Origin of the sequence: Paenibacillus sp. PastM-3 (assembly GCF_029893965.1) — a bacterium.
Classification (GTDB): domain Bacteria; phylum Bacillota; class Bacilli; order Paenibacillales; family Paenibacillaceae; genus Paenibacillus_AQ.
In genome coordinates, this window is record NZ_JARXXP010000017.1 from 1 (window position 1) to 115343 (window position 115343).

General features: G+C 53.7%; 106 protein-coding genes, 1 pseudogene and 1 riboswitch (1 of these 108 running past the window's edge). Of the genes and pseudogenes, 25 read left to right on the plus strand and 82 right to left on the minus strand.

What is annotated here, in order from left to right; genetic code table 11:
• Positions 1-413: 413 nt before the first annotated feature.
• Positions 414-1622, minus strand: coding sequence for an A/G-specific adenine glycosylase (gene mutY / locus M2108_RS21075; protein WP_277471201.1), 1209 nt, complete (start codon positions 1620-1622; stop codon positions 414-416).
• A 66-nt stretch (positions 1623-1688) separates the two neighbouring features.
• A complete protein-coding gene (acpS, locus tag M2108_RS21080; protein WP_277471202.1) occupies positions 1689-2081 on the minus strand; it encodes a holo-ACP synthase in 393 nt (130 codons plus the stop codon).
• A 173-nt stretch (positions 2082-2254) separates the two neighbouring features.
• On the opposite strand from acpS, the gene M2108_RS21085 reads away from it, so the two are divergent.
• Complete coding sequence (locus M2108_RS21085) at positions 2255-3085, plus strand: alpha/beta hydrolase family protein (protein WP_277471203.1); 831 nt, start codon at positions 2255-2257, stop codon at positions 3083-3085.
• A gap of 97 nt (positions 3086-3182) precedes the next feature.
• Here the strand turns inward: M2108_RS21085 and nadE are convergent, their stop codons facing one another.
• The 3 genes from nadE to M2108_RS21100 all read right to left on the minus strand — a co-directional run bounded on the left by nadE (position 3183) and on the right by M2108_RS21100 (position 6319).
• Positions 3183-3992, minus strand: coding sequence for an ammonia-dependent NAD(+) synthetase (gene nadE / locus M2108_RS21090; protein WP_277471204.1), 810 nt, complete (start codon positions 3990-3992; stop codon positions 3183-3185).
• Between the two features lie 98 nt (positions 3993-4090).
• Positions 4091-4525 carry a BrxA/BrxB family bacilliredoxin gene (locus M2108_RS21095; RefSeq protein WP_277471205.1) on the minus strand — a complete coding sequence of 145 codons (435 nt, stop codon included), beginning with the start codon at positions 4523-4525 and terminating at the stop codon, positions 4091-4093.
• Between the two features lie 120 nt (positions 4526-4645).
• Complete coding sequence (locus M2108_RS21100; RefSeq protein WP_280777170.1) at positions 4646-6319, minus strand: ATP-binding protein; 1674 nt, start codon at positions 6317-6319, stop codon at positions 4646-4648.
• Between the two features lie 187 nt (positions 6320-6506).
• Between M2108_RS21100 and M2108_RS21105 the strand changes: the two genes are divergently transcribed.
• A complete protein-coding gene (locus M2108_RS21105) occupies positions 6507-7769 on the plus strand; it encodes a BaiN/RdsA family NAD(P)/FAD-dependent oxidoreductase (RefSeq protein ID WP_277471207.1) in 1263 nt (420 codons plus the stop codon).
• Positions 7770-7851: 82 nt separating this feature from the next.
• Here M2108_RS21105 and M2108_RS21110 read toward each other — a convergent pair whose 3' ends face one another.
• The 3 genes from M2108_RS21110 to M2108_RS21120 form a co-directional block, all read right to left on the minus strand.
• Positions 7852-9165, minus strand: a complete 1314-nt coding sequence (locus M2108_RS21110; protein ID WP_277506320.1) for an ABC transporter permease — start codon at positions 9163-9165, stop codon at positions 7852-7854.
• Entirely contained in the window at positions 9144-9875 is a 732-nt protein-coding gene (locus tag M2108_RS21115; RefSeq protein ID WP_277471209.1) for an ABC transporter ATP-binding protein, read from the minus strand. The genes M2108_RS21110 and M2108_RS21115 overlap by 22 nt, the downstream gene beginning before the upstream one ends.
• 72 nt (positions 9876-9947) lie before the next feature.
• Positions 9948-11261, minus strand: a complete 1314-nt coding sequence (locus tag M2108_RS21120; protein ID WP_277471210.1) for an MFS transporter — start codon at positions 11259-11261, stop codon at positions 9948-9950.
• Positions 11262-11619: 358 nt separating this feature from the next.
• On the opposite strand from M2108_RS21120, the gene M2108_RS21125 reads away from it, so the two are divergent.
• Positions 11620-12087, plus strand: coding sequence for a MarR family winged helix-turn-helix transcriptional regulator (locus M2108_RS21125; protein ID WP_039869523.1), 468 nt, complete (start codon positions 11620-11622; stop codon positions 12085-12087).
• Between the two features lie 430 nt (positions 12088-12517).
• Here M2108_RS21125 and M2108_RS21130 read toward each other — a convergent pair whose 3' ends face one another.
• From M2108_RS21130 to M2108_RS21140, 3 genes are all read right to left on the minus strand, one after another.
• Entirely contained in the window at positions 12518-14029 is a 1512-nt protein-coding gene (locus tag M2108_RS21130) for an MDR family MFS transporter (RefSeq protein WP_277471212.1), read from the minus strand.
• 37 nt (positions 14030-14066) lie between these two features.
• Positions 14067-14633: a GNAT family N-acetyltransferase gene (locus M2108_RS21135; RefSeq protein ID WP_277471213.1), complete on the minus strand. Its 567-nt coding sequence runs from the start codon at positions 14631-14633 to the stop codon at positions 14067-14069.
• A 220-nt stretch (positions 14634-14853) separates the two neighbouring features.
• Positions 14854-15156: a hypothetical protein gene (locus M2108_RS21140; RefSeq protein ID WP_277471214.1), complete on the minus strand. Its 303-nt coding sequence runs from the start codon at positions 15154-15156 to the stop codon at positions 14854-14856.
• A gap of 208 nt (positions 15157-15364) precedes the next feature.
• Between M2108_RS21140 and M2108_RS21145 the strand changes: the two genes are divergently transcribed.
• A complete protein-coding gene (locus tag M2108_RS21145) occupies positions 15365-15844 on the plus strand; it encodes a GAF domain-containing protein (RefSeq protein WP_277471216.1) in 480 nt (159 codons plus the stop codon).
• Between the two features lie 83 nt (positions 15845-15927).
• On the opposite strand, the gene M2108_RS21150 is transcribed toward M2108_RS21145, so the two are convergent.
• The 3 genes from M2108_RS21150 to M2108_RS21160 form a co-directional block, all read right to left on the minus strand.
• Positions 15928-18357: a glycogen/starch/alpha-glucan phosphorylase gene (locus M2108_RS21150; protein WP_277471217.1), complete on the minus strand. Its 2430-nt coding sequence runs from the start codon at positions 18355-18357 to the stop codon at positions 15928-15930.
• Between the two features lie 106 nt (positions 18358-18463).
• Positions 18464-19567, minus strand: a complete 1104-nt coding sequence (gene glgD / locus M2108_RS21155) for a glucose-1-phosphate adenylyltransferase subunit GlgD (RefSeq protein WP_277471218.1) — start codon at positions 19565-19567, stop codon at positions 18464-18466.
• Between the two features lie 21 nt (positions 19568-19588).
• A complete protein-coding gene (locus M2108_RS21160) occupies positions 19589-20752 on the minus strand; it encodes a glucose-1-phosphate adenylyltransferase (RefSeq protein ID WP_277471219.1) in 1164 nt (387 codons plus the stop codon).
• A gap of 443 nt (positions 20753-21195) precedes the next feature.
• On the opposite strand from M2108_RS21160, the gene M2108_RS21165 reads away from it, so the two are divergent.
• From M2108_RS21165 to M2108_RS21175, 3 genes are all read left to right on the plus strand, one after another.
• Complete coding sequence (locus M2108_RS21165) at positions 21196-21882, plus strand: response regulator transcription factor (RefSeq protein WP_277471220.1); 687 nt, start codon at positions 21196-21198, stop codon at positions 21880-21882.
• On the plus strand, positions 21879-23402 hold the full coding sequence (locus tag M2108_RS21170; protein ID WP_277471221.1) for a sensor histidine kinase: 1524 nt from the start codon (positions 21879-21881) through the stop codon (positions 23400-23402). Before M2108_RS21165 ends, M2108_RS21170 begins: the two co-directional genes overlap by 4 nt.
• Before the next feature lie 64 nt (positions 23403-23466).
• Positions 23467-24033 carry an FAD-dependent oxidoreductase gene (locus tag M2108_RS21175; protein ID WP_277471222.1) on the plus strand — a complete coding sequence of 189 codons (567 nt, stop codon included), beginning with the start codon at positions 23467-23469 and terminating at the stop codon, positions 24031-24033.
• A gap of 124 nt (positions 24034-24157) precedes the next feature.
• Here the strand turns inward: M2108_RS21175 and M2108_RS21180 are convergent, their stop codons facing one another.
• From M2108_RS21180 to M2108_RS21225, 10 genes are all read right to left on the minus strand, one after another.
• On the minus strand, positions 24158-25141 hold the full coding sequence (locus M2108_RS21180; RefSeq protein WP_277471223.1) for a glycosyltransferase family 2 protein: 984 nt from the start codon (positions 25139-25141) through the stop codon (positions 24158-24160).
• A gap of 28 nt (positions 25142-25169) precedes the next feature.
• Positions 25170-27374, minus strand: a complete 2205-nt coding sequence (locus M2108_RS21185) for an ArnT family glycosyltransferase (protein ID WP_277471224.1) — start codon at positions 27372-27374, stop codon at positions 25170-25172.
• 681 nt (positions 27375-28055) lie between these two features.
• The gene (locus tag M2108_RS21190) at positions 28056-28877 is read right to left on the minus strand and encodes a phosphotransferase family protein (RefSeq protein WP_277471225.1); all 822 of its coding nucleotides are present in this window, start codon (positions 28875-28877) and stop codon (positions 28056-28058) included.
• A gap of 15 nt (positions 28878-28892) precedes the next feature.
• Complete coding sequence (locus tag M2108_RS21195; protein ID WP_277471226.1) at positions 28893-29189, minus strand: antibiotic biosynthesis monooxygenase family protein; 297 nt, start codon at positions 29187-29189, stop codon at positions 28893-28895.
• A 37-nt stretch (positions 29190-29226) separates the two neighbouring features.
• Positions 29227-29853 carry a BTB/POZ domain-containing protein gene (locus M2108_RS21200; RefSeq protein ID WP_277471227.1) on the minus strand — a complete coding sequence of 209 codons (627 nt, stop codon included), beginning with the start codon at positions 29851-29853 and terminating at the stop codon, positions 29227-29229.
• Between the two features lie 147 nt (positions 29854-30000).
• The gene (locus M2108_RS21205; protein ID WP_277471228.1) at positions 30001-31104 is read right to left on the minus strand and encodes a GerAB/ArcD/ProY family transporter; all 1104 of its coding nucleotides are present in this window, start codon (positions 31102-31104) and stop codon (positions 30001-30003) included.
• Between the two features lie 25 nt (positions 31105-31129).
• On the minus strand, positions 31130-31333 hold the full coding sequence (locus tag M2108_RS21210; RefSeq protein ID WP_277471229.1) for a hypothetical protein: 204 nt from the start codon (positions 31331-31333) through the stop codon (positions 31130-31132).
• Between the two features lie 5 nt (positions 31334-31338).
• Complete coding sequence (locus M2108_RS21215) at positions 31339-32496, minus strand: Ger(x)C family spore germination protein (protein ID WP_277471230.1); 1158 nt, start codon at positions 32494-32496, stop codon at positions 31339-31341.
• Complete coding sequence (locus tag M2108_RS21220; RefSeq protein ID WP_277471231.1) at positions 32493-34043, minus strand: spore germination protein; 1551 nt, start codon at positions 34041-34043, stop codon at positions 32493-32495. Before M2108_RS21220 ends, M2108_RS21215 begins: the two co-directional genes overlap by 4 nt.
• 127 nt (positions 34044-34170) lie before the next feature.
• Positions 34171-34683, minus strand: coding sequence for a DUF2569 domain-containing protein (locus M2108_RS21225; RefSeq protein ID WP_277471232.1), 513 nt, complete (start codon positions 34681-34683; stop codon positions 34171-34173).
• Positions 34684-34757: 74 nt separating this feature from the next.
• On the opposite strand from M2108_RS21225, the gene M2108_RS21230 reads away from it, so the two are divergent.
• On the plus strand, positions 34758-35099 hold the full coding sequence (locus M2108_RS21230) for an MGMT family protein (protein WP_068723171.1): 342 nt from the start codon (positions 34758-34760) through the stop codon (positions 35097-35099).
• Here M2108_RS21230 and M2108_RS21235 read toward each other — a convergent pair.
• The 8 genes from M2108_RS21235 to M2108_RS21270 all read right to left on the minus strand — a co-directional run bounded on the left by M2108_RS21235 (position 35075) and on the right by M2108_RS21270 (position 41648).
• Complete coding sequence (locus M2108_RS21235; RefSeq protein WP_277471233.1) at positions 35075-35776, minus strand: DUF1361 domain-containing protein; 702 nt, start codon at positions 35774-35776, stop codon at positions 35075-35077. The genes M2108_RS21230 and M2108_RS21235 overlap by 25 nt on opposite strands.
• Positions 35777-35891: 115 nt before the next feature.
• The gene (locus M2108_RS21240) at positions 35892-37667 is read right to left on the minus strand and encodes a SulP family inorganic anion transporter (RefSeq protein WP_277471324.1); all 1776 of its coding nucleotides are present in this window, start codon (positions 37665-37667) and stop codon (positions 35892-35894) included.
• A 106-nt stretch (positions 37668-37773) separates the two neighbouring features.
• Positions 37774-38100: an ArsR/SmtB family transcription factor gene (locus tag M2108_RS21245; protein ID WP_277471234.1), complete on the minus strand. Its 327-nt coding sequence runs from the start codon at positions 38098-38100 to the stop codon at positions 37774-37776.
• 124 nt (positions 38101-38224) lie between these two features.
• A complete protein-coding gene (locus M2108_RS21250) occupies positions 38225-38605 on the minus strand; it encodes a hypothetical protein (protein WP_277471235.1) in 381 nt (126 codons plus the stop codon).
• Between the two features lie 35 nt (positions 38606-38640).
• Positions 38641-39816 carry a pyridoxal phosphate-dependent aminotransferase gene (locus M2108_RS21255; protein WP_277506323.1) on the minus strand — a complete coding sequence of 392 codons (1176 nt, stop codon included), beginning with the start codon at positions 39814-39816 and terminating at the stop codon, positions 38641-38643.
• 390 nt (positions 39817-40206) lie between these two features.
• Positions 40207-40503 carry a putative quinol monooxygenase gene (locus M2108_RS21260; protein ID WP_277471237.1) on the minus strand — a complete coding sequence of 99 codons (297 nt, stop codon included), beginning with the start codon at positions 40501-40503 and terminating at the stop codon, positions 40207-40209.
• Between the two features lie 31 nt (positions 40504-40534).
• Positions 40535-41173, minus strand: a complete 639-nt coding sequence (locus tag M2108_RS21265; protein WP_277471238.1) for a nitroreductase family protein — start codon at positions 41171-41173, stop codon at positions 40535-40537.
• 40 nt (positions 41174-41213) lie between these two features.
• On the minus strand, positions 41214-41648 hold the full coding sequence (locus M2108_RS21270) for a MarR family winged helix-turn-helix transcriptional regulator (RefSeq protein WP_481856932.1): 435 nt from the start codon (positions 41646-41648) through the stop codon (positions 41214-41216).
• Positions 41649-41830: 182 nt separating this feature from the next.
• On the opposite strand from M2108_RS21270, the gene M2108_RS21275 reads away from it, so the two are divergent.
• Positions 41831-42610, plus strand: a complete 780-nt coding sequence (locus M2108_RS21275) for a carbon-nitrogen family hydrolase (protein ID WP_277471240.1) — start codon at positions 41831-41833, stop codon at positions 42608-42610.
• Positions 42611-43228: 618 nt separating this feature from the next.
• On the opposite strand, the gene M2108_RS21280 is transcribed toward M2108_RS21275, so the two are convergent.
• A complete protein-coding gene (locus tag M2108_RS21280) occupies positions 43229-44146 on the minus strand; it encodes a lipoate--protein ligase family protein (protein WP_277471241.1) in 918 nt (305 codons plus the stop codon).
• Positions 44147-44425: 279 nt separating this feature from the next.
• Here M2108_RS21280 and M2108_RS21285 point away from each other — a divergent pair, with 279 nt between their 5' ends.
• Positions 44426-45337, plus strand: a complete 912-nt coding sequence (locus M2108_RS21285; RefSeq protein WP_277471242.1) for a CHAD domain-containing protein — start codon at positions 44426-44428, stop codon at positions 45335-45337.
• 107 nt (positions 45338-45444) lie between these two features.
• Here M2108_RS21285 and M2108_RS21290 read toward each other — a convergent pair whose 3' ends face one another.
• On the minus strand, positions 45445-46086 hold the full coding sequence (locus M2108_RS21290) for a ThuA domain-containing protein (protein WP_277471243.1): 642 nt from the start codon (positions 46084-46086) through the stop codon (positions 45445-45447).
• A gap of 219 nt (positions 46087-46305) precedes the next feature.
• Here M2108_RS21290 and ytxJ point away from each other — a divergent pair, with 219 nt between their 5' ends.
• Both ytxJ and M2108_RS21300 read left to right on the plus strand, forming a co-directional pair.
• Positions 46306-46632, plus strand: coding sequence for a bacillithiol system redox-active protein YtxJ (ytxJ, locus tag M2108_RS21295; protein WP_277471244.1), 327 nt, complete (start codon positions 46306-46308; stop codon positions 46630-46632).
• On the plus strand, positions 46629-46868 hold the full coding sequence (locus M2108_RS21300) for a glutaredoxin family protein (RefSeq protein ID WP_277471245.1): 240 nt from the start codon (positions 46629-46631) through the stop codon (positions 46866-46868). Before ytxJ ends, M2108_RS21300 begins: the two co-directional genes overlap by 4 nt.
• An 89-nt stretch (positions 46869-46957) precedes the next feature.
• Here the strand turns inward: M2108_RS21300 and M2108_RS21305 are convergent, their stop codons facing one another.
• The 8 genes from M2108_RS21305 to M2108_RS21340 form a co-directional block, all read right to left on the minus strand.
• Positions 46958-47365 (minus strand): hypothetical protein, encoded by a 408-nt coding sequence (locus M2108_RS21305; RefSeq protein ID WP_277471246.1) that lies wholly within the window; start codon positions 47363-47365, stop codon positions 46958-46960.
• A gap of 105 nt (positions 47366-47470) precedes the next feature.
• Positions 47471-47668: riboswitch (cyclic di-AMP (ydaO/yuaA leader) on the minus strand.
• Positions 47669-47781: 113 nt separating this feature from the next.
• On the minus strand, positions 47782-48015 hold the full coding sequence (locus M2108_RS21310; protein ID WP_277471247.1) for a hypothetical protein: 234 nt from the start codon (positions 48013-48015) through the stop codon (positions 47782-47784).
• A 131-nt stretch (positions 48016-48146) separates the two neighbouring features.
• Positions 48147-49382, minus strand: coding sequence for a TraB/GumN family protein (locus M2108_RS21315; RefSeq protein WP_277471248.1), 1236 nt, complete (start codon positions 49380-49382; stop codon positions 48147-48149).
• An 85-nt stretch (positions 49383-49467) separates the two neighbouring features.
• A complete protein-coding gene (locus M2108_RS21320; RefSeq protein ID WP_277471249.1) occupies positions 49468-50781 on the minus strand; it encodes an ABC transporter permease in 1314 nt (437 codons plus the stop codon).
• A complete protein-coding gene (locus M2108_RS21325; RefSeq protein ID WP_277471250.1) occupies positions 50774-51676 on the minus strand; it encodes an ABC transporter ATP-binding protein in 903 nt (300 codons plus the stop codon). Before M2108_RS21325 ends, M2108_RS21320 begins: the two co-directional genes overlap by 8 nt.
• Positions 51677-51679: 3 nt before the next feature.
• Positions 51680-52609 carry an ATP-binding cassette domain-containing protein gene (locus M2108_RS21330; protein WP_277471251.1) on the minus strand — a complete coding sequence of 310 codons (930 nt, stop codon included), beginning with the start codon at positions 52607-52609 and terminating at the stop codon, positions 51680-51682.
• A 16-nt stretch (positions 52610-52625) separates the two neighbouring features.
• Positions 52626-53021, minus strand: a complete 396-nt coding sequence (locus tag M2108_RS21335; protein ID WP_277471252.1) for a GntR family transcriptional regulator — start codon at positions 53019-53021, stop codon at positions 52626-52628.
• 16 nt (positions 53022-53037) lie between these two features.
• The gene (locus tag M2108_RS21340; protein ID WP_277471253.1) at positions 53038-53766 is read right to left on the minus strand and encodes a hypothetical protein; all 729 of its coding nucleotides are present in this window, start codon (positions 53764-53766) and stop codon (positions 53038-53040) included.
• Positions 53767-54068: 302 nt separating this feature from the next.
• Here M2108_RS21340 and M2108_RS21345 point away from each other — a divergent pair, with 302 nt between their 5' ends.
• Together M2108_RS21345 and M2108_RS21350 are read left to right on the plus strand one after the other, a co-directional pair.
• Positions 54069-54851 (plus strand): MBL fold metallo-hydrolase, encoded by a 783-nt coding sequence (locus M2108_RS21345; RefSeq protein WP_277471254.1) that lies wholly within the window; start codon positions 54069-54071, stop codon positions 54849-54851.
• 358 nt (positions 54852-55209) lie between these two features.
• On the plus strand, positions 55210-55353 hold the full coding sequence (locus M2108_RS21350) for a hypothetical protein (protein ID WP_277471255.1): 144 nt from the start codon (positions 55210-55212) through the stop codon (positions 55351-55353).
• A gap of 150 nt (positions 55354-55503) precedes the next feature.
• Here M2108_RS21350 and M2108_RS21355 read toward each other — a convergent pair whose 3' ends face one another.
• From M2108_RS21355 to M2108_RS21390, 8 genes are all read right to left on the minus strand, one after another.
• Positions 55504-57579, minus strand: a complete 2076-nt coding sequence (locus tag M2108_RS21355) for an amylo-alpha-1,6-glucosidase (protein WP_277471256.1) — start codon at positions 57577-57579, stop codon at positions 55504-55506.
• A 24-nt stretch (positions 57580-57603) separates the two neighbouring features.
• Positions 57604-59709, minus strand: coding sequence for a beta-glucosidase BglX (gene bglX / locus M2108_RS21360; protein ID WP_277471257.1), 2106 nt, complete (start codon positions 59707-59709; stop codon positions 57604-57606).
• A 30-nt stretch (positions 59710-59739) separates the two neighbouring features.
• A complete protein-coding gene (locus M2108_RS21365; protein ID WP_277471258.1) occupies positions 59740-60564 on the minus strand; it encodes a carbohydrate ABC transporter permease in 825 nt (274 codons plus the stop codon).
• A gap of 4 nt (positions 60565-60568) precedes the next feature.
• Positions 60569-61513 carry a carbohydrate ABC transporter permease gene (locus M2108_RS21370; protein ID WP_277471259.1) on the minus strand — a complete coding sequence of 315 codons (945 nt, stop codon included), beginning with the start codon at positions 61511-61513 and terminating at the stop codon, positions 60569-60571.
• Positions 61514-61625: 112 nt separating this feature from the next.
• Positions 61626-62870 carry an ABC transporter substrate-binding protein gene (locus M2108_RS21375; RefSeq protein ID WP_277471260.1) on the minus strand — a complete coding sequence of 415 codons (1245 nt, stop codon included), beginning with the start codon at positions 62868-62870 and terminating at the stop codon, positions 61626-61628.
• Positions 62871-63046: 176 nt separating this feature from the next.
• On the minus strand, positions 63047-64588 hold the full coding sequence (locus M2108_RS21380; protein WP_277471261.1) for a response regulator: 1542 nt from the start codon (positions 64586-64588) through the stop codon (positions 63047-63049).
• Positions 64566-66395 carry a sensor histidine kinase gene (locus tag M2108_RS21385; RefSeq protein ID WP_277471262.1) on the minus strand — a complete coding sequence of 610 codons (1830 nt, stop codon included), beginning with the start codon at positions 66393-66395 and terminating at the stop codon, positions 64566-64568. The genes M2108_RS21380 and M2108_RS21385 overlap by 23 nt, the downstream gene beginning before the upstream one ends.
• A gap of 18 nt (positions 66396-66413) precedes the next feature.
• Complete coding sequence (locus M2108_RS21390; protein ID WP_277471263.1) at positions 66414-67163, minus strand: helix-turn-helix transcriptional regulator; 750 nt, start codon at positions 67161-67163, stop codon at positions 66414-66416.
• Positions 67164-67273: 110 nt separating this feature from the next.
• Between M2108_RS21390 and M2108_RS21395 the strand changes: the two genes are divergently transcribed.
• Together M2108_RS21395 and pgmB are read left to right on the plus strand one after the other, a co-directional pair.
• Positions 67274-69562 (plus strand): glycoside hydrolase family 65 protein, encoded by a 2289-nt coding sequence (locus M2108_RS21395; RefSeq protein WP_277471264.1) that lies wholly within the window; start codon positions 67274-67276, stop codon positions 69560-69562.
• A 34-nt stretch (positions 69563-69596) separates the two neighbouring features.
• A complete protein-coding gene (pgmB, locus tag M2108_RS21400) occupies positions 69597-70274 on the plus strand; it encodes a beta-phosphoglucomutase (RefSeq protein ID WP_277471265.1) in 678 nt (225 codons plus the stop codon).
• 332 nt (positions 70275-70606) lie between these two features.
• Here the strand turns inward: pgmB and M2108_RS31645 are convergent.
• The 8 genes and pseudogenes from M2108_RS31645 to M2108_RS21435 form a co-directional block, all read right to left on the minus strand.
• Positions 70607-71285 (minus strand): annotated as a pseudogene (locus M2108_RS31645) (IS3 family transposase); the annotation flags it as partial.
• 276 nt (positions 71286-71561) lie between these two features.
• Positions 71562-72026: a DUF420 domain-containing protein gene (locus M2108_RS21405; RefSeq protein WP_277471266.1), complete on the minus strand. Its 465-nt coding sequence runs from the start codon at positions 72024-72026 to the stop codon at positions 71562-71564.
• A gap of 25 nt (positions 72027-72051) precedes the next feature.
• Entirely contained in the window at positions 72052-72972 is a 921-nt protein-coding gene (gene ctaG, locus M2108_RS21410) for a cytochrome c oxidase assembly factor CtaG (RefSeq protein WP_277471267.1), read from the minus strand.
• Between the two features lie 166 nt (positions 72973-73138).
• Positions 73139-73462: a cytochrome C oxidase subunit IV family protein gene (locus M2108_RS21415; protein ID WP_277471268.1), complete on the minus strand. Its 324-nt coding sequence runs from the start codon at positions 73460-73462 to the stop codon at positions 73139-73141.
• A gap of 3 nt (positions 73463-73465) precedes the next feature.
• Positions 73466-74092, minus strand: a complete 627-nt coding sequence (locus M2108_RS21420) for a cytochrome (ubi)quinol oxidase subunit III (RefSeq protein ID WP_068723116.1) — start codon at positions 74090-74092, stop codon at positions 73466-73468.
• Positions 74093-74099: 7 nt separating this feature from the next.
• Positions 74100-75983, minus strand: coding sequence for a cytochrome c oxidase subunit I (gene ctaD / locus M2108_RS21425; RefSeq protein WP_277471325.1), 1884 nt, complete (start codon positions 75981-75983; stop codon positions 74100-74102).
• Between the two features lie 84 nt (positions 75984-76067).
• Positions 76068-77114 (minus strand): cytochrome c oxidase subunit II, encoded by a 1047-nt coding sequence (coxB, locus tag M2108_RS21430; protein ID WP_277471270.1) that lies wholly within the window; start codon positions 77112-77114, stop codon positions 76068-76070.
• Positions 77115-77513: 399 nt separating this feature from the next.
• Positions 77514-77702 carry a hypothetical protein gene (locus M2108_RS21435; RefSeq protein WP_039869425.1) on the minus strand — a complete coding sequence of 63 codons (189 nt, stop codon included), beginning with the start codon at positions 77700-77702 and terminating at the stop codon, positions 77514-77516.
• 639 nt (positions 77703-78341) lie between these two features.
• Here M2108_RS21435 and M2108_RS21440 point away from each other — a divergent pair.
• Together M2108_RS21440 and M2108_RS21445 are read left to right on the plus strand one after the other, a co-directional pair.
• The gene (locus M2108_RS21440; protein ID WP_277471272.1) at positions 78342-78680 is read left to right on the plus strand and encodes a DUF4870 domain-containing protein; all 339 of its coding nucleotides are present in this window, start codon (positions 78342-78344) and stop codon (positions 78678-78680) included.
• Between the two features lie 105 nt (positions 78681-78785).
• Positions 78786-79724, plus strand: coding sequence for a diacylglycerol/lipid kinase family protein (locus tag M2108_RS21445; RefSeq protein ID WP_277471273.1), 939 nt, complete (start codon positions 78786-78788; stop codon positions 79722-79724).
• Between the two features lie 681 nt (positions 79725-80405).
• On the opposite strand, the gene M2108_RS21450 is transcribed toward M2108_RS21445, so the two are convergent.
• From M2108_RS21450 to M2108_RS21465, 4 genes are all read right to left on the minus strand, one after another.
• Positions 80406-80999: a xanthine phosphoribosyltransferase gene (locus M2108_RS21450; protein ID WP_277471274.1), complete on the minus strand. Its 594-nt coding sequence runs from the start codon at positions 80997-80999 to the stop codon at positions 80406-80408.
• A gap of 57 nt (positions 81000-81056) precedes the next feature.
• Complete coding sequence (locus tag M2108_RS21455) at positions 81057-81362, minus strand: hypothetical protein (protein ID WP_277471275.1); 306 nt, start codon at positions 81360-81362, stop codon at positions 81057-81059.
• 42 nt (positions 81363-81404) lie between these two features.
• Positions 81405-82253: a TrmB family transcriptional regulator gene (locus M2108_RS21460; RefSeq protein ID WP_277471276.1), complete on the minus strand. Its 849-nt coding sequence runs from the start codon at positions 82251-82253 to the stop codon at positions 81405-81407.
• An 86-nt stretch (positions 82254-82339) separates the two neighbouring features.
• Entirely contained in the window at positions 82340-83110 is a 771-nt protein-coding gene (locus tag M2108_RS21465; protein WP_277471277.1) for a zinc ribbon domain-containing protein, read from the minus strand.
• 235 nt (positions 83111-83345) lie between these two features.
• On the opposite strand from M2108_RS21465, the gene M2108_RS21470 reads away from it, so the two are divergent.
• Entirely contained in the window at positions 83346-83720 is a 375-nt protein-coding gene (locus M2108_RS21470; protein ID WP_277471278.1) for a hypothetical protein, read from the plus strand.
• Between the two features lie 254 nt (positions 83721-83974).
• Positions 83975-84649, plus strand: a complete 675-nt coding sequence (locus tag M2108_RS21475; RefSeq protein ID WP_277471326.1) for a GTP pyrophosphokinase — start codon at positions 83975-83977, stop codon at positions 84647-84649.
• A 127-nt stretch (positions 84650-84776) separates the two neighbouring features.
• Here the strand turns inward: M2108_RS21475 and M2108_RS21480 are convergent, their stop codons facing one another.
• From M2108_RS21480 to M2108_RS21490, 3 genes are all read right to left on the minus strand, one after another.
• Positions 84777-85523, minus strand: a complete 747-nt coding sequence (locus M2108_RS21480) for a hypothetical protein (RefSeq protein WP_277471279.1) — start codon at positions 85521-85523, stop codon at positions 84777-84779.
• 26 nt (positions 85524-85549) lie between these two features.
• Positions 85550-88639 (minus strand): DEAD/DEAH box helicase, encoded by a 3090-nt coding sequence (locus tag M2108_RS21485; RefSeq protein ID WP_277471280.1) that lies wholly within the window; start codon positions 88637-88639, stop codon positions 85550-85552.
• Positions 88640-88938: 299 nt separating this feature from the next.
• A complete protein-coding gene (locus M2108_RS21490) occupies positions 88939-91386 on the minus strand; it encodes a glycoside hydrolase family 31 protein (RefSeq protein WP_277471281.1) in 2448 nt (815 codons plus the stop codon).
• Between the two features lie 195 nt (positions 91387-91581).
• Between M2108_RS21490 and M2108_RS21495 the strand changes: the two genes are divergently transcribed.
• On the plus strand, positions 91582-92340 hold the full coding sequence (locus tag M2108_RS21495) for a tryptophan-rich sensory protein (protein WP_277471282.1): 759 nt from the start codon (positions 91582-91584) through the stop codon (positions 92338-92340).
• Between the two features lie 81 nt (positions 92341-92421).
• Here M2108_RS21495 and M2108_RS21500 read toward each other — a convergent pair whose 3' ends face one another.
• The 6 genes from M2108_RS21500 to M2108_RS21525 form a co-directional block, all read right to left on the minus strand.
• Positions 92422-92802: a RidA family protein gene (locus M2108_RS21500; protein WP_277471283.1), complete on the minus strand. Its 381-nt coding sequence runs from the start codon at positions 92800-92802 to the stop codon at positions 92422-92424.
• Between the two features lie 84 nt (positions 92803-92886).
• Positions 92887-93549 (minus strand): NAD(P)H-binding protein, encoded by a 663-nt coding sequence (locus tag M2108_RS21505; RefSeq protein WP_277471284.1) that lies wholly within the window; start codon positions 93547-93549, stop codon positions 92887-92889.
• A 43-nt stretch (positions 93550-93592) separates the two neighbouring features.
• The gene (locus M2108_RS21510; protein ID WP_277471285.1) at positions 93593-94867 is read right to left on the minus strand and encodes an MFS transporter; all 1275 of its coding nucleotides are present in this window, start codon (positions 94865-94867) and stop codon (positions 93593-93595) included.
• Positions 94868-94984: 117 nt separating this feature from the next.
• Positions 94985-96382: an ATP-binding protein gene (locus M2108_RS21515; RefSeq protein WP_277471286.1), complete on the minus strand. Its 1398-nt coding sequence runs from the start codon at positions 96380-96382 to the stop codon at positions 94985-94987.
• Positions 96383-96521: 139 nt separating this feature from the next.
• Positions 96522-96788 (minus strand): hypothetical protein, encoded by a 267-nt coding sequence (locus M2108_RS21520; protein WP_277471287.1) that lies wholly within the window; start codon positions 96786-96788, stop codon positions 96522-96524.
• A 56-nt stretch (positions 96789-96844) separates the two neighbouring features.
• Entirely contained in the window at positions 96845-97048 is a 204-nt protein-coding gene (locus tag M2108_RS21525) for a CsbD family protein (RefSeq protein WP_068723759.1), read from the minus strand.
• Between the two features lie 467 nt (positions 97049-97515).
• Between M2108_RS21525 and M2108_RS21530 the strand changes: the two genes are divergently transcribed.
• The 4 genes from M2108_RS21530 to M2108_RS21545 all read left to right on the plus strand — a co-directional run bounded on the left by M2108_RS21530 (position 97516) and on the right by M2108_RS21545 (position 101974).
• A complete protein-coding gene (locus tag M2108_RS21530) occupies positions 97516-98424 on the plus strand; it encodes an FMN-binding protein (RefSeq protein ID WP_277471288.1) in 909 nt (302 codons plus the stop codon).
• Between the two features lie 50 nt (positions 98425-98474).
• Entirely contained in the window at positions 98475-100355 is a 1881-nt protein-coding gene (locus M2108_RS21535; RefSeq protein WP_277471289.1) for an FAD-dependent oxidoreductase, read from the plus strand.
• A gap of 170 nt (positions 100356-100525) precedes the next feature.
• Positions 100526-100975: a hypothetical protein gene (locus tag M2108_RS21540; RefSeq protein ID WP_277471290.1), complete on the plus strand. Its 450-nt coding sequence runs from the start codon at positions 100526-100528 to the stop codon at positions 100973-100975.
• An 18-nt stretch (positions 100976-100993) separates the two neighbouring features.
• Positions 100994-101974, plus strand: coding sequence for a polyprenyl synthetase family protein (locus M2108_RS21545; RefSeq protein WP_277471291.1), 981 nt, complete (start codon positions 100994-100996; stop codon positions 101972-101974).
• Positions 101975-102900: 926 nt separating this feature from the next.
• On the opposite strand, the gene M2108_RS21550 is transcribed toward M2108_RS21545, so the two are convergent.
• From M2108_RS21550 to M2108_RS21600, 11 genes are all read right to left on the minus strand, one after another.
• On the minus strand, positions 102901-103785 hold the full coding sequence (locus M2108_RS21550; protein WP_277471292.1) for a UbiA-like polyprenyltransferase: 885 nt from the start codon (positions 103783-103785) through the stop codon (positions 102901-102903).
• A 42-nt stretch (positions 103786-103827) separates the two neighbouring features.
• Complete coding sequence (locus M2108_RS21555) at positions 103828-105138, minus strand: aspartate aminotransferase family protein (RefSeq protein ID WP_277471293.1); 1311 nt, start codon at positions 105136-105138, stop codon at positions 103828-103830.
• 243 nt (positions 105139-105381) lie between these two features.
• Complete coding sequence (locus tag M2108_RS21560) at positions 105382-107307, minus strand: peptidase U32 family protein (protein ID WP_277471294.1); 1926 nt, start codon at positions 107305-107307, stop codon at positions 105382-105384.
• A 19-nt stretch (positions 107308-107326) separates the two neighbouring features.
• Positions 107327-108118: an energy-coupling factor transporter transmembrane component T family protein gene (locus M2108_RS21565; RefSeq protein WP_277471295.1), complete on the minus strand. Its 792-nt coding sequence runs from the start codon at positions 108116-108118 to the stop codon at positions 107327-107329.
• A complete protein-coding gene (locus M2108_RS21570; RefSeq protein WP_277471296.1) occupies positions 108111-108989 on the minus strand; it encodes an energy-coupling factor transporter ATPase in 879 nt (292 codons plus the stop codon). The genes M2108_RS21565 and M2108_RS21570 overlap by 8 nt, the downstream gene beginning before the upstream one ends.
• Positions 108965-109822: an ATP-binding cassette domain-containing protein gene (locus M2108_RS21575; protein WP_277471297.1), complete on the minus strand. Its 858-nt coding sequence runs from the start codon at positions 109820-109822 to the stop codon at positions 108965-108967. The genes M2108_RS21570 and M2108_RS21575 overlap by 25 nt, the downstream gene beginning before the upstream one ends.
• Before the next feature lie 19 nt (positions 109823-109841).
• Positions 109842-110405: a Gx transporter family protein gene (locus tag M2108_RS21580; RefSeq protein ID WP_068723745.1), complete on the minus strand. Its 564-nt coding sequence runs from the start codon at positions 110403-110405 to the stop codon at positions 109842-109844.
• Positions 110389-110772: a NusG domain II-containing protein gene (locus M2108_RS21585; protein WP_068723743.1), complete on the minus strand. Its 384-nt coding sequence runs from the start codon at positions 110770-110772 to the stop codon at positions 110389-110391. The genes M2108_RS21580 and M2108_RS21585 overlap by 17 nt, the downstream gene beginning before the upstream one ends.
• 210 nt (positions 110773-110982) lie before the next feature.
• Positions 110983-112515: an HD-GYP domain-containing protein gene (locus M2108_RS21590; protein ID WP_277471298.1), complete on the minus strand. Its 1533-nt coding sequence runs from the start codon at positions 112513-112515 to the stop codon at positions 110983-110985.
• A 502-nt stretch (positions 112516-113017) separates the two neighbouring features.
• A complete protein-coding gene (locus M2108_RS21595) occupies positions 113018-113959 on the minus strand; it encodes an alpha/beta hydrolase (RefSeq protein WP_277471299.1) in 942 nt (313 codons plus the stop codon).
• A 213-nt stretch (positions 113960-114172) separates the two neighbouring features.
• A protein-coding gene (locus M2108_RS21600; RefSeq protein ID WP_277471300.1) for a choice-of-anchor A family protein crosses the window boundary here: on the minus strand, positions 114173-115343 show its 3' portion. The gene runs 884 nt beyond the window's last position; 1171 of the gene's 2055 nt are visible here — the last part of the coding sequence; the start codon falls outside the window, past its right edge; its stop codon occupies positions 114173-114175.

A 115343-nucleotide genomic window follows, 5' to 3' on the forward strand; every position in this document is an offset into this window, starting at 1 on the left:
ACAGGAGAATCGCTGCTCTGTTTAAATTTTAGACTTTTGAGAAGAGAATGAGCCTGTCACTACCAGTAGAATATCTACTTATGGGACAGCCCCCTTCCTGTCGTGACTCTTATCCGCTACAGTTGCGGGTATCATTACAATTGCACACAGGTACATTGGTGTTGCAGTTACAGCCGCATTTTAAAGTTACATTGGTGCGTGATGGTTAATTTGGAGCCAGGGTTACTTACAGGCAAACTAATCTACATCTCATCTACATCTGCTGCTGCAATTATGCGTACTTGCAGCTACACTTTACGGTTATATTTACAGTCGAACAGCATTCGTTACACTTCCAACTGCAGCTAACGTTACTTCACAGCCTTATTAGCGGCATCTTCGCATGGCCTGTACAACCCGCATTGCCGCTGCACCTACGGCAGCTCTTTCTCGACTTCATCGAAGTAGCTATTGAGCAGCTTGAGAAAAACGTTCGGAAACGCGTAGTCCGCCATGTCCTCACGGCGGATCCAGCGCACGGCGCCGGCGTCCTCCGGATGGTCTCCATCCGCGAACGGCTCCGCCGCATAGGACGCCCGCGCTTCTGCCGCCAGCGGCAGCGCCAGGGCGTCCTCCTCCCTGCAGATGTACACCTGCAGGGTCCAAACAATGTGGCTGAACGTGTGCTCCGCAGCCGTCCAGTGCCCTTCAGGCCGGGCGAGAATCCCGGCCTGACGCAGGGACCGGCGCAGCCGGTCCAGCGCTGCCGCCTCCGGCAGCGCCCCGGGGCCGCCGCCCTCAGCAGGCGGCGCGGGCCAGTGCGGCAGCTCCCACATGCGGGCTAACAGCCCGCTCTGTGGCCGCTGCCAGATCAGCACCCGGCCGGCGTGCTCGCCGCTGCCGGTGACCAGGGCCGCCAGCCGCTCTTCCGGGCGCGGCGGCTTGGCCTTGGTCTTGACGGGCAGCGAAGTCTCGCAGCCCGCCAGGCGCGCCGCGCAGTGCTCCATCACCGGGCAGATGAGGCAGCGCGGTGATTTCGGCGTGCAGACCAGCGCGCCCAGCTCCATCAGCGCCTGATTGAAGTGCGACGCCTCTCCCTCCGGGATCAGCTCAGCCGCCAGGCGCTCCATCTTTACCCGGGTCGGAATCTTGGCAATGTCATCCTCCAGCAGGAAATAACGGGACAACACCCGCATGACATTGCCGTCCACCGCCGGCTCAGGCCGGTTGAAGGCGATGCTTAGAATCGCCCCGGCTGTGTACGGCCCGACTCCCTTTAGTCCGAATACGGCATCCCGGTCATTCGGGACCTCTCCGCCGTACAGCTCCTTGACCTGCCGGGCCGCGTGCTGCAGATTCCGGGCCCGCGAGTAGTAGCCGAGGCCTTCCCAGCATTTCAGCACCTCTTCCTCAGGCGCATCCGCCAGCGACTCTACCGTAGGAAACCGTTCGATGAACCGGTTGAAATAGGGGATGACCGTATCCACCCTCGTCTGCTGCAGCATGATCTCCGAAATCCAGATATAATACGGATTACGGTGGCGACGCCATGGCAGATCACGCTTCTGAACCTTATACCATTCCAGCAGATTTGTGCTGAAAAACCGTTTTACCTCCTGCTCCTGCTGTTCATGCGTTGTCATTCTTTATCTCCTTGCCTATAAATTCTATTTATATAAAAAGGCTGTCCTTAACTTTTCCATTAAGCCTTAGTCCCTGCGCTCCACAACCACAAAGGTCGAAGCCAATTCCTGGCTGTGGGTGATGGTCAGATGGAGAATATACACTGCCCCGTTAAGGTCCAGCCTGGACCAGGCAGCCTCTGAGAGCGTCACGGACGGCTTGCCGAAGCCATCCGGCAGTATCTCTATATCCTGAAAGCCCACTTCGCTGCCGATTCCGCAGCCCAGCGCTTTCACCACCGCCTCTTTGGCAGCAAACCGGCCGGAGACGAATTCAGCCAGCCTGCCTGTCCGCCCGTCTGCCAGCTGCAGCTCGGCCGGTGTAAGGATGCGCCGGATAAATTTGGGGCCGGATTCCTTGGCCAGTATTCGCCTCATGCGGCCGATCTCCAGCACATCATGGCCGATTCCATAAATCACAATTTCACACTCCTTATAAGCTTGCGCCTTTAAACACATTCATCTGCCATCTTTCTTTAACCGCTTTAATAATGGTATTATCTTCATATACATTCCGGGTATTCTGAAATGATTATAGTCCGGCTTTTAGATTCTGTCATATTATCTCTGATAAAAGAGAGGGGATTCGCCCGATGAACCGTAATTTCGAGTTGCCTGCCGGAGAGGACGCAGTCCTGCGCTGCTCCCATTTCCCTGCCCGCAGTAAGGCCAAGAGCCTGATAGTCATCGCACACGGCTACAAAGGATTCAAGGATTGGGGCATGTTCCCCTACACCGCAGCCGCACTCAGCCATGAACATGAAGTGATCTCCTTCAACTTTTCCCATGCCGGGATCGGTGAGGATTTGCAGCATTTTACCGAGCTTGAGAAGTTTGCCCGCAACACCTATAACCGGGAGATCAAAGATATGGAGCTCCTGCTCTCCTATCTCAGCCAGCACCATAAATTCGGAGCTCTGCCCCTGTTTCTGCTGGGACACAGCCGGGGAGCCGGCGACAGTCTGCTCTACGCGTTGGACCATCCGGATGAGGTTGCCGGAGTCATCTCCTGGAACGGGATCACCGACCTTGATCTGTTCACCGGGGAGCAGAAGCAGGAAATGAGAACATTAGGCCGCAGCCATGTTCTTAACGGCCGCACCGGCCAGCAAATGCCGCAGGATGCTGTGATTCTTGAAGATCTGGAGCGCCAGGCTGAGCGTTACAATATTCTTGAGCGGATGAAATCGGCCTCTTTCCCGGTCGTCCTGATCCAGGGAACCGATGACAGCGCAAGGCTGCGGCAGGGATCCGAGCAATTAACCAGGCTCCGTCCGGATATCAGCTGGGTGCAGATTGCCGGAGGCGACCATACCTTCTGTACCGTTCATCCCTTTGCCGGAGCAACACCGCAATTGGAGCAGGCGATTGCAGCTTCGGAAGCTTTTATCGGGCACATTCTGGAGAACAGAAGCCTTCTCTGACCTGCACAGCAAAACCGCCGGAAAGCGGTACAGGCTGACTCCGGCGGTTATTTTTGACTTATGAATCTTGGGGCAGGAGCTTTAGCGCCTGCCCTTGTTAAATCCCCGGTATGACATTACGTTTATGAGCGGTTCGCTTATAGTAGCGTTCAAGCTTCTCCGCTGCCTCCGGACTGACCGGCTTACCCTCCAGATAGTCGCTGTTCTCATCGTAAGTAATACCGAGCTCGGTTTCATCCGTTTGACCCGGCCACAGGCCCGCTGTCGGTGCTTTGGTCACAACCTCGGCCGGCACTCCCAGATAGACCGCAAGCTGGCGTACCTGACGCTTATTAAGCGTACTCAGCGGCGTAATGTCAACCGCACCGTCGCCCCACTTGGTATAGAAGCCGGTAATTGCCTCGGAAGCATGATCCGTACCCACTACCAGCAGATTATTCTCAAAAGCGAGCGCATACTGCATCACCATCCGGGTTCTAGCCTTCACGTTACCCTTGCCCTGATGCGTAATATGGCGGTGCTGCCCCAGCGCCTTGAGGCTGTGCTCCACTTCGAGCGCAATCTCATTAACTGCTTCTTCAATATTGGTTTCAACTTTGCGGGTTAGCCCAAACGCCTCAGCCACCGCATAGCTGTGCTCAATATCCTCCTGCTCACCGTAAGGCTGGAAAACGCCAAGCGTCATATATTCCTTGCCTTCCTCGGCGGTCAGCTCGTCCGTCGCCCGTTTGCACAATCCCGCAGCTACTGCGCTGTCGACCCCCCCGCTGATCGCAATCAGCAGCCCCTGGGCACCGGCCTGACGCACATAAGATTTCAGGAAATCGACACGTTTCTGTACCTCTGCTTCCACATCAATGGCCGGCTTGACACCAAGGGCAGCAATAATCTCTTCTTGCAGGCTCATAACCATTCCTCCGTTTCTGCATCTCCTTATTTGAAAAAAAATCCCGCAGAGCCGGGCTTCCGGCCGCCGCGAGATTCCTCTGATTTATTACCCTTAATTTACTGGCAATAACGGTCGAAAACCTCTTTCAATTCAGCAGCAATTTCGCTTGCCGAACGGTCCTCAACACTATGGCGCTCAATAAAATGAACGAGCTCCCCATCCTTCATCAGCGCGATGGAAGGTGAAGAAGGCGGATACGGAGCGAAGTATTCACGCGCTTTGGCGGTTGCTTCCTTCTCCTGGCCCGCGAACACCGTAAACAGGTGATCCGGCAGAATCTCATTCTGCAGAGCCTGGGCTACGCCTGGACGGCATTGGCCGGCTGCACAGCCGCAGACTGAGTTCACAACAACAAGCGCTGTTCCTTTTGCAGCTGGAAGAGCGGCTTCCACCTCTTCCGGAGTCAACAATTCCTGGAACCCGATACTGGTCAGGTCATCACGCATAGGCTGAATCGAATCCCGCATATATTGATTAAATGACATGGACATTTCTTCTGCACTCTCCTTTGCCTCTTGAATGTAAGGTTAGGCTGCATTATCGCAGCAATCACTAACTTTATTATACATACATACCCTGTGAAAGCAAGGAATGCGGGCCGGACGTCCCCCTTATCCCGCAAGGTTTTCTTCTGCCGCTTCAAAGGGGAGGGTTACTGTAATTGCTGTACCCTCTCCCGCCGCAGAATCCACCCTGATGGTGCCGTTATGACGCTCAACAATGCTCAGGCACAGCGGCAAACCGAGGCCTGTCCCCTGATTCTTCGTCGTAAAAAAGGGAGTAAACAAATTCGCAAGCTTATCTTGTTCAATCCCGCTGCCGGTATCCCTGATCACCAGTTCAATATTGCCAGTGTTCACCCGGGTCTCCAGAGTCAGCACTCCCTTGGCATCCATGGCTTCCATTCCGTTACGGGCCAGATTCAGGATCAACTGCTTGATTTCCCGGACATTCAGCCTGAGGAGCGGCAGTGTGGGGGCTGTGCTCAGCTCAACACTCTGGCCGCGCAGATTCGCGTCCGCCCAGAGCAGCGGAGACAGCTCTTCTATTATATGATGAAGCTGAACCAGCTCTTTATCGGAAACCCTGCTTTGAGCCAGCGACAGAAAATCATTGATGATTCCGTTGGCACGGTCCAGCTCATCCATTACGATCTGATAATAGGAATCAAGCTCCCCCGGACTTTTCTCCCGCATCAGCTGCAGGAACCCGCGCACTACGGCCATGGGATTACGGATCTCATGAGTGATGCCGGCCGCCATCTGGCCTACCAGCGTCAGCCGTTCGGCATGATCCAGCTCCGTGCGGATTTTCTCTTCCTCCGTCACATCCTGTACAATCATCACCACGCCGTCCGGAAAACCGGAACCTTGCTGAACCGGAGCCGTGTATATCTGATAAATGTAGTCTCCGCATTTTATTTTGGCATTGGAGCGCTGTTTGTTAAAAAAAACGGCCTTCAGCTGCATATAGGTCTGATTGTCCACACTGTCTGAGAACAGCAGCGCCGCCTGCCGGGAAAGAATCAACTCTCTTGTATAATCTGGATAGTGCCTGCGGATCAGCTTCAGCATGAATTCATTGAGCTCAGTAATATAGCCGAGTTCATTCATCGACATAATATTAAGCTGGACAATATCTGTGACCTGCTCCAGTTTTTTGGATTCCCACATAAACCGTTCCGAAAGGCCCTCCATCTTCTCTTTTACCAGAACCTTATCCCAGGCGGTTTCAATGCATAAGATCAGCAGACCGCCTGTCACCACGGCAACAAACAGGTAGGCTGTAATCAGTATTACATCAGAGGTGAGTGTCTGTGCCTCACGGATTTTCTCCATATGGGGCACCATGACAACGAAAAACATGCTCGGGAACAATGCAGCCCACAGTAATATTACCTTTTCTAAACATTTAGCCTGTTTGAAAGGACGCGCCAATCCAAAGAGCAGCGGATACAGCAAAGCCCCTGAATTAATGATGATGGCGCTCAGACCCGGCGGCTCAGAGAACAGGGCGGTACTCAGCAGAAAGAATGCAGCCAGGCTCAGCCCGGAACGGAAAGGTGCATACAGGATACCGATAAAAGCCGGCAGAACCGCCAGATTAAGATAGACTCCTCCGGCCAGTGAAGAGGAAAAGATCGTACAGATGACAATGCTGAGCGCACAGCCGATAACCAGAAAGGACAAATCATCAGGGAGACGCCTGTTCCTGCGGGTCATCTGACCCTGGTCCAGCCACCATTGAAACACAAATAAAAAGGAACCGGCTGCCGATATCTGCAATAGAATATCCTTAATTTCCTCAATAATTGTAATCACTCCCTGAGTTAGACAAAATACCCTTTCCAATTAAGATTAAAGCATAGCCAAGGCAGTTCTGACAACGGAAATCCCGCACAGATCCGGGCGCTGCATTGAATCGGCTGACATGGTAAAATGAAAGCAAACAAACAGTTTGGGAGTTAAACAAATGAGATACGATGTAATCATTATCGGCGGGGGCTCCGCCGGGCTGATGGCAGGTATTGCCGCAAGCAGCAAGGGCGGAAAAGTGCTTTTGCTGGAAAAAGGGGACAAGCTGGGGCGCAAGCTGGGCATCTCCGGCGGCGGCCGCTGCAATGTCACCAACAATAAAGAGATTGATGAGCTGATCAAGTATATTCCGGGGAACGGCCGGTTTCTTTACAGCGCTTTTTCCCAGTTCAACAATAAAGACATTATCGCCTTTTTCGAGAATCTGGGCATCCGGCTGAAGGAAGAGGATAACGGGCGGATGTTTCCGGTAAGCGATAAAGCAAAAACCGTTGTGGACACCCTGGTCAATCAGGTGCGGGGACAGGGGGTGCAGATCCGGCTGCACGCACCGGTGCGTGAGCTTCTCTACAAGGAAGGACGGGTTGAAGGCGTCCGGCTGCAGAGCGGCGAGGTTATAGAGGCCCGCAGTGTCATTGTCGCATCCGGCGGCAAATCCGTCCCCCAGACCGGCTCAACAGGAGACGGCTATGCCTGGGCTGAACAGGCGGGGCATACGATCACGGAGCTTTTCCCGACCGAGGTTCCGCTTACCTCCAATGAACCTTTTATCCAGAGTAAGGAGCTTCAGGGCCTCTCTCTGAGAGAGGTATCCCTGTCCGTATGGAATCCCAAGGGCAAAAAGCTAATTGAGCACCAGGGGGATATGCTGTTTACCCATTTCGGCATTTCCGGGCCGATTGCCCTGCGCTGCAGCCAGTTTGTCGTCAAGGCTCTGAAGCAGTACGGCGGCGGAAACATTGAGGTCTCGATTGATTTTTTGCCTGAAAAAAGTAAAGAAGATGTGTATAACGAAACGCTGAAGCTGGCCGCCCAGGAACCGAAAAAGTCGGTCAAAAATGTGCTGAAGGGCTATCTGCCTGAGCGGATCATCCCGATCCTGCTGCAGAGGGCAGGTCTGCCGGATAATCTTACTTATGACAATATTCCCAAGCAGGACTGGCAGCAGCTTGCCCAGCTGGTCAAGCGTTTTCCAATCAGGGTGTACGGCACGCTGTCGATTGAGGAGGCTTTTGTTACTGGCGGAGGCATTAACCTCAAGGAGATTGATCCCAAAACGATGCAGTCCAAGCTGATGGAGGGCCTGTATTTCTGCGGTGAGATCCTCGATATTCACGGCTATACCGGAGGTTATAATATTACGGCCGCTTTTTCCACAGGGTATATGGCGGGGGATCATGCGGCAGATCGGCTTGGATAGGAGCAGTTTTTTCTTCGGAAGTGCCAAAAAGCGTTGCCTGCGGCCTATGCGCGGGCAACGCTTTTTTGGGTTTCAGAGCGGCTTAATGCTCCGTCAGACGGATTGTGCTGTAAATCCGGGCGATGAATGTTCCGATACCAAAGCCCAGCGGGGCAAACAGCAGCAGCCCCCACCAGCCGTAGAGCGGAATACAGACCACCGCCGAGCACAGTACAGTATACGGAACAGCAAGAATCAGCATAGCCTTGGAGCCGGCCGCGGCCTTCTGTGCTTTCGTAAACGGCAGGATGCCGATATAATCATCTCCGGCGAAGAGCAGCCAGAAGGAGCTCAGCCAGTAGCACATTAATAAAGCCAGCACAATAAGCAGGATCCATTTCAGGAAGGCCGGAGCAATAAGGAGCGCACTCATTGATACGCCCGAAAACGATAAATACAGCTTCAGGTGAGCCGGATTGCGCACCAGCGCCTTGATTCCGGCAGCAGTAAAGCGGCTCTCCGGCTGCCTGGAGGACAGCAGCGGCTGCGATCTGCGGAAGATCCACGGCTTGTACCGGGTGGGACGCGGCTTATCCAGCACGCCGCGCAGCAGCAGACCCGCTATTCGCATCCGCTGCTTGTAATCCTCGCGCACATCGCTGAGGAAGGTCCCCTGCAGCCGGAGGCGGCAGCGCAGAGCCCAGACGGTTACTGCCGCGTATACAGCGGCGGCTGCAAAAAGCAGCCAGGGGCTGTTCTGCCAGAGCAGTGCCAGCCATACATACAGGCCGGCGGGCACTGTAACAGCAGGAAGCAGCCGCAGCCAGCGGCGGAAGCCCTGACGCTGTACCCTGACGATATGCCCCAGCAGCTTGATGCTCCAGCCGGCAGTGACCGTCAGCAGCAGCAGCGCTCCGGCCGCTGCCGGACTAAGCCCGTAACCGCGGATGATAAAGGGCAGAAGAATAGCGTAGGCAGCGGCTATTTTGAGCGTGGTCATAGTCAGGCTGTAGAATATACCGCGAAGCAGGATGCTTCTTATCCAGTTCTGCCGCTGTCTGAGAAACAGCAGATCGCCTTCCTGCAGCAGCAGTACCATCCCGCCGGTCAGCAACAGGACTGCAAGCAGCAGCAGCAGCGTAACAAAGGGCAGGGCCGTAGTCCAGGCCGGAACCTCGCCCGACCAGAAGCCGTAGTAGAACCGGCCGCCCAGCAGGCCGCCGGGAATTACAATATAGAGCAGCACCGTCCAGTCCGCAGCCGTCCGGATGATGGCCGATTGCTCGCGCCAATGCGAGAACAGCCTCCGCTTGAACAGGCGCGGCCCGGTAGGGAATGCATAGCCTCTCCCTGCTGAACGGGGACTGCTATCTGCAGCCGTAAGTTTCCGCCCCCTCATGTCAATTCGTCGAAGCAATCAAACAACGACCCCTCCGGCAGATCGGCAATATCGCGGATTTCCTCCAGCGTGCCTGTTGCTGCTATTTCGCCGCCGGAGATCAGCACGAAGCTGTCACAGATTTTCTCCGCCGTGTCGAGGACATGGGTTGACATGAGCACGCCTGCCCCGCGCTTCCGCTCAGCTTCCAGCAGGCGCAGGAAATCCTTGGTCGCACGTGGGTCCAGCCCGATAAACGGCTCATCCACGATGTATACGTCAGGTTGAACGAGAAAGCCTAGCATCAGCATCATTTTCTGCTTCATGCCCTTGGAGAAGCCTGCCGGGAGATCATCGCGCACATGGCTCATCCCGAACTGCACCAGCAGCTTCTCTGCTGCCGGCTCAAACTGGTCATACGGCAGGCCGTATGCGGCAGCGGCCAGATCCAGATGCTCCCAGAGTGTCAGATCCTCATAAAATACCGGCTGTTCCGGCACATAAGCATACGATTTATTCGCTCCGCCAATCGTCACTTTAGCTTTGGCATGCTTGAGCAGGCCGAGCAGCGTCTTGATCGTCGTACTTTTGCCGGCGCCATTCGGGCCGATCAGACCCAGCAGTTCTCCGCGCCGGACCTGAAAGGAGATGTCGGAAATCCGTTTGTCCCCCGCCTCATAGCCGGCCTCTTCAATATCGACATCCAGAACAATTTCCCGCTCTTCCCCCAACTCTTCTGTCTCTTCCATTCCGCTTTCCATCTCCTAATGTTGAATACACTTTGTCCCGGCTGTTAACCGGGCTTTTTACCATTATACGGACTATGGCTGAGAGACTTCAAACATTACTTGCGGCTCCGTTCCGGCCGTCCTGTCCCTGGCCTCGATCCGCCCGCTCAGCAGCAGCATGGCAAGGCCCAGGAGGGCTGACAGTACACCGGACAAGATAAAGGCGGGAACTGCTCCGGATGCTGTCACAAGCGCACCGCCTGCTACAGGTCCGAGAATGGCTGCAGCGCTGGTCAGGCTGTTCACCGTACCGAATACCCGCCCTGTGTAGGCTTCAGGTGTCTGCCGCTGCAGCATCGCATAGAATGGGATAAACACAAGCCCGGCCCCTGCTCCCGCCGCCGCAAATGAGCCGAACAGTATAATATTCATCCATACTCCTGCCTCCCCGTGGGCTGTTACCAGTGCAGCGGCGGCAAATACAGAACCCATAAGGATGGCCCCGGCACTCATAAAGATCAGCGGACGCCTGCCGGTACGGCTTGCGGCAAGTGCTGGCAGCAATGTACCGAGACCGCTGGCCGCCAGGCACCAGCCCAGCATGTCGCCGCTGATGCCGGGAATGTCCCGGAACAGCGTTATCGTCTGGGAATCGGCCATCTGCAGCACCAGCAGTACTGTTACCAGCATGACAAGCCCGCCCAGTGCAGCAGGCATTCTGGTAATCAGCCGGAGTCCTGCACCTGCTTCGCTGAGAAAGGATGCGCGGCCCGGAAATTTCTGGGCGACTTCTGCCCCGCGGGCTGTCTTGTATTTCCCTGCCCGCGGCACTGCCAGCAGAATGGCGGCAGAGAGCAGATAGGTGGCCGAATCCAGCAGATAGCAGGCAGAAATTCCGAATGCCGCGACGAGAAAACCACCGAATGCCGGACCAATAATTTTGGTGATCTGCTCAATGGATGAGCTTAGAGCAACCGCCCGGTCCATCTGGGCAGAGGGGACAAGCTCCTTGAGCTTGCCGCTTTTCGCCGGAGAAAACAGGACATCCATCATGCCTTTGGCTATGAGCAGCAGATAAACCTGCCATAAGGAGCCGGCAAATACTAGACAGGCCACAATTCCCGCACGGACCAGGTCCGAGCCGATCATGATAACCTTGCGGTCAAAGGTATCGCTCAGATACCCGCCCAGTGCTCCCCCGAGTAGCATCGGTACAGCCATACACAAAGAAATTGCCGTAATCTCCCAAGGACTGGCCTGCCACTTCAGCCCGACCATGGTCAGCAGGGCAAGAAAATGCAGCCAGTCCCCTATATTGGAAATTAGCTGTGCAGCAATCAGCAGCATAAACGGCCGGTTGGCGGTCAGCTTTTCATCCGGCAAACCGGTGTTGTTTAGTTCCTTCATTATTTGTCCTCCCGCAGTTATCTATTTGAATTAATCGTACGGGAATCAGGTGCGTCCCTCATCAATCCCCGGCTGTAAATATCGGTGGTTCCCGGGGCGGAAACCCCTCCCCTGCCTGGGGCGGATCGCAAATTTGACACTCTTTTGCCCAAAACAGAGTCACCGTCAAAAAATTGTTTGATTTTTAATAATTAAAAGTGTGCTCATTGTGACAAATCACATGTTCTTGAAGCCATTGTTTGCCGTATTGTAAGGATATCTCAAATTCAACTGCACATTTAAGGTGCAGCCGTGTCCATGATTCCTAACGTACGGGGCGACCTGTACGACTAACGATAACGATAGAGGGTGGAGAAGCATGATACAGTCCTATGAACGCGATACTCAGTTAACACTTCATTTGTACCGGGTTTTTGCCAAGTCTTTCAAGAGTATTAACGAGCATGCCGTTACCGGAAGCAAGATTGAAGGATTTAATCCTACAGCCTTTGCTGTCATGGAGGTCCTGTACTACAAAGGTCCTCAGCCGATTCAGCAGATCGGAGCCAAGCTGCTGCTGCAGAGCGGCAACGTCACTTACGTCATTGATAAGCTTGAAGAACGCGGCTATCTTCAGCGCAAGCCTTGTGCCAATGACCGCCGTGTGATCTTTGCTGAATTGACAGCCGAAGGCGAACAGCTGATGAGCGAAATGTATCCGAAATATTCGGAACGCCTACACCTGGCTTTCAGCGGATTGAACGATGAAGAGAAGGAGCAGATGATCGTCCTGCTCAAGAAGATGGGCCTGCAGGCCGAGAAGCTCTCGCCACTACCCCGCAAATAATACAGGCAAAACAAAGATAGTGAATTGATTCACGATCTCTGTCTGCACTTTAACTGCCTCTCACAGAACCATCAATACACAGAAACGGCTGCAGCGTCCTGATGGACAGTGCAGCCGTTTCGTTTTTAATGGAAATAGACAAAGGGCCGTGAGTACAGAGAAGGAAGGTGTAGGCTTCCGCCACTTTCATCTACGGATTTCCTGATTGCACATAAGCTCAATTAATTTAGGTGGATTTTCGCCACTTAATTCCCTCGTTTATCAGCATTTACGATAACTAATTGGAAAAACGTCACTTATATCGGGGCAACTCACCCTTTTGAGGCGAATTTAGAGAAATTAAGTAGGGTTTTTCCACCTATTTCTCTACAACTTACCCATACTTGAAAAATAGATGTAGAAAATCCATTTAGTTTGTATAGCATTAATATTACGCTTCCTTCAGCTTCGTCTTCTCCTCATTCAGCGAAGGTACTCCCTGGCGCAGCCCTGAGGAAATAACCAGTGACAGAACAGCCAGTACAGCCATCATTATGAACAGGGAATGCAGGCCGCCTTCCAGCGCTCCACGCAGGCTGTTCCAGGTATCGCCGGTCAGTGTGCTGCCGCCATGCGGGTTCAGCAGGCTGTTAATATCCGCTCCGCTAACCGCCGCACCGGGCTGGTCTGCAAGCAGCCTGTCGATGCTCAGATTCAGCCAGGACCCGAATACCGCCACCCCGACCGTCTGGCCGAGTGATCGGGTGAAGGTATTAAGCGCCGTCGAAGCGCCCCGCTGGTCATGCCCGACGGATGACTGGGCGATAATCGTGAATACGGTAGACGCATAACCGAAGCCTACACCGCAGAACATCATCAGAATCAGAAGCAGCAGCTGCGAGGAGTCTGCAGTCATAAATGTAAGTCCTACTGCCCCTGCGGCGATCAGGGAGAGTCCCAGCATGCCTGTATAGCGGGAGCCGGCGCGCAGAATCATCCGGCCTCCGGCTATGGAGCCCAGCGTCCAGCCCACAGACATCGGAGCCAGCAGCAGACCGGAAAGAGCTGCACTTTCGCCGAATACACCCTGCACCCACAGCGGCACATAAGTGGACAGTCCAATAATCAAGGTGCTGACCAGGAGGTTGGCTCCGGTCGACACCGCAATATTACGGATGGAGAACAACGACAACGGAAGCATCGGCTCCGGCGCCCGCCGCTCCACGAACAGGAATATAACCAGCAGAATAACCGCCGTCCCCAGCAGGCCAAGCAGCAGCGGTGAAGTCCAGGCCAGATTCTGCCCGCCGGCGGTAAGGCCGAACAGCAGCGCACTTACCCCTGCGGCGAACAGCAGAACTCCGGCTATATCAATCTTCTTCGCTGCGCGTTTTACCTTTTCTTCCTTCAGGTAACGGGCAATAAACAGGATCGACAGCAGGCCAAAGGGCAGGTTAAACACAAATACCCAGCGCCAGCTCAGGTAATCCACCACATAGCCGCCGAGCAGCGGACCCACAAGTGAGGAAATTCCCCAGACTGAGCTCAGCAGCCCTTGCGTCTTGGCCCGCTCCTTAATGCTGTAAATATCGCCGATAATCGTAAAGGTCATCGGAATAAGCGCACCTGCCCCGATGCCCTGAATGGCCCGGAACAGAATCAGCTGCCCCATGCTCTGCGAAATGCCGCACAGCAGGGAGCCGAGCAGAAAGACAACCGCTCCCCCCATAAATACCGGCTTGCGGCCAATCAGGTCACTCAGCTTGCCGAAGATCGGCGTTGTCACCGCCATGGTCAGCAGGTAGGCGGTAAAGATCCAGCTCAGCCATTGGATGCCCTGAAAATCGCCGACGATTGCCGGCCCGGCCGGCCCCGTAACTGTTCCTTCAATGGCTGCCAAAAAGGTGGCCAGCAGAACCCCGGTTAAGATAAGCTTGCGCTCTGTTGCTCCTGGTGTACTCAATGAAATCCCGATCCTCTCCGTGTTATATCAGGCAGCTTCAAGAGCTGCTTTTCTGTCTGTCACTGCGCAGCAGCGCAAGTAGCGCAGCGTCCTGAAAGCCGGCACCGGTATGCCGGTATTGACGCAGCAGCCCTTCCTGTGAAAAGCCCATCGCCCGGAACAATCCCATCGCCCGGGTATTGCCGGGATGGCATAAAGCTTCGATCCGGTTCAGCCCCATTGTGCCGAAGCCGAAATCCAGCATAAGCCCCAGCGCCTCCCTCATGTATCCTTGCCCCCAATAAACAGGTGACAGCTCACAGCCGATCTCACCCCGGTATGCTCCAGCCAGCTGCCACTGGTTATAGCCGCAGCTGCCGATAATCTTCCCGTCCGGCAGGGCAATACTCCAGCGCAGGCTCTCTTCCTCCAGCGACATTTGCAGCAGCAGCTCAATCAGCTGCCCAGCATCATGGGCTGATTCCAGCGGCGGGGCATTCAGCCAGGGACCGACAGCCGGATGGGTCCATATCTCATATAGCGCAGGTGCATGAGAAACAGCTATTGCCTTCAGCTCTATTCTTGCTCCGTGCAGCTCCGGGGTTACCCCGCCGCATATGTACACCTTATCCGTCCCCTTTCCAATTCATTAAGTATACACCATATGTAAGAATTTCCTGAAGGAAATAGCAAATCTGCCGGCCTGATCATTCCAGAGCGCCTGCACATGACAAAAAGCGCCGCACCGGGCGGAAGGCCGCCCTGATACTGACGCAGTTCATTGCTTGATTAAAAGCTGCAGCCTGTCGCATAAACACCGCGGCTGTGCTCGCCTGAAGCCGGAATCAGCCCGAAGCCTTTGCCGCTGCCTGAGCCGGAGTAAGCACCTCAGAGCATAACACCCGCAGCTTCTCCTGAATATGTTTGAACTCCTCTATTCCAGTACCGGTTAAACTGAACGCATCGCCATGGGCAGTCAGGAAATTCTCCTGGGTGAGCCGTTCCAGCTCCTGCTTCACTTCTCGTTCCGCAACCCGGTATCCCAGGTTTTCAAGCTCAGGCAGCATATCCGACAATGTTAAATCCCTCTCATGTGCAATATAAAGCATATGGATTCCTATGAACAAATTCTGTACATCGGCGCGCATATTCCACTCCTTCCGGCCAAGAGCCTATGATATATTAAGCATTACCCTGGCAAGCGGAAGCGGAAACACCGTTATGACTCCAGTTAAGGTTCCTATTGTGATTTATGCAAATTTACGGTAATGCTTGACGAGCCGAGTCCGGCTGTACTATGTTGTTAATTACAGTTATATTTCATTACTGATTTAAGGTACAGGAAGGTGATGCTTCATGTTTCAGGCAATGCCCTATGACGGGACACGCAGCGAACGGTTCGAGTCCGTGCTTTCACAGCTTGCTGCATTGATCGACGGCGAACCGAGTGCAATCGCCAATCTGGCTAATGCCTCGGCGCTGCTCAAATTCTCTATGCCGGATACCAACTGGACCGGATTTTATCTATTCGACGGCAAAGAGCTTGTTCTCGGGCCGTTCCAGGGTCTGCCCGCATGCATCCGTATTCCGCTGGGCCGCGGGGTCTGCGGGACCTCCGCTGCAGAGCGCCGGACGCTTGTGGTGGATGATGTCCATGCCTTCCCCGGACATATCGCCTGCGATGCCGCATCGAACAGCGAGATCGTGGTTCCGCTCATCAAGGGCGACCAGCTCCTTGGCGTACTCGATATTGACAGCCCGCTCAAGCACCGCTTCGATGACGAAGAACGGCGTTTTCTGGAGCGATTCGCAGCCATGATTGCTGCCGTGCTGTAGACACTCCGGCACACATAAGGCCGCCGCAGACCAGGAATTACCTGGATCTGCGGCGGCCTCTTTGCTGACAGCTCCGCTTATTTTTAACCGACCGGATTAATCTTCCAGATTTCCGCCGCATAGCGGCTGATGGTATTATCGCTGGAGAACTTGCCGGAGTGGCCGATGTTGACAATCGACTTCTTCAGCCATTCCCGCTGGTTGCGGTAAGCGAGATCGATTTTGACATGAGTCTCTACATAGCTTGCGAAATCTTTAAGGACGAAGAACTCATCATTATTATCAAGCAGCGACTGATACAACGTATCAAATTCCTGGGTATTACAGCAGATAGGTCCAGGCGTAACCAGCTGATCCAGCACTTCCTTCACACGCCCGTCGCCGTAATAGATGTCGCGGGAGCGGTATCCGCCGAACTGGTAATAATCCATAACCTGCTCCGCCCGCAGCCCGAACAGGAACATGTTGTTGTCACCGACCATTTCATGCATCTCCACGTTCGCCCCGTCCATCGTTCCGATGGTCAGCGCTCCGTTCATCATAAACTTCATGTTCCCGGTACCTGAAGCTTCCTTACTGGCCGTAGAAATCTGCTCACTTACATCAGCAGCGGGGATAATCTTCTCCGCCAGGGAGACCGAATAATTCTCAAGGAAGAAAATACGGATCTTGCCCTTAATGTCGGGATCTTTGTTCACTACATCAGCTACCGTATTGATCAGCTTAATAATCCGTTTGGCCAGGTGATAGCTCGGCGCTGCCTTGGCCCCGAAAATGAAGGTGCGCGGCACCATATCCATGGACGGGTTATCTTTAAGCTGGTTATACAGGTGCATGATATGCAGAATATTCAGCAGCTGGCGCTTATAGGCATGCAGCCGCTTGACCTGCACGTCAAAGATCGAATCCGGGTCAACCTGAACCCCGTGCTTCTTCGTGATATACTCAGCCAGCCGCAGCTTATTGCGCCGTTTGATGGCCGCTACCTGCTCCTGGAAGGAGGCATCCTCACTATATTTAATCAGGCCGATCATCTCCTGCGGCTGATGAATCCAGCGTGTACCGATTGAATCATTGATCAGACGGGTCAGCTCAGGATTGGCGTGCATCAGCCAGCGGCGGTGTGTAATGCCATTCGTTTTGTTATTGAACCGGTGCGGATACATCTCATTGAACAAGCGCATTTCACGCTTCTGCAATATTTCAGTATGAAGTGCGGCTACCCCGTTAACACTGTGGCTGGCTACAATCGCAAGGTTCGCCATACGCACCTGATCATCATGGATAATTGCCATCTGGTTAATCCGGTTCTGATCGCCCGGATATTTGCTCATCAGCTCACCGCAGAACCGGGCATTAATCTCCTCAATAATCAGGAAAATCCGCGGCAGCAGCTCCTTGACCATATTCATCGGCCATTTCTCAAGGGCTTCACTGAGAATGGTATGATTCGTATACGAGACCATCCGGGTTGTCATCTCCCAGGCCTTATCCCAGCCCAGGCCGTGCACATCCATCAGAATGCGCATCAGTTCGGGAATCAGCAGCGTCGGATGCGTATCATTGATATGCAGCGCTACTTTGTCCGGCAGTGCTTCAATCGGCGCACCGGTCTTGCTGAAGGTGCGCATAATACTCTGCACTCCCGCACTGCACAGGAAGTACTGCTGCTTAAGCCGGAGCAGCTTGCCCTCATACTGCGAATCATCCGGGTACAGGAACTCCGAAATGGATTCCACAGAGCGTTTGTACTCCAGGAACTTGTGGTAATCCGAACCGGTTAGCGAGCCTGACATCCGGGAAGCCGGAGTAATCGATTCGGCACTCCAGTTGCGCAGCGTGTTGACATGCTTGCGGTCGGCGCCGATCACCGGCACATCGTAAGGCACTGCGCGAACCGCTTCATAATCCTTATGCTCAAAGACCAGCTTACCGTTCTCTTCCCGGGTCTCAACCCGGCCCCAGAAGCGGACCTCCACTTGTTTGTCCTCCCGGCGCACTTCCCATACATTATCGTTCTGCAGCCAGTAGTCCGGCAGTTCTACCTGATAGCCGTCAACAATCTTTTGCTCAAACAAACCGTATTTATAACGGATGCCGCAGCCATGGCCTGCATACTGCAGGGAAGCAAGTGAATCAAGGAAGCAGGCTGCCAGCCGGCCCAGACCGCCGTTGCCAAGTCCTGCATCCGCCTCTTCCTCCTCCACATCACGCAGATTGAAGCCCAGCTCTTCAAGGCCGTCCCGCACTACCTCCAGAACACCCATATTGAGCAGATTGTTGCCCAGCAGGCGGCCGATTAAAAATTCCATTGAGAAGTAATAGACCTGCTTCTGCTGGCTAACCTTGTATTTCTGATTGGTCTCTGCCCAATTCATCCCTGCATTCTCACGGATCATATTACCGAGAATCTTGTACACGTCACCATTCGATGCTTCTTCCAGCGGCTTGCCGAGTTTACTGATCAATGTCTCACGGAATACTTTCTTGAAGCTTTCTTTGTCGTTAAACAACAGCAGGTTCCTCCAGTCGGTTGTGTATTTGTATGAGATACATGGCCTCTATGGAAAGTCAGGACCAGCCGGGCTGCTGTAGCACACAGCCCGGCTGATCCTGGGGTTAAATTTTGCTGCTCTTGGCGATGACAAACGGACGTTTGCTATCCCCGACGAGTATCCTGTCCTTGCTGAGATGTACGTCTTTATCCATAATAACATTCTCAATTACCGCATTCGCTTCAATCACACATTTCTGCATAATGACAGAATTGACGATTCTGGCCCCTTCACGGATCTGCACGCCCCGGAAAATCACGCTGTTCTCAACGGTTCCGCCGATGATGCAGCCATTGGCCACCAGGGAATTGGTTACGTTCGCGCTGTCCAGATAACGGGTGGGCGCTTCATATTTGATCTTGGTCTGCACCGGATTTTCTTTGAACAGACCCAGGTAATTCTCCTGTTTGAGAAGCTCAAGACTATTCTTGTAATAGCTCTCCAGTGAATTGATTACAGCATGATAGCCTTTGTATTCATAGCCGGCAATTTTGAAATTGGCCCGGTTCTTCTGGATCACATCACGGAAGAAAAAGCTCTCTCCATGCGCAATGCAGTACTCCACCTGCTCCAGGAACAGTTTCTTTTCCATGATGAAGATATCCAGGTATACATTGGGGTGATGCTTCTCCTGGTGAATCTCGGTAACGAGATTGTCCTCATTTAATTCAAGCCGCAGGCACGGGTCATGCTCAGGCTGAAGCTGGTCGATCGCTTTGTAGACAAGCGTAACATCGGCACCCTTTTCCAGATGGTACTGGAAGGCATCCTGCAGATCAACAGTATTAATATGCTGACTGCCCGAGAACACAATGTACTTGGCGGAAGCTCTTTTGAAAAAGTCCAGATTGTTATGATAGTGCTGCAGATCACCGATTGAAGTATCGGTCGGATCGTTCCAGTCCGGAGGCAGAATGAACAGCCCGCCATGCTTACGGTTCATATCCCAGGACTTGCCGTCACCGAGATGGTCCATCAGCGAACGGTATTTGCGGCGGACGAACAGCCCTACACTCTCAAGCTCCGCCCTCATCATATTGGACAATACGAAATCGATCAGCCGGTAACGGCTGGCAAAAGGCACGGCCGCACCGCAGCGGAAATAGGTTAATTCGTTCAATTTGTCCAGTTCATGATCAAGATTAATTACGCCCATAAGCTCTTTCATCGCGGTCACCGTCCTCTAAAATTATATGGTTTTGGCTGCAACTGATTTGCGTTTTTTGCTACGATTGTCGATCAGCAGAATCTCATCCTCATTCTCCCGGTCATTGCCGATCTCCATATAATCTTCGATCACTGTATTTTCGCTTATGATTGCTTTATGAATTCTTACGTTCTTGCCGATCTTCACCTTGGGCATAATGACCGAGTCGGTAATAACGCTGCCTTCGCCCACTTCCACGCCGTAGAACAGCACCGAATGCTTCACTTCCCCGTGCACAATGCAGCCCTCGTTAATGATGCAGCTCGATACTTTGGCTTCCGGAGCCACATATTGTGCCGGCTGGTTCGGGTTGCGGGTAAAAATCCGCCAGTTCGGATCATTCAGATTCAGCGGCGGATGGTCGCTCAAGAGATCCATGTTGGCTTCCCAGAGGCTGGTTACCGTACCGACGTCTCTCCAGTAGCCTTCAAAAGGATAAGCATACAGGGAATTGCCGTCTGCCAGCATCAGCGGAATAATGTCCTTCCCGAAATCATGAGAGGAATCCGGCTTCTCGCCATCCTCCAGCAGATGCTTGCGCAGAACCTCCCATTTAAAAATATATACCCCCATCGATGCCAGTGTGCTCTTAGGCTTAGCAGGCTTTTCTTCAAATTCGTATATTTTTAGGTCTTCATCGGTATTGAGGATGCCGAAACGGCTCGCCTCCTCCAGAGAAACATCAATGACGGAGATTGTGCAGTCCGCATTTCTTGATTTGTGATACTGCAGCATGGCGTTGTAATCCATTTTGTAGATATGGTCGCCGGACAGAATAAGCACATGCTCCGGATCGAACTGGTCTACAAACTTCAGATTACGGTAAATGGCATCAGCCGTACCCCGGTACCAGCTGCTTCCGTTCTCCCGTTCATGCGGCGGCAATACGAATACACCGCCGTCCTTACGGTTCAAATCCCAGTCACCGCCAACTCCAATGTATGAATGCAGGACCAGCGGCTCATATTGCGTCAGCACGCCAACCGTATCGATTCCTGAATTCGAGCAGTTACTCAGCGGAAAATCAATAATCCGGTAGGTTCCTCCAAAATACACAGCGGGCTTGGCGAGCGATTTGGTCAAGCCCTTCAGCCTTTTCCCTTGGCCTCCCGCCAATAGCATAGCTACCATTTCTTTTTTCTTCATGGAAGAGCCTCCTTGACATATGGGTAATAAAACATGAAATAAATGAGGTTTAAGTGAATCAGATTCCAAAAAGAAGTGTACCTAAAGAAGTAAAATGAAAAGAAAGGCGCCTGATAGGATAGTTGATAAGATGACGAACGGGGAAAACAAAAGGATATGTATCACGTTGCCGGAACGCTGGAAATTTCTCTAATCCTCCGGTTAGGGTATCCTTATTGTAAAGTGTTCTAGGCCCGCCGTCAAAACCCTTTTTACACCCTAAAAAAGTTAAAACTCCCGCTAATCCCCTTCAAAAATTCACATTACAGCCTGTATACATAGATTAACCATTATGATTAACCATGAACGACATTTTCGAATCGAATTGGCAGAGTTATTCAGCAAACGTTCAACCTCATGTGTCATAATATAGCTATCTCTTATTGTAAATGGAGGAAATGATGATGAAAGCAACCCAGGGCGTACGCCTCCTGCTCGTTGACGACGAGCCTCATATACTCCAGTTTCTGGAACTGGGACTCTGCAATGAAGGCTTTGAAGTAAAAACCGCACCTGATGGCGCAAGTGCCATCGCCATAGCCGCGGATTTCAAGCCGCATGTGGCGATTCTTGATGTGATGATGCCCGGGATGGACGGGTTCGAGGTGTGCCGTTATCTCCGTTCGGAAGAAACGGAAATTGCCGTCATTATGCTGACGGCCAAGGACGAGGTCGATGACCGGGTTAAGGGCCTGTCCATCGGCGCAGATGATTACATGGTTAAGCCGTTCGCCTTCGATGAGCTGCTGGCCCGGATACAGGCACGGCTGCGCAACCAGTTCCCCGGTCTGCTCGGCGAAGTCCGCTGCGGCCCGTTCCGGATCGACGGCAGACGCAAGGAAATCCGGTTCAGGGACGAGGTGCTTGAGCTCTCCCCGACTGAATATGAGCTGCTGCAGTACCTGGTGATTAACCACGGCCTGGTGCTGAGCAAACCGATGATTCTGGATAAGGTATGGGGCTATGACTTCGGCGGCGAGGAAAATATCGTCGAGGTCTATATCCGCTCCCTCCGCGAGAAGCTCGGCGATAAGGAGCACCGGATTATCCGCACCCTGCGCGGTGCTGGATACCGGGTGGATCTGCTATGATACCCCGCCTCCTGCAGAGGCTGCACGCCCCGCGTTCCCTGCGCAAGCAGCTGCTGGCAACCTCGCTGCTTATTCTTTCAGGCCTGCTGCTGCTCATCGGTGTGCTGCAGTATGTGCTGATGCGCAACTTTATTTACAGCAACCGGGCGGAAACGATGGAGACCCAACTGCGGTCTGTGCCGCGTGATTTTTTTTACCGGCTTATATACGGCGATTTTACGAATCCCATGAACGGGAACATAGGCGGTATGCCGGGCAACAGCCCGTCAAGCCAGCGCAATGGCGAGGGAGGACGCCCGCTGCTGCTGGATGCGCATACGACCATTGCCGCATACAGCGCGGACGGTACCTTTACGGATCTGCAGAAGGATACCTTGTCCGACTCAGCTGCCCCGCGGCTGACTGATGATCAGTATAATGAGCTGCTTACCCACACGACTGAGAAGGCGACTGGAAGCTACCGGCTCATCACAGCCTCGGACGGCAGCCAGCATCTGGCCGTCTTCATGGATCTGGGCCGGCCCGGCGGGAACAAAATTCTGCTGCAGATGAGTGTGGAGACGGGACCGCTGAAGGATGTGATCCTGCAGCAGCTGATGATTTTTGCCGCGCTGGCCGTAGCCGCCCTCCTGGCCGGCTTGCTCCTCTATCTGCCCGCCCTGCGCAAGACGCTCGTACCGCTGTCCAATATGGGCGAAGCCGCCCAGCGCATAGATGCCGGTAATCTGGATGTCCGCTTCCCGGTTAATCAAGGACAGATGGAGATCGACAAGCTCTCCCATTCCTTCAACGGAATGCTGGAGCGGCTGGAAATCTCCTTCCGGGGTGAGCGCGAGGCCAAGGAGCAGATGCGGCGGTTCGCCGCCGACGCCTCACATGAGCTGCGCACCCCGCTCACCTCGATCCACGGCTTCCTGGAGGTGCTGCTGCGCGGGGCTGCGGACAATAAAGAGCAGCTGTACAATGCGCTGAACAGCATGCACGGGGAATCCAGGCGCATCAACAAGCTGGTGGAGGATCTGCTGCTGCTGGCCCGGATGGACGGGGCACCGCAGCTCAGGGTCAAAGAGCTACGGCTGGCAGAGATTATCGAGGAGATGCGGCCGCAACTGCTGGTACTGGCGGGCAGCCGCCGGGTCACCTTCGATTTTTCATACGGTATCCGCGGAAGCTATGACCCTGACAAAATCAAGCAGGTGGTGCTCAACCTGTTCCATAATGCCGTACAGCATACGGATAACGAACATGGGACTATTCATATTGCCCTACACGCCCGGGGCAATGATGCGGAGCTGACGGTGAGCGACAACGGCTCCGGCATTTCAGCCGAGCATCTGCCGCATGTCTTCGACCGCTTCTACCGGAGCGACTCCTCGCGCACGCGCAAATACGGCGGATCAGGGCTTGGTCTATCCATCACCAAATCGCTTGCAGAAGCGCACGGCGGAGAGATCAGCGCAGAGAGCGTACCCGGTAAAGGAACTACCTTCAGAATCACGTTGCCTTGTCTGGCAGGCTAGTAGCTTATAAGCCGTAATTAACGTTATAATAGTAAGCATACTTAACTTTCAGGAGGTTAACGCTATGTATGAAGTTGCTGTTATCGGAGCCGGCCCCGCCGGTGCAAGCGCCGCCCTGTTCACTGCCAAGGCGGGCAAAAAAACGCTGTTGATTGACAATGACAAAGGCATGACCCGCAGAGGCTGGTATGAGAACTATTATGGCATTGCCGAAATCGGCGGTCCCGACCTGGTTGAAACCGGCCAGAAGCAGGCTGTCAAATTTGGAGCAGAGCTGGTTGCCGATCAGGCCATTAACCTTACAGCCGGCGGCGAAGGCATTACGATTGAAACCGAAAGCGGTGCTACTTACGAAGCGAAGCATGTTATCCTGGCAACCGGCGTTCTGACTGACCTTGCCGCCAAAGCAGGAGTAGAAACGAAGGACGGCACTGAGCCAAGAATCAAAACCGTAGTGGCCGTTAACGCAGAGGGCAAAACCAATGTCGACGGCATCTGGGCCGCCGGAACAGTTGCCGGTGTCAGTGTACACGCCGTCATCACTGCCGGTGACGGTGCCAAGGTCGCCATCAACATCATCAGCGAGCTGAACGGAGCAAGATATGTGGACCACGATTTGCTGAAGGCTTAGTGTTACGAGGCAAGCCTATACGGCTCAGTAATTCAGAGCAGCAAAAAAGCTATCCCGGTGGATTGGCCTGAGGCCATATCTGCCGGGATAGCTTTTTGCGTACCGGAGAGATCCCTCTCCCTGTTCACTTGTTAAGCTGGGCTACTCTGGGCTCCTGAACAGCCTGCTGCGCCCTGCCTTCATAGAAATCCTGCACAATATACAGCGGGCGGCCCTTGGTCTCATCATAAATCCGGCCTACATACTCACCGAGAATCCCCAGCATGATCAGCACGAACCCGTTGAAGGTTAAGGTAATACCGATCATTGACGCCCAGCCTTTAACGGCCTCATCCGTAAATAGCGCCAGGTACAGAACATACATAAGGTACAGAAATCCGCTGGCTGACAGCAGCCCTCCGAGATAACCTGCCAGCTTCAGCGGCTTGTATGAAAAAGAGGTGATGCCGTCCAGCGACAACTTGATCATACGCTTCAGCGGATATTTGGTCTCACCGGCCAGCCGCTCATCCCGCTCATATTCTATCGCCTTCTGACGGAAGCCGACCCAACTGACCAGGCCGCGGACAAACCGGTTTTTCTCCGGCAGCCGTTTCAGCTCTTCGCATACCTTGCGGTCAATCAGCCGGAAGTCGCCCGTGTCAACCGGGATAGAGATGTCGGTGGAATAGCGGAGGATCCGGTAAAAGGCGCTGGCCGTCCATTTTTTGAATAAGGATTCCCCGTTGCGCTTAATGCGCTTGGCATATACGACCTCGTAGCCTTTTTTCCATTCCTCGATCATCGTCAGAATCAGTTCCGGCGGGTCCTGCAAATCGGCATCAATAATGATGACTGCATCGCCCAGCGAATAGTCCATACCGGCTGTAATGGCAATCTGATGCCCGAAATTGCGCGAAAGGTCGATCAGCTTCACACTCTCGTCCCAGTAGCTGTATTCCTCCACCATCTGTGCACAATGATCTGTACTGCCGTCATTTACGAACAGCAGCTCGTAGGGCTCGCCTGTTGTACCCATTACTTTTTTGATCCGCCGGTAGGTTTCCTGAATCACGGCTTCTTCATTGTACATCGGTATAATGACGGAATAGCGCACGCTGATACTCATGGGCAGCTCCTCCTTAAATGAAATATGCTTAGTTTAAATGGACCTCATACAGGGTTCCGCCGGTTCCGCCGGCTCCGCCCGTCACGGTTCCCTGCCAGTCGGCTGACGGCACCTCTGTGCCATTTTCCGTAATCCAGCTTGTAATCCCGGAATTGCCGCCCCGTCCGCCGCCCATACCGCCGCTGGTAACGAGGAAATATTTCACCTTGCCGCTTTCCACCAGTGCCTGCAGTGTATCAGTCGTGTAAGGTACATCCGAGTTGTTGAAGCCGTTCAGAATAACTACTTTTTCACCTTCGTCGATAATATAAGGGCCTGCTGTCCCGTAATCCATGGCTGCGAATAGATATTCTTCACCGGTATTGTGCTCCTTCAGATAAGCCAGCAGCTCCCCGTTCACTCCGGTGCTGGTATTTCGTCCGCCGCCTCCGAAGCCGCCGCTGTCACTGCTGTCAGGACCTGCGGCCGGAGTCATACTGTTAAGCCCGTAAGTGATCGGTGTAAACGCCCAGTACAGCGGGCCGATCAGCAGCACCAGCAGCCCGGCTACAGCTGCGGCATGGACAAGGGCTGGCTTCCCCCGGCCTTTTAGAATCCGCAGCACGATCAGAAGCAAGGCTGCCGCAAGCCCTGCAGCCAGAACTCCGATTGACCAGCCGCTGCCGATGGTGCTGTCATAAGGACGAATAATGTACCACTGGAAGGCTGCAGTAGCCGGGACAGCTGCCGGAAGCAGCCAGGACAGCCAGCCGGAACGCTCTTTATAGTAGTGCCAGAGCTTAATCCAGCCTGCTCCGGCCAGCGCCGCAACCGGCGGCGCCATCATGATCAGATAATACTGGTGGAAGAATCCGGCGATACTGAAGAATCCGATCGCCGGAACCAGCCAAGCCAGCCAGAACAGGGCTTCTTTGTGCTGCATCGTAAAATGCCTGCGGCGCAGACTGGCAAAAATGCCGATTACGCCGAATAAGACAAAGGGCAGCAGCCAGCTGGCCTGTCCGGACAGCTCCTGCTGGAACAGCCGCAGCGGACCGGCGGTACCGGTGTTGAACATGCCGCCACCGCCGCCGTTCATGCCGCCCCGGCCGCCCTGGCCGCCGTCAGCGCCCCCGAACTGCCGGCTTCCGCCGTCAGGCCGAGTTCCCGGCATCCCGCCTTCCTCCGCACCTTGGCCTCCGCCTTGTGCCGGAGGCATTCCGCCGCCGTCCTCCGCGCCCGTACCCTGCTGGCCGCGGGAAGCCGCTCCACCGTCACCGCTGCGCGCTCCGCTATCCGTACCCTGCTGGCCGCGGACACCGTCGTCACTGCCCTGCCCCTGGCCGTCCGGGCTGCCCTGCCCGCCGGCCCCATCCATAGCGGGCAGCTCACCATTCATGCCCGGCATCTGGCCGCCGCCGAAGCCGCCGCCACCCGGCATGCCGCTGCCGCCTCCTGTGCTGCGGTCACCGGTCAGACGGGATACCCCGTTATACCCGAAGGCCAGATTCAGCACCGAGTTGGTGCCGCTGCTGCCCATATAAGGCCGTTTATCCGCAGGAATCGAGTCAACGATAACCGCCCAGGAGAGCGAAATTATCAGCAGTACTGCGGTGCAGGCGGCCAGCACGCCGGTTTTTTTCTTCCAGTTGACCTTGGCGGCCAGAATATAGAACAGATAAAAAGCCGGCACAACCATATAGGCCTGCAGCATCTTCTCGTTGAAGGCCACCCCGATCAGTCCGAAGGCGGTGAGAAGACTGCCTGTTGTATGCTGTCTGGTCCCTTTGAACAAAAACCAGGCTGCCAGCAGCAGGGTAAACACCAGCATGGCATCAATGTTGTTCGTGCGGCTGACTGCCGCTGCAACTGGCGTTGTAGCCATCGCCAGCGCGGCGAGGCGGGCCGCTGCTTTGCCGAAGCTTGGCTTAACCAGCAGGTAGACCAGCAGTACCGAGCCTACGCCGGCCAAGGCTTGAGGCAGAATAACACTCCAGCCGTGCAGCCCGAAGATCCAGGCGCTGAGCGTCTGAATCCAGAACGTCACCGGCGGCTTATCCACGGTTACGGAACCCGCAGAATCCAGCGATGCAAAGAAGAAATTGTGGAAGCTCTGCAGCATACTTCCGACTGCAGTGGTGTAATACGTATTTACATAATGATCATTCCAGATCCCGAATCCGTAAAGAAAGGCAGCCAGCAGCAGAATAAACAGCAGTACCACGTCAGAGCCGATTTTTTTAACATCATTCAAGTTGTTCCACTCCCATCTTCCAATAGAACCTCATTCGGCAGCGCTCTCTCCCCAGTGTCAAGCATTGCATAGTCGTATTATTGCACCCGTACCTTAATCGTCAATGAGGCCAGGCTGAATGTTTGCTGAACGTTTTTTTGCTGAGACAAGATCATTTACGGGCCCGGGCCCGTCAATCCCCGGGGCACAAAGCAGGGCCTTACTATGGAAGCTGGCTCAGGAACTTTGCGGCCACCCCATAAAAAATTCAAATCACCTGCTACAGCGGATGCCCTACAGGTTAACGCGCCAGACACACACCCCATCCTGTAATGGACTCAAATGCGCTTATTTTCAGCTAAACCGTTCTTTAGTCGTTCTAACGGACACCAGCGACCTTATATGCCCGAATTCGGAGCAAAAAAGGGGACTTGAGAGAAAATAAGAGCACTGAGGTCCGTTAGTTCAGCAAAATGACCCTATTAGAGAAAATAAGGTCATTTCAGTCCGTTAGCGAACCATGTTCATGGTTCATGGTTCATGGTTCATGGTTCATGGTTCATCGTTCATCGTTCATCGTTCGTGGTTCATGATTTCACACAAAAAAAAAGCCAGCCAGAAGCTCTGGCTGAGCTGGATCATCTTATAATTCCCATTACACAGTTGCAGTCGTACGGTATAACACCCTTCTCCAGAAAAGGGCTAGGACTTCCGCATGGATCTGAGACGCCTGCGGATTTCTTTGGCCAGCTGCTCCTTCTCTGCGGCCGGAACCCCTTCGATTAGCCTCGCTGCCGCTACTGGCAGCACCCAGGCATTGATCTCGGCATAGCTGCGGCCCGACAAGCGGAGGTATTCGCGGATATAGACCTTCGTAAGCTTCTGCCTGATGAAGCCGGTGACCATCCGTGCGGTGAATGAGCTCCCCGGAGGCATCGCCCCCATGCTGAGCAGCAGCACTGATCTTGCGGCATCCGCCGCAGGATTTCCGGAAATGCCGTTCATCCAATCGATAATCCAGGCACCGTCGGCATCAATAAGCACATTATCAGGGTGGAAGTCGCCGTGACACAGCCTGCCGCCTTCAGGCAGCCGCTGCAGATGTTCCAGAACAGCCGTTTTCTCCTCCATGGTCAGCATGGGGGCGGCTATAATCTGTCTGTGCAGCTGCTCCTTGTGCTGACTGAGCTCCGGGCTGCCCTCCAGCTGATGCAGCTGATAATGCAGGGCGGCGAGCTGCTTGGCATACACGGACAAACGCCAGGGCTGTCCGCTGATCTGGCCCAGCAGGGAACGCCCGTGAATCTGCTGAAAGACAATGCCCCTGCGCCCTTCTGCCTCAATCAGCCCGACAGGCCTGGGAGTGCGGACACTGCCCTGGTTATACACATATGAGCTTACCCTGAATTCCTGCTCCACTGCCGCCGGAGAAAAATCCTCCAGATAAAGCTTAACAATCGTGTTCTCCCCGTGCTCGAATACTTCTGCAGTCCGGCCTGCTCCTACCCGCCGGTTATACTCCATAGCCGTTCCTCCCGTTTAATCCAGATTCACACTGGTGAAATGCTCTACTGCCGGGAACGGGTCGTAATATCTGTGAAGCAGGGCCTTCCATTCCTGGTACTGGGCTGATTCCCTGAATCCTACCGTATGATCCTCAAGTGCCCGCCACCTTACAAGCAGCAGATATTTATGGTCATCCTCCAGACAGTGCTGGAGCTCATGCCCCAAATAGCCATCAATGGAGGCAATCAGCGGAGAGGCCTTGGTGAAGCTGGCTTCAAACTCCGCGGTAAGCCCCGGTTTAATCTGCAGCATGGCCGCTTCCAATATCATCTGACTTCCTCCTTCTACCCCGTACTATAAACAAACCTTAGGCTTCAAGTGCATCGCGGAAAAACTCATGATAAAAATTGATAATCACCAGCAGCACCGCCAGCGATTCATTGACACTGCCCACCTCAAGCACATGATTGGCGTCATCAATCCGGTACACCCTGATATTCGGCAGTCCGCTGATTTCGGCAGGATGCTGCCCGCTGAACATCGGGTCGCTGCCGCCATAGATAACACTCCCCCGGCTTTTGCGGATCCAGGGTACCGTTTCGGCGATGGGAGTCAGGTACAGGTGAGCCGTCTTCTGCTGCACACCCAGCTCTGCCGCCAGCCGTCCGGCAATGACGGTCCCCATGCTTTTGCTGATGAACAGCAGCTGCTCGTACTCGGCAACCGCACCCAGTGCCGCTTTGCATTCCTCTACGACAATATCCAGCTCTTCCCGCTTGAATCCCGCCCGGGCGCTCTGATAGCCGTATTCCAGAATCAGCAGATCACAGCCGTGCTCAGCAGCCACCTTGCCTGCATAGTCCAGCAGGGAGCGTTCGGCTGAATAATTCTGGCCGGGAAAAACAACAGCCAGCGCCTTGGAGCCCTGGACCGCATACTTATGTCTGACCTCTCTGCCCCAATGGGAGGACATCATGATACTCGAAACACTCATAAGCTTCCTCCTTGTTAAACGTAAAACTCACTCCGCCGGCAAAGGCGTTTTCTCTGTCTCTCATTATAACGATCTTCAGCAACGCTTGGAAATAACAAAAAACCTCCCGCCGGCGATAAGCGGAAAGCCAGGCATCCGGGGCTATGATCATGGTGAAGGCTCCTCCCTGTCCCCGGCCCTGCGCGCCGTTATTTCGGCGGTAATCCACAGCAGCAGCGGAATCAACAACTGAAAGGGAAGTGCATACAATTTATAGATATGGTAGGCAAAATACTGCATCTGCGTAATATCCTTATAGATGAAATCCGCCATATAAACCATAATCAGCCCCATCTGCAGGACTACAGAGCGGTAGCTCTCCAGGTTGAAGACTCTGGTAATGCCCTGGCAGCTTACATACAGGCAAAGGCTTGTTTTTATAAACAGCGAGGCTATAAAAACGATGGCAGACGAGCCCTCGATCCGGGTCAGAAAATCTCCGACATTGATCCGGCTGACCGCCACATAGGAGGGGAAATAGAGCGATGACAGAATTTCCGGGCCAAGAACAAGCAGATTCCGCACAGAGACGCCGATTATGATCACTCCTGCAATAACTACCCCGCTGATCAGCACCCGTGCCGCCGAACCTTTTCGCGGAAGAACCGTGAAGGCTCCCAGAAAAACCACAATCTCCGCAAATGGAAACGTAAAGGAGCCCGCCACATCCGAGAATACGGGTCCCCACCCGCTGTGCAGCAGGGGCTTCAAATGCTGATAATCATACTTGGGGACAGAGAGCAGCTGGACAACAACAATTACGGTAAAAGTGAACAGCAACAGAAATTTTGAGCTTCGCCCGACCACCTCCATCCCTGCATTCACCACCCAGATACAGAGCAGGCCGATAATCAGCATCGGAGCCAGCATGGGAGTGGATGTCAAGACCACTGTCTTACTGAATTCCCCGAAATTGCGCAGAACCAGTGAGCCCAGGTGAAGGGTATACCAGATATACAAACAGGAGAACACCCGGCCTATGACTCTCCCGAAGACGGAAATGAGCATATCAAACAGATTTTTCCCCGGAAAAAGCGTATGGAGCCGCGCATAAATCAGCATCAGAGGGATCGCCAGCAGCACAGCCAGGATAATCGCAATCCAGCTGCTGTTGCCCGATTCGCCTGAAGTACCCATAAACAGCGAGCTGCCGATGATGAACATTATGATTATACTGATGGATTGTCCCCCTGGTATAATCTCCTTGCCCATGCATACCCCTCCTTTTTGCGGATCTTTAGAATAACTGTTTGATAAAATGGACAATCGGCGGTGAAGGACTGGGAATTTCCCAATGCATCGCCAGGCTGAAGGCCAGCACGAAGGAGATCAGGCACAGCACAGAGCACATGTAGAAATCCCGCTTTTTTCCCTGCTTCAGCAGACCGTAAGGGTCTATCCACACAATCAGCGCGTAAATCAGTACAATGTATACGGGCACGGTCATTAATCCCCTACCTTGATTGTTCTCGAAGATTTGGCTGTACTCTGAATGATTACCTTTGAAGTGACCTTCACATCCAGCTCCTTGAATGCCTCCGGCCACCTCTCCTCCAGCTTGTGCCAGCTTCGCGGCATAGTATCATGCACTGCCTTGCCAAAGCCGAAAATATCCGCCTGGTAATCCCGCTGCAGCTTGCGGATGACAGAGAGAATGTTACGCTGCACTTGCGCGCCTGCCCGGTTCTCAATGGCCGCAAGGCTCTCATTTCCGGTCAGATCAACTGTGCTCATCACTTCATCAAGCCCGGTATGGGTGAGCGTATGCACCTCAATCTGCAGCTTACCGTTTTCCCAAACCGGCTTTACCTTTGTCCGGTTTGATAAGATCTCAAGCGAGTAGGTAGGCCTGCCGCGCTCATTGTCTATTGTCAGCACCCCGCCCTTCACATTATTTTTGACAAAAAGAGCATATTGGGTTTCTGTTCCGTCCAGCTTGCCGACCATCCGGTCCTCAACAAACACCGCAGTCCCGCTAACACGTCCGTTCTTCTGCCCGTTCATCTCGCTGATGTTTATCAGCGGGGCGATCGCATGTTTCCCAGGAGTCTCCAGCTTGTCGATAAAGTCCCAAATTTCCACGACCGGCGCCGTGCCCGTAAACATCTCATCCTTCATCATCTGCGCCAGCTCAAAGGACATGATCGTCTTATTCTTCTGGTTCAGATTAAGCACCTCACGGGCATTTTTTTCGCCGGCTACAAAGATAAATACATCGGCCCGGGTCTCCGTATCCCTACTGTACCAGTCAATAACCTTTACCAGCCCCTCGCGGGCCAGCTCCTCGCTGATGATAATGGCCTTGGCATGGCTCCAGAACAGCTTACGGCCGGTCAGCGAAATCATACTGCGGGCAATACTGAAGATGGTATCGCCGGTCAGGCTCAGCATTTTGAATCCGGTCTGATTATCCTGCAGCCCGCCCTGCGTATCGATCATCTCTACGGTCATCTGGATGTTGTTATCCGCTTTATTCTTATCAAGGGCTACGCCGGCCACAATGGACATATCATCGATCTCCGAATAGTTCCAGCAGCCGGTCAGGCTGAAGAGCATCCCTGCGGCAAGCAGGACAGAGGCTATTCTGAAGGCTGTTCTGTTCATCTTCTTCCCCGCTTCCGCTGCGCAGACTTACGCTTCATATTGCGGGCTCCGATCACCGCCGGACGCAGGTACATATCCCACCAGGGTGCACGCACTGCGGTGTCTTTAATGTCCTGAGGCCGGATAGAGCCTACCCCGAGCATGTAGGGAACCCCGAAGGAGCGCAGGCTCATCAGATGGATAACCAGCCCGAGCAGCCCGAAGAAATAGCCGAAAAGGCCGAACAGAAAGGCGCTGAGCAGCAGGATAATCCTGACGATAATCAAAGGCCCGGTAAGCCTTGGATTAAGCAGCGTTGTGATTCCTGTCAGCCCTACAACAATAACCATCGGTGCGCTGACGATCCGCGCGTCCACCGCAGCCTGGCCCAGCACCAGTGCGCCTACGATGCTGACCGCCTGCCCGATGGAATTGGGGATTCTCGCTCCCGCCTCACGCAGAATCTCGAAGATCGTCAGCATGAGCACCGCTTCGACTACAGTGGGAAACGGCACAGACAAACGTGCGGCCGCGATGCTCAGCAGCAGCAGGGTCGGCACCATCTCCTGGCTGTACGTGACCAGTGCCAGATAAACGGCAGGAATACTGATCGACAGAAATGCACCGAGAACTCTGAGCAGCCGGTTAAACGTGGCGAAAAAATAACTGATATAGTAATCCTCGCTGGCCTGGAAGTTTTCCACGAAAACATAAGGCAGCGTCAGGGCGAACGGGCTTCCGTCGATCAGAACAGCAATGCGTCCCTCCATTATTTTGCCGACAACGGAATCCGGGCGCTCTGTGCTTCCGATCATTTCAAAGGGGGAGTACGGCTCATCGCGGATTAATTCGGCCAGGTAGCCTGTATCCAGCAGATGGTCGATCTCCACACGGGCAAGCCGGCCATGCAGCTCCTTCAGAATATCGGGCGAGGCCAGGCTTTCCATATAACAGATACAGGTCTGGGTCTTTGTCCTTGTTCCAATGTCGGTAAAAACAAATTTGAGGTCGGAGTTTTGCACCCGGCGGCGGATCAGGGTCAGATTGGTCAGGAGCGACTCATTAAAGCCGTCCCGGGGACCGCGCACCGCTTTTTCGGTCATAGGCTCTTCTATTGAACGGGTCTCCCGGCTCTGGGCGTTAATATTCAGTGAACCGGCATAACCATCCAGCAAAAAGACGGTTTTGCCGCCGACAACGGCACCGATCAGCTCATCCAGCTGCACCGAGACCGTCACATCGCTGCTATGGATCACCCGGTTGCGGATCAGCTCCATGAGACTCTCCGGGTTCACACAGTCCCTGTCCGGAAACTCGTAGGTTATGACCGGCCTCATTACCCCGTCCTGGAGCAGCTCCCGGTCGATCATTCCGTCAGCGTAGATTAATGCACAGCGGATGTGCTTGTCATGGTCGTTCTCAATCACCCGTATTCTAAGCGTGCCGTCATTACGGAAGATCCTCCGGAACAGCGCCAGCGTATCATCCATAGAATGGCTTACAGGCTGGGATGAATCAATCTTCGCGGCAGAATGCATGCTGTCCTCCGTAGTTCCCGCTTTCGTCACAGCCGTCACTCCTGTCTATTCTTTTGATGTGATTATCCCCCGCCTCCTGCAGTCCTATTCGTATATCCGTCTGTCGGGACAGCAAAAAAAGCCGCAGCTGCGGCTTTCTACTGGCTTTTATACCGGTTCAATTAACAAAGGTATTCCGCACTCTCTTAGAGCGCAAGATGTAGGCAGTCCAGATGAGGCCGTTTACCAGACCCCTGGCAATATTCGACAGCAGATTGCCGCTTGCGGCCAGCTCCGACGACTGCGGGATGCCCGCGACCAGCACAATGATGACGATCTGCAGCAGCAGGCCGATGATATAGTAAAAAATCAACCAGCGCGGAAAAACCGCCCGTTTGTTGTACAGCAGAGTGAGCAGATAAACAGAAGCTAACAGCAGAATAATATTCGCGCTCACCTCAAAAATCAGCACCAGCTTCCATGATGCATGATAATCTGCCGAAGCAGGGGAAGTCAGGGCATACCAGCCTTCGCTTCCGAGGGTGTTAGTAAAGAAATCGTAGACCAGTATAAACGATCTGATAAACGTAACATAAAGACCGATCTGGATAAGCACCAGCCAGCCGCCAAGCCCTTTCGGATGGTCCGGTGCCAGCCCCATTCCTTTTTTGCCGGGGATAAGTGTTCCCAAAACAAGCACATCCTCTGTTATAATCTGGTATATATTATCCGTTAGGCAAGTCCACTGACGTGTAAGGAGAACCTATGACACCATTTACAGCAAACGTTATTGCCGTCATCCAGGCCATCCCCGAGGGAAAGGTTATGACCTACGGAGGCGTGGCCAAGGCTGCCGGAAGCCCCAGAGCCGCCAGACAGGTCGTGCGTATTCTGCATTCCATGAGCCGGAAGTATAAGCTGCCGTGGCACAGGGTCATTAACGCCAAGGGCAGGATAGCCCTGGATGATGAATCCGGTTCGGTCCAGAGGCTGTACCTGTCGGGCGAGGGCGTAGAGTTTGAGCCGGACGGGGCCATCAATCTGGAGCTGTACCTGTACGTACCGGAAGCTGACCCGGAGGATTATTTCCTGCCTCCTCTTGAGTAGCCTCTCCCCCCGCTGCTGACCAGCCCGTTCAGCAAAAAGTACAGCGTGGCATAGATGACTAGCAGTACAACCGCAACGAACAGGCTGAAGAACAGCGATTGCCGGTTTAAGCTGTCATTAACCAGCTGAATCAGCTGGTGCCGGTCTGTCAGCACATCCCAGCTGTTCAGCCGGTAGACCCGGCCGAGAAGTACCCCGTAGCCGCCAAGCGCACAGGCGGCAAGTACAAAAATCCAGGAGAAGAACAGATTGCTTTTGCGGGAAATGACACTCTGAAACTGGTACAGCGAGAAGAAGCCTGTCAGCCAGCCGCTCCAGGTGAACAGCAGCAGGGTGACCAGATCATACCAGAACCGGCTCTGTACCTCTCCGCTGACGATATAGATGCTTTTGCGTGCGGTCAGATGCAGCAGGTCTGTCATCAGATACGGCGCGTTCGGAAAAAACAGCAGCCAGGCGATCCCCAGCGGCAGCAGCAGCATGCTGCTGAATCTCTGTTTATCCAGTACATATGCGGCGCTTGAGAACACAAAAGGGATCCAGGCCAGAAAAAGGTTCCACAGTAAAAAATCAAAGTATGTATCGGTCCGCAGCGAAACTACCCGGTACACCCCTAAAGTTGCCAGGGACAGGCCGGCTAACAGCACAAACACTTTCGTATAATTCAGTTCCTTCATCAGGGAATATTCTCCTTATCCGTAAGAATGGAACAACCATACTAAATATAACAGCCCGGGCGTTAGGATGCACCCGGGCTGTTATATTTTATTTGCTGTGACGAAAGTTTAACGGTCAGATGCCGCTGCTGAGCTTGCCGGCGATAGCAGGCTTATGACTCTTGAAGCCTATTCTGCCCGGCGCTTCCTGAACAGCGGCCAGCGCCGCACACTCCCGGAATGCGGCATGCCGGCAGCCTGCGCAGCGTTCTGTCTGAATCATGGCTAGTGCGGCATTTATCGCATCCCCGGTATGCCCGAAGAACTGCTGTACTCCGATCTTGTCGTACAGGCCGGTCCGTTTCAGCAGCTCCAGCGGCTGCGGCTCAATGCCGGAGATCAGCAGCTTCCCGCCGTCAGCCTGCAATTGCTTCACCAGCTCAGCCAGATTGGCCTCGCCGGTCGTATCCATGAACGGTACCTTGCCCATGCGCAGAATAATCAGCTTAGGCTGGCTGGGTCCCGGCTCCGGCATCGTATCGCCAAACCGGTAGGCCGCGCCGAAGAACAGCGGCCCCTCCACGTTATAGATTCCGACCTGCGGACAGTCATGGCTGTCGGTTACCATATGCGCAGCCACCTTCACCGACTCCGGATCGGGCAGTACTTTGGCGACCAGGTGGGTCTCGCCCATCCGTTTCACGAACAGGATGACGGCAAGAACCAGCCCCGCCTCCACAGCTACCGTCAGGTCGGCGAATATGGTCAGGAGAAAGGTAATGAACATGACCAGGGAATCTCCCGTCTTCAGCTTCAGCAGCTTCAGGAACTGCTTGCGCTCGCTCATATTCCAGGCGACGACCATCAGGATGGGTGCCATCGCTGCAAGCGGAATACTGGAGGCATACGGCGCAAAGAGCAGCAGGATCAGGAACACCACGATGCCGTGAATGACACCCGACAGCGGAGAAGCCGCCCCGCTGCGGATATTCGTGGCCGTTCTGGCAATCGCCCCCGTAGCCGGAATTCCGCCGAATAGCGGAGCGGTAATATTGGCAATGCCCTGGCCGACCAGCTCACGGTTGCTGTTATGCCGGCTGCCGGACATGCCGTCGGCCACTACTGCGGACAGGAGTGATTCAATCGCTCCCAGCATGGCGATAACAAACGCCGGACGGAGCAGCAGCCTGATCCGTTCCCAGGTGATTACCGGAAAGTGAAAGCTCGGCAGCGTGTTCGGAATATCACCGTAGGCAGAGCCGATGGTTGTAACCTTGCCGCTGAAGAACAGCGCCGCAATCAGTGTAGCGCACAGCAGCCCGATCAGTGAACCCGGTACCTTGGGGGCAAACCGCAGGCCGAGTATAACTACTGCAAGACAGATAACAGCAGTCAGCACACTGTACATATTGATTGTGGAAATATGCAGACCCAGTTCCTTCATATTGTCTATGAAGGCCTCATGGCGCTTAACCCCCTGCAGCCCGAGGAAGTTCCCGATCTGCCCGGTAAAAATGATAACAGCAATCCCGGCGGTAAAGCCGATGGTGACCGGCCTCGGAATAAATTTGATCAGCACTCCGAGCCTGAGCAGGCCCATCAGAACCAGAATAATCCCGGCCATCATCCCGGCAATCAGCAGGTTCTCATATCCGTACTCCATCGCAATAGCGAACAGAATCGGAATGAACGCGCCGGTTGGTCCGCCGATCTGGAATTTCGAGCCTCCGAACAGGGAAATCAGGATTCCCGCTACAATGGTTGTATAAATCCCGTACTCCGGCTTGACACCGGAAGCAATAGCAAATGCCATCCCCAGCGGGATGGCAATAACGCCGACAATCGTCCCTGAAATGATATCCCTGCGCAGCGAAGCAATGTTGTAGCCTTGAAAACGGCCCCACCCTGTCATCATCTAACCTTCTTTTCTTTGAATATCTGATTATTTGAATATATGAGCAACATTACTCCTGCCCGCCGTTCTTGTCAACGGGAAATCCGCCCCTCTGGGACGGATTTTATTCACTGCGGATGCCCTCAAGGATGGAAATCGCATTTACGAGGTGATTATCGAATATCTGCCTGGCTACTGCCAGCAGATCCTTGATCAGGGGATCGCGTAAAGAGTAGATTACGGTGGTACCCTCCTTGACGCAGGCAACCACATTTTTGGCGCGCAGGACAGCCAGCTGCTGGGAGACCGCAGAGCCTTCCGATCCGAGAATCGCCTGCAGCTCATTCACATTCTTCTCGCCATCACTCAGCAGTTCCAGGATGCGGATCCGCATCGGATGAGCCAGCGCCTTGAAAAACTCCGTCTTGAATTGCTGAATATCGCTGTTCATTGGACTTCTGCTCCTTATAGCTGTACTTCAATTCTAAGCTTATCTTAGCATTATTTATCACGGGGTGGCTATGGCCGTGCAGCATTTACAGCATTTCTATTCCTGCGGTGAGAGCAGCCTGTGCCTACAGATTTACCGGATAAATCATCAGCTCCCGGGTTCTGATCTCTACGCAGCCGCCGAGCGCCATCGGTTCCCCCAGGCATTCAAACATGATCAGCTCCTCACCCAGCCGCAGATACCCCGTTCCGTCCTCCTCAATATTCTCCAGAATACCTGTTAACAGGACCTGTTCCCCGTCCATCCGTACGGCATTGCCGCCAGCAGCAGCCGGAATAATATCCACCCAGCGCATAAGCAGTGCGGGCAGCTCAAATTCCACCTCTTGTGCTTCTCCATAGAGGATAGGGGTACTGCCGCACCAGATTCCCTTGCCTTCGCCGCAGTCTGCTGTAAAGTACACCTCGTTTTTCCGGATTCCCTGTCTCGTTACTGCTATCTTCATCTCTATAGTCCCGCCATCTCTTTAGTTTCGGTATATTAATCAAAAAGCTTCAGCCCTGCAATCCGCCGCACTGCCTCTGCCAGCCGGGCCTCATCACTGACAAGGCCGATCCGAACATAACCTTCTCCGTAAGCGCCAAAACCGATGCCCGGAGCCACGACCACATGCGCCTTGTCCAGCAGCAAATCAGCGAAGCTCTGCGAGGTGTAACCGGGCGGAACAGGAAGCCAGGCGAAGAAGGAGCCGCGCGGGGCTTCCACCTGCCAGCCGGCTTCCCGGAGCCCGCCGATCAGGATGCCCCGCCTGGCTTCGTAACGTGCCACATTCGCCCGCACACCATCCTGCGGGCCGAGCAGGGCCGCTGCCGCTGCCTCCTGTACCGCCCCGAACAAGCTGACGTACATATGATCCTGCAGCAGATTCAGACTCTCGATCACACTGGCGTTCCCGGCGGCAAAAGCTACCCGCCAGCCGGCCATATTATAGGTCTTCGACAGCGTGTAAATTTCGATGCCGGTTTCCTTGGCCCCCGGTGTCTGCAAATAGCTTACCGGCTTCAGACCCTCGTAACCGATTGCCGCATAGGCAAAATCATGCACCACACAAATATTATTCGCTGCTGCAAAGCTGACCGTTTCTCTGAAAAATGCCCCGTCAGCCACCGCTCCGGTAGGGTTGTTCGGGTAATTGAGGAACATCAGCTTTGCCCTGACTGCGGTTTCCGGGCTTATGGCGCCATAATCAGGCAGGAATCCGCGCGCCGCTGTGAGCGGCATAAGCTCCATAACCGCCCGGGCCAGCTCGATCCCCGACCAGTAGTCCGGGTATCCCGGGTCCGGAACAAGCGCGGTATCACCGGGATTCAGCAGGCATTGCACCACCTCAACCAGACCGGTCTTGCCTCCGGGCAGAATGGCGATTTCACGCTGCAGGTCCAGTTCGACCCCGTACTCTCTTTTGTAAAATGCAGCTGCCGCTTCCTTCAGATAGTCATGCCCGCGGAACGGCGGATATCTGTGGTTGGACGGATTAAGCGCCGCTCCCTGCAATGCTTCAACAATATGTGCCGGTGTCGGCATATCGGGATTGCCTTGTCCCAGATTGATAACATCATGCCCTTCCGCTGCCGCCTGTGCAGCCCTGGCAACCAGTGCAGCAAAAAACTGCTTGGGCAAAGCATTCAGCAAATGTGACGATTCAAAAGTAGCCACTGCCCGGCTCATCCTCTCCGCTGTTCCTTTTATCATGTTATATATTGCATCTATTCTAGCGGTTCGGTGGTAGCCGGGCAACTGCTATATTTCAAGGACCGTAAATTAGGGGAGGTACAGATACACAAAGCCGGCCATACCAAGCCGCATGAGGGGAAAAGAGCATATATGCCCCCGATTCCAGTCCCTTGACTGTGAGAGGCAAATTCAAGGGCATTTTTGCCTCTCATTCCGGCGTCCGGCCGACTTTCGGCCGATTCAGAGGCATTTTTGCCTCTCACGCCCTTTGGCCGTTAATAGTTCGATATTTGCGAAACCTAAAAAAGGCCATCCTCATGCAGGATGACCTTCTTTTTATACTCTTAGGCTATTTGATTAATACAGCCCCTGTTACTTGCCCACCGGCTCGCCCTGATATACCTTGACATCAAGCGGTGCAGTCAGGAATTCCCCTGCCTTGGCGGCAAAGCCGGTAAAGTGCGGGCTTGCGTTATGGCCGTCTACAGCCTCGGCATCACGCCATTCTTCAACCATAATGAATACGTTACTGCGGGAGGTGTGTCTGTAGAGCTCATAAGAAACATTGCCTTCCTCCTGGTGTGTAGCCGCAATCAATGCATCAGCTTCAGCCAGAAACTGCGCTTCGCGCTCAGGATTAACTTGAAGTGTAGCATGAATAATAATCATTGTTTATCCTCCTGAATATAAATATATATTATTATTTCCACTCGGCAATCTTGTCGATTGGCAGGCGTACAGACTGGTAGCCTTCGGCTGCAGCTTTACCGATGGAAATTAGCATAACCGGAATATAGCGTTGTTTGTCCATTCCGAACAGTTCAGCGATCTGGTCTTTTTCGAAGCCGCCGATGGCATTGGTATCGTAACCGTGGGCACGGGCAGCCAGCATCAGCTGCATCGAGACGAGACCGGCGTCAATCATTACAGTCTCCCGGTTAATATCTGCTGGGAGATTAGCAAAATGTACAGCCAGACGGGATAATTGGCCTTCCTTGACTTCCTGCGGCATAAGTCCGCGTTCTACGGCAGTACCGTAAATTTCTTCGGCATAGTCAAAGTTGTTCAAATCCCCGAATACAGCGATCATGGCAGCTGAGGTTTCCACCTGCACCTGGTTGAACTTGGCGATTGTAGCCAGCTTGGATTTAGCCTCAGGACTTTCGATGACGAGGAAACGCCAAGGCTGCATGTTAACAGAAGACGGAGCCAGCGTAGCTTCGGTAAGGATCTCAGTCATTTCCTCTTTGCTGATCTTCACACTGGGATCGTACTGGCGCACCGAGCGGCGGCCGGTAATGATAGAGTTAAAATCATTGGTTCTTGTTATTGTAGTCATGAAAATACGCTCCTTTGGTTGGTTAATGTATGGTGTAAGGCTACATTCCATTGATGTTATGCTGCAGCCGGATAAGCATATCTGCAAGCTTCTTCCGCTCGGCTTCATCAAAGTCGGCCAGCAGACCGCTGATAAAACGCTTCTTTTCTTCCTTGTAGCAATGTACCCGCTCCCGCCCCTGCGGTGTCAGCGAGACCAGAGTGACCCTGTTGTCAGCAGGATTATTGCGGCGGCTGATCATTCCGCTCTCCTCCAGCCCCTTCAGGTGCCGGGTAATGGCGGCGGGGTCAATATCAATCTCCCGCTGCAGCGAAATCTGGCTGATCTCTTCAACCTGGAACAGCTGGTGAAGCAGGCGGAGCCGCGTGGGACTGATGCCTGCGCACCGCTCAAACTTCGGGCTGACGCCCTTGTTCAGTGCCTGCAGCAGCTCAAGAATCTGATCATCCTCAGACTGATATCCCGTCAATCGCATCCTCCTCCAAACATTAAATTGCGCAAAATCTTGTTGACGAAAATCAGTTTACACCTATTTAATTGACCCGTCAACTATTGTTCTTTAATTTCCTTGATCCTCCAAACTGCAGGTTGCTTTATCAGCAGATCCATCTATAATTTCGAACTATACACTCACGTTCTGTCTGAGGAGGCTGACGCATGAAAATATCCCTGATTCAGCTTGATATAGCTTTCGGCAATCCTGCTGCAAATTATGCGGCTGCAGAGCAGCGCATCCGGGAGGCTGCCGCCGCAGGACCTGATTGTCTGATCCTGCCGGAGCTCTGGACGACCGGCTATGATCTGACCCGGCTGGAGCGCATTGCTGACCCTGACGGCCAGGAAACGAAGGCCTTGATGTCTGGCCTAGCGAAGGAGCTCGGCGTTCATATTGTCGCTGGTTCGGTAGCCAGCAGCCGTCCTGCCGGAGTTACCAACAGCATGTACATCTTTGACCGCAGCGGTGGTCTGGCCGGTGAATACAGCAAGCTGCATCTGTTCCGGCTGATGGATGAGCATCTGTATCTTCAGCCCGGTGAAGCTAAAGGGCTGTTCACGCTGGACAATGCCCGGTGTGCCGGGCTGATCTGCTACGATATCCGTTTTCCGGAGTGGGTCCGTGCCCATACCGCTGAGGGAGCTGAGCTCCTGTTCGTCAGCGCCGAATGGCCGAAACCGCGTCTGGCCCACTGGCGCGCCCTGCTGATCAGCCGGGCCATTGAGAACCAGTGCTATGTCATCGCCTGCAACCGCGCGGGCGCCGATCCGGCGAACCAGTTCGCCGGCCATTCCATGATCATTGATCCCTGGGGTGATGTGATATGTGAAGCCGGGGAAGGAGAAGAGATTGTAACGGGCGAAATCGACCTGCACAAAGTCCGTGAGGTGCGGAGGCAGATTCCGGTCTTCGCCGACCGGCGGCCGGAGCTGTACTCGTAGCTGCTGGAACTTGGGGTAACTGTCTGTGAAATAGCAACAGCCGGGACTTGGCAGTGTGGAGGATCTGGCAGACGGGGCGGACTTTGCAGGTGTGGAGAGACTTGTCGGGCGGGGCGGACTTCCCGGTGGGGCTTTACTTTGCTGGCGGGGCAGGACTTCCCGGTGGGGGCAGGACTTTGCTGGCGGGGCAGAACTTCGCGGTGGTGCGGTACATGGTGAAATTTGGCATCCTCGGCGCTTAACCACCGCTGAAATCCAGGCTATTGCTACCGCATCCACAGCTTTTAGTTGGAAATTTGCCACTTAATTCCGGAATTAATCACTGTTAACCGCTTTTAGTTGGATAATCGCCACTTATTTCGGATCTTCCATCGCTTTTGGGCCCATTCCGCTGAAATGAAGTGACGTTTTTCCAATTAGTTTCTGGGTAGCAGAGTTCATCGGTGAAATAGGTGACATTTTTCCACTTAGCTCAATTGGATGAGCTATGCCCTGCATAACCCTGCGCAGACTCCCGAGGGGGCTTCTTGTGCAGAGAAGCAGAGTCTCTTCCAGAGTCCAGACTGCCGCCTGCAACCTGCAAACAGCAGCGGCAGGCATAGCCGCAAGCCCGCATTCTCAGCAGGCATAGCGCTGCCGTAGCGTCGCTGCCGTCTCCAGTACACGCGGATCGCTGTACTGGAGATCATAGCCGGTCTCCTGCCGCAGCCTGCCGGCCGGAGTCAGCTGTACGCCCCGGCGCACCGCAGCCTGCCGGATGCCTGCGGCGTACAGGGCGGCCGCATCCGGTCCGCCCAGCTCGCCCAGCGCGGCGATCGTCTCCGGGCGGACCCGCGGATAGTCAAGCGACTCGTCCCCTCCGGACGCAGTCTCATAGAATCCGCGGATCAGCTCTCCGCGCTCCCGCCCGGAGCCGGAGACCACCACAAACGCGTGCACGAAGTACGCGCCGCTCTGCCTGCGCTGGGCGATGCCGCAGAATTTGCGGCCGCCGATGGCCAGGTCGAAATCGCCGGGGCAATACGAGCCGGCGATTTCGCCTGCCCTGATCTGTGCAGCCGCCTGCGGATGGCTGGCAGCTGCGGCTTCGGCAATGAGCGAAGCCAGCAGCCGGAAATCATCGTGAAAGTCCAGCTTGCCCGGAGCTTTCGGCAGAATGAGCGACACATTCACGATGCCTGTGTCGAGCGGCACGGCCGCCCCGCCGGAATGGCGGACAGCCGTTCGGTAGCCGGCCTGCTCCAGCCCGGCCATCGCTGCCTCCGCCTGGGGCAGCTTGCTGTCCCGCAGTCCGAGCACCACCCCGCCGGGATGGCTCCAGATATGGAGGCACGGCGGGACCAGCCCGGCTCCGACATCGCGGCACAGCGCCTCCTCGAACGCGAATGGAACCAGCATATCGCCGGCTTCCGCCGCTGTCAGTCCCTCCGCCGGATGCTCGAACAGTACCATTTCGGGAGGAAGCTCACTTGCAGAGCTCTGCTGTTGCCCCTCAAACAGTTTGCCAAGTCCTCCTGCTTCTTCATATGAACCCACTGATGATTCCCCTTTTCCTGTTTATGATTATTATTCGGCATGCCGAAAGTCAAGGCAGTCCCAGCCTGCTACTGGTTTTCCTTGAAATGAACGGGCTGCACGGAGTTTGCTCTATTGTACCCTATCGCCCCGTCTGCGCCCATAATAGAGCTGTAAAGTCATTTGAATTCCGCTCCGGCAACCGTTATCCTTATAACAAGGAAGAAGGTCCCAGCATTAGAACGAGGCTGTGCCAAAGCTCATGCAACAGCAATACACAACGTATAGGAGTGATGCCGCATGACCGTAGACCAACTGGCAAAGGACAAGCAGACGAATAAAACCCGGCAGTGGGAACAGGCGATGATCAAGCTGTATGTAAATTTCCGCGATTACAGCAAGGATTCACTCAAAGACTTCGGCGAGGAGGATATTCACCAGGCGAGAGTGAACAGCCGCAAGCTGCTGACCCTGCTGTCCATCCTTGACCCGGACCATTCCGCCGCCGGAGAGCTCTATTTCAGCTTCAAAAAAGCCCAGAAGCGGCTAGGCAAGGTCCGGGATGCCGACGTCCTGATCGAATCCTTCAAGGAACGGCGCAAGGTGGCCAAGAAGGACGGCGATGACAAGACTGCCGGACTGCTGAAGGCGGTCATCAAGCACCAGAAGGATCAGCGCAAAAAGTACCGCAAAAAGCTGGAAGCCGAGCTTCCGCAGCTGGCCGGGAAGGAACTGGACGGCTTGTGGAAAGATTTTTTGGCTGGACCGCTGGAGTCCCTGGTCTTGAAAAAGGATGCCAACGTCGTTATGCGCGAGCTTGAGGTTGCCTTCGATCAGAAGAAAAAAACCTGCAAGGCATTGTTCAAGGGACCGGATGCCGTGTCAGACGAAGCCTTTGAAGCCCTGCATGACCTGAGAATTGCCGCCAAGGAGCTGCGCTACACCGCAAATGCCGCCTCTTTTGCACTCAATCAGAAATTCCATACCCATGAGGAATACTACAAGAACATTCAGGAGCAGCTTGGCATCATTAACGATAAACGGGTCTGGCTGGATACGCTGCAGTCCATTGGACGCGACGAGCTGGGCGTAGGCAAAAAAACCTGGAGCGCCTTCACCGACAGCCTGAAGAACGAAGTGCTGGAAGCGCTATATCATAACGAGGTTGTACCGGTTGCCGGAAAGCCCCGGGCAGATTCCGGTGAAGCTTAATAATCCGTCCATTTTATAAAAGAAGCGGGAAGCGCTTGATTCACATGCCGCTTCCCGCTTTTCTCTTTACCCGGCAGCCCTGCTGCTTCTGGCCACACCTTGCCGGATTACAGCTGCTTGGCTGCCCATAAGGCGCTTCTGCTGATCATTTTGCGGTACGGTTCACTGGAGAAGGAAGGCAGATGATGCCCCGGCATCAGGTAGACCACCCGGCCAAGCCCGAATTCGTGGCACCAGGCCGCCTGCCGCATTGCTCCCCCGTGCAGATACTCTGCCAGAACAGTAGTCTCGAAGTACGGCTGCATATCAAAATAATACGGCTCGTCCTCAATCACAAAATCTTCGATCCCCTGGACAACCGGATGCTCCCGTACCGCCGCCGGTATATTGATCCCGAGCGCTGTATAGTCAGGGTGATGGGTAAAGTGCCCGCCCAGCATTACTCCCAGCTCCTGATTGCGCTGCATGGAAATTCCGTTATGAACTACCAGCAGGCCGCCGCCTCCGGCTACGTAAGACAGCAGGGCCCCGCTGTGGGCGGGAGCAATCGGGTGATCAGCAAACTCAGTGTAAGACACGACCAGCGAATAGTCAGCCAGCGTCTGCGGGTTCAGCAGCCCGAAATCCTCCGAAGGCTCAACCGTAAACGCTGGCGACAAAATCTCTTTAAATGCCTGGTCCACTCCGGCAAAAGGATGATATTTCACTTCACTGTAGCTGCCCAGCGCAAGGGCTTTCAATTCTGGCATCAGAAATCACACCTCTTTCATGTCAGGACTGTTTCGGCCGTTAAGCCAGTCTCACTCACCTTAGCATGGCCTCCCGGTTTTTACAACGTTCCGGGTGCCTGCCAGAAAAGCCTTTTTGCTTTAATTTTGAACTATGCTACAATCATAGTTACAGGTTAACAGCTATTCTTAACCGGCAATACTGCTTACTAATCTTGTATCCCAGGAGGTCGATATTCGATGTCTATTCAACAGCTGCATACTTCTGACGAATTGCACCAATATGTCGGGCAACCCGGCAAAAAACTGCTTTTCAAGCACAGCACAACCTGCCCGATCAGCGCCAAAGCGCATGAGGAATTCCAGGCTTATGTCCAAAGCTCGGATACACCGGCAGCGATTGTCCATGTCATTGAGGACCGTCCGGTCTCCAATCAGATTGCCGAAGAGTTCGGCATCAAGCATGAATCCCCGCAGATTTTCCTGCTGGACGGCAGCGAAGTGAGCTGGAACACTTCCCACTGGAAAATTACCCGGAATGCCATCAAGGAGGCCGTTGAGAAATGAGCCAGCCGATAATTGTCTATTCTACTGCAGGCTGCAGTGACTGCAATCAGGTTAAGCAGCTGCTCACCAATCAGGGCATTCCCTTTGAGGTGCGCGATATTATGGCCAGCGAAGTGTATCAGGAGGAAGTCGAAAAGCTCGGTTTTATGGGTATCCCTGTAACGGTATCCGGCGACCGTGCCGTTAAGGGCTTCAACCTGCCTGAGCTTCAGGAACTGATTGCAGCCGCCAGATAACAGCATATTGGCCGCAGTATAAATAAAAAGGTATTCCCTGGTCCGAAGCCCGGGGAATACCTTTTTTTATTTTGCCTGCCGGTGTATCTTTATTCACACTCTGCTGCCAGATGACCGACCTGCCCGCTGTGGCTGTAGATGACATTGTCTGCCCCAAGCCCTTTATAGACTAACCTTGGTCTCATGGAGGTCGTAATTACGGAAATCGGCCCGCTTGTCCATGTGCGGCACATCTGCACATAACGGCAGCATAAAGCGACACTGCTCTCGAACAGATAGATCCGGCCTACCGGAAACGGCGGTCTGAGCCACGTATTCAGATGCCGGGTATCCACCTCAAAAATCTTCTCAACTCCCAGCTCCGTCAGCCGCTGCTTCTCGGCCGGATTATTGGCAAGCCCGGCAAATCTGCAGCCCTTTATTTTAAGCAGCTTGATAAATTGCTCTCCCGCCTTTGTCGGCGCACAGATGAGCACATATTCTTCCTGAACGTCCATTTCCGTCTCCCCTTTCCCCTCATCTCTATCTGAACAGATCTATACAAGCACAGCAAAAAACCACAAAGGATTCCCTTTGTGGTCCAGTTAACGGTCACAATGTGCTGATCCTCTCTGCAATACGCTTACGAGGTTAGCTGCCGGATTCGGGCGTTGAGAGTCGCCCTACCTGTCCGCTGCATTGAGATTTCGCACTTCACGCAGCTGCCAGGATTCACCCCATAACCGGCCGGCCTGCTTGCACCTGACTCCGGTTGTTGGTTCCCCCGCTTTCCGTAGACGGAAATTAAGCGGATATTCTATTTAATTGGAGTTAAACAGATGTATCATACCTTTAGGAGCATCCGCTTGTAAATCGCCAAACCGGGCGGAATAACCTCCGGGAAGGGAAGAAACCCTGCGAATAACGCTTACTTTCATCTTTTTCTCTTCTGTTCTTTAAATTGCTTCGATTTCTTCTCCTTGCTGCTATTTTTACTGCTCTTGGCAAACCGCAGGAAAGCCATCAGACAGCCAAGGATACCCAGGCCCAGCAGTAGCGTCTGCAGCGCTCCCAGCAGTGTGCTCCCTTCCGGCTGCAGCAGGCTGCTGGCTATAATCAGCAGGACGGAAACAGCGACCAGTACAGGTGTTTTTAGATTAATGTTCAAGATTACCACTCCTTAGTACAAAGGTACACTATTGCCGGCCGGATCACCAGTCCCCGGCAGATTAAGCCATTTTCGCCAAATAAAAACGGGTATCAGTCCTGACAGGACGACACCCGTTTCTATTCTTGCATCTATTTCCGGACTACCGTATATCCCTTATCCTGCAGCAGCTTCACGATGCCATGCTCACCCAGATAATGTGCCGCGCCGACCACGATGAAATATTCCTCGTTTTTGCCGTTCTTGAGATATCCGTCAATCTTGTCGGCCATACCGATATTGCGGTCAACCAGCATTGCCTTGTAGTATTCTGCATCTCCGGCAAAGCTGTTAGTCAGCTGCAGCAGCAGCTCATCATTGCCTGATTTCCAGATCTCGGCCATTACATCGATGCTATCATCAATCTCATCATAATTATCGATCGCCGCGAGCAGATTAGCCTCCTGCAGCTCTTTGGAGAAGTTGTTGAACATGCCCAGCTGGGATTCGTAGGATTCCAGCTCTACAATCGGAAGCTTGCGCTCAATGGCCTTCTGTATAAAATACAAGTCGATGCCGGAGGAAGCCTCGTAGCCGGCCGTTGCTGATTTCAGGCTGCTGAGGGTTGTTTCCGCTACCCAAGGCTTGAATTTATCCAGCGCATTTGCCTGAAGACCTGCCTGCTTCAGCACCACGCCCAGCTTGGCATATGTCTCACCGGAGATATGATCCTTCAGTGTAGTGCCGTCCTGATACATCCCCATTTCCAGCACCAGCTTCTGCTGCGCTTCATCGGCCGCTTTGCTGATGTCGATTTCTACACCAAGATAATCGGCTTCGGCAAAAGCTTCTTCAAACTCCGGGCTCAGCGGATAGAAGCTGTCATCGGCAATATGCATGGAGCCGACCAGATACACGGTATTGCCGTTGCTTTCGACCTCCCACATGAAGCCGCGGCCGCCTGCAGTATTTACTGCTGTCTGGCTGCCTCCAGCCGCAGTCTTGGTCTGCAGAATAACAGTACGGGTCTGCGCATCCCAGCTGACCTCATAACCTGCAGCATCGCCGAGAACCCGGACCGGTGCATACGTCACACCATTGATTACCGTCAGCTTGCTTTTTAAGGTTACGGCTTTGCCGTCAATGATTGCATGGATGGTGTCTCCAGCCGCATTCTGCAGCTTCGCATCCATCGCCTCGAGCGTAGCCCTAAGCGGAACAAGCGTTGTGCCCTGACTGTTGACCGGTGCTCCTGTCTTGTATTCAACGGTCTGGTTATTCACTTTTACAGCCGGCTGCTGCGGAGCAGCCAGAGCCGGGGCTGCTGCCCCCGTAAGCAATCCTGCGGAAAGGGTAAGAGAAAATAGCATTTGTTTCCAATTCTTCATTAACGTCGTCTCCTTCAGCTTCATAATAGAAGTTTCAATGATAAGTACAGGATGACCGTTACGCTCTGCTTCTGCGTTCCTTTGCTTAGATTTTATAAGCCTTCATTGCTTTTCTGATTTCCTTGATGCTCGGGCGTTTGCCATACATCAGGACACCTGTGCGGTAGATCTTCGCCGCCAGCCAGCCGAACGCAAAGGTAGTTGCCAGCAGGATAACCAGTGAGACGATGATCTCCCAGAAAGCGACCTGGCCGACTCCGATGCGCAGCAGCATGCTGAGCGGTGAGGTGAACGGGATAAAGCTGGCTACCTTGACCAGGGTTGTATTAGGAGCCCAGATGCTGAATAAAGGAACGTAGAAGTTCACGAAGCCGATCATCATAATCGGCATTACAGCCTGGCCGAGGTCCTCTGTACGGCTGACAATCGATCCGACCGCCGCGTAGATCAGGGCATACAGGAAGTAACCAAGAATGTACAGGATCAATCCGTAAACCAGCAGCCCGATGCTCAGCTGGCTCAGATCCAGCTCGAAATCAGCCAGTATTCCGGAGTTATGCGGCAGCAACAGATTGGCGGTTACACTGAGCGCAATAATGGCAATCTGCATCAGTCCGACCAGGAAGATACCGATGACCTTGCCGAACATTTGTGTAAGCGGAGAGGCGCTCGTAATGAGAATCTCCATGATGCGTGAGCTTTTCTCCGAGGTAACTTCTGCTGAAATCATATTGCCGGTCATCATAATGGACATGAAGAACAGGATTAGAAGGACATACACAACTACGTAGTTGATCGTTGCCGCCGTCTGATCAGCCTCTTCCCCGGCCTGGGTCCCATCGGTGCTTAGCTCCTGGGTAGCAATCGTTACCGGGGCATACATAGCGGCAACCTGGCTGTCTGTCAGCTTGTCACCGACAATCAGCTGGGTGTTGACTGCCTGCAGGGCGCTCTGCAGAGAAGTCTGCACTTCTCCGCCAAGCTCGCCGTCCTCATTGTGGTAGGTTACAGGCGGCAGGCCTTCGCCGCTTGCCTCCCCGAAGGTCAGGTAACCTTCGATGTCACCTTTATCCAGACCTTCCTTCAGCGCCTCATCATCGGCAGAAGGATAAGACACGAACGTTACGGCAAAGGCGTCTTCCGCCTGATCAGCGGGGGCAGGAGGTGCTGAAGAGGACAGGAGCAGCTCAGCCGCCGGATTACCCGTTTCAGCGATTACCGCGATTTGGCTGCGGTTTCCGCCATCTGCCTTATCCTCACCCTTGAATACTTTAATGAAATAAGGAATGTTCATCCCGATGCTCAGCAGAATAACCATAATAAGCGTTGTTATAAGAAAGGCTTTGGTCTTTACCTTGTTCTTAAATGTAAATCCGATAATCGTCTCCATCTTATTCATTCGATTCACCCACCGCTCTGATAAAGATTTGGTTTAGCGTCGGTTCTTTAATCTCGAAATGCTCAACTTCACCGGCAAGAATGGCCTGCTGCAGAATGCGCTGCGCTGCGCCGATTTCACTGATTGATATTACATAACCCCGCTCCTGCCGCTGGACTGCAGTAACACCGGTAATTCCCTCAAGCCCTGCAACCTCTTCGGCCGTCCGCAGAATGACTTCCTCCCGCGGATATCCCTTCTTGATCTCGCGGATATCGCCCTGAACCACTGTATTGGAACGGTCGAGAATCGTGATGTGCCGGCACAGCTCCTCCACATGCTCCATACGGTGGGTGGAGAACAGGATGCTTGTTCCCTGGTCTCGCAGCTCTTTGACCGTATCTTTCAGCAGCTCCACATTAACCGGGTCCAGTCCGCTGAATGCTTCATCAAGCACGAGAATCTGCGGCTTGTGGACAACGGCGGCAATGAAGCCCATTTTCTGCTGATTACCCTTGGACAGCTCTTCAATCTTCTTGTTGTAGTACTCCGGAACGTCGAAACGGTCCAGCCAGTAACGCAGGCTCTTCTCCGCATCGCCGGCAGCCATGCCGCGCAGCCGGGCAAGATAGATAATCTGATCGCTGACCTTCACCTTCGGATACAATCCGCGTTCCTCGGGCAGATAGCCCATCAGATGCTGCAGCTCGTTGCTGAACTCCTTGCCGTTGTAGAGAATTTTCCCCTCATCGGGATAGATCAGGCCAAGCACCATGCGCATTGTTGTTGTTTTGCCGGCTCCATTCGCACCAAGCAGCCCGTAAATCTCGCCTTGCTCCACCTTCAGATTAATACCGTTAACCGCTGTCTTATCGCCGTACTGCTTCACTACCTGTTCCAGCTTTAAAGCTTCCATTGGTTAATCCCCTCTCTTCTGGTCTATCAGGACCGGACGGTGTCCTTGTGTCCATAGGCTAAGTATTTCATCCAGCTCCAGTGCCCGGCTCTTCAGTACCTTTACGCCCAGATCCAGGATGCGTTTCTCATTCCGGGAAAATTCCCGGGTGATAAAGGAAGCAACCCCAGGCTGTTCCCAGCCGAAATGCAAGGCTTCCGGCAGTTCTGCCGCCAGCTCCTGCAGCTCCTCTTCATCCGCCGTATTCACCCAGACTTCGTTCCATAAGCCGAACAGGCTGTCTTTCTCGGCCATGCCCAGCAGCTGTCCCTGATGCATAAGCACAATGTAGTCGGCAAGCCGCCGCACTTCTTCAACAATATGAGTACAGATCAGCACAGTTGCGTCTGTATCATCCATAAATTTGCGCAGCGTTTCAATCATGATCTTCCAGGCAAACGGATCAAGTCCGGAAGAAGGCTCATCCAGCAGCAGCAGGCGGGGCCGTGCGGCCAGTGCTGCAGCAATTTCGAATTTGCGCCGTTCCCCCTTGGACATTTTGCCCAGCCGGGCATCCTGAGGAATCTCGAATTTCCGGACCAGCTCTTCAAAGTACTTCTGGTCCCAGGAAGGATACCACTGCCGGCGGAAACCCGCTGCCTCCTCTGCCGTCCAGTAATTCTCTTCCGGCTGTGAAGTCTCCGGCACATAGGCCATTCCCTGACGGAGCGCAAGCGGCAGCCCTCCGGCATGCGGCTGTTCGAACCAGCGGATTTCCCCCTTCTCCGGAAAGCTCAGCTGCAGCAGCATGTGCAGCAGTGTGCTTTTGCCGGAGCCGTTCTGTCCGACCAGCGCGGTAATATAGCCTTGCGGAAGGCTGAGATTAAGCGGCCCGACCGTCCGCTTATGCCGCTTCTTGCTTACATTCCGCAGTTCTATGGCCTGCTGTACCATGAAACGCCCCCACCTTTCATGACTGTGTGTTGTATTTGCTCTCTACAATTTCTGTGAACATCCGGGTCAGCTCTTCTGCAGTGCATTGAACAGACAATCCTACATCGACCGCACCTTCAAGCGCTTTGCGGATAGCTTCCCGCTTATATTCCTCCATCGCACCCGCTCCTACCTGAGAGACGAATGTGCCTGTGCCCTGCCTCGTCCGCAGCAGCCCTTCATTCTCCAGGTCCTGATAGACCCGGCGGACTGTAATGACGCTGCACTTCAGCTCACCCGCAAATTCACGGATAGAAGGAAGCAGCGTTCCTTCAGTAATACTGCCGCCTATAATGAGTGACCGCAGCTGTGTTTCAATCTGCGAGTAGAGCGGTTCGGCGCTGTTTTCATTAATTTGAATAGGTATCCACATCCTTACCCCCGCCCTCTCATACGAGATCGCGGCTCTTCAGCCGGTGTATCGTCCATGCGGAGAAGAGCTGAACCGACAGGGTTCCGAGTATCAGCGTTCCCCACATCAGCGGGGAGAGCAGCCCCCACTCCCTGGAGTAGCTGACTGTGAACAAAATAAGATTACCGCCAGCCAGCCAGGTCAGCAGTGCTGTCCCGATGTAAATGACCGTAAAGAGCAGCACGTAGAAAAAGTAAGCCCTCCCGCTTGCCAGCAGCTCGATAAAAATATAAAGCCCTGAAATAGCAAGTGCCAGACCCATCCAGGTTAGCGTAAACGCCAGGTAATCCGGAAACGGCAGCTCATGCCGCAGATTACTGCTGATTACATAGATAAGTCCGAAAAAGACCACTCCGTTCAGTCCGATGGAAAAGACTGCATGCAGCTTTCTTTTGCAAAGAATCACGGCAGCGGGAATAGGCAAGGTTCGCATATAGGCCAGCATTCGGGTGTAGGAATCCTCCGTCAGGTACTTCATCGTCCGCTTGGAAAAAGTGATGCCGAGCATCGGAATGACTGTCATGAACATGATGTCGGCAAGAATTTTACCATCACCGTTATCCAGCGTATCCTGAATGATCATACTGGTCAGCCCACCCATATAACCCATGAACAGCAAAGCCCACAGCAGTGACCATAATAACTTTAGCCTGTCGCCGTTGAAATCGCTTTTTACAATGATCCAAGCCTGTCTTAAGTTTGTCATTTTGCTTAACCTCTCTTTAATTCAGCAGATATACAGCACAGTGTGTCGCGGACTTCCGGTATATCAGTTGCCTGGGATACATATGGATGCATCAGCTACATTTGAACGTTAGATAACTTGAGGTTCTTTAGATGTCCGGTGTGCTTACTGTGTGCTTACTGTGTATATCTATATACACAGTATATGCCCTGTTTTTTCCATCGTCAATAGTTTTATAAGAAAATCTTGGAATTTTGTAGTGCGGCCGGTTATGCTACTGTGAAGATGCAGCTTAGGACAAACATTATTCAAGGGAGGCATATATGATGAATAATCCTTGGTTTACGGTGCAGCGCATAGATGAATCCACTTTTGCCATCAGTGAATACGGGCACTGGGAGAAGGTCCATTCCTTCCTGCTGCTCGGGCAGCAGAAGGCTGCCCTGATTGATACCGGGCTCGGTATCGGTAATATCCGTGAGGTAACCAGCCGGCTGACCACACTCCCGGTTTGTGTCCTCACCACCCATGTCCATACCGACCATATCGGGGGCCACGGTCTGTTCAGTGAGATTTATGTACATGAGGAGGATTGCAACTGGCTGGAGCATGGCATACAGGGCTTATCTATCGAACAGATTAGAGCAGATCTCGTGCGGAATTTGAGCTTGCCGCTGCCTGTGGGCTTCGATGCTGCGACCTACACACCTTATCGCGGAAAACCGGCAGGACTACTGAGTGATGGCCAGATCATTGATCTGGGCGGGAAAAGCCTTGAGGTATATCATACGCCGGGGCATTCACCGGGACATGTGTGCTTTTTCGAGGGAGCCTCCGGTTATCTGTTTACAGGTGACTTGCTGTATGATGAGACGCCAGTCTATGCCTTTTATCCGTCTACAAGTCCTTCAGACCTGGTCCGTTCGTGGGAGCGAATCGCAGACATCCCCGGTGTCACTAAGATCTTCGGCTCTCACAATACGCTGGGACTGGCCCCAGAGATTCTGGTTGAAGTAAAGCTCGCCGCTAAGACACTGAGAGAGAAAAATCTGATCTCCTTCGGCACGGGAACTCATATCTTTAACGGGTTTAGTGTGCGGTTCTAGACTGGTGGAATACTGAGGATATGAGGGCGATGACAGGCGCCGGAACACGCTTTAATGGGCGTGGCCGATAGGGAAGAGCCGGCGGAGATAGCCGATAAAGGCGCTGTCGTTTTCCAAAACAAAGTTGACGGCCGATTTCATGGTGGATGCAATTGAACAATACTGGATCAGCAGCGGTTACGCAGCGAGCAAGGAGAAGGACACCCTCATTTTGAACGGGTGTGGGGACGGCTGGAACAGCATTGGATTGGTGATTTGCTAAGGGACGAAGAAACGTGCCAATGACGGCGACTATAACGAATCACTTGTTATCGGTGATGTCACCTATTATGGGGTAGAGGCGGGAAAACTGAAGGCGGTGACCAACGCGGCCATTGGAATGGTGGAGAGCATCGGGGATTTCGAGCTGCTCTACAAAGCGGGAAGCGCCGGTATGGAGCCGGATTCCATCCGTTTTGTTCCTTATCCGGAATACGTCGAATATGTGCAGGAATCCAAGTGAACGTGAAACGACTCGCCGTCACACCGCTAGCTTCGCGGAGCAGTCTCTGTTCAAGGGATATCTTCACTTGCATGTGGAAATAAGTTGTTGACGACACAAAAAGAGCGGGGCTTAAAGCAGCCGCTCTTTGTGTCGATTTCCGCCCGTTAATCAATCCAAAACAATTCGGAAGCCTGTCGTATTCTCCAAAATTTCAACCAGTACTGCCCGTTCTCCGCCGCTGCTGCGCACCGCCTGCAGAGAGAGAATGCCGGAGCCGATGGAGATATGATCGGCGCGAAGCTCGTTAATGCCCTGCGGCAGTGAAGGTCTGACTGTGATTTCCTTACGCAGCGCATTCGGGTTCAGCCCGAGCATCGCCTGCATGAACACCAGCGAGGTTCCGGCTGACCAGGCCTGTGGCGAGCAGGTGGTTGGATACGGAACCAGCCCCTCCAGCTTTGCCCCATGCCCGCAAAACAATTCAGGCAGACGCTGATACTCAAAGGAAGCCGAGGCATTCAGCAATCCGGTAATGACCTGCTCCGCCTCTTTTCCATAACCGAGTCGGCTAAGGCCCAGCAGGATCATCGCATTATCGTGCGGCCAGACGCTTCCATTGTGATAGCTCATCGGATAGTACCCGGCAGCTTCCGTACTCATTGTGCGGATGCCGTACCCGTTGAACATATCGTTTAACATCATCCGTTCCGCCACTGCCTTGGCCCGCTCATCCTGCAGCAAACCGCTCATCAGCAGATGTCCCGGATTGGAGGTCACGGAATGTACCTGCCGCTGCTCCTTGTCCAGGGCAACTGCATAATACTGCTCATCCTCCATCCAGAAGGAGCGCTCAAACCGTGATTTGAGCATCTCCGCCTCCTGCTCCAACCGGTCTGCCGTCTCTGCTTCGCCCAGCAGCCGGAACAACGGAGCCATACTGATCTTCGCCTGATATACATAACCCTGTACTTCGGACAGGGCAATCGGCGAGGTCGCATATTCACCGCTTTGATGCACCATCGAGTTGGCAGAGTCCTTCCAGCCCTGATTCGGGAATCCCTTCTCCGCTTCCTGACGATAGGAGACAAATCCCTCACCCGCCTGCTCCGCCCGGGCAATCCATTCCAGCGCCCGCAGAATGTTTGGCTTCAGCTCGCGGATCAGCTCCAGATCGCCGGTCCAGCGGTAATATTCCCCGATGACGACGAGGAACAGCGGCGTAGAATCGACCGTACCGTAATACGGTGAGAACGGGGACTGCTTCGTGGTGACCAGCTCACCGAAGCGGATTTCATGCATGATTTTGCCCGGCTGCTCATCACGCCACGGATCAGTCGCTTCGCCCTGATAAGCAGCCAGCGTCCGCAGTGTACCTTTGACAGCGGCAGGATTCAAGGGCAGCATGAACAAAGAAGTAATCAGGCTGTCTCTGCCGAACGGCACCGCGAACCAGGGCAGACCGGCTACCGGTACGTCGCCATATCCGACATCTGTCATGAGCATACGCAGATCCTGGACACTCCGGCGGTACAGACCGTCGAACAAAGGAGAATCCGTCGTCACTCTTGCGGTGCTGCCATACCACTGTTCATAGGAAGCCTCCAACTTATGCAGGCCTTCATCGTAGGAGGAGCTTTGTTTGCTTTCATTTCCAATCATTGGAGTGATATAGAAACAGACAGACCGGCTTTCTTTAGATGCCAATGTGAATGGGACCTGAATCTCGCCCGAGGCGCTGGTCTTGGCATCCGCAGCATCCCAAGAGATAATGGTTTTCCTGGAAATTTCATCCGCGCCGCGGTAAGCAAGGGTGAGACTGTCCGCCGTAACCTGCGTTTCTTCTATCCGCCCTACTTTGCCGCTCCGGTATTTGCGCACCAGGAACATGTCCGAGAAGTCGGCGTCAAACACCGCAGAGAACACGAACTCGGCAGCATGCGGAAAATGATTTGTAAACATACAACGCTCATATAAAACGCCATCATAGATAAAGCGTTCACGGTGCAGCTCAATCGCGCCTTCATCCTTCTTTTCCTTGATCAGCCGGAACGAGGCGATATAACTGCGGTCGGTATTGGAGGAAAGCAGCACCGGTTTCTCACCGTCAATCCGCAACTCCATCCGGCTCAGAAAACGGGTATCCTGCGTATACAGCCCATAGCCTTGCTCATTGTATGCTTCAATATCGCCGTCCCGCCCGCTCAGCAGAAACAGATCTCCCTCTTTAATTACACGGTAATCCATAATTCAGCTCCTTGTTCTGTCATGTCAAAGCACCTTTAGCTCAGCCATTAACCCTGCTTCGGAATGCGGGCCGACCCAGATATGGAAAATACCCGGCTCCACGACCGGAAGAAAAGATTCGTCCAGCAGCCCCAGCTCCTGCGGCGTTAATGCAAAGTGAACCTCCCGGCTTTCGCCCGGCTGCAAATATACTTTTCGGAAGCCCCGCAGCTCCTTAACCGGCCGGGTGGTACTTCCGGCGAGATCACGGATATACAGCTGCACTGTATCTTCCCCGTCGCATGTACCGGTATTCGTAATATTTACCGATACTGCAGCAGACTCGCCGCAGGCAATTTCGCTCCGGCTCAGCTGCAGGCCGGTGTATTCAAACGTGGTATAGCTGAGTCCGTAACCAAACGGATATAAGGGGGAATCCCCGACATCCAGATAATCTTCATATAAATGTGGTCTGCCGGTATTCTTGCGGTTATAATAGATCGGGATTTGTCCGGTTACCCGCGGAAAAGTCACCGGCAGTTTCCCGCTCGGGTTATACTCCCCTGTCAGCACATCCACCAGCGCATGTCCGGTCTGGGTGCCGGGATGCCACGCTTCGATAATGGCGTCGGCCTGCTCCTGCAGCCATTCCACAGCCAGCGGACGTCCGCTCATCAGCACGGCTACGATCGGCGTATCCGTCTTCCGCCGCAGTTCCATGATCAGCTGTTTCTGACATGCGGGAAGATCGATGGAGGAGCGGTTGTAATGCTCGCCCGTCATCTCCTCGCTTTCTCCTACGGTCAGCACGGCGATATCGCAGGCCCGGGCGAGTGCCACAGCCCGCTCCACTCCGCCATCGATCTCTTCCCGGAAGCCGCTGCCCGGCTCATAATACACGTCCGCCTCCGGCGCAAGCCGGGACTTGAACGCATCCCATACCGTAACAACATCCTCCGCTCTGCCTTTCCAGGCCCAGCAGCCCATGGAATTGTGGGGGTCGTCACCCAGCGGACCGATGAGCGCGATTTTGCGCTGCTTCGCGGGCGCCATTGGCAGTACGCCGCGGGCATTCTGCAGCAGAACCATGCTTTTGCGGGCGCTGTCCCGCGCCTGCTCCAAACTCTGCGCAGTCATCGTAACACGCTCGGCTACCGCCTTATCCGTATAAGGATATTGAAACAAGCCGAGCCGGAATTTCAGTGTCAAGATCCGCAGCACCGCATCGTCCAGCAGTGCCAGAAGCTTCGGCTGTTCCGAGACCAGCGCTTCCAGGTGCTCCAGGTATACACCGGAGTGCATATCCATATCGATGCCGGCTGTTATGCCCTTGCGCGCCGAATCTTTGCGGTCACCGGCATACCCATGGTGGATCAGTTCCGCCACCGATTCCCAGTCGCTCACGACGATACCCTGAAATTTCCATTCCTCTTTCAAAATATCTCGCAGCAAATAAGCGCTGCCGGAGGCGGGAACCCCGTTCAAATCGTTGAATCCACTCATCACCGACAAGGCTCCGGCCTTTATCCCCGCCTGAAACGGGGGAAGCACATGCTCGCGCAGGGTGCGCTCGGACATATCCGTCGTATCATAATCGCGTCCCCCCTCTGCCCAGCCATAGCCGGCAAAATGCTTGACGCAGGCGGCAACGGCCGGATAGCCTTGAGCATTGGCGCGCTGGAAGCCCCGGACCTTCGCGGCGGCCGCCAGCCCGGCAAAGTAGGTATCTTCGCCCGTGCTCTCGGCGATTCTGCCCCAGCGGGGCTCCCGGGTAACGTCCACCATCGGGGCGAATGTCCAGCGGATGCCTTCCGCCGCCGCTTCAATGGCCGCAATGGCGGCGTTCTTCTCCATAGCCTCCAGATCCCAGCCAGCCGCTTCGCCGAGCGGTATCGGGAAAATCGTGCGGAACCCATGAATCACGTCGTCGCCGATCAACAGCGGGATGCCAAGCCGGGTTTCCTCCATAGCGATCCGCTGCAGCTCGTTGATTTTCTCCGCGCCATGCACATTCAGCAGCGATCCGATTTTCCCCTCCCGGATCAGTACCACTTCTCTGTCCTCGCAGCGGCCGTACTGTACGGTCTGGCCGATTTTTTCACCTAGCGTCATTTGCGCCAGCAAGGCTTCCGCCTGCTCTCTGCTCTTCAAGCTCTATTCCTCCCTTCATCCGAAGTGTAATCAGCCTTTCACGCCGGAGCTTGAAATACCCTCGATATACTGCCGCTGGAACAGGAAGAAGAAGACCAGAATCGGCAGCGTCGAGAGCACTACACCCGCCATAATTAAAGGCGTATTCTCAAAAAACATATCCTTCACGCTGTTCAGGCCTACAACCAGCACGTACATGTCCGGCGTATTCGCCAGTGTGCTTGGAATCAGGTAACTGTTCCACGTACCGGCAAAGGCCAGAATCGACATCGTGATCATAGAGGATCTGCCCAGCGGATAGACGATTCGCCAGAACGCTCCCATTTTCGTAACCCCGTCAATTCGGGCCGCTTCAATAAACTCGCCGGGCACACTGACAAAGAATTGGCGCAGCATGAAAATATACAGGCATTGAAACAGGAAGGGCACGGTCAGCGCCGGGTACGTATTCATCCAGCCGATTTGGGCCATGTTGACATACACCGGAATCAGAATCATATGGTACGGGACCATCATCGTTGCGACAACAATCCAGTAGATCAGTTTTTTACCCTTGAACTCAAGCTTGGCCAGCGCAAAACCCGCCATCGGGTTAATAACCAGATTCCCCAGAACGACCAGCCCGGTCATAATGACTGTATTCAAAAACCATCTCGGCACGTTGTAGGCATCATTGGTAAAAAACAGCTTGTAGTTATCCAGTGTCCAGTGTGAAGGACCAGCCAGCGTATTGACATCCCGCATCGTAAGAAAAGAAGTGTACACCGTATACAAAAACGGAAGGGCGAATAATATCCCGATCACCGTAATGATGATATAAGTGAATGACAGGCCAACACCTTTGCGGTTTTTCACAGGCTCACCCCTTCTCGTCCAATAGTTTTTTTTGCAGGAAGGTAATGAACATTATAATAAAGAAAAACAGGACGACCGCGGCGCTGCCGTAACCGATATTCATGTAGCGTATGCCGTGCTGATAAAAATACGTTACAACTGTGCTGGTCGCTCCCGCAGGCGAACCCAGCGCGCCGTATCTGGAAATGGCGGCAATCTGGTCATAAATCTGAAAGCCGCCAATCGTCGAGACCGATACGATAAAGAAGGTAATCGGCCGTACAAAAGGGACGGTAATAAACCGGAATTTCGCCCATTTTGAGGCTCCGTCAATGTCGCCCGCTTCATACAGATCCTTCGGAACCTCCTGAAGCGCGGACAGATAGACGATCATCGTAAAGCCGCATTGCTGAAAAATAAACAGGATACACACAAACAGCAGCGCGTAATGGGTGTCCGCGAACCAGGTGACGTTGCCGAAGCCGAACAATCCGAAAAACTCCGTGACAAACGTTCCTTTTTTAAAAAGCATCATGAAGACGGTTGTAATCGCAATCTGCGAAGTGATGTAAGGGATAAAGAAAACGGTTCGGAACAGCCCTTTTCCTTTGATCTTTTGATTGACCAGCATGGCGATCAATAGACCAAGCACGGTCTGCGCCGGCACGGAGATCAGCACGATCTCGAGGGAATGCAGCACCGCCCGGAAAAATTCCTTGTCATTTAATATCTTGACGTAATTCTGCACGCCGATAAACTGCGCATCACCAAGCGCCGTGAAATTGGCATCCGTGAAGCTTCTCGTAAAAGACTGGATAAAGGGATAGAGAAACCACCATGCCCACAGAATCAAAAAGGGCAGACAAAACATCCAGCCGAGCGTCAGATCGGAGTCGGCCAGCGAACGCAGCCAGGACTGCTTGATCTTGTTGTTGATGCCGCCGGCATGCTTATTTGGATAGTCGGACATTGTTACCTCCCGCTCAAGTGTGATCCGTACGCCCATGCGCACGGGACTTTTTACAAAAAGGGTCCCCGCTTCAAGTGACAATGGCGGGAACCCGGAAGCTATCCAAACTGTTTTATTTGAAATCCTTTTGTATCTCGTCCAGAATTTCCTGCGGTGTTTGTTTAGCTCCGCCCAGAATATTATCCTCCAACTTTTTCACCAGTTCATCCGTAAACCGCTTCGTATCCGTCGGATAACCGAAGTCCGTACTGTACTCCAGCGCCGGCTGGATGGATTTGAATTCCGGGTTCTTCTCGAAGTACTGATCGGACAGCTTTGTTACCGCCGGGTTAATACCCAGATCCATAAAGGCCGATTCCGTCTTGTCGTTCGTCATGTAGTAAGCCGCTTTCAGAGCCGCATCCTTGTTCTTTGCATCCTTCAGCACCACATAACCGTCAGAGCTCATCGTGCTGCCTTGCGTTGTTCCCTTTGGAACCGGCACCGCCACATATTTCAGATCCGGATTGGCATCCTTGAGATACCCTTTGTACCAGTAACCGCCGGTACTCATAGCAGCTTGTCCGTTAGAGAAGACTTCCCCGTCCCAGCCAAAGCCGAGCGACTTAGGTGTTACCGCAACCCCATCTTCGTACATATCAAAAATCGTCTGGAGCGCTTCTACGTTCTCCGGGGAATTGATCGTCGTTCCGTTGCCCCAGCCGCCGCCAAAGCTTTTGACATAGTTGGTAATATGGAACGCGTCAAGATTGATGACAATGCCGTGTACATCGCCCTTTGTCAAGGCTTTGGCTGCCGTTGCCACTTCGCTCCACGTTGTAGGGTATTCGCCAAGACCCGCTTTTTTCCATAAGTCTTCATTAATAAGGAACATCCCCGGCATATCGCTGTTCGGTACAGCATACTGCTTACCGTCAACCTTCCAGATGTTGAGCGAACTTTCGGAATAGCGGGTCATGTCCACTTTCGCTGCCGAGATCAGATCATCCAGCGGTGTAAACAAATCCTTTTTAATATATTCAAACGCGCCTTCATTGGAAATTTTGATGAAATCCGGAGCTACACCCGCGGCGATTTCGCCGGGCAGTACGTTCCAAAACTGCTCACTGCTTGGATACTGCTTGATGTTCAGTGTAATGTTCGGGTAAACCTCGGAAATGTTGTTTGCAGCCTCCTGATAGAGCTGAAGATCCTGCGCCGTCCCCCAGAATCCCATGTTCACTGTAACTTTTTGATCCGTACCTGCGGCACTGTTTGGTGAATTATTAGCGCTCTCATTATTGCCGCCACAGGCAGCCAAAGCAAACAGCAATGTCAGGCTCAGCACGAGACCGGTAAATTTCTTTAGCTTGCTCATTTGTATTCCCCCCGTTACTAGAATGTGTTTGTTTAATCTATCTTCATGATAAAGGCTCCCATAAACAAAAGAAATTAATCTAATAGCGATTAATTTCTTTTCGTAAACCTTATTCGGTTGTGAACGGCACGGATATAATGGTGAATTTTTATAAGACCACACTTTTTTTAATATAATCACACTTCTTCGTTCCTGTACTCCTTCGGGGACACTCCGGTGTATTTCTGAAATACAATGGCAAAATGGGCCTGGCTGTTGAAGCCCACCTGTTCAGAGACCTCGTAAATCTTGTAACGGTAGTCCTTCAGCAATACTTTGGCATGCCGGATACGAACCTCGTTGATATATTCAAATACGCCCCGGCCCACTTCCTGCTTAAACAGGCGGCTGACATAATTCGGGCTGACCTGGAACTGCTCCCCAAGCAGCTTCAGGGACATGTCCTCTTTGTAATGCTGCTCCACGTACTGGATGATATTGCGGGTCAGCAGGCTGTACGTTTTCAGGTGTCCGCTGTTCCGTTCCTTGATTTTCCGTTCAAAAATATGACGGTAATAGGAGGACAGTTCTGCGAAGTTCTCCAGCGCCCTGGCTTCTTCCCCGCTCGGCTGCTCTTTTTCATCCAGCATAAACAGCAGGCCTTCGTAAACCTTTCTTACATCCTGCTCTTCCATACAGCGCGTCTCTTCCAGCAGCCGCTCCCAGCGTGCCAGCGCTTCTGCAAACTCTTCTTCATTGCCCTCCTTCAGCGCATTCTTCATCTCAGCCAACAGTTCCCCGGCCTGCTTCAAGCCTGAGGCAGCGACCGGCTTGCGGTGATTATGGTAGAAGACGGAAGTGTCCGGCAAATAAAATCTTTGTTTTAGTGCCTTCAGGGCCTGGGCATATCCCTGCTCCAATTCCGCAAAGGAGGAGAACCAATCGCTGATGCCGAAAACCACTTCGATATTAACAAAACGCTTTAGTGCAGCAGCGATCATCTGCACGATGCCGTTGATCCGGTTCAGAGAAGCGAGCAGGCTTTTGAGGTCGCTGTTGCTGATAAATACGGCTGACAGACGGTCATTCACCTGGAGAAACTCCGTTTCCTTCTCCTTGGACAGCACCTCCGTGACAATATTGCCTACCGTATTCGGCAGGATTGAGGTATGGTTCTCGCTGTACCGCTTCATTACGCCGGCATAATGCTTGACCGTAAATACAAGAACGTAGATATTGCCCTCCTTCAGTCCGGTATTCTGCATACCCTGAATGTTCCCGCGCAGTCCTTCCCACAGGCTGTTTTCTTTGTAAGGGACCTCCTCCATCCTTGCCGCTTCCTTCGGTTCTCCTTGGGGACGGCTTTGGGCCGTTTCAGCCTGGATCGTCTTCAGCACGGAGGCGATTTCCTGTTCATTCATCGCCGGTTTATGAAAATAATCGCTCGCCCCGAGTTTCATCGCTTCCTTCACGTAGGTAATATCATCAAAGCTGCTGAGAATAATGACGTTGGCCTGAAGTCCCCGTTCGCGCATTTCACTCAGCACCGCTATGCCATCTTTTTTCGGCATTTTAATATCCAGGAATACAATATCCGGCTTCAGATGGGCGATCTGCTGCAGTGCTTCCTCTCCATCGGCTGCTTCGCCTACAATCTCCATCCCGTTTCCTTTCCAGTCTATGGCCGATTTCAGGCCGATCCGCACGAGCGGCTCATCATCCACGATCAGAATTCGCATCTGTGTTCCCCCTTGTGTCTTCTACGCTGTCCTTCATGGGGACACGAATGGTCACAGTCGTTCCTCCCCCCTCTGCGTTCTCCAGCCGGAGTCCGCTGCTTTGTCCGAAATGAAGCTCGATCCGTTTGCGTATATTGCTTAGCCCAATCGAGTTCATATGATCCGGGAGGTGGCCCGTCCCGTCTGTGGCGGGTGGAGCCGCCACTATTCCCCGTCCATTGTCGCTTACCTTCATCATCAGCCAATCCTTCTCTTCATAGATTGAGACGTTCAGCTTGCCTTTATAATCAATTCCGTCAAAGCCGTGGAACACTGCGTTCTCGACCAAAGGCTGCAACAGAAATTTCAGCGTTCTGCAGCGCAGCACAGCCGGATCGACGTCATAGGTTACCTCGAACTTGTTCAGGTAACGGAAGTCGAGAATTTTCGTATAGTTCTGCAGAAAATCCAGTTCTTCTTCAATCGTCACATAATCGCCATCACTTCTGGCGGTGAATTTGACGACGGAGATAAACGCGCTCAGCGCTTCTTCAATACCTGAAGCCCCCTGGATCTTGGCCATCCACTTCACGACATTCAGCGTATTGTACATAAAATGGGGACGGATCTGTGACTGGAGCGCCACCATCTCCAGCTCCTTCTTCTCCCGCTCTTCCTCGTAAATGCGCTGAATGAGGTTTCGTATCTCCTTCAGCATGTTGTCGATTGTATTGCTGATCTTGCCGATTTCTCCATACTGCGTTTCGAAAGAAACGTCCAGATTCCCCTGGGATACGAGCTTCATCTTACTGTTGAGCACCGCCAGCGGCTTCATTACGGTAGTTGCGATGCGGGCGGAGGTGAGGACCGATAGCAGCAGCAGCAAAAGCAGGCTGACGGAGATAATCGCGACGGTTACGTAAACCACGGACAGCAGCTCTTTCTTGGGGACTATCGTAACCGCCCTCCAGCCGGTGACGGCGGAGGCAGAGGAGACGTACAGATTTCCCCCTTTCTCATTCATGCCATTCCCGGGAATAAAATCAAAGTCCATGCCCAGCACTCCCGAGGCGGTTGTACCGATCTCGGCGCTCTGATTGCTGTAGATGATGTTATCGTTCTCATCGACCAGATAAAATTTCGTATTCTCCGTAAAGGGCGAGTTGCTCCAGAGAGTCTGCAGCCGCTCTGCCTTGATGTTAAGCAATATAAATCCAAGATCTTCCTTCGTATAGGGATCGACGATGGCCCGGCCGATGGAGACTACCGGCTGGGGGGTTCTAGACAGCAGCCTCTCCTGGTGCACGCCTATAGGAACATAGATCCCTTTCCGCTCACGGATTTGCTCCACAAAGGGTTCATGGATGAACTCCCGGGTGAGATAGGCATAATTGAAATATTCGCTCTGGCTTCGGCCAATAATCAGCCGGTCAAGCTTACGATAGATAGCCACCGAATCAATGAGGTCCGAATACGGCATCATACTGTTGCGGATCAGATTGTTAACGGTATCAAAATCCCGTCCCCGTTCGAGAAGAGGATAGGCCACCGCCCTGTAGTCCTTGCGCATAATCCCGTACAGAATGTCATCCTGCACCGGAAGCATGGACATGCGCAGCAGCGGCTGCAGCGAGGTATCCATGTTCTTGATTATTTGCCGGTTCTTCTCGACCGCCGCTCCCATCATAGTCGTCCGGTTGTTATCCATATACACCCAGGACAGAATGCCCCCAATGATCAGCAGAGGAACCACGATGAAGCTGGAAAAGGCAATAATGAGCTTATGCTCCATTCGTAAATTTTTTAGTTTTTGCTTCAGCTTGTCCATAAAAGCTTCCCACTTTTCTCAATTCGTAGTTGTAGCACCGTCTCTGCGGAACTGTCTGGGCGTCATGCCGGTGTACTTCTTGAACAACTGCGTATAGTAACTTTGGCTGCAAAATTTAAACATAAAAGCAATCCCGGAAATGGATTGATTGCTGTGCATCAGGATCGGCTTGGACTCTTCTATTTTGCGGCGGTTGATAAATTCCGTAAGGGGCATCCCCGTCTCCTGCTTGAAGCGGTCCGACAAATAACTCGGATGCACACCGACATGCCCAGCAATCAGCGCCAGCGTAAGATCCTGATAAATATGCTCGCGTATGAAGTATACGGACAAATTCACAATATGGGAATAGTGCAGCACTTCCTTCTCCCGTTTCATGACGGCGATGAACTGCAGCACCATTTCATATTCAAAACGGAGCAGCACCCCGATTTCCCCGATAACCTCGATTTCACGAATGAGCGTATCACTCAGTTGAAAGGCTGTCTCCGGGTCCACCCCGCCACGGATAATCGCCCTTGTAAACAAGGTACAGGAAGCAATCAGGGCGTTCTTCTTGGAGCGCAGCGGATAGCAGGCCAAAGTGGCCGCCTCCAGAGCATTAATCTTATGGAGCGCCTCCATTGCCTTATCCTCACTCCCAAGCCGGATCGCCTCCAGCAGCTCATGCTCATAATCGAGCGGGGGATGAACAAAGCCCTTGTTCAGGTCCTCGGAACGGGTTGACAAATATGAAGGAATTACCATTTTCCCGTTAGGCTGATCCATTCTGCTTCCCCCACCTAAAAATTTTGATAAATTTCTAAATAATTTAGTATAATCTTAGACTTTTCCGCTTTAAAATTCAATCCATAACCAACAAGGGAGGACATAAAGCCATGAGCTGGAGCATTTCCAATCACGGACTTTCGGCAGAAACGCTGCTGAATCTGGAAAGTATTTTTGCGCTGGGCAACGGATATCTGGGGGTACGGGGCAACTTCGAGGAAGGTTATGCCGATCCGGAAATACAGAGCATTCGCGGTACCTATCTGAACGCCTTCCATGATGTCATCGAAATTCCTTACGGGGAGAAGCTGTTCGCTTTTCCCGGGACTCAGCAAAAGCTGGTTAATATTATCGATGCCCAAGGCATGAATATTTATATTGGGGAAGAAGAGGAGCCGTTCTCGCTTAGCGAAGGCAGTGTCCTGGCCTACGAACGCACCCTGCACATGGATAAGGGTTATTCCGAGCGCAAGATCCACTGGAGATCTCCCTCCGGCAAAGAGCTCAAGCTGCATTTCCGCAGACTGGTATCCTTCACGAGCAAAGAGTTATTCGCTATTGATCTGCTGATCGAGCCTGTGAATTTCCCCGGCACCGTGAAGATTGTTTCGCGTGTAAACGGGGATGTAAGCAACTATAGCAATCCGAATGATCCCCGTGTAGCCGCCGGACATTCGAAGCGCCTGTTCATTGTCGACAGCGGCATACAGGAAGAATACCTGTACGTGGTAAATGAGACCATGACCTCGGCGCTGCGCACCTCCTGTGTGACCCGGCATGAGTGGACCGGCTCTTGGCAGGTGAAGGCACAGGCCGGTTCGGCAGAAGGTACAGTAACAGCCACCGCAGAGCTGACCGCACCGCTGCGCCTGACCAAATGGAACATTTATACCGATACGCTGCGGCATGAAGACCGCTTAGTAGAGACTGGAATTTCCCTCCAGGAAGCGCTTAAGCGGCTTTCCTTCCAGGACCTGCTGGCGCAGCAGCAGCAGTATCTGCTGGATTTCTGGAAGACATCCGATGTCGTAATTGAAAATGACCTGCAGCTGCAGGAGGGCATCCGCTTCAACCTCTACCAACTGCTGCAATCGGCCGGACGGGACGCGCACAGCAATATTTCCGCCAAGGGACTGTCAGGCGAAGGCTACGAGGGCCACTATTTCTGGGATACGGAAATCTACATGCTCCCGGTGTTTCTGATGACGTCTCCAGAGCGGGCTAAGGAGCTGCTGCTGTACCGCTATTCCAAGCTGGAGCAGGCCAGGGACCGAGCCAAGGAAATGGGCCATGCCAAAGGGGCCCTCTTCCCGTGGCGGACAATTTCAGGAACGGAATGCTCCTCCTTCTTCCCATCGGGCACGGCGCAGTATCATATCAGCGCCGATGTCGCTTACAGCTATATCCAGTATTATTTGGCGGAGGAAGATGATGCATTCCTGCTGCAGTACGGGGCCGAGGTGCTGTTCGAGACCGCCCGGCTGTGGATGGAAATTGGCCATTATTACAGCGGCAAATTCCATATTGACGAAGTCACCGGACCGGATGAGTACACCTGCCTGGTGAACAACAACTACTACACCAATGTGATGGCCAAGCACAATTTGAAGTGGGCATTCCGTAGCTTTACACGGCTGCAGGAGTATGACGAGACCGGCCTGCAAGCGCTGTGCGAACGGCTGGGTGTCACCCTGACCGAAGCCAAGAGCTGGCTGCAGGCGGCGGAAGCCATGCTGCTTCCATATGATGAAGCTCTCGGCATCAACCCGCAGGATGATACATTCCTCCGCAAAGCGGTATGGGATTTCGAGAATACGCCGGAGGACAAAAACCCGCTGCTGCTGCATTACCACCCGTTGACCCTGTATCGCTATCAGGTATGCAAGCAGGCTGATACTGTACTTGCCCATTTCCTGCTTGAGGATGAGCAGAGCGACGAGACGATCCGCCGTTCTTATGACTACTACGAGAAAATCACGACCCATGATTCCTCTTTGTCGTCCTGCATCTTCAGCATTATGGCCTCCAAAATCGGCTATCGCGACAAGGCTTACAATTATTTCATTGAGACGGCCCGCCTGGATCTGGACAATACGCACGGCAACACCAAGGACGGCCTGCATCTGGCCAACATGGGCGGAACGTGGATGGCGATCGTATACGGTTTTGCCGGTACAAGGCTCAAGGAAAGCGGACTCTCGCTATCCCCTTCCATCCCGGACGGATGGGATAAATACGCTTTCCGGCTGACCTTCCGCGGGCGGCTGATCGCGGTAACGATCCGCACCGGAGGCGTGGAGCTGGAGCTGCTGGAAGGTGACGCTTTGACGTTAACGCTATATGGTCAGCCCGTAGAGCTGAACGGCAATGAGCCGGTTACCCGGCCGCTTGCTCCCTGAGTTCCTAAGTCAATCATAAAGGAGAGGTTTACCCGTGAATGCGCAATCCCGGCTGCAAGCCGTTATTTTTGATCTGGACGGGGTCATTACCGACACTGCGGAATATCATTACCAAGCCTGGGTTATCATTGCCAAGGAACTTGGCATTCCCTTTACCCGTGAATTTAATGAGAACCTGAAGGGCGTATCGCGCCACGATTCGCTCAAGCTGCTGCTGGGGCAGGCCGCCTCGCCCCGCGACTATTCGCCGGAGGAGCTGGAGGATCTCGCCACCCGCAAAAATGAGCTTTACAAAGAGCTGATCGAAAAGGTCACACCTGCCGATGTGCTGCCCGGCATTTCGCAGCTGCTGTCTGAGCTGAGGGTGCATGGCATAAAGGCCGGCATTGCCTCGGCCAGCAAAAATGCCTTCACCGTCGTGCACCGTCTCGGCATGGAGGACCAGTTCGGCATCATCGTCGATGCCGGCAAATTAAAACGGAACAAACCCGATCCCGAGGTATTCCTGACCGCAGCCGCCGCGCTTGGCGTGAAACCGGAAGCCTGCATTGGCGTTGAGGATGCGGCTGCAGGCGTTGATGCGATTAAAGCGGCGGGGATGTTCGCCGTAGCCATCGGCCCGCATGAAACTTTCCCGCATGCGGATATCGTGCTGTCGGATACATCGCTGCTGACCTTGGACCTGCTTGCCGGGCAGTTTGATGCTTCTTGAGAATAAGCGCCGTTTGTTATACTAACTGAAGAAAGCCCGCCCCGGAGCAGACGATCTGTGCTGCAGGCGGGCTGTATATCTTACTGGAGCTTCGAGTGCCGTACACTTGAAGCTCTATTTTTATTTGCGGATGCGCTCTACAAATGCAATCTGGCTAAGGTGGTGGGCGGTTCCTCGTTATTATAAAGTATGATAGCAGATAGCAAAGGAGGATGAAATACAATGATTGATGCCCATATTTATCTTGAACAATATGATTCCACAGCTATACACCTGATGGCCAGACCCAGACGATAGTCCGGTGGACCTCTGTCAAGATAGTAGACACAGATTTAAGCAGCCTGGTTTAGGCAAAGCAGTTCATACTCCATGAGGGTATGGTAATCAATAGAGGAATGGATACGCCGAGCGTTGTAGAAGAACTCAATGTATTCGAAAACACTCTGCTTCGCTTGTTCCCTCGTTTCATAGTGGTTCAGGTAAATCAGTTCCTTCTTGAGGACACTATGGAACGACTCGATGCAGGCAATCGTAGCAATTCCCCTTTCGGCTCATGCTTCCGATCATCTCATATGTTAACAGCTGTTTCTGGTAATCGTGAGAGGTGTATTGGCTTCCCCGATCGGAATGGTGAAGTAATCCAGGGTCTGGACGCCCTCGGCCATAGGCCTGCTGAAGGGCCCCAATCACGAGTTCCTTGGTCATCCGCTCACCGATTTGCCAACCGACCATTCTGCGAGAGTATAGGTCCATGACACTCGCCAGATACAACCACCCTTCCACGGTCCAGACATAGGTGCTGTCCGTTACCCATTTCTCCCCCGGCTTCGTGGCTTGAAACTCGCAGACCAGCACATTATCTTGAACGGGAAGCGCATGCTTGGAGTTGGTAGTCGCCTTGTACTTCTTTACGGTACGTGAGCGTTAGCCTTGTTTTTTCATGATCCGACCGACCGTGCGTTCGGAGATCTGAATCCCTTGACGATTCAACTGCCTTGTGAGTTTCGGGGTTCGGGGTTGGCGGGGGTCGTGTCTGGGCAAATAACTAACCACCCTCCTCCGAGCGCCATTAAGGGGATTTTTCCCTTTAACCCCCCGGCTGCCTGCCCGCCCACGTAAGCCGGGGTTGACGGCCACCATGTATCAGTCCGGTATCTGCCCGGCCCGCAAGGGGCATCCGGTTATTTCAACCCGTCCACCCTCCCGGACACATAAAAAGGCCTGCGCAGCAGCCCGCTCCATGTGGATATAGCTGTGCGCAGGCCGATTTGCCTGCATGCATATAAATTAGAAGCCCCAGATGGCATCCCAGACCGGCTTGGTGTGGCCGCCCGGATAAAATATGTACAGCAGCACATATACCGCAACTCCTGTGATAGCTGTAATGAACCAGGTCACAGCCGTGATTCTGCCCAGCTTGCGGTGCTTCGCATACTTGCCCTGAAAGCCCCAGACCAGTGTCGTGATCCCGAACACCGCAGCGACGGTGGCCAATACGATATGGAAGATCAGAAAAATATGATACAGCGTCGACAGATAATCCGGTCCGCCCCACGATGTATTTCCTACAAATACCGTTCTTGACATGTACACAATGAAAAACAGAGTTGCAGCCACAGCGGCGGCGATCATTGTCTTCTTGTGCGCTTCACGTTTGCCTGTAATGATCTGTCTCCAGCCGATAGCCACCAGCACCGCACTGATTACGATGAACGATGTACTGATCGTTGGAAACACTGTAAAGATATCCATGCTTATCCTCCTCGGTGCTTGCCAGCTATACCCGGGTCAATGCGCCATCCCCCAGCTCGCCGGAGGGTCCGGAAAGATCCGGATCGTCTTGCCCGTTCTCTTTTTTATACCAATGATAGAACACATAAGCAAGCATCGAGGCAAAAATAAATTCCTGAATGAACTTCATCACGATTCCGCCGACCTGCTGATCCACCTTGGGCGACAGCCCTCCAAAGAATCCCGGTCCGCCAAAAGCCTGCAGCAGCGCCGCCGGATCACCGGATACGCAATACCCCATCGCCCGCGCCCAGACAGCCGGATCACTATAGGTTGCATAGAGCGGACTGCTTGCAAAAATGATCAGCCCGCAGGCCGGTGTGAGCAGCACCATATTGAGAAAAATAAAGCCGATTTTGACAGGTCCGCCGGCCCGCCGGTGCTCCGGCAGCGGATTGATCAGCGTCCACCACATCAGCGCCGAGGTCAAAAAAAGCACAGCATAATACAGCCGGTGCACCGTAAAGTGCAGCATGACATAGTCATGAATTACCGGAATATGATACAGCGAGAACAGTCCGTTGAACAGCAGGGCTGCCACCACAGGATGGGCAAGAAAGGAGAGCCTCCGCAGCGGATTCACCCTCATCAGGGCCCGCCAGCACCATTCCGGAATCCCCAGCATCATCAGCGGCACCGCAATCAGATAAGACAGCGCCATACTGACCATATGAAAAGAAAACAGGATATGTCCCAGCAGACTGACCGGACCGCCCTGAGCCAGATAGAGCACCAGCAGCCCGCCCAGAAACAGCGCTCTCTGCCGGAGCGGAACCTCCGCTGAGCCGGGGAACCGCTGAGCCAGCGGCCCGATCAGCACCAGATACCCCGCAGCCAGCAGCAGCGTTGCCGCCAGCAGCAGCGGGCTCCACAGATCGGCAAAGCTGAAGTATTGCAAGCCAAGCATCGGACAGTCCTCCTCCATCAAAAATATTAGGGAACGCGGCATTCGCACCGATTACGGACGGGCAACTGCAGGCAGCGGCCTCCCGCCTTGTCCTCTGTCTTCTAACCATAACAGGCACCGACAGCAAAAAGAGGCAGCAGCTCCCGCCGGCCTCCTGAATATAACGCTAATCCCACCAGACCCAGTAAAGAGCCATGATAATACAGGTTCCGGCGATAAAAAAACCGCCCAGCATGAACACAATCGGCAGCAGATGCCCTTTGTCCTTCAAATGCATCCAGAAGCCCATCTGCAGCACCACCTGCAGCGCAGCCATTACCAGCAGCAAAATGACGGCAAAGGTGGCGTTAACCCCTCCGGCGGCCACAGCCGCAAAGGCAAGCAGTGTCAGCAACACCGAAAAAACAAACACTACAATATGCCGCTGCGGCCCCTCGTGCCGGTGACGGCGCTTCACGCCGCCTTCCTGCGAATGCTGTTCCGTCGCCATGGTTCAGCCCACCTTTCCAAGCAGGTAAACTACCGTGAAAATGAATACCCACACGACATCGATAAAATGCCAGTACATCGCAGATACGTAGATTTTGGGTGCCGTTACTACGGTCAGCCCTTTGCGGACGAGCTGCCCGATCAGGATGGCGATCCATACAATCCCGAATGCAACGTGTGCGCCGTGAAAGCCGACCAGCGTGTAGAACGCCGAGCTGAAAGCACTCGTAGTCATCCCGAACTCCTCATGCCTTACATATACACTGAACTCGTAGATCTCCAGCGCAAGAAATGCCGCACCAAGCACCACAGTGATGAGCAGCCAGCCGCGCAGCTCTTTCGGCTTGTTGCGGTGCATCGCCTGAATGGCGAATACGCTGGTGAGGCTGCTGGCCAGCAGCAGAAACGTTGCTGCCGCTACCAGCGGCAGATGGAACAGCTCAGCCGCGGAGGGGCCGTCGTTCGTCGAGTTACGCAGCGCCAGAAAGGTGGCGAACAGCGTTCCGAAGAGTACGGCCTCCCCGCCGAGGAACAGCCAGAAGGCCAGCACCTTGTTACGGCCCTCCAGCGTTGCTTTTTCAGGCTCATGCGGGAGGGTGCCTTTTCCGGCTTCAGCATGTACAGTCGTCATCCCCTACTCACCTTCCTTCCAGCTCTTCAGGCTCGATATGCCAGCCATGGTCGTCAAACAAGGAACGCATCAGCATCGACCCGAACGTAATCACCAGACCAAGACCGGTCACGATATAGTTGTTGAACAGGAAGCTTAGCACTTCGCTGCCGAACGTATCACGGCTGAACATGAAGCCAAGCCCGGCGATAAAAATGCCCACCGACATCAGGAACGGCAGAATCGTCGCAGACGGCATGTGGATGGAACCTACCGGCTCGGACGGCGTCATGCTTTTGTGGCCGGCGAGCTTTTCCTTCCAGAAGGCATCAATCCCGCGTACCAGCGGGGTCTGCTTGAAGTTGTATTCCGGCGGCGGCGAAGGAATCGTCCACTCCAGCGTCCGCCCGTCTTCCCACGGATCATCCGCGGCATCAGCCGGTTTGCGGGAAGTGATGAAGATATTCCACAGGAAGATCAGCATTCCGACACCCATCAGTCCGGCCCCGATTGTACTGACCAGATTCAGCGTGTCAAACTGCTGGTTCGGCAAGTAAGTGAACACGCGGCGCTGCATCCCCATCAGTCCCAGGAAGTGCTGGACGAAGAAGGTCAGATGGAAGCCGATAATAAAGGTCCAGAACGTCCATTTGCCCAAGGTTTCGCTCAGCATCCGTCCGAACATTTTGGGCCACCAGTAGTGCAGCCCGGCGAACAGCCCCAGCACCAGACCGCCGACGATCACATAATGGAAATGGGCTACGACAAAATAGGTGTCATGAAACTGAAAATCCGCCGGAGCCGAAGCCAGCATAACGCCCGTTACCCCGCCCATGGTGAACGTTGGAATGAAGCCGACAGCGAACAGATTCGGAGTGGTAAAACGCACCTGCCCGCCCCACATCGTAAACAGCCAGTTGAAGATTTTGATCCCGGTTGGAACGGCAATCAGCATCGTGGATACCGAGAATAAAGCATTCGCCACAGGACCGAGACCGGTTGTGAACATATGATGCGCCCAGACCATAAAGCCCAGGAAGGCGATTAGAATGGTGGCGAAGACCATCGAGCTGTAGCCGAATAATCTTTTGCGTGAAAAGGTTGGTATGACCTCAGAAATGATGCCGAACGCCGGCAGAATGAGAATATAAACTTCCGGATGCCCGAAAATCCAGAATATATGCTGCCAAAGCACCGGATTTCCACCCGTGGCAGGATTGAAGAAATTAGCTTCGAGAATCCGGTCAAAGGTAAGCAGTACAAGCCCGACAGTGATAGCAGGAAAAGCGAACAGAATAATAGCTGAGGTGATAAAGGTAGTCCAGGCGAACATCGGCATCCGCATATAGGACATTCCCGGTGCGCGCATCGTGATGATTGTAGCCAGAAAGTTAATGCCGCCGATCAGCGTACCCAGCCCGGCAATCTGCAGCCCGATCGTATAAAAGTCCACCCCGTGGGTGGCACTGTAAGTTGTACTGGATAACGGAGTGTACGAGGTCCAGCCGGCATCGGGCGCCCCGCCCATAACCCAACTGAGATTGAGCAGCAGGCCGCCGAATAGAAAGGTCCAGAAGCCGAGCGCATTCAGAAAAGGGAAGGCCACATCGCGCGCGCCGATCTGCAGCGGAATGACCGCATTCATCAGCGCGAAGATGACGGGCATGACCCCGAGAAAAATCATCGTCGTCCCGTGCATCGTGATTAATTCATTGAACGTCTGCGCGTCAAGAAAGGTATTCATCGGCTTGATCAGCTGGATGCGGATCAGGATGGCCTCAAGCCCGCCGATTCCGAAAAAGAAGCCTCCCGCCCAAAGGTAGAGGATGGCGATTTTTTTGTGGTCGACGGTGGTGATCCAGTCCATCAGCCCGGTATAGCGTTTGACACTGTGGCCAGCCTCCAGCGGCATGGCGGGATTCAGGGATTGCGCTGTTTGAGCCAAGGTTCGTACCCCCTTTTCAAAATTGCTGCTTCCGCTATTCACTGCCTGGCTCTAGTCCAGCGTGTAGCCGGCCAGATATTCGGCAATGCCATCGACCTCTTCATCGGTTAAGCCCAGGTCTGCTTTGGGATCAGGCATCGTATTGCCCGGCTTGACGCTTCTAGGATCATGCAGCCAGGTTTTGAGGTTATCGAGGATCGGCGCACCATCCACGCCTGTATCATCATTCAGCAGAATGCCCGCCACCGATTCACGGGAGCCGATTCCGGTCAGATCCGGACCGACCGCGAGGCCCTGGTCACCCACCGCATGGCAGGTCAGGCAGGCGGATTTAAACTTCTCGGCTAGCTGCGGATCTTCCGGCAGTACGGCCGGAGCTTTCATCGAAGCCAGCCACTGCTCAAACTCCGCCTCGCTGACTGACTTTACCTTGAACTCCATGAACCCGTGGGAGGGTCCGCACAGCTCCGCGCATTTCCCGCGGTAAACGCCTTCATTTGGCGCACTGAAGCTGAAGCGGTTCACCGTACCGTCAGGGTTGGTATCTATTTTGCCGGACAGGGAAGGGACCCAGAAGGAGTGCAGCACATCCGCCGTTCTCAGCTCAAAAGCAATATCCTTGCCGGCAGGGATCACCAGATCCTGAGCCGTTTTTACACCATAATCCGTATATTCGAATTCCCACCAGTACTGGTGTCCGGTCACTTTGACCTTGACTGCATTTTTATCGTTGGAATGGTCATTGGCGGCGGCAAACACTTCCCTGACTGTAGGTACAGCAAGTATCACTACCAGAATCAGGGGGATGACCGTCCAGATGACCTCCAGCTTGAAGTTACCCTCCACCTGCTCAGGGATTTCACGCTGGCCCGGCTTTCTGCGGAACCGGATAAGCACATAGGCCGCAATTGAAAAAACGATCAGCAATACGACAATCATAATCGTAATCGCCAGCTTCATCAGATCGAACGAGCTTTCAGCTGCAGGTCCCTGCGGTCTCAGTACCGACAGGTCCTCCCGTCCGCAGCCGGCCAGAAGTAATCCAAGCGCTGCAGTCATGGGAAGAAGCCGCTTTCCGGCCTGCCACGTTTTCATCATTGATCAACCCCGCTTTTCCCGATTTCGTAGAGTAGAGGATTTTCCTGTCAATTATAACAATCACTATTAATATAAGTTCAAGGGGGTGTTTTGTCAATCGTTCACAGCAAGTTCACAAATACTTTTTTAATATCAAAAAAGCTTGTCAATCCGCCATTTTATAACGCTTACATTTTTGATAGAAGTAGGGTATAATACCAGGTAAGCGATTTCATATTATTCCATTCTGTCTGCACCTCTTGACTTATGTTGAAATGCATGTCCTCTCTCCCGCCGGAAAACAAGCAAAAAAAACCGTATCCAGCAGTATAGGTCAGCCGGGCACGGTTTATGAGAATCCTCATGGATGTGATTGCAAATTACATGTAATCAATTCAGGACACTATCCTTGTGTGTAAATCAGGAGACAGATGAGTTAATTCTGCCCATCTCATGCTCCACGACCATAGTCAGCTCTTCTTCATAGCCTCCTGTGATCCGATACTTCCGGACGTACTCCTTTACAAATTTCTTGGGATCTTTGGGCCGGAAAATGCGTGTCATTTCCCGTAGACTTTCCTTGACTTCGTTATGACCTTTACTTGCCATGATCAGTTCCCTCCCAAAACATTGAAAATGAATGCTCCGTTGTAGAGAATGCATGATGAAAAGTCCGCCGTAACCTCGAAATGCAAGATAAGAACCGTAACACATACGTAGCTTGCATTATCCGCCTAGACTATCATTCCAGAGTTCTGGAGGTCCGCCTTGCCGGTGAAGCAGGTTCGTCGTGATTTGGGCTGAGAGTAAGACGCCTTAAGGTAAAGACATCTTGACACTTTACTTACCCGAAGAGCCACTTGCTGAATCACTCCTTTCGGGCCTTATCGTCTTATTGTATCATATTCAAGGCCAAGTTCCACCTTTCCTTGTAAAATATGCGTATGGAATTTTGCAAATATTTATGTCTCCCCCAAGCAGGCGAGATAGGGGGCTTGTGGGCTCATGAGACGATTCTCAAAGCGTATCCTAAAATGCATAGTATGCTTATCGTGCGCCACGGGAAACTGATGGTTGAACGGTATTACGGTAATCACCATGCCGGCAATGAATCCCTGAAGCTTCCTTCACATACTTTGTACCGGCAAATCATAGTCTCCTAGTAAGGAAGGAGCAGGGAAGGCGTCCCGGAGGAAGCGCAGGACATCTGCTCTCCGCCTTCTTCTCCAAGTATAAGGAGTGAGCGCTATGTCCCCTTTCAAGTCTTCAACCGGCCTGCCCGAAAATATCGCTGCTGCTGTCTGTTATTTTTTCCCCTTTGTTGGTCCCGTCGTGTTCCTGGCGCTGGAGAAGCGCAGCCGTTTCGTGCTCTTCCATGCGCTGCAGTCGCTGATTGCGTTCGGCGTGCTGATGGTCGCCCATGTAATCAGCGGATTCATTCCGCTGATCGGGGGGGTTATCGGAGCGATCCTCTCGCTGCTCGCCTTTTCCGTCTGGCTGCTAATGCTGTTTCATTCTCTTGGCGGCAGGTGGTATAAGCTTCCCTGGGCAGGTGATCTTGCTGAGATCCAGCTCCGCCAGCTGTAGCCGGTTACTCCCGCTGCAGACAGTGTAATAGTGATTCCCTTTTGCCTGTCGACTCCGTACAATGGAATCAGGACATACAGGAATCTGCAGGCTGGAGGAGCATCCATGTACTTATTGATTATAAATCCCCGTTCCGGCGGCGGTGCCGGTCAGCGGATCTGGCTGAACGCCCAGGCCATGTTGAAAGCGCGCGGTATGGCCTATGAAGCGCTATTCACCAATAGCGCCGAACAGGCCGAGGCGCAGGTGCTGCACGCCCTCGCCCGCCGCGAGGACTGGCGCGCCGCCATCCTGATCGGCGGCGACGGCACGATCCACAGCGTGCTTGGCGCGCTGCGGCGCCGGGGCGTCCCGCTGGGCGTGATTCCCGCCGGCTCGGGCAATGACACGGCGCGCGGCTTCGGCATCCCGCTGGACACGGAAGCTGCGCTGGACGCCGCGCTGCAGGACCGCTGCCTGGAGGCGGATCTGCTCGCCGGTACGGGCGGCCTGACGCTGACCGCCGTCGCCAGCGGCTTTGATGCCCAGGTCGCCGTGAACGTGAATAACAGCCGCTATAAGCGGCTGTGCAATGCCGTCGGCGCCGGGCAGCTGGCCTATATCATCGGCATATTGCACACGCTGATCACCTTCAAGCCCTGCCGCGTGAGCGTGACCCTCGACGGCAAAGAGCAGGCCTTTGACCAGGCCTGGCTCGTCTCGGTCTGCAACCTGCCAAGCTATGGCGGCGGGCTGCTGATCTGCCCGCAGGCGGAGAGCGGCGACGGCCGGCTCGACGTCTGCGTCGTGCACGGGTGCAGCCGCGCGCAGGTGCTGCGGCTGTTCCCGACGCTGCTGAAGGGCACGCATGTGGCGCTGCCCTTCGTGACGATGCTGCGCGGCCGCAGCGTAGCGGTCCGCTTCGCGCAGCCGCGCCATGCCATCGGCGACGGCGAGCCGCTGGGCACGGCGCCGCTGGCCGTGCGCTGCGAGCCCGGCGCGCTGCGCGTGCTGACGCCGCTGGCTGCGGCGGCGGAGGGCGGCTCCTGCCGGGCGAGCGGCTGAGCCTGGCCGGGAGCCCGCGGGCTGAGCAGCAGGCACAGGTCTCGAAGGCTCAGATGGCCGGGAGCGGATTTAGCCGGGAGCGGATTCAGCTGGCACAGGCGTCGAGGGCTCAGATATGGCCGGGAGCGGATTCAGCTGACAGACAACTTTCCGAGACATCTCCGCCAGCACGGATTTAACGGCTCACTTACAGCTAAGCCTGCCTGGAAGTGTCTAAATAACGGAACTGTACCAGCCAAAGCGCAGGTAAAACTTGCCGCGCAAAGCTGGCAGGCAGCCTGATGCCTGACTAACCGGAGGCCTCCAGCCAGCTAAGTGGAAATTCGTCATCTAATTTCGGCCCCAATCACGGGGAAAGACAATTAGGTGGAAAAACGCCACCTAATTCTGCCATTTTCGCCCTCTAAGTGAATTTCGGCCTGAAATAAGTGGTGTTTTTCCACCTAAAGAATAAAAATCATGAAATATGCCGGAATTAGGTGGCGTTAATCCACCTAATTGCCAAGCCGCCGCAGCCACTTTCCCTGTTCTAATGCATTTAACACAGACACTTAACCTCACGCAAGACGGCCTCATTCCCGCAAAAGCACCAACCCAAACCCAAAAAAGAGGACTCCGGCCAGCCAAAGCCCGAAGTCCTCTTAAAAGTATGTGTAACACTTCCCGTACAGCTTATGTGCTCTAATCCGCCTGCCCGTCTTCTTCCTCTACAAACGAGATGACGCCGTCCTCCAGGGAAGCGATGCGCACCAGCGATTCCACGCGGTAGCCCGCTTCCTTGAGCAGCCGGCTGCCCGGCTGGAAGGCTTTTTCGATCACGATGCCGATACCGGCTACTGTACCTCCGGCCTGCTCCACGATCCGGGCCAGCCCGAAGGCCGCCTCACCGTTGGCCAGAAAATCATCCACAATCAGCACATGCTCACCCGACGCGATGAACTTTTTGGAGACGGTGATGTCGTTGCTCTCTCTTTTGGTAAAAGAGTAGACGGTTTCGACATAAATGTCCTCCGTCAGCGTCAGCGATTTCTGCTTGCGGGCAAAAATCAGCGGCACCTCAAGCGTAAGGGCCGTCATAATCCCAGGGGCAATGCCCGAGGATTCGATCGTCAGCACCTTGGTAATAGCTTCACCGGCAAAGCGGCGGGTGAACTCGCGGCCCACCTCACGCATCAGAAAAGGGTCCATCTGGTGATTCAGAAAAGAATCCACCTTGAGCACTCCCTGACCGAGAACAATCCCTTCATCCAAGACCTTGCGTCTCAATAACTCCATCCGTGCTCCCTCTTTTCTTCTCATATTCCCATGGACCCAGCCTTTGCTAACCCTGTCCTACAGGCCGGACGGCTTCTGCGGCAGCAGATTACCGACGATGGACTTCAGATCATGATCCTCCTTGCTGCCCGGCTTGCCGCCGTCATAGCTGGTAATCCGGATTTCGGAATAGGATTCGCCGGCGTTGACCGGTTTGAAGATCAGCTTGTCGCGGTCAGCCAGCCGGACATTGAACTTCATATCCTTGAACATCTCCACAAGCTCTTTCTCACCCGGCACCTCGCCCTCATCCAGGAACAGCAGACCCCGCAGCGACTTGGGACCTTCGGGATGCTGCACATCAAAATGAACAATACATTCCACGCTTATCACCTCCCTAGCATAGTCTCGCCCGGGCCATATACGCTACTCTTTCCGGCTATCGCCGGAATCCTCCGGGTCAGACTCCATGTCTGTATCATGGTCCTTCTCATGCATCACATACTTGCTGTAGATCCGGCTGTAGCGGTCACCGTAGCGTCTGGTCAGCTCAGCCCCCATGTCCTCTTCAAGCTCGAAGAGCACCATTTCCTGAGAAAAGTGGTTAAGCAGCAGTTCGACCAGCACTTCATGCTCGGTCACCACCGCCTGGGCCGTGCCGTCCTCATAGCGCATCCCCAGCATGCACCAGCTCCGGTCGATGACAAAAGAAAACTTTCTTCCTCCGCTCCGGCGCGGCTTGCCGCCAAGCGGAGGCCATACCGGGTAAGGGGCAGCAGCCGTATTACCGCCATCAAAAGCCCACAGCAGCTTCACACCGCGCCGCTCCGCCTGCTCCAGCTCGCTGCGCAGCAGGGAGGCTTCCTCCCGCCATACATCGACCACTATTTCCTTCTCGGCCAGATTCAGCTGGCGGGTGAGCGCCCCCAGCATATTACGGTCCCCTTCAATATTGTAGAACGACTGGCTGACAGGACCGCCGCGGGGCATTTCGCTCTCCACAAAAGCCAGCGAGGCCTGCACCCGGCCCGAGATCATCGTAGCCAGCTCCTCCGGGTCCAGCACGCTGTAACGGGCCGGCTCCCCTTCACCGCAGCGTACATACCCCTGCTGTGTCAGGCGCTGAAGCGCCGCGTACACATTGGATCTGGATACGCCCAGCTGCTTAGCCACTTCGTAGCCCGAGGCTTCCCCCTTGGTAGCCAGCTCAACCATAATCTTGGATTCCATCTCCGTGAACCCCAAATTGCGCAGATGCAGCAGCAACTGTTCCATCTATGTTGTCCTCCTAGTATGCCTATAAACTCATTCTGTGAATCTGCGGTTCGGTGTTGCACATTTAACCTGTTGTACCGCTGTGCTTAGATTTGTTCAGAGCCGCAGCGCGGGCACCACATGGAGCCCTTGGGCAGATCTGCCCGGCAAATCTGGCATTTGACCATATCCCGCACACCTTCTTCGCTGTAGGCCGCTGCTTCCTCCGACAGCCCCCCGCCCTTCCAGTCGCGGATCCGGCGGTCCAGCTCAAGCTGGCGTTCACGCTCCCGCTCAAGCTCATCAGCTTCCCGGCGTTCACGTTCGGATTCATGGTTATGCCCGGCGTAATCCTGCGGCTCAGACTCCTTGGAATCATACAGCACTTCGGTATATACGGTCCGCGGTTCTGACCGGAGCGCCAGCTCCTTTTCTTCCTCAGTTAGTTCATCCTCACCGTAAAACTCGTCTTCCTCATCCTCATGAATTTTATGGATTGTTACAGCCGGGGCCTCTTTTTTGACCGGCTCCTCCAGCTTATGCCCGCATTTCGGGCAGAAATTGGCATCCAGTGCGACTACATTGCCGCACACGCAGAGCCGCTCATTTTTGAGCTCGGCAATTCTGTGGCGCAGCTCATCAATCTGCTCCTGATGCTTCAGGCAGACCTTGGACAGCTCCACCATCTTGCCTTCAGCCACCGACATGTCACGCGAACGGTAGCCTTCATAGAACAGCTGGCCCATTTTCATAAATTCGAGTTCCATCTCGCGTTCAATATCGGAAATATGCCCGTTAAGCTTACTGATCTCTACCGAGCTTTGCGCTTTTTCACTCACCTTGCTGGCACTGTCTTTGATACGTTGCAGAAAATTCATCATAGTTCCTCCTTCTCCAGATGAGAATAGGGCTGTTAAATAGCCGTAAAGCTTCATAAAGAAGCCTATGTAATACTCTGTAACCTTAAAACGTGCTTCTATCATACCAAATGTCTCGAATAGATTCATTATTTGTCGTTCTGTGTATATTAGCAAGTAGAAACGGCTTCACCGTCCTTCAAGGAAGGCGGCCTGCAAGCAAACCTTAACCGCAAAAATGAGGGAGGGAATCAACTTGCCGGACGAACAACGTAAAAGTTATTTCGTATCTGTTAACCATGGACTGATTCAGGATGTACGCGGTGAATCGGGTGAATTCGAGGTACGGGTTACCCCTGATGAGCTGACGGTGCTTCAGGAGCTTCTGGACAATCTGGCAAGCGGAGACGAATACGCCTTCCGCCGTGCCGCCGTGCCTTACAAATCCGCCGATCATGATGACGCTGCAGACCAGTTTGATGACGGGACCATCCGGCTCTACCGGTATCTTTACCAGGTGGGAAGCGGGGAGACACAGCAGACGATCAGACAGCTCGGCGTCCTGCCCAAACTCGACAATACCGGTTATGAGGACAAGGGATACGATGGAGGTTCACCTACGAATAAATAACACACTGTACATTCACGATATGTATGCTAATACGCCGCCGCGCAAAGAATGTTTCCGCTTTTTATGTAACCGTTTCCCGCGGTCTTGTTCTGCTGTTACCGGCTTTCAGCCGGGGTCGGCATTTGTTTTGCTTCCAGGGCATAAAATCGGTTAAAATAAAACAGTCACAAATAATGAAACCCGGGAGAGTATCAGTGAAAGAAGACGACAGTACGCAAGTTACACTGAATCAGCTGCAGGTGCATGTAAAGGATATGAAGCAGTGGCAGAGCAGCGAGGATTTTGCCGGAAAGCTGGAGGATCTCAAGACATTGCCTGCGCTTTACCGCCATGCCTTGAACGAGCTTGAGAATAAAATTGATGTAGTCAAGACAGAATGGCAGGTCCGTGACGGCTACAGCCCGATCGAGCATGTCAAATCACGTATAAAAGAGCCGAAGAGCATTCTGCGCAAGATGGAACGCAAGGGGCATCCCTTCACTCTTGAAAATATGGAGCAGCACATTCATGATATCGCCGGGATGCGGATTGTCTGTGCTTTTGTGAAGGATATTTACCGGCTGGTGGATCATCTGTGCGTCCGGGAGGATCTGCGGGTGCTCGAGATCAAGGATTATATCGCCCAGCCGAAGCCGAACGGATATCAGAGCCTGCATGTCATCGTAGCGATTCCCCTCGTACTGCTCGAAGGGACGCGCTGGGTTAAGGCAGAGATACAGCTTCGGACGCTGGCCATGGATTTCTGGGCCAGCATGGAGCATATTCTTTACTATAAATTCGACAAGCAGCTTCCGCCGCATGTAGCCGAGGAGCTGAAGGAGGCCGCGCGTGCGGCTGATGAGCTGGACCAGAAGATGCTCCGCCTGCGCCGTGAAATTCTTGAGCTGTCTGAAGGAAGCCGCGGCGCTGATAAGCTGGCGGAAGAATAAGGATAGCGGGAAGCCAAGCAGCTGCAGCGGGCTAAACAGCAAATACAACAAGGCAGTGCCGGACAGCAGAAGAGCTTCCCTGGCACTGCCTTGTTTTGTGTGTCTGACGCGATGCGCCCGCCCGCCGTTACTGCCTGCCCGGCTCCGATGCGCGGCGTCTTGCCGATTCAGCCGCCTTGCGCATAATCAGGGCAAGGCCTTCGCCTGCCCTGGGCGTATTCGGCAGCAGCTTCATCCAGTCTTCGTCCGGCTGGGCCACCGCCGGCGAGACCGGGAACGGCCTTGAGGCCAGCTCGTGAAACAGGGGTCCCGGCTGATGCAGCGAGCCTTCGGCTGCCGCTTCCGCCAGCCATCCCCCTGTAGTAACAGCCGGCCCCTTCCGTTCCAGCCTGGCCAGCTCTGCCGCCAGCATGCTGGCAGGAGCTGCACTTCCTTCGTCCTGCTGGATATATTCCTCCTCTGCCCACAGGGCAAATACTCCCTCCAGCAGCTCCTCCTTGCTCATCCCGCGAAGCCTGAACCCCAGCAGCGGCTCTTCCAGCAGCTGCTTTCCGGCCCATCCGGGCAGCGCCGCACCTGTCTCTGTGCCGGAATCTGCCCGTTCCAGCCCGGGAGGCAGGAGCTGAAGCTCTGCCATGCTGCCGGTGCTTTTTCCCTGCAGCAGGTCATACAGCTCTCCGGGCTGCCCGGCAAGCTGACGCAGCACCTTATCTTTTTGTGCCGGATCCCATTGTGGAACCGCCCAGGAGAGTGCGGACGCTGTATCAGCACTGCTGCTAATGCCGGCACCGTTCTCCTGCACCGTTCCCTGCCCAAGCAATATTTTCAGCATTCCAGGTTCGATTACAAGCCTCTGTTCCGGCAGCTTGCCCATTGTTAGATCCCCCTTTACTTACCGCTCTACATCCAGTCCTGATCCTGAAGCTCGATCAGCTCCTGCAGCTCATGATTGGACATCTCTGTCAGCCAGTTCTCCCCGGAGCCGACGACCTGCTCGGACAGATTTTTTTTGCGCTCAATCAGCTCGTCAATCCGCTCCTCCAGTGTGCCCTGGCAGATCAGCTTGTGCACCTGTACATTTTTATGCTGGCCGATCCGGAAAGCCCGGTCGGTCGCCTGGTTCTCAACAGCCGGATTCCACCAGCGGTCATAATGCACGACATGGTTGGCCCGGGTGAGATTCAGCCCGACGCCGCCCGCTTTGAGGGAAAGCACGAAGAACGCCGGCCCCTCGCCCTCCTGGAACGCATGGACCATCTCATCCCGCTCCCGTTTGGGGATACCGCCATGCAGGAACAGCGGGGTTTGGCCGTATCTTTTGGCAAGCCGGCTGACGAGCAGCTCTCCCATTGATACATATTGGGTGAAAATCAGCGCCGACTCGCCCAGCTCGGCAATGCTGTCCAGCACCTCGAACATGACTTCCATTTTGCCCGACTGCTCGCTCCGCCCGCTCCGCCCTTCTTCCCTGCGGAATAGCTGAGGGTGATCGCAAATCTGCTTCAGCTTGGTCAGCGAGGACAGAACGAGACCGCGCCGGGCCATCCCGGAGCGCTCGCCGATTACGCCAAGCATCTCATCCACTACCCCCTTATACAGCACCGCCTGCGTCTCTGTTAACGGGCAATACGATTTCAGCTCCAGCTTCTCCGGCAGATCCTTCGAGATATCGGGATCACTCTTGAGCCTGCGGAGCAGAAACGGTGACACGAGCCGGTGCAGCTCCTGCAGCCGTTCCCCGCCTTCCCCGGACACATAACGCTGGCGGAAGGAGTGATAGGAGCCCAGATAACCGGGATTCAAAAAGTGAAAAATCGACCAGAGCTCACCCAGCCGGTTCTCGACGGGCGTGCCTGTCATGGCAATCCGGTAAGGGGCAGACAGCTTCATTACGCTCTGTGCCTGCTTGGTCCGGTGATTCTTGATATATTGCGCTTCATCCAGCACGACCGTAGACCAGCGTACCGCGGCCAGATCCTCGCTGTCCCGGCCGGCCAGATGATAGGTAGTCAGCACAATTTCATGGCTGGCGGCAAGCTCCGCGAAGCCTTCTCCGCGTATCCGCCTTCCCCCGTGATGAATATGCACACTCAGCGACGGGGCAAAACGCTGCAGCTCACGCTGCCAGTTCCCCAGGAGCGAGGTCGGGCAGAGAATCAGCGCCGGCTTATGCCGGAATTCTGCCGGAGCGCTCAGCGCCCGGTCCATCAGGCAAGCAATGACCTGGATCGTTTTGCCCAGGCCCATGTCATCGGCCAGGCACACTCCGAAGCCCAGGCCGCTGAGCGCAGCCAGCCATTGATAGCCGCGTTCCTGATAGGGCCGCAGCGTTCCCTGCAGGCCATCCGGCACTGACCGTACCGGCAGGCTCCGCAGAACATCCCCGTGCATGAGCGATGCCAGCAGGCCGGAGGTCTCCATCCCTGTGACCGACATGCCCTTCCAGAGCCGCTCCTCCCCATCCTCAGCCTCCAGCCGCATCCAGTCCGCAGCCGACATTTCCCCGCCCTCATGGCGTTTCATATATCTCAGCACCTGGCGGATTTCCTTGGGATCAACCTCGATCCACTCGCCCCGGAAGCGCACAAACGGCACTCCCGCCTCCACCAGCGTATTCAGCTCCTCTTCACTGATCGGATTGTCGCCAAGCGAAGCCTCAATACGGAAGGAGATAAGCTCCTCCATCCCCAGTGCGGGCTGTGCAGGTCCGTCCATCCCGGCCTGCGGAAGCTGCATCTTCATCCGCATTCCGACCCGGCGCCGCCCCTCCCGGCTCCAGCGCGAAGGCATCTGCACCGTAATGCCCCATTCACGCAGCTGCTGCACACTCTCCTTCAAAAAGAGATAGAGGCGTTCCGGCTCAAGCTCCGCCCCCGTCGGTGCAGGGATGTTCAGCGCCCTCTGAATATCGGGCGATATTCTTGCAGCACGGCCCAGTGCATTCAGCAGCTGCTGCTGGATCTTCCGGTACCGCTTGCCCCAAAGGGTGAACTCGCGCTCCGGGCTGCTCCAGATGGCTGCAGCTGGAAGCCAGAACTCCCCTTCCTCCCGGCTCTCCGCCCAGAAGGTCAGCTGCCACAGCTCACTCTCGTCCGCCGGCGGTTCCAGACGCAGGCCCAGACCGAGCTGGCCGGTCTGCTCTTCCTCCGCCCTGGCCCGCGGCATGCCGCCGGCCAGGGTCCCGTTCACTTCAGCCAGCAGGTCGGATACCTCTGCCGGTGTTCCCTGGACCGGAATCTCCCGGCTGCCCGTGAGCAGGCTGTTCCACCATAGCTCAGTCAGCGGGGAATAGCCGCGGCGGTAATTTGCTTTATATGGACCGAGCTCGCTTTCGGAGCCGGCAATTATTTTTCTGATCTCGGCAGTTATCACCGCCTGCAAGAAGGAATACAGTACATATCCCCCTGCATCTTCACGCGAGGTCAGATCCCCTTCCTCGGCAACATGGGCTCCGAGCGCCAGCACCGGCATGGATGCCGCCAGCTGCAGGAAGAACTCCTTATCCGCATCCTGACGGAAGGCCGGGAACCAGCAGGCGGAAGCCGCCTGCTCGCCGCCGCGGCGCCGCGTGCCGATCGGGCGGGGCGGCATCGCGCCGGGCACTATCGCTCCCGTAGCCATCAGCTCCAGTGCAAACCGGGCCGCAGCCGCCCAGTAGCGCATTTCGCCTCCAGCTTCCACACCCTGGGCACGGGACAGCTCATCGTCCCAGACAAGCAGCAGGTCGAAGGCTTCCTTCGGCCCCAGCGCCAGTCCTTCAAGCGTCCGCCCCGGCAAACCGCGCCGCGATGTTTTCCCTTCCACAGGAGCCGCCACCGGATACTTTACTTCTGCCAGCCGCAGCGCAGCACCCGCGAAAGGACGCCCTCCGCCCCGGAACTCCAGCTTCTTGACCACGCGTGTCCACGCGTCAACCTTGGGTTCCGAGGTTTCACCAGAGAAGCAAAATAAAACGTCCCCCAGCCATATTGCATACAGATGCTTAATCATTGGTGATCTCCTGTCCTTAAGCAAACAGAAAGAGCCAGCCCGTCCCCTCCGGTGGACTGTATCCTTCTCCGCGAGATATAGATTCTGAACCGAAATAATTTCTTCATCCCTTCATCTTATACGAAAAAGCCGTGATTTAAAAACGTTTCTGCAATATTTTCTGCAATTTAATATAGAAATTGAAATGTATCGCGTCGGCGAAGGCTTCCGCAAAGAGATGATTGGAAATTTTTCAATAAAATCTCACAGCAAGACGCAGCAAAAGGGCCGCCTCCAAAAGGCAGCCCTAATCTGTTTCCTCACTTCCCGGCTCTGATCCGCAGCTCTCCGCCGCTCCGCTCATCTGGAACCTGGATAATGATTGCGCCGCTTTTGCCGTTTCGTGCCCAGCCCTTGCGTCCTTCCTTCAGCTCATCCAGACTGATCTCAGGCAGCCCGTCCACATCATCAGCCGAGAAGAAAGGATAGCAGAGCGCGAAGCGCAGCATCTCCCGCGGGGGCTTGTAGGCATCCATTTTATAGAACCAGTTCAGCAGCAGCCCGTCTCCGGTCCCTTGTGCCTCCACTGCGATCTGTGAAAAGGCCCCTTTGCGGTACGCAAAGCTATGCCCGTCATCCTCATACAGCGTAAACGATGCCGTGAAGTCTTCCTCTGCCTTAGCCCCGTACAAATGGAAAATAACGGTCTCCGCAGTCTCTTCCTGGGCATATTGCTTCAGCGGACCCTCCGCCGTAAAGCTGCCCGCCTTCACATACATCGGCATGATGTGCAGCGGTGCAGCTGCAAGAATGTGTTTCCCGCCCTCATGCACCTCGCCGTCCCAATAATCCAGCCAGCAGCCCTCCGGCAGATACACCGAGCGGTGATCGGTATCCGGGCGGTACACCGGGGCGATCAGCACGTTGTCACCCAGCAGGAACTGATCACACAGATTGGTCACATGGGGATCACGCGGATACTCCAGAATCAGCGGCCGGATTACCGGCAGCCCGCAATCTTCCGCTTCATGGAACAGGTTATAAATATGCGGCATCCACCGGTAGCGCAGGCCGATGAATTCGCGCAAGATGCCCTCGACCTCCTCTCCGAACGACCAAGGCTCCTGACGCAGCGTACCGATGGACGAGTGATTGCGGCAGTAAGGGAAGAAGACACCCATCTGCGTCCACCGCACCAGCAGCTGTGCCGAGGTGTGATGGGCAAACCCGCCGATATCCGGACCGGCAAATGCCAGTCCAGACAGACCCATATTAAGCACCATCGGAATCGCCATGGCCATATGCTCCCAGAAGCTGCGGTTATCCCCGGTCCACACTGCAGCATACCGCTGGATGCCTGCGTAGCCGGCTCTGGTCAGCACAAAAGGCCGTTCCCCCGCCATATGCTCCGCCAGTCCCTCATAGGTCGCTTTTGACATCATCATGCCGTACAGATTGTGGTATTCCTCATGGGTGACCGGACGCCCGTCGTTGAAGTGCATGACATCAAGATCCATCGTTTTGGATTCGTTGAACACCGCCGGTTCATTCATATCATTCCAGATGCCCTGGATGCCGAGATCCGTGTAATATTTATGCAGATCGCCCCACCACTCCGCCGTCCGGCTGTCACTGAAATCCGGGAATGCACTGATGCCGGGCCAGACCTCGCCAAAAAAGATATCCCCCTCCAGCCTCCGGCAAAAATGCTTGTTCAGCACGCCTTCTTTGTACACCTCGTATTTCGGGTCTTTTTTGACACCGGGGTCCACAATCGGCACAATGCGCACACCCAGCCGGCCAAGCTCGGCAATCATCTTCTGCGGCTCAGGGAAATTAACCGGATCAAAGGTGAATACCCGGTACTCGTCCATATAATGAATATCCAGATAGATAACATCGCAGGGAATATTCTTCTCGCGGAAGGTCCGGGCCAGCTGCAGTACCTCCTGCTGATTCATATAACTGTAGCGTGACTGGTGATAGCCGATGGACCACTTTGGCGGAAGGGCGATCCGTCCGGTGAGGGCAGTGTATCTTTTGACAACATCCTTCATCTTAGGCCCGTTGATAAAATAAATATCATAAGCCCCTGTGGAGCAGCCAACCGTGAACGCCACCCCGTGCGAGCGCATATCAAAGTCACTGCGGCCCGTGTTATCCAGGAACAAGCCGTAAGTCAGCTCACCGTGCATGTGGATCAGCAGCGGAATGGATTCATACAGGGCCTCAATTTCCGGCAGATGGGGAGCAAATACATCCGTATTCCAGTTCGTATAGCGTTCCCCGCGCTTATCGAGAAAGCTCGACTTCTCACCCAGCCCGTAAAAATGCGAATCCGGCTGCATATCATATTCCGCATGACTGGCCCCGCGTGGATTCCAGCTGGCCAGGTTCTGCTGCATGATCACTTCGCCCGCATGATTCTCCACCCGGATCAGAAAGGATGTCTTCTCTATGATCAGCCGGATGCAGCTAGTCGTAAAAACCAGCTGATCCTCATCCTCCTCCACCGGAAACAGATGCGGTATGCAGCTTTCCGCGAGTACAGCCGGCGTTGTCGTCAGATCAGGCACCTGGCCGTGAAACAGCTTCATCCGGAAGATCTCATCATTTAAAAAGACAAAGGCGATGCCTGCGCGCTCACCACGGACGATATAAATACTCTCCGAGCGCTCCCAGGACTCTACACTGCCCGGGGTATTCCAGGTTTCCGTCATAACCAGCGGCCCCATTTTTTCAGGGCGGATTGCCTCACTGCTCTCCATCTTTGCTTTCCCCCTCCTTGCACCTTCTCGTAATAAATACATATTACCCCGACTTTACTGCGGACTATCCGCGATTTTTATGACCTGCAGGTCATTTTTTTACTGAAATTGGTCTGAACTGTAGCTAAAGCGGGTATATTTTATGTAGGTCAAGACCTCACATCTTAAATATGAAGCTTAGGGAGTGAACCGATCATGACGCGAAGCAATCCGTTGAAGTGGTGGAACCTGCTGTTCTACCTCGGCGTTATCCTTGTTAATACGCTGTCTGTAGCCCTGCCGCTGGGCGGCAACAGCACCCGTGAAATCTCAGACAAATATCATACTTACCTTACCCCGGCCGGCTACGCTTTTTCCATCTGGTCTCTCCTTTACCTTCTGCTTGCCGGCTTTGTGATCTACCAGTTCCGCTCGGACAGCGGCTCCAGGGATTCGGTACAGTCCATTGGCATCTGGTTCATCCTTACCTGTATCTTCAATATGAGCTGGCTGATTCTGTGGCATTATTTATATATCGAACTTTCACTCGCCGCTATGGTGCTGCTGCTGATCTCGCTGATCGTCGTTTACCGCAAAACCAGAAGGATCGACCGTCCGACTACAGGTGAACGCTGGCTGATCCGCTTGCCGTTCAGCATCTATCTCGGCTGGATCTCTGTCGCCACCATCGTGAATGTTTCAGTCGTGCTGTACAAGAATGACTGGGGCGGCTTCGGCCTGGACGGCACGGTCTGGGCGGTCATCATGCTTGTTGTCGGTACGCTGCTTGCCGTACTTGTCAGTTACCCGTACCGGGACAGCATCTTCCCGCTGGTATTTGTATGGGCCTTCATTGCCATCGCCCTGGAGCAGCGGGAAACAGAGAATGTCTTTATCACCGGCTCTGTTACCGCCGCCTTTCTCCTGCTGTACAGCCTGTGGCTGGCGCTTACGCCGCGGCGCAGAAGAGCCTAAGGTATTGAGCCGGAGGAAGGCTTGCCGGCACAAAAAACCCGCTGTCCCGGCGTAGCCGGTTCAGCGGGTTTGTCTTCATGTTTATTTTTTGCGTGCTACTGCTTCAATCTCAACCAGACCATCCTTCGGCAGCCGCGCTACCTCTACCGCACTGCGGGCCGGATAAGGCTCGGTAAAGAAGGAGCTGTACACCTCATTAACAGCTGCGAAATCGTTCATGTCCTTCAGATAAACGGTCGTCTTTACAATATGCTCCATGGAAACGCCGGCTTCCTCAAGAATGGCCTTTACATTATTGAGCGACTGGCGGGCCTGCTCCTGTACACCTTCAGCAAGCTCCCCCGTCTCCGGGTTCAGGCCAAGCTGTCCGGAAGTATATACCCAATTGCCGGCGGCAATGGCCTGGCTGTACGGTCCGATTGCACCGGGTGCCGCATTTGTGGCGATCTGCTTTTTACTCATCATTTATTCCTCCTGTCATTATGTACAGATGATTATGTCCCATTGTACGTCCTCGGCTCTGTTTATTGCAAACTTTCAGGCCTGTCAGCGTCCGCCGATTACATGAATAACCTCATTCGTATAGATATGCGTCCCGCCTGTATCCGCCAGGGCGATATTCACCATGGCCTTGGCAACCTTGGCTCCGGGAATGGCCCGGTAACGGGCCAGCCTGCCGGTCATTGCGAAATCCAGCGCTTTCATGACGACTGCTGCAGCACGTTCGCCCAGCCTGAACTCTGTACGTTCGCCCAGCAGCAGAGAAGGGCGGAAGATATGCAGTCCATGAAAGCCGGCAGCTGCCAGCCCGTCTTCGGCACGTCCTTTGGTCCGGATATAGAAATTGCCGGACTTGGCGTTCGCCCCCATGGAGGAGACAACCAGAAACTGCTTTACTCCGCCTGCTCTGGCCAGTGCGGCTGCCTCCAGCGGATACTTCAGGTCCACATGCTCGAACTGTTCCTGTGAGCCGGCTTTTTTAATTGTCGTACCCAGACAACAGAACACGGCATAGGCTCCGGCGAATGGTTCCTTATATTGCCCAAGCTGCTCCCAGTCCACTATAATCTGCTTCAGCCTGGAATCCGTCAGCGCAAGCCTGCGGCGGACAAGTACACGCACCTCAGTCCATTCCCCTGCAAGCAATTCACGCGTGACGGCCTCCCCGACCAGACCTGTAGCTCCAAGTACTACTGCTATCCTTTCCATTCCATCCTCTCCCTTCCCTGTTATTCACAGCCGGGCGCTGCTGCTATTCATCCCGGAGTATCCGGCGGCCCAGCAGCACAGCAAGGATGATCATCAGCACCCCGACAACGATCTGCATTCCATAGATTTGCGTCCACTCCGGCCAGTCGGCAATCCATTCGTATATTCTGCCCCCGAGCAGCGGTCCAAAAAAAGCCGCCAGCCCGGTAAGCGCAGCATACATCGCCATGTACATCGGCCGTTCCTTCTTCGGGGTATCCCCGATAATAAAGTTAAAGGCCAGCTGGTTGAAGCCTCCGACGCCCATACCGAAAATAATGTGGGCAGCAAACAGAACCGGCAGCATCGGCAGCACGGACAGCATGCCCCACATCAGCGAGGACAGCGCAATGATCGGCAGTGTCCAGAGCAGAAGCCGCTTATTGCTGTATTTGGCGTTCAGATTCCCCCAGACATAGAAGCTGGCCATCATGAACACAGTCTGCGACACATTAAGAAGCGAAAGCGTCTCGTAATTAATATTCAGCAGCTGCAGCATGACGTAAGAATAGAGCGGAACTGTAAGGTTCTGCAGCAGCAGCCAGGCGGCAAGAAACAGCGTCGATTTCATAAACAGCTTATCGTGAAGCGGTTTCCTGAACATCGGCAAAAATGATTTTTCCTCTGACTTTTCAAACGGCACATCCGGGTAAAAGCAGAAAACGATAATATTGGCGATGGCACAGACCCACACGACAATATAAATGATTAGAAAACCATGGCTTCCGGGATAACGGTCCAGCATAACGCCGCCCCCGTACATCACCAGACTGCCAAGCGCGTTCAGAAAAGTATTGCGTATGCCGAAATATCGTCCCCTGACGCGCGCAGGAACCAGGTCGCTGATTACGGAGGTCCACAGCATTCCGCCCGCCGTACTAGAAATAAAAGCAGTTGTATACAAAATAATAAATGCGGTAACCCAATGCTCTTTCGGAAACAGAAACGGCACCAGTCCGGTCGAGCCCCACAGCAGCCTGTGCAGCGCCGTGAATATCACCATAGCCCACTTGCGGCTCGGCAGCTTCTGGATCAGGAAGGCTACACCGATCTGCGCGATATTTACCAGTGTAGTAAGAGCCAGTACAAAACCGATCTGGCTGGAGCTTGCTCCTAAGTACAGCAGAAAGCCCGTCAGAAACTGCCCTTGCAGCAGCACTTGGAAAACAGTTGAGGGAATTCCTTCAATTGTAGCAATTCTTAGATTGTTGCGGTGGACTGAAGCTTTGCGGATTCGTTTGGGACGGGTACCGGGCAGCCTGTTTCTCATGATGTTCATGGGGGTGGTAACACTCCTTCGATGCGGCATTGGCTTCATTCTACTCGGCATCAACCCCAAGTCAATACAGCAAAGTCACAAAGAAAGTTGGAGGCTGCTGCAGCCCTTCATCCCAAGTTACAAGGGCAGGTAAAGTGAGAAGCGGCTCCCCTGCTGCTCTTCACTGTGCAGGGTGATAAACCCGCCCAAAAGTCTCGCCAGATCATTGCTGATGGACAAGCCAAGTCCGGTTCCCCCATATTTGCGCCCGATTGTCGCATCCGCCTGCTGGAAGGCTTCGAAGATGACATCATGCTTCTCTGCGGCAATTCCAATGCCGGTATCCTGCACGTCAAAAACGATCCAGCGCCGCAGCAGGGTTCCTTCCTTCTGCTCTATTGTGCGGATGTTAAGTGTGATGCTGCCTTCCGTAGTAAATTTAACGGCATTCGCGAGCAGGTTACGGAGAATCTGCTGCACCCGCTGGGGATCCGAATGAATGATTTCGGGTACCTCTGCATCCTGTGTAACCTTGAACTCCAGCCCCTTCAGCCGGGCCGCTACACTGAACTGCAGTGCCAGCAGCTCCGGAATTTCGCTGACGCTCAAGTCCTCCTTGTTGATGTCCAGCTTGCCGGCCTCTACCTTGGACAAATCCAGAATGTCATTAATGAGCAGGAGCAGATCCTCGCCCGAGCGGTGGATAATCCCGGCATATTCCCCGGTCTCCTCCGGGCTCAGGGAATCTCTGTTTTCTTCTATTAATTGTGACAGGTTGATAATACTGTTCAGCGGCGTACGCAGCTCATGTGACATCGTAGCCAGAAACTCTGATTTGTACTGCGAAGCCAGCATCAGCTGCTTGGCCCGCTCCTCCAGAGCAATCTTGTTCTTGTGCAGCTCCTCGGTCTGTGAGGATAGCAGCTCATTGGCACGGACAATCTGCCCGTTGCGCAGCAGCTCCAGCTGGAAGTCACGGATAATCAGCGCGAACAGCAGACTAAGGACCAGGCCTCCGGCCAGGGTCACCGGCATAATCTCTGTAAGATAAATCCGGCCCGGAATCACGCCAAAAATAAGGATATTGACCGTATTGAACAGGTTGACTATGAGGATTACCGCCAGTCTCTTGAAGCGGAGCGATGCAGCAGAGCGGCTGACCCACAGGCTGAGGCCGGCACAGACAAAGCCCAGGATAGACAGATTAATCACGCCGGCCATCGCTGCTTCATTTACGCCGAAAGTCAGGCGGGTGATCCCGGTGCCTACGCCGATCAGAATCAGAATGAACGGCTGCGGATAAGCCAGGGTAGAGATAATCAGCGGCACAATACGCAGATCAAAGATCACATGTTCATCCAGCCTGTAACCGAAGAAAGAGCTGACCCAGCCGGCAAAAATCGCTACAAGAACCCAGCATATCTTTTTTACCTGTTCAGGTGCATATGTAATAGTATGTTTATATATTAAATTGCCCAAATAAGCCAATGTTATCAGCAGCGCTGTATTGACAAAAAATATTTTGAGATATTCCATTGCTTCACTCCCGCACCTCAAATAAATAACGTCTTGTCCATACTATCATATAGTTCCTTGAATTCATAAAACCACAGTTCCAACGTTATGTATATATGAATCCTGAATTAAGTGCACATAACAAGAAGAAGAGCGCAAATCATATACGATTTGCGCTCTTCTTCTGAAGCGAGAATAAAGGCAGTCTTCTATTCCAACGCTTTTTTGGCACCTGTTGCCGACTTGTTTCTTCAATTACAGGTCCCCGTCCCTTGTCCGGCTCATATTCAGCCTGTGTCCATAGCTCTGCATCAGGAAGCTTATAATACCGGGGATTATAGGTACAGAACATGTCGCCTTGCTGGGTTAGCACCCGGTCAGCATGCACTTCAATAATCCTTCCGGTGACGACGGTCGGCTTGTACATAGGACACCGCCTCTTCATGCGAATGTGACTAGCTTATTATTTCGTAAAAGGATCCGTTAGCTCCGGACAGACTGCCCCCAGTTACGGTACTCTTCCTCAGCCTGATCTTTTGTGTGACCGTAGCGTTCCTGCAGCTTGCCGATTAATTTATCCTTTTCCCCGTCAATTACATCAAGATCATCGTCAGTGAGCTGGCCCCACTGCTTTTTGGCCTCACCTTTGATCTGCATCCATTTTCCTTTGAATACGTTGCTGTCCATACATGTTCATCTCCTTAGTTTCCCTGTAGTTGTAGGTATATTCAGAGCTTCACGTGCTATTGTTTTATTACCCGTCGGCGCCGGCAATGAATCCTGAACAGCGGAACGGCAACGTCGGATTTTGTCACATAATAGTCTTTTATAAGAGGGTGTTCAAATTTTTTAAAATTTGATATAGTACAAACATAGCTAAATTACTTACAGATAAAATTTTTTAGGTTTAAGTGATTATTTTCACATGTATGAGCGTGTTATTATGCTAAAATGCCTTCGGAGCAGAAAGAAGATGTTTTAAATTTTACCTTTTGTTTACTGATAAATGTCAAAGCACTGCAACAAAACAGGTCTTATACCGATAACAAGAGTGACATTTGTCATTTATAAAGTGATAAATGTCACTTCCAAGTCTATTAAAATGTTTTACATTTTAATATATATATTTTAAACTATTTTGGAGGTCATAACAAATGAAAAAAGCTTCTGTAATTTTGTCGAGCGCCCTCGTTCTAGGCACCCTGCTTGCAGGCTGCGGAAACAACAACAACGCTGCTAACACTGCTGCTACCAACGCTCCTGCCGAGACAACTGCACCTGCTGCAACTGATGCAGCGACCAACGCTCCCGCTGAAGCAGGCCAATATCAGGACGGCACTTATTTCGGTACTATTGAAGCTGATCCAGAAACCGGCTGGCAGACTTACGCTTTGCTGACAGTAGAAGGCGGTAAGATCACCAAAGCTGACTGGAACGCATTCAACGTTAAAAATGCCGGCGACCTGAAGAAGAAAGTATCCGAAGACGGTAACTACGGTCTCGTTGCTAAAGGCGGCGCCCAGGCAGAATGGCACGAACAGGCTGCAAAGGCTGAAGCATTCCTGATCGAAAAACAAGATCCTGCTGCAATCACTACTGATGCTGAAGGTCATACTGATGCTATCTCCGGCGTATCCGTACATGTTAACGACTTTACTGCTGCTGCACAGGCTGCTCTTGCTGCCGGTCCTGTAGAAGCTGGTCCTTACAAGGACGGCGGCTACAAAGCTGAAGGCGAAATGGATGCTGAATCAGGCTGGAAATCCACTGTTGCCCTGACTGTTGCTAATGGTAATGTTGTAGCTGTTAACTTCAGCGGTGTAAATGCTGCCGGCGACGACAAGAAGCAATATTCCATCGATGGTAAATACGGCATGAAAGCCGGCGGTGCTTCCGCTGAATGGCACGAAGAAATCGCACTGGCTGAAAAATACTTCCTTGATAACAAAGGTGCAGCTCCTGCCCTTGATGCTGAAGGCAAAACAGACGCTATTTCCGGCGTATCCATCCACGTAGGCGAATACTTTACTCTTGCAGAAAAAGCACTCGAAGGCGCGAAATAATTAATTCGCTCTCCTCTTGCAGCTAATCAGACGAATGAGGTGAATTTCTCTTGAAGAAAATAGTCATTTTGGGCGGCGGCTACGGCGGCGTACTCACGGCTAAGAAACTGGCAAAGAAATTTAAGAACGACAAAGATGTAGAAATTAAACTTATCGACCGGAATCCCTATCACACTCTTTTGACTGAGCTGCATGAGGTTTCAGCGAACCGCGCGCCTGAGGATTCAATTAAGATCGATCTGAAGAAAATCTTTGCAGGTCTTAAAGTTGATGTAGTTCTTGATGAGATCAGCAATATCGATTTCAAGAACAAGAAGCTTAAATCAGATAAAGCTACTTATGCTTATGATTACCTGGTAATCGGCACAGGAAGCAAACCGACCTTCTTCGGTATTCCTGGAGCTGAAGAGAATACCTTCTCCTTCTGGTCCTATGACGACGCGGTAGCGCTGAAACGTCAAATCCGCGATATGTACACCAAAGCTGCCAAGGAAAAAAATCCGGCCATACGCCGTGCAATGCTGACCTTCGTTATCATCGGCGCCGGCTTCACCGGTGTCGAGCTGGTCGGTGAAATGGCTGAACAGCGCGATGAATTGTGCAGAGAGTTCTTTATCGATCCTTCCGAGGTACGCCTGATTGTTGCGGATATGGCTCCTAAGGTTCTGCCGATTCTGCCGGATAAGCTGATTCAAAAGGCTGAAGCCCGTCTACGCAAGCTGAATGTAGAAATCGTAACCGGCGCAAAAATCACCGAAGTCGGCAAAGGCAGCGTTGCCCTCGGCGAGAAGAACGTTGTTGAGTCCCAGACGATTGTCTGGACTGCAGGCGTTGAAGGTTCGGAAATTGTGGGCAACCTTGATGTTAAACAGGAAGGCCGTAAACGTATCGTTACCAACGAGCACCTGGAGAGCGTTGACCATAAGAATGTCTATGTTGTCGGGGATAACATCTTCTTTATTCCAGAAGGCGAAACCCGCCCTGTACCGCAAATGGTTGAGAACGCTGAACAAGCGGCTCCAGTCATTGCCGGAAACATCACAGCTGACATCAAAGGTACAGCTAAAAAAGCCTACAAACCGGGATTCCACGGTACGATGGTTTCCATCGGAAGCCGCTACGGTGTAGCGAACGTTGGACTTCCAGGCAAGCTGTTCATGCTTACCGGTTTTATGGCTATGCTGTCCAAACATTTTATCAATATGTTCTACCTCTCTCAAGTGGTAGGTTTTAACAAGGTATGGACTTACATGATGCACGAGTTCTTCCATGTTGAGAACCGTAAGAGCTTCCTGGGCGGCCATTTCTCCAAGCGTTCGCCTAACTTCTGGATCGTTCCGCTGCGTATGCTGCTCGGGGGAATGTGGCTGTATGAAGGTATCGACAAGCTGAAGAAGATCTGGGAAGATCCGGATAAGATTTTCCTGATTCCGGCTGCTCCTTTTGCTACTGATGCTGCATCCTCTGCCAGTGTAGCTGTAGATGCGGTTAAAGATACAGTAGACGCTCAATCGGCAGCTTCAGCTGTATCGACTGCCAAAGAAGCCGTATCTGCCCTTCCGGTTCCAGGATTCATTTATGACACTACCAACTGGTTCATGGATTTAATGTTCTACAACAACGACGGTTCCTACACTTTCCTGGCTAAATGGTTCCAAATCGGTATGGTTTGCGCCGAAATCGTCTTTGGTGTGATGCTGATCGTCGGCCTGTTCACAGCGATTTCCTCGATAGCAACCATTGCTATGGCAGCTATGATCTGGTCTTCGAAGATGGCAGCAACAGAAATGCTCTGGTATGTTGCAGCAGCGATTGCCTGCATCGGCGGCTCCGGCAGCACCTTCGGCCTTGACTACTACGTTCTGCCTTGGCTCAAGAAGCAGTGGAAGAGACTTCCGCTCGTACGGCGCTGGTATCTCTTTACGGACTGATATTATTATGTGTTTTATATGTGCTACAGTTGAATAATATATTCTAAGGAGTAATGTGTCCCTGGGACACATTACTCTCCTTGTTTAACAAGGTTTTAAAGATTGGTTTTGTAGGGATAATCAGGGCGGTGGATGCTTCCGTCAAAACCGACATGAAGGAGAGAAGCTTAATGAACAGACAACTTATTGAAGATGCTTTCCGGCAATTGCAGGCTGAAATGTCCCCGATCGCCGGTATTCAATTGGATCTCTCTCCGGCGGAATGTGAGCGGATGCTCGCGGTACTGGAACGCCATGATCTGGAATATGACCGTAAAGTCCATTTGCTTGGTATTTATAGCATTCTTACCCTGGCTGCTGAGCGCCATATGGAATGCGTCCCACATCACCCCGACCTTACCCGCAACATTTTGGACGGAGATTATTTATACAGCTTCTATTTGCAGTTCGCAGTGAAATGCCGTGAGCTGGACCTGGTTGCTTACCTCGCTTCCTCCGTTAAGAAAATGCAGATCAGACGTTCAAATGGAGACTTCGCAGAGTATAATCCGGCGGCTGGAATTGATGAATTCCTTCTCCAGGAGAGCAGGCAGCGAAGCCGCACAAGCAAAGCCATTTGACAGGTGGGAATCCGATAGATGAAGCTGCATGAATCCTTAAACATTGACCTGAATGAAATTAACCGTGAAATCGAAAATATAGTGGCTCGTGATAAGGATGTCCCCAAAAAATCACAGCTCGCCCAGAGTATCCTGGAGCTGGTCGGCTCCGGAGGCAAGCGCCTGCGTCCGCTTATGGTCATTGTCGGCGGCCGGTTCGGCCGCAAACCAGCCGGACGCAGAACACTGCAGCTCTCTGCCGCTGCTGAATTTATTCACGCCGCCTCTTTAATTCATGATGATATTATCGACGATGCCGAGCTGCGGCGCGGCGGAGCCGCCCTGCATGTGAAGACCGGCGTACTCTCCGCTGTCCATATCGGCAATTACATGTCCGCCAGAATCATCGAGCTGTTAAGCAAATATAGCGGAGACAAATACCGCTACGTCCATGACCTGTCATCTGTAGCTACCGCCCAGCTCTGCCTTGGGGAATACCAGCAGATGGAGCATGCCTTCGATTATGATCTGACGCTCGAGCAATACCTTGAGAAGTCCCTTAACAAGACGGCGATGCTGATGGCTACCTGCCTGCGGGTAGGCGCACTCTCTACAGAAAGTCCCGAAGAGGTGGCCCAGCTCCTGTACCGCTTCGGCGAGGCGCTGGGCATGTCGTTTCAGATCCAGGATGATCTGCTCGACTTCACCCAGTCTGCCGAGAAGCTGGGCAAGCCTGCCGGCAGTGATCTGCGGCACGGCCAGGTAACGCTTCCTGTCCTGTTCGCCCTCCAGGACCCTGCGCTCGCTCCAGCGATCCGCAAGATTGGCCCCGGTTCCTCCGAAGAAGAGGTTACTTATGTACTGAATCTCATTACCAGCAGCGATGCCCTTGCCCGCACTGCGGAGGTGAGCCAGAGCTATCTGGACCAGGCGGCTGCCATTATTCAGCAGCTCTCCGGGTATCCGGCTCATGCCGATCTGCAGACACTGCTGCAGTATTTTGCCGGCCGTGATTACTGAGATATTAAGGTATGTATAAACACATTAAGCCGTATCTTAAACGTGTTAAATTTTAACTATTCCTCAAAGAGCCTTCGGGCTCTTTTTTTGCGTTCTGGCGCTATGGGAATACGGGGAGACTACGGCGATTAACTAAGTGGAAATTCGCCATCTAATTTTCTGAAAACCACCGGAAATAGGATAATAGATGGAAAAAGCACACTTAATATGATCTCTTTTGCGTCAAAAAGGAATTCCCGGCTAAATTAAGTGTTGATTTTCCACCTATTCACTACAATTTTAAAAAAACAGGGAATTTAGTTAGCGAAAATCCACTTAGATGCTCATGACCTGCAGCTTGTGTCCCTTTCTATCTTTATTTTTGCTTTTGCTTTTGCTTTTGCTTTTGCTTTTGCTTTTCAGTTTTTGCTAAACCAGCGAACGCAGCAAAGCGCCCGTGAGCGTTGTTTAGCAGTTGTTTGTTTTTCGGGGTTCGGGGTTCGGGGTTCGGGGTTCGGGGTTCGGGGTTCGGGGTTCGGGGTTCGGGGTTCGGGGTTCGGGGTTCGGGGTTCGGGGTTCGGGGTTGGGTTGTTCTTATTTTTTGGTTTGGCTCTAAACGTTGTTGCACAGCAAAAAGGCCGCGTAGCCAGCCTTTACGCGCCCTTGCTGCCCGCCCCCTACTGGGCCGGGCCTGTTGTCTTTTTGTTGTTAGCCAAGCGAGGCAAAGAGCGAGCGGAGAGGAATTTTGAGCCTTACGGAGCGGGAGCGTCCGCCTAAAAGCTTTCCAAAGGAAAGCTCGCATCGGAAGCATACGCTATGTTTGGATTTCTACCGCAGACTGCGGGTTAAATGAGGAAATCCAAACATAACAGCGGCCGGAAGTCCAAACATTCCTCGCAGCAGAGCCTCCCCTGCCGAGCAACAGCGGGCCTCCCTACCAAGCGCCCCTAGCTGACATAAAAATAATCAATCAGCGTGCACAGTACAATCACCATACTGATCACCTGGTTCAAATTATAAGAAGCCACCTTCATCAGCTTCCGGTTCGACGGCTTGATGATCTGATGCTCCGTCATCAGAAGCAGAGTTGCGATGCCGATGCCGACCAGATACATCCAGCCCAGATCGCGCCAGACGTACAGGAAGAGCAGCAGCAGCACCATGATGAAATGCAGGCCCTTGGAGATGAGCAGCGCATTCTTCAGCCCGAAGAAGCTCGGAATCGACCAGAGGCCGTGCCGCCGGTCAAACTCGATGTCCTGGGTGCCGTAGATGATGTCAAAGCCGGCAATCCACAGCATAACGACTGTGCCGATTACAAACGGTGTGAAGGCAATGTTCCCGGTCACAGCGAACCATGCACCGATGGGCGCTGAGGCAATGACAAAGCCCAGATACAGATGGCTTAGGAACGTGAACCGTTTAGTGTACGAATAACTGGAGATCAGGACAATCGCCACAGGCGACAGAATCAGGCAGAGCAGATTCAGCATGCCGGAGGCAACGATAAACACGGCGTAGTTGATAATAATAAACAGAATAACTTCCTTCTCTGCCAGCAGCTGCTGCGGCAGATGCCGGTGCGCCGTCCGCGGATTCTGCTTGTCAAAGGTGCGGTCAACCAGCCGGTTGAAGGCATTGGCGCCATTGCGCGCCCCGATCAGGGCAATCAGCCCCCACACCATCATATGCCCGGAAGGCCATCCGCCGGCGGCCCAGACCATTGAGATGACGGCAAACGGCAGAGAGAAAAGCGTATGTGAGAACATAACCAGCTCGCTGAACATTTTCAGCTTAAGGGCTGTCGTCTTAAAAGCATTCATAATAACCATTGTATTCGTCCTTTACCTTTGATTCCTGCGCCTGCTGCCGGCTTAAGCCTGCACAGCGGCAGACAAGCGGCGCGAGGCCTGCAGCAGCGCCTCACCCAGCGCCTTCAGCAGACCGTCTATATTCTCCGCAGTAACAACCAGCGGCGGCTGGAAGGCGAGGACATTGCGGCCGATGCCATTTTTACCGATCAGATATCCGCAGTCCTTCATGTCTTCCAGCACATCATCAGTCAGTTCAGCAGCACTCACAGCAGCATTGCCGGCCAGCTCAGCTCCCAGCATGAAGCCGGTGCCCCGCACGTCCGTGATCAGCGCCGGATAGCTTTCCTGCAGCTGCTCCAGTCCGGCTTTCAGGCGGGCGCCCAGCTCTGCCGCACGTGCCGGCAGCTGCTCACCCTCAATATAATCAAGCACAGCCAGCGCCGTAGCTGCCGAGACCGGATTACCGCCGAAGGTGGAGGCCGACGGACGGTTCAGGGAGGCGGCGATTTCATCTGTAGTGGCGAAGGCTGCTACCGGCACGCCGTTGCCGAGCGCTTTTGCCATACTAATAATATCCGGAACCACTCCGAAATGCTCGATTGCGAACATGGCGCCGGTACGGCCGTAGCCGGTCTGGATCTCATCGTCGATCAGCAGCACGCCGTATTGCTCCAGCAGCGCCTTGACCTCGCGGAAATACGAAGCCGCCGGCATAATCATGCCGCCATTGCCCTGAATCGGTTCAACGATCATCGCGGCGATGGTATCTCCCTTTTCTTCCAGGACCCGCTTCAGGCTCTTAATGGACAAGGCTGCCGCCTCTTCCAGAGTCAGATCAGGATGATACGGCCGCTCAATAAAGGTGACATCCTCGTCCAAATAGTTATCCGTCCGCCACATCTGCAGACCGGTTACACTCATCGTCAGATTGGTGCGTCCGTGCAGGCCGCTCTCCAGCGCAATAAAGCCCTTGCGTCCGGTATGCATTCTGGCCAGCAATAGCGCACCCTCATTCGCCTCCGAGCCGCTGTTCACGAAAAAGCTGCGCCGCAGGTTCCCCGGAAGCACCGCCGCAAGCCGCTCAGCGAGATCAACGTTCGGCTGGGTCAAATATACAGTCGATGTATGCTGGAGCTGCTGAAGCTGGGCAATGGTGCGGTCTGTAATCGCCGGATTGCAGTGGCCGCAGGCCACCACAGAGACACCGGCGAAGAAATCCGTGTATTCTTTGCCGTTCTCATCATAAACATACTGCATGCTCCCGCGTACAATTTGCGGGGCATCACGGTAAAAGTGTGCGGTACAAGGATAGAAATACTGCCTGCGTTTGGCGGCGACAGCCTCTCTGCCGATAAATGATGTTGTTTCCATGAAGATGCCCTCGCTTTCGCTTGATGAATTCTGCGCAGAACCGGAAACCGTCCTGTTCAGGACGGCGTAGCCGGTTATTCTTGCTCTACTAACTATTATATCGTCTGCCGCCAGATTTATGGGATAAAAGATGGCGAATCTTCCAATTCGCTTGCCTATCAATCTTCTTGTGAAAAATGTCACTTGAAAGTCTATACTCTGGCAAAATAAACAGCATGTACCTATAATTTTAAATTTGAAATATTAATTAAACTGCAGCGAGCCCAACGTATATCCGGCATACACCGGCTTCAGCCCACCCAGCAGCTCCTCTTTATTTCCCTTGCCGCCAATAGCAGCCTGATATGCTGAAATGATTGTACGCAGCTCTTCAATGCTGTAGGTAGCTCCTTCAATCCGGAAGGTGGAGATTCCCAAGCCGCTCATTTCATCCAGCATCGGCAGATAACACAGCTCTTTGGCGAACAGCAGGTGGCAGCGTCCGTATTGGTCGCGGTAGACCGGATTTTCACCTTTGTCTGTTTTGAGCACAAGCACGTCATTGCTGACAAATATATTATCTTCCTCGCCGATCGGCTCCATAACCTCAGTGTTTTCGAACAGGTCATGCTCCATATACATCAGTGCTGGCGTGCCGTGTACGACAACTTCAAGCGGCAGATTACAGCAGGAGGTAAAGGTGGCAAAATGCTCTAACGTCATCTCTGGTGAAACCGTCAGCTTTTGCAGGCCGAGTCCGGTATACAGTTCTGCAGCCAGATGATTGTATACATTGAGGTTTACATCACCGATCATCGGATAACCCATATCCTTAAAGCGGCGGATCGCTCCCAGATTTGTAACCAGCAAACCGTCTACCGGCAGGCGTTCTCCGCTCAATAGCTGGCTAAACTGGTCAAAATGCAGCTCCGTCATCATCCGCGGCATGCCCAGATACAGCTTCGTCTCACCTTTTAGCGCGCCCAGCTCTTTAATATCCTGTTTGGTTAGCGGCAGATCCGGTTCAAACACGTCGCCCGGCAGATACAAATGCTCTACGCCCAGTTCCAGCGCCAGCTTCGCCTGCTCCATATTGTTAACGCGCACTGCCAGTTCAGGCTTGCTCACCTGCGCTTTTTTGCCTTCTGCCATCCGCTCACGCAGCTGGATTACCCGGCTCTCCGACAGCTCACGCTCTGAAGTAGGGGTGCTGAACACTTTTCCCGTACTGTAGAATTTCCCTGTTCCTTCATAGCGGCGGTTAATATTCGATAATCCCGGCTTGCCAAAAGCGTACGCTGTAGAAAAGTCACGTTTGCGGTTGTTGTACAGTGTTTTGGAGTCTACGGTGCGATCGAATCCAAGCGGATCATCGATATAGCGGTCGATCGCTTCGCCGTAGCTGTTCGCCAGCATCACCATGAATTCCTTGTCGCGCATCCGTCCTTCAATTTTGAACGAGGTAATTCCTGATTCGATCAGCTCCGGCAAATGCTCGTACATGAACATATCTTTGACCGCCAGCGGATACTCAGCAGGGAAAACGTAGCCGTCCTTCTTGATCCGGTAATCCCAGCGGCAGGGCTTCATGCATTTGCCCCGGTTGCTGCTCATTCCGAACACCTGGGAGCTGAAATAGCAGTTGGCCCCGTGCACCGAGCACATATCACCGTGAATGAAATACTCCAGCTCCATTCCGCTTCTCTGCCCCAGCACCTTTGCAGTCTGCAGGTCCATCTCACGTGAAGTGACTACCCGGCTTACCCCGAGATCGCGCAGCGCATAGATCATTTCAAGATTATGGACATTCATCATGACAGAAGCATGAATCGGTACGGTCAGCCCCATTTCGCGGATCAGCTCCAGCACCGCCATATCCTGTACAATCAGCGCATCCGGCTGAACCTCGTCCAGGAACTGCAGATACTCTCTGGCTTCTTCCACATCCTCTTCACTGAACAGATTGTTGACGGTAACATAGACTTTTTTGCCGAGATTATGGGCCATGACCAGCGCCTGGGCAATCTCCTCATGCGACAGGTTGTAGCCTTTGCGCATCATCCGCATATTCAGAACCGGTCCGCCAAAATAAACCGCATCACAAGCCGATTGAATGACTTCCTTGAAGATTTCAAACGTGCCTGCCGGTGCCAACAATTCAATTTCCCTGCCATTAAAATAACGTGCCATGCTTGTTTCCTCCTAAATATTACAGTACTGCTACTGCAACTCCCATGATGATGAACATTACGACGAATAAAGTATCAGCTGCGCCCCACCTCAGGCGGTGATACCGGGTACGCGGAGCATCCATGCGGAAGCCTCTGGCTTCCATGGAATAGACCAGATCCTGCGCCCGGCGGAAGGCGCTTGTGATTACTGGTACAAGCAGCGATATGAGCATCCGTCCTTTTTCCTTCAGCGGCAGCTCCTTCAGATCCGCCCCCCGGGAGGCCTGTGCCTTCAGGATAATCTGCGATTCATCAAGAATCGTCGGAATGAAGCGCAGCGCAAGCCCGATCATCATTGTCAGCCGGTCAGGCTTCAGCCCAAGCTTCTTGAATGGTGAGAGAATACCCTCCAGCCCCTGATTCAGCTTGCCCGGAGTCGTCGTAAACGTAAGCAGGGAAGTGAATGTGACCAGGAACAGCATCCGGATTACAGAAAAAGCACCCAGCCGCAGACCGCCCTCATACAGCGAAAAGGAGCCTAAGGTCAGCCAGGCTTCGCCTTCTTTTACCGAGAGCATCTGTACAATAAAAATAAACAGCATCAAAAAACGCAACGGCTTAGCCGATTTAATGTAATATTTGAGCGAAATGCGCGTTGACAGCATCACCAGAACGGAGAATACCGCCAGCAGACCCATGGCCGCCCAGGAATGTGAAAGCAGAATAATGGCGAGGTACAGCAGCATTCCGGTTATTTTGGACCGGGCATCCAGCTTATGTACCCAGGAGCCGGTCTCTATGCTGCGTCCCAGCAGCAGACGTTCATTCATGGCTATCCCTCATCCCTTCAGCCTGCAGCAAAGATATCCGCTCAGCCAGGCTTTGTGCAGTCAGGCAGGGCTGCTCGCCCTCCAGTCCGAAACGCCGGGCAACCGCCTGCCAATAGCGGAGCGATTGCGGCACACTCAGCCCGCTGCGCTCCAGAATATCCGGGTCTTGCGCAAGCGCAAGGCTGCTCCCCTCAAAAATAAGCCCGCCTTCCTTGAGCAGCGCCCAGTGATCAGCATACGGCAGCAGCTCGTCCATGCGGTGGGTTACAATAATAATGGTCCGGCCCTGCTCGCGGCAGAGCCGCTCCAGCAGTCCGATCAGCTCGGCCCGGCTCAGCGGGTCCAGTGTCGCTGTCGGTTCATCCAGAACAATAATCTCCGGATCCATCGCCAGCACGGAAGCAATGGCCGCCTTGCGCATCTGTCCTCCGCTTAGCCGGAACGGGTTGCGCTCCAGCAGTGCAAGATCCAGTCCCATATCGGTCATAGCCTGACGGGCGCGCGCTTTGGCCTCCTCCGGGCTCATTCCGAAATTCAGCGGCCCGAAGATCAGATCCTTCTCGACCGTCTCTTCAAACATCTGCTGCTCCGGGAACTGAAAAACCAGGCCGACCCTGCGGCGCAGCGGCAGCAGCCTGGGCGCCTTCCCCCCCGCCTGTATCGTCACATCCAGTACCTGGACTGTTCCCCGGGACGGCTTCAGAATCCCGTTGAACAGCTGCAGAAGCGTAGACTTGCCGGAGCCGGTTGCCCCGGCGATTCCGACCATGGATCCTTTGGCAATACTAAGATTAATATCATGCAGCGCCGTCTGCCTCCACAGGCTCCGGTCAGCGTAGGTATAGCTTACTTGCTGTAGTTGTATGGCCATAACGAATCTATAAGCTCCTTTTCACTGGCGGGAACATCCATCCTGATGCCTAAGCGCTGTAATTCACGGGCAAGCTGCCAGGGATACGGCTCACGCAGATGACATTTGGCAAGAAGCTCCTGATCCCGGAACAGTTCCTCGGGTGTAAGATCTGCCGCCAGGCTGCCCCCGTGAAGGGCCAGCACCCGGTCGGATGCCAGAATCTCATCAGCATCATGCGTAATCATCAGAATGGTATAGCCTTCGTCACGCATGCCCTGCAGAATAACCAGCAGCTCGTTGCGGCTGCCCTCGTCCAACATGGAAGAGGCCTCGTCAAAGATGACGATGCCTGGCTTCATAGCTAGAATGGAGGCGATTGCCACCCGCTGCTTCTGGCCGCCGGACAGCTCACCCGGATGTTTGGACAGCAGATGGCTGATTCCCAGCTTCTCTGTATACAGCTTCAGGCGTTCGTCCATCTCTTCATAGGATAAACACAGTCCTTCCAGACCGAACAGGATATCCTCCTCTACGGTAGCCCCGATAAACTGGTTGTCAGGATTCTGAAAGACCATGCCGATGCTTCCGCGGATTGACCCGATGGTTTCTTCTTCCAGAGGCTGCCCGCAGACTACAATTTCCCCTGCGCTTTTGGGAAGCAGGGCATTCAGCAGCTTAACGAGCGTTGATTTGCCGCAGCCGTTCGGGCCGACAATGCTTACCCACTGCCCCCGGGGAACCGACAGTGTAATATTGTGCAGAATAGGGTGCTCCGGATCATAACCAAATGCCACCCCTTCCAAAGAGATGACTGCCTCTCCAGTTTCATTTACAATGTTAGTTTCCTTCATGTTCGTCATCCTTCCGCAGCTAGTGGCTCCGACCGTCCAAAAACTCTTCAAACAGCGAAATCTTTGACAGTGAAGCCACCAGATAACGCACTGCAAAGCCGACCAGAATTCCGGTTACAATCCCGGTAATCAGCAGGATCGGCAGGTAGTACAGAATACTTGCAGAATTAAATACCATGGATGCAGCCAGCAGCTGTCCTGTATTATGGGCAAGTCCGCCGGCGATGCTGATTCCGATGACACTCAGTCTTTTGCCGGTGAAGCGGACAAGCAGGAACATAACCACGAAGCTGAGCAGGGAGCCGAACAGGCTGAAGAGCAGGCTTGAGAACGTACCAAGCAGGAATGCAGTAAGCAGGGTCTTCAGGATCACCAGCACAAAAGCATCGCGCCCGCGTAAAAAATAAATACAAGTCAGAATCATGATGTTGGCAAAGCCCAGCTTGGCGCCGGGCATCAGTCCCATTCCGGCAAGCGGAATCTGGGCTTCCACTATACTAAGCACTACAGCAACGGCCGCAAATATCGCAATAATGACCGTTCTTTTCAGCGCTGTTGCCGATTCCTTACTGGACATAGCCATCGATTTCATCTCCTCCCGAAGTCCCTGCAATCTCTACCAGCACCCGGTGCGGCAGACAGACGATGGTCTGTTTGGGCTGGGTAATCCGGCCGAAGCCGAGACATACCTGATCGGGGCAATCCGCTTCATACATTTCGATTCCGTAATCATGCACTTTTAAAAGGTTATAGCCCCGCTCTGTGCGGATTTCGATACTCTGTTCTTCCTTTGTAAGCTGCACAGTCTTAAATAGCTTGCCGTCCACTGTTATGTTGGCCACGAGATTCTTGCCCGGCCCGCCTTTATCGTCGCCCAGCCATCTTGGCACGAGAAAGGCAAGCGCAGCAATCAGCACGATGGAAATAAGCAGCACGTCTGCGCGTTTCATAGAATTCTCCTTATTTTTTAATTAAAAACCAGACTTCATAATTATAACGGTCTGCCCTTAATCCTTCAATGAATGTAGTCGTTAATTGTCGGTTTTACAGAGCTGTTTCACAAAATAGGCACGCAAGCAGAAGCGGACACCCCCATAATCTGGATGGTATCCGCTTTCTCCTGAAAAGTATAGGTCCGGGAACACGTTCAGCTGTGCTTGCTATCCGGTACGCCCCGGATATTCCCTCTCGTCCTTGTGAATATTTTTGCCGAAGTAGGCCAGGAATAACCCGGCGAACTGCGGATCCCACTGGCTGCCCCGACCCTTCTCCAGAATAGCCAGCGCCTGCTCATGGTCCATGCCCTTGCGGTAAGGCCGGTCCGAGGTCATCGCATCATAGGCATCCGCCACTGCAATAATCCTGCCGTGCAGCGGAATGTCCATCCCTGCCAGAGCGTCGGGATACCCCTTCCCGTCGTAACGCTCATGGTGTGAGCGTACACCGCCCAAGTAAGGAGCCATTTTCTCCACCGGCTCAATCTGGCGCAGTATATTTTCCCCGAGTACCGGATGGCTCTTGATCTGATCGAACTCCTCATCCGTCAGATTGCCTTCCTTGAACAGGACGTTATCGGGTACGCCAATTTTGCCGATGTCATGCAGCAGCGCCGACTTGCGCAGATCGTCCAGGCTTTGACCGGTCAGACCGGCCAGCTGTCCGATAATAACCGAGTACTCCGCCACCCTCAGCGAGTGGCCTGCAGTATAAGAGTCCCGGGCATCCAGAGCAACGGCGAGCGTCGTAAAATAGCTGTCCAGCAGTTGCCGGCTCTGCTGCTCACGGTCCTGTAGTCCGCGCACCATCATATTAAATCCGGCGACCAGCTTGGAGAATTCATCAGAATATTCATCCTGCACCTGCAGGAGGCGTCCGTCTCTGATATTGTTCATGGCCTTATACAGCTCGTTAATCGGATGCTGCACACTGTTGGTCAGGAGGAGGGCTGCCACCGAGGAGAACAGGGTGCCGATCAGCAGCACCATTCCTGCCCAGACCCAGTAATTCTGGACTCCGACCAGCAGGCCGATTCCGTTATTGTTCATGCGTATATGGGTCGCCATAATAAAAAGAAACAGCGGGAACGTGCCGATCAGCATACAGCTGATAAGAAATTTCGGGCGGATGGGCACAAAGACATGACCTTCCAGCGAGAAATCGACCTTGTGCAGCTCCATTGCCCGGTTCCTGAATTCCTTGATCAGCGGAATGATGGCCGAACAGGTCAGATAAAATTCGATCAGCGCATGCATGCTGGCCACAAGCACGGCTCCGAAAATGGCCATCACCAGGTAAAAGTACGGTATAGTAAGCAGACCGGTGTGAATCATCCAGAAGGTCATCAGGGCTGCCGGCAGTGAAAACCCCAGTAGATGCGGGCCTAGAATCCGCATAACTGCTTTTCTGGGTAGCTGGTGGGTGTGCAGATAGGCCGCCTCCAGCACATCCAGTCCAGGCCCCGGGTCCAGCAGGGCCGTACGAATCGGCTTGATCTGCCTTAAGAATACACTGATTTCCGTAACTGCCATTATAATGAATGAGAGCAGGAGTACAATCAGCAGCCGTCCGTACTCTACAATGCTGATCTCCAGAGAAGTAAGCAGGATCAGGCTGCCTACCGCCATAACCCCAATGACGGAGCCGAATAAATAATTGCCAATCTGCTTTCTTAAAAATGCCCCGTATATATTCATTAGCTCTCCAATCCCCGGTCTTACCCAGCTCCTACTTATGTTTGCACTTATATATATTTCGTGATATAATATAGGAATATTTGTTTAGGTGTATATGTATCCCCTTCAAGAAGATGTCAGGCCGATTGTTTTACTTCTTTTCATTATCGGCAATCCGGACACAAAATCTTACGTTTTCTTGCATGACTCTTCCTTTTTATGAGATGAAATTCGAACATAGCATTCCGATTCACACTGGCGCGGCCACGGAGCCGCAAGGACAAGAGAGAGGTAGGGCTCTTGTCGTTTTGGAAGGATTATTCTCGCCATACGGCTGCTGGAAATAACAAGGAATTACGACACCCGTTACGCTCACTGACGGCGGGGGATGAATATACCTGTAAGACATGGTTTAGCTGCTTATACGTTGCAGGAAGCAGGCCATGTGTGGAACATATTAGTGCCCGGTAACCGCGCCAAGCGGATACCGGGCACGTCTACTTTTCAGGGGATCTTTCCGGAATCAATGTACATACCGCTGTACAAAGCCGCTTACCCTGGCGATATACCCCGTCTTATCCGTATCGTAAGCCAGACCATGTCCCGCCCCGTGCACGATCAGCTTTTCTTTCGGGGCACTGCAGGCCTGATACAGCTCCTCCATCATGTAAAAGGGTACGAACCTGTCCGCATCTCCATGAATGAACAGAATTGGCACCCTGGCCTTACGCACCTGCTTGAGCGCGGAGGCATCCCCGAAGAAGTAGCCTGCTTTGATCCGGGTAACCAGGCTGGCACACTGCACAAACGGAAAGCCCGGCAGGCGGTACATCCGCCGGAGCTGATAGGACAACTGCGCCTTCACCGAGCTGTAACCGCAGTCTTCCACGATGGCCTTGACCTGCACCGGAAGCTCTTCTCCCGAAGTCATCAGCACCGTCGCCCCGCCCATGGACACCCCGTGCAGCACAATCCGGGCCTCTGGTCCGGTCTCTTCCAGGATGTAAGCAATCCATTTCACCATATCCCGGCGTTCCGGCCAGCCGAATCCGATATAATGGCCTTCGCTTTGCCCGTGGCCCCTCGCATCCGGTAGCAGCACATTATAGCCCAGACGCTCGTAATACATTTTGGCAATTGCCCCCATATCCTTCCCCTTTCCGGAATAACCGTGGGCGATAATGGCCGTGCGGCCTTCTGCCCGTTCAGAAGGAAGAAAATAACCCCTAAGCTGCAGGCCGTCATCTGAAACCAGCTGGACCTCCCGGAAATGCTGGCGGGAAACCCACTCGGCTCCCTCACCCCAGGAAGCCCCGGCAACAGGCGGATCGAGCTTCAGATCCGGACTGGTGGCCAAAAACTCCTTTGGTGCACGGTGGATTGCCACCCCGTAGAAAAAAAAGCCGGCATAAAGCAGCGCGGCGGCTGCAATGATAATGATTGCTGCTATGATGATCATCCACATCTGTATTGCCTCCTTACAATCAGCATCTGCTTGTTAGCCGCCGGTCCATGTTCTAATATCCTGCGGCTGCTAATGTCTGCAAAGTATAGCATGCCGTATGGGCATTTACGAAAAGCAGCATAAAAAAGGCTGCCCGGAGCTATACCCCTTCCGGCAGCAGCCTTTAAGCCTTTCTGGCGGAATTCCTAGTTCATCCGCCAGGCTTTACTGTTTCTAGCTTTTGCGTTTGCCGGTTCTGGTTCTGCTTAGCAGCAGCCCCAAAGCGGCCAGCGTCAGACCTGTGATGTAATACGGAGCGGGGCTCGCTTCCCCGGTCTGCGGCAATGTAGCGGCTGCCGCTGCTGTAGTGCCGGGATCGGTAACACCGCCCAGCGGAATTTCATCATCAAGAATAATTTCATCATCCGGTCCCGGCCCGGCTGTCGGACTTGGCACCGGTGTTACCTGAGGTGCAATCACTGCAATCACTCCTCCTGCGGCTGCCGTTGCACTTGCGCCTGGACCAAGCGGTACAGGATTATCGTCGATGGCCAGTTCGTCATCTGTCACTATCGTTCCAATGACCGTCGGACCGGTCGGGGTTAACGGCGTTCCGCCCGGAATAGCACCTACACTCGTCGGCAGGGCTGTTGCCGGTGCTGTAGGGGCAGGCGTTACACTGCTTGTTGGTGCTGCTGTAGAGGTGCCTGAAGTCGGTGTTGCTGCCGGCGGTTCAGTAGCCGGAGTACCTGAAGTCGGTGTCGGCGTTGCTGCTGTTGTCGGTACCGGCGTCGGCGTGCTTGTCGGTGCTGCTGTTGGTGTCGGCGTTGCCGCAGTTGTCGGTACCGGCGTCGGCGTGCTTGTCGGTACTGTCGTTGGTGTCGGCGTTGCTGCAGTTGTCGGTACCGGCGTCGGCGTGCTTGTCGGTGCTGCTGTCGGTGTCGGTGTTGGTGCTGTTGTCGGTACCGGCGTCGGCGTGCCTGTCGGAGCTGCTGTCGGTGTCGGTGTTGGTGCTGTTGTCGGTACCGGCGTCGGTACCGGCGTCGGCGTGCTTGTCGGTGCTGCTGTTGGTGTCGGCGTTGCCGCAGTTGTCGGTACCGGCGTCGGCGTGCTTGTCGGTGCTGCCGTCGGCGTTGCCGTCGGTGCTGTTGTCGGCTCCGGCGTCGCTGTGCTTGTCGGAGCCGGCGTTGGCGTTGCCGTCGGTGCTGTTGTCGGCTCCGGCGTCGCTGTGCTTGTCGGAGCCGGCGTTGGCGTTGCTGTTGGTGCTGTTGTCGGCTCCGGTGTCGCTGTGCTTGTCGGAGCCGGCGTTGGCGTTGCTGTCGGTGCTGCTGTCGGCTCCGGTGTCGCTGTGCTTGTCGGAGCCGGCGTTGGCGTTGCTGTTGGTGATGGCGACGGTGTCGGTGTT

What these genes read in the sequence shown, in the direction of transcription:
- mutY (WP_277471201.1), bottom strand. Translation starts at nt 1,622, where the DNA reads ATGACAACGCATGAACAGCAGGAGCAGGAGGTAAAACGGTTTTTCAGC.
- M2108_RS21085 (WP_277471203.1), top strand. Translation starts at nt 2,255, where the DNA reads ATGAACCGTAATTTCGAGTTGCCTGCCGGAGAGGACGCAGTCCTGCGC.
- nadE (WP_277471204.1), bottom strand. Translation starts at nt 3,992, where the DNA reads ATGAGCCTGCAAGAAGAGATTATTGCTGCCCTTGGTGTCAAGCCGGCC.
- M2108_RS21095 (WP_277471205.1), bottom strand. Translation starts at nt 4,525, where the DNA reads ATGTCCATGTCATTTAATCAATATATGCGGGATTCGATTCAGCCTATG.
- M2108_RS21105 (WP_277471207.1), top strand. Translation starts at nt 6,507, where the DNA reads ATGAGATACGATGTAATCATTATCGGCGGGGGCTCCGCCGGGCTGATG.
- M2108_RS21115 (WP_277471209.1), bottom strand. Translation starts at nt 9,875, where the DNA reads ATGGAAGAGACAGAAGAGTTGGGGGAAGAGCGGGAAATTGTTCTGGAT.
- M2108_RS21120 (WP_277471210.1), bottom strand. Translation starts at nt 11,261, where the DNA reads ATGAAGGAACTAAACAACACCGGTTTGCCGGATGAAAAGCTGACCGCC.
- M2108_RS21125 (WP_039869523.1), top strand. Translation starts at nt 11,620, where the DNA reads ATGATACAGTCCTATGAACGCGATACTCAGTTAACACTTCATTTGTAC.
- M2108_RS21140 (WP_277471214.1), bottom strand. Translation starts at nt 15,156, where the DNA reads ATGCGCGCCGATGTACAGAATTTGTTCATAGGAATCCATATGCTTTAT.
- M2108_RS21145 (WP_277471216.1), top strand. Translation starts at nt 15,365, where the DNA reads ATGTTTCAGGCAATGCCCTATGACGGGACACGCAGCGAACGGTTCGAG.
- glgD (WP_277471218.1), bottom strand. Translation starts at nt 19,567, where the DNA reads ATGAAAGAGCTTATGGGCGTAATTAATCTTGATCATGAACTGGACAAA.
- M2108_RS21160 (WP_277471219.1), bottom strand. Translation starts at nt 20,752, where the DNA reads ATGAAGAAAAAAGAAATGGTAGCTATGCTATTGGCGGGAGGCCAAGGG.
- M2108_RS21165 (WP_277471220.1), top strand. Translation starts at nt 21,196, where the DNA reads ATGAAAGCAACCCAGGGCGTACGCCTCCTGCTCGTTGACGACGAGCCT.
- M2108_RS21170 (WP_277471221.1), top strand. Translation starts at nt 21,879, where the DNA reads ATGATACCCCGCCTCCTGCAGAGGCTGCACGCCCCGCGTTCCCTGCGC.
- M2108_RS21175 (WP_277471222.1), top strand. Translation starts at nt 23,467, where the DNA reads ATGTATGAAGTTGCTGTTATCGGAGCCGGCCCCGCCGGTGCAAGCGCC.
- M2108_RS21180 (WP_277471223.1), bottom strand. Translation starts at nt 25,141, where the DNA reads ATGAGTATCAGCGTGCGCTATTCCGTCATTATACCGATGTACAATGAA.
- M2108_RS21190 (WP_277471225.1), bottom strand. Translation starts at nt 28,877, where the DNA reads ATGGAGTATAACCGGCGGGTAGGAGCAGGCCGGACTGCAGAAGTATTC.
- M2108_RS21195 (WP_277471226.1), bottom strand. Translation starts at nt 29,189, where the DNA reads ATGATATTGGAAGCGGCCATGCTGCAGATTAAACCGGGGCTTACCGCG.
- M2108_RS21200 (WP_277471227.1), bottom strand. Translation starts at nt 29,853, where the DNA reads ATGAGTGTTTCGAGTATCATGATGTCCTCCCATTGGGGCAGAGAGGTC.
- M2108_RS21205 (WP_277471228.1), bottom strand. Translation starts at nt 31,104, where the DNA reads ATGGGCAAGGAGATTATACCAGGGGGACAATCCATCAGTATAATCATA.
- M2108_RS21215 (WP_277471230.1), bottom strand. Translation starts at nt 32,496, where the DNA reads ATGAACAGAACAGCCTTCAGAATAGCCTCTGTCCTGCTTGCCGCAGGG.
- M2108_RS21230 (WP_068723171.1), top strand. Translation starts at nt 34,758, where the DNA reads ATGACACCATTTACAGCAAACGTTATTGCCGTCATCCAGGCCATCCCC.
- M2108_RS21235 (WP_277471233.1), bottom strand. Translation starts at nt 35,776, where the DNA reads ATGAAGGAACTGAATTATACGAAAGTGTTTGTGCTGTTAGCCGGCCTG.
- M2108_RS21240 (WP_277471324.1), bottom strand. Translation starts at nt 37,667, where the DNA reads ATGACAGGGTGGGGCCGTTTTCAAGGCTACAACATTGCTTCGCTGCGC.
- M2108_RS21245 (WP_277471234.1), bottom strand. Translation starts at nt 38,100, where the DNA reads ATGAACAGCGATATTCAGCAATTCAAGACGGAGTTTTTCAAGGCGCTG.
- M2108_RS21250 (WP_277471235.1), bottom strand. Translation starts at nt 38,605, where the DNA reads ATGAAGATAGCAGTAACGAGACAGGGAATCCGGAAAAACGAGGTGTAC.
- M2108_RS21260 (WP_277471237.1), bottom strand. Translation starts at nt 40,503, where the DNA reads ATGATTATTATTCATGCTACACTTCAAGTTAATCCTGAGCGCGAAGCG.
- M2108_RS21265 (WP_277471238.1), bottom strand. Translation starts at nt 41,173, where the DNA reads ATGACTACAATAACAAGAACCAATGATTTTAACTCTATCATTACCGGC.
- M2108_RS21270 (WP_481856932.1), bottom strand. Translation starts at nt 41,648, where the DNA reads ATGCGATTGACGGGATATCAGTCTGAGGATGATCAGATTCTTGAGCTG.
- M2108_RS21275 (WP_277471240.1), top strand. Translation starts at nt 41,831, where the DNA reads ATGAAAATATCCCTGATTCAGCTTGATATAGCTTTCGGCAATCCTGCT.
- M2108_RS21285 (WP_277471242.1), top strand. Translation starts at nt 44,426, where the DNA reads ATGACCGTAGACCAACTGGCAAAGGACAAGCAGACGAATAAAACCCGG.
- M2108_RS21290 (WP_277471243.1), bottom strand. Translation starts at nt 46,086, where the DNA reads ATGCCAGAATTGAAAGCCCTTGCGCTGGGCAGCTACAGTGAAGTGAAA.
- ytxJ (WP_277471244.1), top strand. Translation starts at nt 46,306, where the DNA reads ATGTCTATTCAACAGCTGCATACTTCTGACGAATTGCACCAATATGTC.
- M2108_RS21300 (WP_277471245.1), top strand. Translation starts at nt 46,629, where the DNA reads ATGAGCCAGCCGATAATTGTCTATTCTACTGCAGGCTGCAGTGACTGC.
- M2108_RS21305 (WP_277471246.1), bottom strand. Translation starts at nt 47,365, where the DNA reads ATGGACGTTCAGGAAGAATATGTGCTCATCTGTGCGCCGACAAAGGCG.
- M2108_RS21315 (WP_277471248.1), bottom strand. Translation starts at nt 49,382, where the DNA reads ATGAAGAATTGGAAACAAATGCTATTTTCTCTTACCCTTTCCGCAGGA.
- M2108_RS21320 (WP_277471249.1), bottom strand. Translation starts at nt 50,781, where the DNA reads ATGAATAAGATGGAGACGATTATCGGATTTACATTTAAGAACAAGGTA.
- M2108_RS21325 (WP_277471250.1), bottom strand. Translation starts at nt 51,676, where the DNA reads ATGGAAGCTTTAAAGCTGGAACAGGTAGTGAAGCAGTACGGCGATAAG.
- M2108_RS21330 (WP_277471251.1), bottom strand. Translation starts at nt 52,609, where the DNA reads ATGGTACAGCAGGCCATAGAACTGCGGAATGTAAGCAAGAAGCGGCAT.
- M2108_RS21335 (WP_277471252.1), bottom strand. Translation starts at nt 53,021, where the DNA reads ATGTGGATACCTATTCAAATTAATGAAAACAGCGCCGAACCGCTCTAC.
- M2108_RS21340 (WP_277471253.1), bottom strand. Translation starts at nt 53,766, where the DNA reads ATGACAAACTTAAGACAGGCTTGGATCATTGTAAAAAGCGATTTCAAC.
- M2108_RS21345 (WP_277471254.1), top strand. Translation starts at nt 54,069, where the DNA reads ATGATGAATAATCCTTGGTTTACGGTGCAGCGCATAGATGAATCCACT.
- M2108_RS21355 (WP_277471256.1), bottom strand. Translation starts at nt 57,579, where the DNA reads ATGGATTACCGTGTAATTAAAGAGGGAGATCTGTTTCTGCTGAGCGGG.
- M2108_RS21370 (WP_277471259.1), bottom strand. Translation starts at nt 61,513, where the DNA reads ATGTCCGACTATCCAAATAAGCATGCCGGCGGCATCAACAACAAGATC.
- M2108_RS21375 (WP_277471260.1), bottom strand. Translation starts at nt 62,870, where the DNA reads ATGAGCAAGCTAAAGAAATTTACCGGTCTCGTGCTGAGCCTGACATTG.
- M2108_RS21380 (WP_277471261.1), bottom strand. Translation starts at nt 64,588, where the DNA reads ATGCGAATTCTGATCGTGGATGATGAGCCGCTCGTGCGGATCGGCCTG.
- M2108_RS21385 (WP_277471262.1), bottom strand. Translation starts at nt 66,395, where the DNA reads ATGGACAAGCTGAAGCAAAAACTAAAAAATTTACGAATGGAGCATAAG.
- M2108_RS21390 (WP_277471263.1), bottom strand. Translation starts at nt 67,163, where the DNA reads ATGGATCAGCCTAACGGGAAAATGGTAATTCCTTCATATTTGTCAACC.
- M2108_RS21395 (WP_277471264.1), top strand. Translation starts at nt 67,274, where the DNA reads ATGAGCTGGAGCATTTCCAATCACGGACTTTCGGCAGAAACGCTGCTG.
- M2108_RS21405 (WP_277471266.1), bottom strand. Translation starts at nt 72,026, where the DNA reads ATGGATATCTTTACAGTGTTTCCAACGATCAGTACATCGTTCATCGTA.
- ctaG (WP_277471267.1), bottom strand. Translation starts at nt 72,972, where the DNA reads ATGCTTGGCTTGCAATACTTCAGCTTTGCCGATCTGTGGAGCCCGCTG.
- M2108_RS21415 (WP_277471268.1), bottom strand. Translation starts at nt 73,462, where the DNA reads ATGGCGACGGAACAGCATTCGCAGGAAGGCGGCGTGAAGCGCCGTCAC.
- M2108_RS21420 (WP_068723116.1), bottom strand. Translation starts at nt 74,092, where the DNA reads ATGACGACTGTACATGCTGAAGCCGGAAAAGGCACCCTCCCGCATGAG.
- ctaD (WP_277471325.1), bottom strand. Translation starts at nt 75,983, where the DNA reads ATGCCGCTGGAGGCTGGCCACAGTGTCAAACGCTATACCGGGCTGATG.
- coxB (WP_277471270.1), bottom strand. Translation starts at nt 77,114, where the DNA reads ATGATGAAAACGTGGCAGGCCGGAAAGCGGCTTCTTCCCATGACTGCA.
- M2108_RS21435 (WP_039869425.1), bottom strand. Translation starts at nt 77,702, where the DNA reads ATGGCAAGTAAAGGTCATAACGAAGTCAAGGAAAGTCTACGGGAAATG.
- M2108_RS21440 (WP_277471272.1), top strand. Translation starts at nt 78,342, where the DNA reads ATGTCCCCTTTCAAGTCTTCAACCGGCCTGCCCGAAAATATCGCTGCT.
- M2108_RS21445 (WP_277471273.1), top strand. Translation starts at nt 78,786, where the DNA reads ATGTACTTATTGATTATAAATCCCCGTTCCGGCGGCGGTGCCGGTCAG.
- M2108_RS21450 (WP_277471274.1), bottom strand. Translation starts at nt 80,999, where the DNA reads ATGGAGTTATTGAGACGCAAGGTCTTGGATGAAGGGATTGTTCTCGGT.
- M2108_RS21460 (WP_277471276.1), bottom strand. Translation starts at nt 82,253, where the DNA reads ATGGAACAGTTGCTGCTGCATCTGCGCAATTTGGGGTTCACGGAGATG.
- M2108_RS21465 (WP_277471277.1), bottom strand. Translation starts at nt 83,110, where the DNA reads ATGAATTTTCTGCAACGTATCAAAGACAGTGCCAGCAAGGTGAGTGAA.
- M2108_RS21475 (WP_277471326.1), top strand. Translation starts at nt 83,975, where the DNA reads ATGAAGCAGTGGCAGAGCAGCGAGGATTTTGCCGGAAAGCTGGAGGAT.
- M2108_RS21480 (WP_277471279.1), bottom strand. Translation starts at nt 85,523, where the DNA reads ATGGGCAAGCTGCCGGAACAGAGGCTTGTAATCGAACCTGGAATGCTG.
- M2108_RS21485 (WP_277471280.1), bottom strand. Translation starts at nt 88,639, where the DNA reads ATGATTAAGCATCTGTATGCAATATGGCTGGGGGACGTTTTATTTTGC.
- M2108_RS21490 (WP_277471281.1), bottom strand. Translation starts at nt 91,386, where the DNA reads ATGGAGAGCAGTGAGGCAATCCGCCCTGAAAAAATGGGGCCGCTGGTT.
- M2108_RS21495 (WP_277471282.1), top strand. Translation starts at nt 91,582, where the DNA reads ATGACGCGAAGCAATCCGTTGAAGTGGTGGAACCTGCTGTTCTACCTC.
- M2108_RS21500 (WP_277471283.1), bottom strand. Translation starts at nt 92,802, where the DNA reads ATGAGTAAAAAGCAGATCGCCACAAATGCGGCACCCGGTGCAATCGGA.
- M2108_RS21505 (WP_277471284.1), bottom strand. Translation starts at nt 93,549, where the DNA reads ATGGAAAGGATAGCAGTAGTACTTGGAGCTACAGGTCTGGTCGGGGAG.
- M2108_RS21510 (WP_277471285.1), bottom strand. Translation starts at nt 94,867, where the DNA reads ATGAACATCATGAGAAACAGGCTGCCCGGTACCCGTCCCAAACGAATC.
- M2108_RS21515 (WP_277471286.1), bottom strand. Translation starts at nt 96,382, where the DNA reads ATGGAATATCTCAAAATATTTTTTGTCAATACAGCGCTGCTGATAACA.
- M2108_RS21520 (WP_277471287.1), bottom strand. Translation starts at nt 96,788, where the DNA reads ATGTACAAGCCGACCGTCGTCACCGGAAGGATTATTGAAGTGCATGCT.
- M2108_RS21525 (WP_068723759.1), bottom strand. Translation starts at nt 97,048, where the DNA reads ATGGACAGCAACGTATTCAAAGGAAAATGGATGCAGATCAAAGGTGAG.
- M2108_RS21530 (WP_277471288.1), top strand. Translation starts at nt 97,516, where the DNA reads ATGAAAAAAGCTTCTGTAATTTTGTCGAGCGCCCTCGTTCTAGGCACC.
- M2108_RS21540 (WP_277471290.1), top strand. Translation starts at nt 100,526, where the DNA reads ATGAACAGACAACTTATTGAAGATGCTTTCCGGCAATTGCAGGCTGAA.
- M2108_RS21545 (WP_277471291.1), top strand. Translation starts at nt 100,994, where the DNA reads ATGAAGCTGCATGAATCCTTAAACATTGACCTGAATGAAATTAACCGT.
- M2108_RS21550 (WP_277471292.1), bottom strand. Translation starts at nt 103,785, where the DNA reads ATGGTTATTATGAATGCTTTTAAGACGACAGCCCTTAAGCTGAAAATG.
- M2108_RS21555 (WP_277471293.1), bottom strand. Translation starts at nt 105,138, where the DNA reads ATGGAAACAACATCATTTATCGGCAGAGAGGCTGTCGCCGCCAAACGC.
- M2108_RS21560 (WP_277471294.1), bottom strand. Translation starts at nt 107,307, where the DNA reads ATGGCACGTTATTTTAATGGCAGGGAAATTGAATTGTTGGCACCGGCA.
- M2108_RS21565 (WP_277471295.1), bottom strand. Translation starts at nt 108,118, where the DNA reads ATGAATGAACGTCTGCTGCTGGGACGCAGCATAGAGACCGGCTCCTGG.
- M2108_RS21570 (WP_277471296.1), bottom strand. Translation starts at nt 108,989, where the DNA reads ATGGCCATACAACTACAGCAAGTAAGCTATACCTACGCTGACCGGAGC.
- M2108_RS21575 (WP_277471297.1), bottom strand. Translation starts at nt 109,822, where the DNA reads ATGAAGGAAACTAACATTGTAAATGAAACTGGAGAGGCAGTCATCTCT.
- M2108_RS21580 (WP_068723745.1), bottom strand. Translation starts at nt 110,405, where the DNA reads ATGGCTATGTCCAGTAAGGAATCGGCAACAGCGCTGAAAAGAACGGTC.
- M2108_RS21585 (WP_068723743.1), bottom strand. Translation starts at nt 110,772, where the DNA reads ATGAAACGCGCAGACGTGCTGCTTATTTCCATCGTGCTGATTGCTGCG.
- M2108_RS21590 (WP_277471298.1), bottom strand. Translation starts at nt 112,515, where the DNA reads ATGAATATATACGGGGCATTTTTAAGAAAGCAGATTGGCAATTATTTA.
- M2108_RS21595 (WP_277471299.1), bottom strand. Translation starts at nt 113,959, where the DNA reads ATGTGGATGATCATCATAGCAGCAATCATTATCATTGCAGCCGCCGCG.